This is a genomic window from Pseudomonas oryziphila, assembly GCF_003940825.1.
Lineage (GTDB): Bacteria > Pseudomonadota > Gammaproteobacteria > Pseudomonadales > Pseudomonadaceae > Aquipseudomonas > Aquipseudomonas sichuanensis.
The window spans coordinates 5,335,868-5,448,202 of record NZ_CP034338.1; the positions used below are offsets into that span (position 1 = coordinate 5,335,868).

At 65.4% G+C, this 112,335-nt stretch carries 102 protein-coding genes (2 of these 102 only partly in view); 56 read left to right on the plus strand and 46 right to left on the minus strand.

The features are described 5' to 3' along the window. Both EJA05_RS24880 and EJA05_RS24885 read right to left on the minus strand, forming a co-directional pair. Window positions 1-474, minus strand: partial view of a PAS domain-containing sensor histidine kinase gene (locus EJA05_RS24880; protein WP_125860528.1) — the 5' end (the start) only. Its footprint begins 2,133 nt before the window's first position; the window shows 474 of its 2,607 coding nt (coding positions 1-474); its start codon is at window positions 472-474; its stop codon lies beyond the left edge, outside the window. A gap of 26 nt (window positions 475-500) precedes the next feature. Then, window positions 501-944: a TadE/TadG family type IV pilus assembly protein gene (locus tag EJA05_RS24885; RefSeq protein ID WP_110992913.1), complete on the minus strand. Its 444-nt coding sequence runs from the start codon at window positions 942-944 to the stop codon at window positions 501-503. Window positions 945-1,019: 75 nt separating this feature from the next. Here EJA05_RS24885 and EJA05_RS24890 point away from each other — a divergent pair, with 75 nt between their 5' ends. Together EJA05_RS24890 and EJA05_RS24895 are read left to right on the plus strand one after the other, a co-directional pair. Continuing rightward, a complete protein-coding gene (locus EJA05_RS24890) occupies window positions 1,020-1,490 on the plus strand; it encodes an A24 family peptidase (RefSeq protein ID WP_125465672.1) in 471 nt (156 codons plus the stop codon). 110 nt (window positions 1,491-1,600) lie between these two features. Then, window positions 1,601-2,383, plus strand: coding sequence for a response regulator (locus EJA05_RS24895; RefSeq protein ID WP_374046872.1), 783 nt, complete (start codon window positions 1,601-1,603; stop codon window positions 2,381-2,383). Between the two features lie 6 nt (window positions 2,384-2,389). Here the strand turns inward: EJA05_RS24895 and EJA05_RS24900 are convergent, their stop codons facing one another. The 8 genes from EJA05_RS24900 to cpaB all read right to left on the minus strand — a co-directional run bounded on the left by EJA05_RS24900 (window position 2,390) and on the right by cpaB (window position 9,872). After that, window positions 2,390-2,656, minus strand: a complete 267-nt coding sequence (locus EJA05_RS24900; protein WP_125860532.1) for a DUF3613 domain-containing protein — start codon at window positions 2,654-2,656, stop codon at window positions 2,390-2,392. A gap of 13 nt (window positions 2,657-2,669) precedes the next feature. Next, entirely contained in the window at window positions 2,670-3,371 is a 702-nt protein-coding gene (locus EJA05_RS24905) for a tetratricopeptide repeat protein (RefSeq protein WP_125860534.1), read from the minus strand. 12 nt (window positions 3,372-3,383) lie between these two features. Then, the gene (locus EJA05_RS24910) at window positions 3,384-4,265 is read right to left on the minus strand and encodes a type II secretion system F family protein (RefSeq protein ID WP_125861429.1); all 882 of its coding nucleotides are present in this window, start codon (window positions 4,263-4,265) and stop codon (window positions 3,384-3,386) included. An 8-nt stretch (window positions 4,266-4,273) separates the two neighbouring features. Further along, complete coding sequence (locus tag EJA05_RS24915) at window positions 4,274-5,155, minus strand: type II secretion system F family protein (RefSeq protein WP_125860536.1); 882 nt, start codon at window positions 5,153-5,155, stop codon at window positions 4,274-4,276. Then, entirely contained in the window at window positions 5,152-6,408 is a 1,257-nt protein-coding gene (locus tag EJA05_RS24920) for a CpaF family protein (RefSeq protein ID WP_125465677.1), read from the minus strand. Before EJA05_RS24920 ends, EJA05_RS24915 begins: the two co-directional genes overlap by 4 nt. Next, a complete protein-coding gene (locus EJA05_RS24925; protein WP_125860538.1) occupies window positions 6,405-7,595 on the minus strand; it encodes a pilus assembly protein in 1,191 nt (396 codons plus the stop codon). The genes EJA05_RS24920 and EJA05_RS24925 overlap by 4 nt, the downstream gene beginning before the upstream one ends. Continuing rightward, window positions 7,592-8,812: a type II and III secretion system protein family protein gene (locus tag EJA05_RS24930; RefSeq protein ID WP_223811946.1), complete on the minus strand. Its 1,221-nt coding sequence runs from the start codon at window positions 8,810-8,812 to the stop codon at window positions 7,592-7,594. Before EJA05_RS24930 ends, EJA05_RS24925 begins: the two co-directional genes overlap by 4 nt. Before the next feature lie 109 nt (window positions 8,813-8,921). After that, the gene (cpaB, locus tag EJA05_RS24935; RefSeq protein WP_125860542.1) at window positions 8,922-9,872 is read right to left on the minus strand and encodes a Flp pilus assembly protein CpaB; all 951 of its coding nucleotides are present in this window, start codon (window positions 9,870-9,872) and stop codon (window positions 8,922-8,924) included. Window positions 9,873-10,159: 287 nt separating this feature from the next. Here cpaB and EJA05_RS24940 point away from each other — a divergent pair, with 287 nt between their 5' ends. The 3 genes from EJA05_RS24940 to EJA05_RS24950 all read left to right on the plus strand — a co-directional run bounded on the left by EJA05_RS24940 (window position 10,160) and on the right by EJA05_RS24950 (window position 11,566). Beyond that, window positions 10,160-10,342 carry a Flp family type IVb pilin gene (locus EJA05_RS24940; RefSeq protein ID WP_110992923.1) on the plus strand — a complete coding sequence of 61 codons (183 nt, stop codon included), beginning with the start codon at window positions 10,160-10,162 and terminating at the stop codon, window positions 10,340-10,342. A gap of 48 nt (window positions 10,343-10,390) precedes the next feature. After that, window positions 10,391-10,798, plus strand: a complete 408-nt coding sequence (locus tag EJA05_RS24945; protein WP_125465681.1) for a response regulator — start codon at window positions 10,391-10,393, stop codon at window positions 10,796-10,798. A 120-nt stretch (window positions 10,799-10,918) separates the two neighbouring features. Beyond that, on the plus strand, window positions 10,919-11,566 hold the full coding sequence (locus tag EJA05_RS24950; RefSeq protein WP_125860544.1) for an RES family NAD+ phosphorylase: 648 nt from the start codon (window positions 10,919-10,921) through the stop codon (window positions 11,564-11,566). A 24-nt stretch (window positions 11,567-11,590) separates the two neighbouring features. Here EJA05_RS24950 and EJA05_RS24955 read toward each other — a convergent pair whose 3' ends face one another. From EJA05_RS24955 to pbpC, 3 genes are all read right to left on the minus strand, one after another. Beyond that, the gene (locus EJA05_RS24955; RefSeq protein ID WP_125860546.1) at window positions 11,591-12,229 is read right to left on the minus strand and encodes a hypothetical protein; all 639 of its coding nucleotides are present in this window, start codon (window positions 12,227-12,229) and stop codon (window positions 11,591-11,593) included. Window positions 12,230-12,326: 97 nt separating this feature from the next. Then, a complete protein-coding gene (locus EJA05_RS24960; RefSeq protein WP_125860547.1) occupies window positions 12,327-13,994 on the minus strand; it encodes a ShlB/FhaC/HecB family hemolysin secretion/activation protein in 1,668 nt (555 codons plus the stop codon). Window positions 13,995-14,102: 108 nt separating this feature from the next. Beyond that, a complete protein-coding gene (pbpC, locus tag EJA05_RS24965) occupies window positions 14,103-16,451 on the minus strand; it encodes a peptidoglycan glycosyltransferase PbpC (RefSeq protein ID WP_125860549.1) in 2,349 nt (782 codons plus the stop codon). A gap of 68 nt (window positions 16,452-16,519) precedes the next feature. Here pbpC and EJA05_RS24970 point away from each other — a divergent pair, with 68 nt between their 5' ends. After that, entirely contained in the window at window positions 16,520-16,813 is a 294-nt protein-coding gene (locus EJA05_RS24970; RefSeq protein ID WP_125860551.1) for a hypothetical protein, read from the plus strand. Window positions 16,814-16,943: 130 nt separating this feature from the next. Here the strand turns inward: EJA05_RS24970 and EJA05_RS24975 are convergent, their stop codons facing one another. After that, window positions 16,944-21,842, minus strand: a complete 4,899-nt coding sequence (locus EJA05_RS24975; protein WP_125860553.1) for an alpha-2-macroglobulin family protein — start codon at window positions 21,840-21,842, stop codon at window positions 16,944-16,946. 183 nt (window positions 21,843-22,025) lie between these two features. Here EJA05_RS24975 and EJA05_RS24980 point away from each other — a divergent pair, with 183 nt between their 5' ends. After that, a complete protein-coding gene (locus tag EJA05_RS24980) occupies window positions 22,026-23,363 on the plus strand; it encodes an MATE family efflux transporter (protein WP_125860556.1) in 1,338 nt (445 codons plus the stop codon). Between the two features lie 111 nt (window positions 23,364-23,474). Here EJA05_RS24980 and speA read toward each other — a convergent pair whose 3' ends face one another. From speA to EJA05_RS25000, 4 genes are all read right to left on the minus strand, one after another. After that, window positions 23,475-25,388 carry an arginine decarboxylase gene (speA, locus tag EJA05_RS24985; protein ID WP_125465687.1) on the minus strand — a complete coding sequence of 638 codons (1,914 nt, stop codon included), beginning with the start codon at window positions 25,386-25,388 and terminating at the stop codon, window positions 23,475-23,477. Window positions 25,389-25,538: 150 nt separating this feature from the next. Further along, on the minus strand, window positions 25,539-25,910 hold the full coding sequence (locus EJA05_RS24990) for a translation initiation factor Sui1 (protein ID WP_125465688.1): 372 nt from the start codon (window positions 25,908-25,910) through the stop codon (window positions 25,539-25,541). 272 nt (window positions 25,911-26,182) lie between these two features. Beyond that, the gene (locus EJA05_RS24995) at window positions 26,183-26,719 is read right to left on the minus strand and encodes an NUDIX hydrolase (protein ID WP_125465689.1); all 537 of its coding nucleotides are present in this window, start codon (window positions 26,717-26,719) and stop codon (window positions 26,183-26,185) included. Between the two features lies 1 nt (window position 26,720). Further along, window positions 26,721-27,788, minus strand: coding sequence for a DUF2333 family protein (locus EJA05_RS25000; RefSeq protein ID WP_125860558.1), 1,068 nt, complete (start codon window positions 27,786-27,788; stop codon window positions 26,721-26,723). Window positions 27,789-28,037: 249 nt separating this feature from the next. Here EJA05_RS25000 and EJA05_RS25005 point away from each other — a divergent pair, with 249 nt between their 5' ends. The 6 genes from EJA05_RS25005 (at window position 28,038) to accC (ending at window position 36,180) form a co-directional block, all read left to right on the plus strand. Continuing rightward, window positions 28,038-29,654: a response regulator gene (locus EJA05_RS25005; RefSeq protein WP_125465691.1), complete on the plus strand. Its 1,617-nt coding sequence runs from the start codon at window positions 28,038-28,040 to the stop codon at window positions 29,652-29,654. Between the two features lie 119 nt (window positions 29,655-29,773). Next, complete coding sequence (locus EJA05_RS29040; RefSeq protein WP_125860560.1) at window positions 29,774-31,735, plus strand: methyl-accepting chemotaxis protein; 1,962 nt, start codon at window positions 29,774-29,776, stop codon at window positions 31,733-31,735. A 118-nt stretch (window positions 31,736-31,853) separates the two neighbouring features. Further along, window positions 31,854-33,617: a protein-disulfide reductase DsbD gene (locus EJA05_RS25015; protein WP_125860562.1), complete on the plus strand. Its 1,764-nt coding sequence runs from the start codon at window positions 31,854-31,856 to the stop codon at window positions 33,615-33,617. 177 nt (window positions 33,618-33,794) lie between these two features. Next, window positions 33,795-34,247, plus strand: a complete 453-nt coding sequence (gene aroQ, locus EJA05_RS25020) for a type II 3-dehydroquinate dehydratase (protein WP_011535870.1) — start codon at window positions 33,795-33,797, stop codon at window positions 34,245-34,247. 98 nt (window positions 34,248-34,345) lie between these two features. Continuing rightward, window positions 34,346-34,807 carry an acetyl-CoA carboxylase biotin carboxyl carrier protein gene (accB, locus tag EJA05_RS25025; RefSeq protein WP_125465694.1) on the plus strand — a complete coding sequence of 154 codons (462 nt, stop codon included), beginning with the start codon at window positions 34,346-34,348 and terminating at the stop codon, window positions 34,805-34,807. 17 nt (window positions 34,808-34,824) lie between these two features. Further along, on the plus strand, window positions 34,825-36,180 hold the full coding sequence (gene accC, locus EJA05_RS25030) for an acetyl-CoA carboxylase biotin carboxylase subunit (RefSeq protein ID WP_125860564.1): 1,356 nt from the start codon (window positions 34,825-34,827) through the stop codon (window positions 36,178-36,180). Window positions 36,181-36,274: 94 nt separating this feature from the next. Here accC and EJA05_RS25035 read toward each other — a convergent pair whose 3' ends face one another. Further along, a complete protein-coding gene (locus tag EJA05_RS25035) occupies window positions 36,275-38,128 on the minus strand; it encodes a sigma-54-dependent Fis family transcriptional regulator (protein WP_125465696.1) in 1,854 nt (617 codons plus the stop codon). A gap of 279 nt (window positions 38,129-38,407) precedes the next feature. Between EJA05_RS25035 and EJA05_RS25040 the strand changes: the two genes are divergently transcribed. The 5 genes from EJA05_RS25040 to EJA05_RS25060 are packed head-to-tail and all read left to right on the plus strand — an operon-like array spanning window position 38,408 to window position 43,739. Continuing rightward, window positions 38,408-39,463 carry an ATP-NAD kinase family protein gene (locus EJA05_RS25040; RefSeq protein ID WP_125860566.1) on the plus strand — a complete coding sequence of 352 codons (1,056 nt, stop codon included), beginning with the start codon at window positions 38,408-38,410 and terminating at the stop codon, window positions 39,461-39,463. A gap of 22 nt (window positions 39,464-39,485) precedes the next feature. Beyond that, window positions 39,486-40,463 (plus strand): thiamine pyrophosphate-dependent dehydrogenase E1 component subunit alpha, encoded by a 978-nt coding sequence (locus tag EJA05_RS25045; protein ID WP_125860568.1) that lies wholly within the window; start codon window positions 39,486-39,488, stop codon window positions 40,461-40,463. A 33-nt stretch (window positions 40,464-40,496) separates the two neighbouring features. Then, entirely contained in the window at window positions 40,497-41,519 is a 1,023-nt protein-coding gene (locus tag EJA05_RS25050) for an alpha-ketoacid dehydrogenase subunit beta (protein WP_125465699.1), read from the plus strand. Further along, window positions 41,516-42,622: an acetoin dehydrogenase dihydrolipoyllysine-residue acetyltransferase subunit gene (locus tag EJA05_RS25055; protein ID WP_125860570.1), complete on the plus strand. Its 1,107-nt coding sequence runs from the start codon at window positions 41,516-41,518 to the stop codon at window positions 42,620-42,622. Before EJA05_RS25050 ends, EJA05_RS25055 begins: the two co-directional genes overlap by 4 nt. Before the next feature lie 52 nt (window positions 42,623-42,674). After that, window positions 42,675-43,739 carry a 2,3-butanediol dehydrogenase gene (locus EJA05_RS25060; protein ID WP_223277232.1) on the plus strand — a complete coding sequence of 355 codons (1,065 nt, stop codon included), beginning with the start codon at window positions 42,675-42,677 and terminating at the stop codon, window positions 43,737-43,739. Between the two features lie 294 nt (window positions 43,740-44,033). On the opposite strand, the gene EJA05_RS25070 is transcribed toward EJA05_RS25060, so the two are convergent. Continuing rightward, on the minus strand, window positions 44,034-44,573 hold the full coding sequence (locus EJA05_RS25070; RefSeq protein WP_125860575.1) for a hypothetical protein: 540 nt from the start codon (window positions 44,571-44,573) through the stop codon (window positions 44,034-44,036). 177 nt (window positions 44,574-44,750) lie between these two features. Here EJA05_RS25070 and prmA point away from each other — a divergent pair, with 177 nt between their 5' ends. The 8 genes from prmA (at window position 44,751) to EJA05_RS25110 (ending at window position 55,451) form a co-directional block, all read left to right on the plus strand. Continuing rightward, complete coding sequence (gene prmA / locus EJA05_RS25075) at window positions 44,751-45,629, plus strand: 50S ribosomal protein L11 methyltransferase (RefSeq protein WP_125860577.1); 879 nt, start codon at window positions 44,751-44,753, stop codon at window positions 45,627-45,629. A 43-nt stretch (window positions 45,630-45,672) separates the two neighbouring features. After that, the gene (locus tag EJA05_RS25080) at window positions 45,673-47,019 is read left to right on the plus strand and encodes a DUF3426 domain-containing protein (RefSeq protein ID WP_125860579.1); all 1,347 of its coding nucleotides are present in this window, start codon (window positions 45,673-45,675) and stop codon (window positions 47,017-47,019) included. 197 nt (window positions 47,020-47,216) lie between these two features. Next, on the plus strand, window positions 47,217-48,230 hold the full coding sequence (gene dusB / locus EJA05_RS25085) for a tRNA dihydrouridine synthase DusB (RefSeq protein ID WP_110992941.1): 1,014 nt from the start codon (window positions 47,217-47,219) through the stop codon (window positions 48,228-48,230). Continuing rightward, window positions 48,227-48,547, plus strand: a complete 321-nt coding sequence (gene fis, locus EJA05_RS25090; RefSeq protein WP_125465705.1) for a DNA-binding transcriptional regulator Fis — start codon at window positions 48,227-48,229, stop codon at window positions 48,545-48,547. Before dusB ends, fis begins: the two co-directional genes overlap by 4 nt. 76 nt (window positions 48,548-48,623) lie before the next feature. Beyond that, a complete protein-coding gene (purH, locus tag EJA05_RS25095) occupies window positions 48,624-50,231 on the plus strand; it encodes a bifunctional phosphoribosylaminoimidazolecarboxamide formyltransferase/IMP cyclohydrolase (RefSeq protein WP_110992942.1) in 1,608 nt (535 codons plus the stop codon). 167 nt (window positions 50,232-50,398) lie between these two features. Next, a complete protein-coding gene (gene purD / locus EJA05_RS25100) occupies window positions 50,399-51,694 on the plus strand; it encodes a phosphoribosylamine--glycine ligase (RefSeq protein WP_125860581.1) in 1,296 nt (431 codons plus the stop codon). A gap of 127 nt (window positions 51,695-51,821) precedes the next feature. After that, a complete protein-coding gene (locus EJA05_RS25105; protein ID WP_125860583.1) occupies window positions 51,822-54,587 on the plus strand; it encodes a hybrid sensor histidine kinase/response regulator in 2,766 nt (921 codons plus the stop codon). A gap of 267 nt (window positions 54,588-54,854) precedes the next feature. Further along, window positions 54,855-55,451: a MarC family protein gene (locus tag EJA05_RS25110; RefSeq protein ID WP_125860584.1), complete on the plus strand. Its 597-nt coding sequence runs from the start codon at window positions 54,855-54,857 to the stop codon at window positions 55,449-55,451. 6 nt (window positions 55,452-55,457) lie between these two features. Here the strand turns inward: EJA05_RS25110 and EJA05_RS25115 are convergent, their stop codons facing one another. The 6 genes from EJA05_RS25115 to cobG all read right to left on the minus strand — a co-directional run bounded on the left by EJA05_RS25115 (window position 55,458) and on the right by cobG (window position 61,314). Beyond that, the gene (locus EJA05_RS25115; protein ID WP_125860586.1) at window positions 55,458-56,081 is read right to left on the minus strand and encodes a hypothetical protein; all 624 of its coding nucleotides are present in this window, start codon (window positions 56,079-56,081) and stop codon (window positions 55,458-55,460) included. An 86-nt stretch (window positions 56,082-56,167) separates the two neighbouring features. Beyond that, window positions 56,168-56,857: a hypothetical protein gene (locus EJA05_RS25120; protein WP_125860588.1), complete on the minus strand. Its 690-nt coding sequence runs from the start codon at window positions 56,855-56,857 to the stop codon at window positions 56,168-56,170. Between the two features lie 96 nt (window positions 56,858-56,953). Then, a complete protein-coding gene (cobJ, locus tag EJA05_RS25125) occupies window positions 56,954-58,645 on the minus strand; it encodes a precorrin-3B C(17)-methyltransferase (protein ID WP_125860590.1) in 1,692 nt (563 codons plus the stop codon). Continuing rightward, on the minus strand, window positions 58,642-59,376 hold the full coding sequence (locus EJA05_RS25130; RefSeq protein WP_125860592.1) for a precorrin-2 C(20)-methyltransferase: 735 nt from the start codon (window positions 59,374-59,376) through the stop codon (window positions 58,642-58,644). The genes cobJ and EJA05_RS25130 overlap by 4 nt, the downstream gene beginning before the upstream one ends. After that, window positions 59,373-59,999 carry a precorrin-8X methylmutase gene (locus EJA05_RS25135; RefSeq protein ID WP_110992948.1) on the minus strand — a complete coding sequence of 209 codons (627 nt, stop codon included), beginning with the start codon at window positions 59,997-59,999 and terminating at the stop codon, window positions 59,373-59,375. Before EJA05_RS25135 ends, EJA05_RS25130 begins: the two co-directional genes overlap by 4 nt. Further along, complete coding sequence (gene cobG / locus EJA05_RS25140) at window positions 59,992-61,314, minus strand: precorrin-3B synthase (protein ID WP_125860594.1); 1,323 nt, start codon at window positions 61,312-61,314, stop codon at window positions 59,992-59,994. Before cobG ends, EJA05_RS25135 begins: the two co-directional genes overlap by 8 nt. 225 nt (window positions 61,315-61,539) lie before the next feature. Between cobG and cbiE the strand changes: the two genes are divergently transcribed. The 13 genes from cbiE (at window position 61,540) to EJA05_RS25210 (ending at window position 74,839) form a co-directional block, all read left to right on the plus strand. After that, a complete protein-coding gene (cbiE, locus tag EJA05_RS25145) occupies window positions 61,540-62,751 on the plus strand; it encodes a precorrin-6y C5,15-methyltransferase (decarboxylating) subunit CbiE (RefSeq protein ID WP_125860595.1) in 1,212 nt (403 codons plus the stop codon). Next, window positions 62,744-63,838 carry a cobalt-precorrin-5B (C(1))-methyltransferase gene (locus EJA05_RS25150; RefSeq protein WP_125860597.1) on the plus strand — a complete coding sequence of 365 codons (1,095 nt, stop codon included), beginning with the start codon at window positions 62,744-62,746 and terminating at the stop codon, window positions 63,836-63,838. The genes cbiE and EJA05_RS25150 overlap by 8 nt, the downstream gene beginning before the upstream one ends. After that, a complete protein-coding gene (locus EJA05_RS25155; RefSeq protein WP_125860598.1) occupies window positions 63,835-64,557 on the plus strand; it encodes a cobalt-precorrin-6A reductase in 723 nt (240 codons plus the stop codon). The genes EJA05_RS25150 and EJA05_RS25155 overlap by 4 nt, the downstream gene beginning before the upstream one ends. 316 nt (window positions 64,558-64,873) lie before the next feature. Next, window positions 64,874-65,227: a hypothetical protein gene (locus EJA05_RS25160; RefSeq protein ID WP_125860600.1), complete on the plus strand. Its 354-nt coding sequence runs from the start codon at window positions 64,874-64,876 to the stop codon at window positions 65,225-65,227. A gap of 45 nt (window positions 65,228-65,272) precedes the next feature. Further along, entirely contained in the window at window positions 65,273-65,710 is a 438-nt protein-coding gene (locus EJA05_RS25165) for an NfeD family protein (protein WP_125465715.1), read from the plus strand. A gap of 27 nt (window positions 65,711-65,737) precedes the next feature. Further along, a complete protein-coding gene (locus EJA05_RS25170) occupies window positions 65,738-66,592 on the plus strand; it encodes an SPFH domain-containing protein (protein ID WP_125465716.1) in 855 nt (284 codons plus the stop codon). A 250-nt stretch (window positions 66,593-66,842) separates the two neighbouring features. Beyond that, on the plus strand, window positions 66,843-67,232 hold the full coding sequence (locus EJA05_RS25175) for a DUF2946 domain-containing protein (RefSeq protein WP_125860602.1): 390 nt from the start codon (window positions 66,843-66,845) through the stop codon (window positions 67,230-67,232). Between the two features lie 48 nt (window positions 67,233-67,280). Beyond that, window positions 67,281-67,766, plus strand: a complete 486-nt coding sequence (locus EJA05_RS25180) for a copper chaperone PCu(A)C (protein ID WP_125465718.1) — start codon at window positions 67,281-67,283, stop codon at window positions 67,764-67,766. Window positions 67,767-67,786: 20 nt separating this feature from the next. Further along, a complete protein-coding gene (locus EJA05_RS25185) occupies window positions 67,787-68,218 on the plus strand; it encodes a DUF2946 domain-containing protein (RefSeq protein ID WP_125860604.1) in 432 nt (143 codons plus the stop codon). A gap of 68 nt (window positions 68,219-68,286) precedes the next feature. Next, on the plus strand, window positions 68,287-70,353 hold the full coding sequence (locus EJA05_RS25190; RefSeq protein WP_125860606.1) for a TonB-dependent copper receptor: 2,067 nt from the start codon (window positions 68,287-68,289) through the stop codon (window positions 70,351-70,353). Window positions 70,354-70,411: 58 nt separating this feature from the next. After that, on the plus strand, window positions 70,412-71,779 hold the full coding sequence (locus tag EJA05_RS25195) for a PepSY-associated TM helix domain-containing protein (RefSeq protein WP_125860608.1): 1,368 nt from the start codon (window positions 70,412-70,414) through the stop codon (window positions 71,777-71,779). Between the two features lie 241 nt (window positions 71,780-72,020). Continuing rightward, window positions 72,021-73,436 carry a D-serine/D-alanine/glycine transporter gene (gene cycA / locus EJA05_RS25205; protein ID WP_125860610.1) on the plus strand — a complete coding sequence of 472 codons (1,416 nt, stop codon included), beginning with the start codon at window positions 72,021-72,023 and terminating at the stop codon, window positions 73,434-73,436. 152 nt (window positions 73,437-73,588) lie between these two features. Beyond that, entirely contained in the window at window positions 73,589-74,839 is a 1,251-nt protein-coding gene (locus tag EJA05_RS25210; protein WP_125860074.1) for an IS256 family transposase, read from the plus strand. A gap of 190 nt (window positions 74,840-75,029) precedes the next feature. On the opposite strand, the gene EJA05_RS25215 is transcribed toward EJA05_RS25210, so the two are convergent. Further along, a complete protein-coding gene (locus tag EJA05_RS25215) occupies window positions 75,030-75,329 on the minus strand; it encodes a hypothetical protein (RefSeq protein ID WP_125860612.1) in 300 nt (99 codons plus the stop codon). A 529-nt stretch (window positions 75,330-75,858) separates the two neighbouring features. On the opposite strand from EJA05_RS25215, the gene urtA reads away from it, so the two are divergent. The 7 genes from urtA to EJA05_RS25250 all read left to right on the plus strand — a co-directional run bounded on the left by urtA (window position 75,859) and on the right by EJA05_RS25250 (window position 82,615). Beyond that, window positions 75,859-77,124 carry an urea ABC transporter substrate-binding protein gene (urtA, locus tag EJA05_RS25220; protein WP_125860614.1) on the plus strand — a complete coding sequence of 422 codons (1,266 nt, stop codon included), beginning with the start codon at window positions 75,859-75,861 and terminating at the stop codon, window positions 77,122-77,124. Between the two features lie 140 nt (window positions 77,125-77,264). After that, window positions 77,265-78,752 (plus strand): urea ABC transporter permease subunit UrtB, encoded by a 1,488-nt coding sequence (gene urtB / locus EJA05_RS25225; RefSeq protein WP_125860616.1) that lies wholly within the window; start codon window positions 77,265-77,267, stop codon window positions 78,750-78,752. Further along, a complete protein-coding gene (gene urtC, locus EJA05_RS25230) occupies window positions 78,752-79,831 on the plus strand; it encodes an urea ABC transporter permease subunit UrtC (protein WP_125860618.1) in 1,080 nt (359 codons plus the stop codon). The genes urtB and urtC overlap by 1 nt, the downstream gene beginning before the upstream one ends. After that, the gene (urtD, locus tag EJA05_RS25235) at window positions 79,828-80,685 is read left to right on the plus strand and encodes an urea ABC transporter ATP-binding protein UrtD (RefSeq protein ID WP_125465726.1); all 858 of its coding nucleotides are present in this window, start codon (window positions 79,828-79,830) and stop codon (window positions 80,683-80,685) included. Before urtC ends, urtD begins: the two co-directional genes overlap by 4 nt. Window positions 80,686-80,824: 139 nt before the next feature. Then, window positions 80,825-81,523 (plus strand): urea ABC transporter ATP-binding subunit UrtE, encoded by a 699-nt coding sequence (gene urtE / locus EJA05_RS25240; protein WP_125860620.1) that lies wholly within the window; start codon window positions 80,825-80,827, stop codon window positions 81,521-81,523. Window positions 81,524-81,554: 31 nt separating this feature from the next. Next, on the plus strand, window positions 81,555-82,079 hold the full coding sequence (locus EJA05_RS25245) for a GNAT family N-acetyltransferase (RefSeq protein ID WP_125860622.1): 525 nt from the start codon (window positions 81,555-81,557) through the stop codon (window positions 82,077-82,079). A gap of 5 nt (window positions 82,080-82,084) precedes the next feature. After that, window positions 82,085-82,615, plus strand: coding sequence for a GNAT family N-acetyltransferase (locus tag EJA05_RS25250; protein WP_125860624.1), 531 nt, complete (start codon window positions 82,085-82,087; stop codon window positions 82,613-82,615). 94 nt (window positions 82,616-82,709) lie between these two features. On the opposite strand, the gene EJA05_RS25255 is transcribed toward EJA05_RS25250, so the two are convergent. Together EJA05_RS25255 and cbpA are read right to left on the minus strand one after the other, a co-directional pair. Continuing rightward, complete coding sequence (locus EJA05_RS25255) at window positions 82,710-83,015, minus strand: chaperone modulator CbpM (protein ID WP_110992969.1); 306 nt, start codon at window positions 83,013-83,015, stop codon at window positions 82,710-82,712. Between the two features lie 2 nt (window positions 83,016-83,017). Continuing rightward, window positions 83,018-83,977 carry a curved DNA-binding protein gene (gene cbpA, locus EJA05_RS25260; RefSeq protein WP_110992970.1) on the minus strand — a complete coding sequence of 320 codons (960 nt, stop codon included), beginning with the start codon at window positions 83,975-83,977 and terminating at the stop codon, window positions 83,018-83,020. A gap of 164 nt (window positions 83,978-84,141) precedes the next feature. Here cbpA and EJA05_RS25265 point away from each other — a divergent pair, with 164 nt between their 5' ends. Then, complete coding sequence (locus EJA05_RS25265) at window positions 84,142-85,413, plus strand: Hsp70 family protein (RefSeq protein ID WP_125860626.1); 1,272 nt, start codon at window positions 84,142-84,144, stop codon at window positions 85,411-85,413. A gap of 135 nt (window positions 85,414-85,548) precedes the next feature. Here EJA05_RS25265 and EJA05_RS25270 read toward each other — a convergent pair whose 3' ends face one another. From EJA05_RS25270 to EJA05_RS25280, 3 genes are all read right to left on the minus strand, one after another. Beyond that, a complete protein-coding gene (locus tag EJA05_RS25270) occupies window positions 85,549-86,556 on the minus strand; it encodes an AI-2E family transporter (RefSeq protein ID WP_125465731.1) in 1,008 nt (335 codons plus the stop codon). Window positions 86,557-86,626: 70 nt separating this feature from the next. Further along, a complete protein-coding gene (locus tag EJA05_RS25275; protein WP_110992973.1) occupies window positions 86,627-86,911 on the minus strand; it encodes a PsiF family protein in 285 nt (94 codons plus the stop codon). Window positions 86,912-86,974: 63 nt separating this feature from the next. Further along, complete coding sequence (locus tag EJA05_RS25280; RefSeq protein WP_125860627.1) at window positions 86,975-87,763, minus strand: AraC family transcriptional regulator; 789 nt, start codon at window positions 87,761-87,763, stop codon at window positions 86,975-86,977. 205 nt (window positions 87,764-87,968) lie between these two features. On the opposite strand from EJA05_RS25280, the gene EJA05_RS25285 reads away from it, so the two are divergent. Next, window positions 87,969-88,847, plus strand: coding sequence for a DMT family transporter (locus EJA05_RS25285; RefSeq protein ID WP_125860629.1), 879 nt, complete (start codon window positions 87,969-87,971; stop codon window positions 88,845-88,847). 154 nt (window positions 88,848-89,001) lie between these two features. Here the strand turns inward: EJA05_RS25285 and EJA05_RS25290 are convergent, their stop codons facing one another. Continuing rightward, the gene (locus EJA05_RS25290; protein WP_125860631.1) at window positions 89,002-89,892 is read right to left on the minus strand and encodes an esterase/lipase family protein; all 891 of its coding nucleotides are present in this window, start codon (window positions 89,890-89,892) and stop codon (window positions 89,002-89,004) included. A gap of 124 nt (window positions 89,893-90,016) precedes the next feature. On the opposite strand from EJA05_RS25290, the gene osmE reads away from it, so the two are divergent. Together osmE and EJA05_RS25300 are read left to right on the plus strand one after the other, a co-directional pair. Beyond that, window positions 90,017-90,358: an osmotically-inducible lipoprotein OsmE gene (osmE, locus tag EJA05_RS25295; protein WP_125860633.1), complete on the plus strand. Its 342-nt coding sequence runs from the start codon at window positions 90,017-90,019 to the stop codon at window positions 90,356-90,358. Window positions 90,359-90,384: 26 nt separating this feature from the next. Then, window positions 90,385-90,912 carry a ferritin-like domain-containing protein gene (locus EJA05_RS25300; RefSeq protein WP_125465736.1) on the plus strand — a complete coding sequence of 176 codons (528 nt, stop codon included), beginning with the start codon at window positions 90,385-90,387 and terminating at the stop codon, window positions 90,910-90,912. A gap of 152 nt (window positions 90,913-91,064) precedes the next feature. Here the strand turns inward: EJA05_RS25300 and EJA05_RS25305 are convergent, their stop codons facing one another. Continuing rightward, window positions 91,065-93,131: an AsmA family protein gene (locus tag EJA05_RS25305; protein ID WP_125860634.1), complete on the minus strand. Its 2,067-nt coding sequence runs from the start codon at window positions 93,129-93,131 to the stop codon at window positions 91,065-91,067. Window positions 93,132-93,471: 340 nt separating this feature from the next. Here EJA05_RS25305 and EJA05_RS25310 point away from each other — a divergent pair, with 340 nt between their 5' ends. The 3 genes from EJA05_RS25310 to EJA05_RS25320 all read left to right on the plus strand — a co-directional run bounded on the left by EJA05_RS25310 (window position 93,472) and on the right by EJA05_RS25320 (window position 96,106). Further along, complete coding sequence (locus tag EJA05_RS25310) at window positions 93,472-94,062, plus strand: phage infection protein (RefSeq protein ID WP_125860636.1); 591 nt, start codon at window positions 93,472-93,474, stop codon at window positions 94,060-94,062. Between the two features lie 122 nt (window positions 94,063-94,184). Beyond that, the gene (locus tag EJA05_RS25315) at window positions 94,185-94,817 is read left to right on the plus strand and encodes a TetR family transcriptional regulator (RefSeq protein ID WP_125465739.1); all 633 of its coding nucleotides are present in this window, start codon (window positions 94,185-94,187) and stop codon (window positions 94,815-94,817) included. 200 nt (window positions 94,818-95,017) lie between these two features. Further along, window positions 95,018-96,106 (plus strand): AGE family epimerase/isomerase, encoded by a 1,089-nt coding sequence (locus EJA05_RS25320; RefSeq protein ID WP_125860638.1) that lies wholly within the window; start codon window positions 95,018-95,020, stop codon window positions 96,104-96,106. A 115-nt stretch (window positions 96,107-96,221) separates the two neighbouring features. On the opposite strand, the gene EJA05_RS25325 is transcribed toward EJA05_RS25320, so the two are convergent. The 6 genes from EJA05_RS25325 to EJA05_RS25350 form a co-directional block, all read right to left on the minus strand. Continuing rightward, a complete protein-coding gene (locus EJA05_RS25325) occupies window positions 96,222-96,989 on the minus strand; it encodes an SDR family oxidoreductase (protein WP_125465741.1) in 768 nt (255 codons plus the stop codon). Window positions 96,990-97,660: 671 nt separating this feature from the next. Continuing rightward, window positions 97,661-98,377 carry an ABC transporter ATP-binding protein gene (locus EJA05_RS25330; protein ID WP_125465742.1) on the minus strand — a complete coding sequence of 239 codons (717 nt, stop codon included), beginning with the start codon at window positions 98,375-98,377 and terminating at the stop codon, window positions 97,661-97,663. Next, window positions 98,374-99,249 carry an ABC transporter ATP-binding protein gene (locus EJA05_RS25335; RefSeq protein WP_125860640.1) on the minus strand — a complete coding sequence of 292 codons (876 nt, stop codon included), beginning with the start codon at window positions 99,247-99,249 and terminating at the stop codon, window positions 98,374-98,376. Before EJA05_RS25335 ends, EJA05_RS25330 begins: the two co-directional genes overlap by 4 nt. After that, window positions 99,246-100,547 carry a high-affinity branched-chain amino acid ABC transporter permease LivM gene (gene livM / locus EJA05_RS25340; protein WP_110992986.1) on the minus strand — a complete coding sequence of 434 codons (1,302 nt, stop codon included), beginning with the start codon at window positions 100,545-100,547 and terminating at the stop codon, window positions 99,246-99,248. The genes EJA05_RS25335 and livM overlap by 4 nt, the downstream gene beginning before the upstream one ends. A gap of 2 nt (window positions 100,548-100,549) precedes the next feature. Continuing rightward, window positions 100,550-101,464, minus strand: a complete 915-nt coding sequence (locus EJA05_RS25345) for an ABC transporter permease subunit (protein ID WP_110992987.1) — start codon at window positions 101,462-101,464, stop codon at window positions 100,550-100,552. Between the two features lie 154 nt (window positions 101,465-101,618). Beyond that, a complete protein-coding gene (locus tag EJA05_RS25350) occupies window positions 101,619-102,755 on the minus strand; it encodes a branched-chain amino acid ABC transporter substrate-binding protein (protein ID WP_110992988.1) in 1,137 nt (378 codons plus the stop codon). Window positions 102,756-103,263: 508 nt separating this feature from the next. Here EJA05_RS25350 and pncB point away from each other — a divergent pair. Together pncB and nadE are read left to right on the plus strand one after the other, a co-directional pair. Continuing rightward, window positions 103,264-104,469, plus strand: coding sequence for a nicotinate phosphoribosyltransferase (gene pncB / locus EJA05_RS25355; protein ID WP_125860642.1), 1,206 nt, complete (start codon window positions 103,264-103,266; stop codon window positions 104,467-104,469). Between the two features lie 3 nt (window positions 104,470-104,472). Beyond that, window positions 104,473-105,300: an ammonia-dependent NAD(+) synthetase gene (gene nadE / locus EJA05_RS25360; protein WP_125860644.1), complete on the plus strand. Its 828-nt coding sequence runs from the start codon at window positions 104,473-104,475 to the stop codon at window positions 105,298-105,300. Between the two features lie 111 nt (window positions 105,301-105,411). Here nadE and azu read toward each other — a convergent pair whose 3' ends face one another. After that, window positions 105,412-105,861, minus strand: a complete 450-nt coding sequence (gene azu / locus EJA05_RS25365; protein ID WP_110992991.1) for an azurin — start codon at window positions 105,859-105,861, stop codon at window positions 105,412-105,414. Between the two features lie 344 nt (window positions 105,862-106,205). On the opposite strand from azu, the gene EJA05_RS25370 reads away from it, so the two are divergent. Beyond that, the gene (locus EJA05_RS25370) at window positions 106,206-106,793 is read left to right on the plus strand and encodes an LOG family protein (RefSeq protein ID WP_125860646.1); all 588 of its coding nucleotides are present in this window, start codon (window positions 106,206-106,208) and stop codon (window positions 106,791-106,793) included. A gap of 106 nt (window positions 106,794-106,899) precedes the next feature. On the opposite strand, the gene EJA05_RS25375 is transcribed toward EJA05_RS25370, so the two are convergent. From EJA05_RS25375 to rpsR, 5 genes are all read right to left on the minus strand, one after another. Then, window positions 106,900-109,200: a YgiQ family radical SAM protein gene (locus tag EJA05_RS25375; RefSeq protein WP_125465748.1), complete on the minus strand. Its 2,301-nt coding sequence runs from the start codon at window positions 109,198-109,200 to the stop codon at window positions 106,900-106,902. A gap of 214 nt (window positions 109,201-109,414) precedes the next feature. Beyond that, window positions 109,415-110,812 carry a replicative DNA helicase gene (gene dnaB, locus EJA05_RS25380; RefSeq protein WP_110996121.1) on the minus strand — a complete coding sequence of 466 codons (1,398 nt, stop codon included), beginning with the start codon at window positions 110,810-110,812 and terminating at the stop codon, window positions 109,415-109,417. Window positions 110,813-110,925: 113 nt separating this feature from the next. Then, on the minus strand, window positions 110,926-111,372 hold the full coding sequence (gene rplI, locus EJA05_RS25385) for a 50S ribosomal protein L9 (protein ID WP_011535934.1): 447 nt from the start codon (window positions 111,370-111,372) through the stop codon (window positions 110,926-110,928). 20 nt (window positions 111,373-111,392) lie between these two features. Further along, window positions 111,393-112,259, minus strand: coding sequence for a hypothetical protein (locus EJA05_RS25390; protein ID WP_125860648.1), 867 nt, complete (start codon window positions 112,257-112,259; stop codon window positions 111,393-111,395). A gap of 35 nt (window positions 112,260-112,294) precedes the next feature. After that, window positions 112,295-112,335, minus strand: the 3' portion of a protein-coding gene (gene rpsR, locus EJA05_RS25395) for a 30S ribosomal protein S18 (RefSeq protein ID WP_003249563.1). The gene runs 190 nt beyond the window's last position; the window shows 41 of its 231 coding nt (coding positions 191-231); the start codon falls outside the window, past its right edge — the gene reads right to left on this strand; the stop codon is at window positions 112,295-112,297.

Genomic DNA, 112,335 nt, shown 5'->3' on the forward strand with positions numbered 1-112,335 from the left:
CATCAGCCTCAGCGACGAGGCCTGCCAGTGTTCAGCCAGCGCCTGCAACTGCTCGCGGGTGGTCTGCAGCAAGCGCTCGGCGCCGCATTCACGTAGCGCATGGCCAATCTCCACCAGCAGTGGCCGCTGGCGGTCCCAGCGCTGCTCGCGCAGCAGGTCACCAATATCGAACAGCTGCAGCAGCCAGGCCTCGCCATGGCGCTGCAACCAGCCACGGGTATGCAGCGCCTGGCCCATGACGGTGTGGAAGTCCAGATCCAGCGGCTGCCCCTGCCAATCGCCGGGTTCGCCCTCGAGCACCAGCCAGCTGTGGCGTTGCAGGTAGTCGTGCACCCGCGCGGCGGAACGCCCAGGCAAGGCCAGCAAGGTCCGCAGCGGGCCCGCCAGACGCAGCACCCGAGCCTGATCGTCGAGCCACAGTTGCAGGCCCACCGCCGGCACGTTGGGCAGCTCGGGTGCAGGGGACGGCGCCATGCGCCAACGGTCGAACAGGCCGCCCGTCACAGTTGCAGGCTCGCCTGGGCCTGCAGGCGCGCAGGCAGCTTGGGCACCTCGCCGATCAGCGGCAGCACCAGCACTGGCAGTACCCGCTCCAGCCGATCACGGGGGTAGTCGATGGTGACCGTCAGCAACTTGTCCGCCCCCACCACAACCCGGGTGTCGCCCGCCACGTTGAAGCCGAGGGCGTCGGGCATCCAGGCCAACTGCCGGCTTATTACCTGGTGCGCCACGCCTTGCACGTCCAGGGCATAGGTGGCGCTTGCCGGGTCGACGGCCACGCAGCGACGCACCGCCTCGCTGCTGGCCTGGTTGAACGACTGCAGCATCAGCATCGGCAGGGCATAACTGACCAGCCCGTAGAACACCGCGAAAAAAATCATGAAAACAGCGACAAACTCGATGGCTGCCGCGCCTTTTTGCCGTCCCGCCGGGCTTGCTTGCATGATCGCGTCTACCCTGACTGTGAGACCTGTCTGACAGCATAGAACCGTTCAACGAATAGGGATGGCAATTTGCCAATGCAAAGCATTGTTCTCCTGATGTGGCTTGCCTTGTGCACCGAACAAGATGTCCGTGAACGGCAGATTTCCAACGCCCTCACCCTAGGTGTCGCGACCTGTGCCCTGGCCTGGCTGTTCGCCACCGGCCACACCTGGATCGGCGCCGATGCCAGCGAGGCCGGCTGGGCCCTGGCCATCGTCATGCTGCTGACATTGCCCGGCTACATGCTTGGCCGTTTCGGTGCCGGCGACGTCAAGCTGATGGGCGCCCTGGCCCTGGCCACCAGCCCGCAGTATGTGCTGGGTACTTTCATTGGTGCCGGCATCACCGTGCTGGCCTGGCTGCTGGGCCGGCGCCGGCTGTGGACCTTGCTCAACCCCAAACTGAAAAAGCGCCTACAGAAACTCGCTGAGGAAGTCGGTGACAAGCAGCCCTTTGCGCCTTATGTACTGGCCGGTTTTCTCCTGACGGCAGTTTGGATCCAATGAAGACTGAACGTTCGGATAGGGTGTACAGTCCATGTACTTGATTGCAAAGTGCGACTACTTTTTTGTTGCCGGTGCCTGCGGCCCGGCAGCAAGACCGATACGACAGGGAGTTGATCGTGAACAAGTCCGTCAGTGAAGTGAAAGTGCTGGTTGTCGACGACCAGCCGATGATTGTCGAAGAGTTGTGCGACTGGCTGGAAAGCGAAGGCTATCGCTGCATCCCGGCCCATTCCACGGACCAGGCCATCGAGCAGTACATCGCCGACGAAGCCATCGGCCTGGTGATCTGCGACCTGCACATGCCCGAGCGCGATGGCATCGAGCTGGTCCGTGCGCTGAAACAGATCTCCGGCAACCAGCGGATGTTCGAGGCAATCATGCTGACCGGCCGCGCCGACAAGCAGGATGTAATCCGCGCCCTGCGCGAAGGTTTCGCCGACTACTACCAGAAACCCATGGACCTGACCGAGCTGCTCGAAGGCGTGCGGCGCCAGGAACTCGCCTTGCTGGAGCGTAAGCGCAACTTTCGCGAACTGGGCAGCCTCAACCAGCGCTTGCAGGGCCTGGCCGAGTCCATCGACGAGCTCTACCAGGACCTGGAAAAAGCCCGCGGCCAGGGCGTGCATCGCCGCGCCACGGACATCGAGGAGGCCGAGCCGGAGCTGCCGTCGGCATTCGAGAAGCTGTCCCCGCGCCAGATGGAAGTGGCAAAGCTGGTGAGCAAGGGCAAGACCAACTACCAGATCGCCTGCGAGCTGGGCATCACCGAGAACACCGTCAAACTCTACGTGTCACAGGTATTGCGCCTGACCCACATGCACAACCGCACGCAGCTGGCACTGGCGCTGGCGCCCGGCTCGTCGCCGCTGCACCAGCGCTTCACCACCCATTGACGGCCATCAACCGCCGTTGTTCGACGAGCTGATCTTGGTCCAGCGATAGAAGTCCGGAATCTCGTACTTGTAGCTGTCCAGCCAGCGCTGCATGGACTGGTCGCGCTCCTTGTCGGTCTGCTGCTGGCGCACCGGCGAGGCCTGCCGATTGCTCGCCTGCACCTGCAACAGCGCCTCGGTGGCAGTTTCTGCCCGCGCTTGGCGCAGCGGCTGCTCGGCCTGTGCCAGCAGTGGCGTGGCCAGGCAGGCCAGGGCTATCCAGGGCTTGAACATGCTCACCTCCCGTTCAATTGATGGCCGCCGTCGGCGTGTTGCGGGCGGCGAGCGGGCCGCGCCCGCCGGCCCTGAGCTGCTGGGCCCGGGCCTGGGCTTCGGCGAACTGCTCAGGCTTGAGCCGCAGGCGCTTGACCAGGTCCTCGGCCTGGTTCCAGTTGTCCTGCAGCAGTGACAGGGCCACCAGGTTGACCGCCGGCAATGGGTTGTCGTCCTTCAGCTCAAGGGCAGTGAGGAACTCGAAGCGCGCCTGCTCATCGTTGCCCAGCTTCATCTGCACCAGGCCCAGGTCGTTGCGCACTTTTTCATCGGTCGGCGCCAGGCGTACTGCGCGCTGCAGGTTACGCAGGGCCTGGGTGTCGTCGCCCCGCGCCGCGGCTATCTGCCCCAGGCCATGCTCGCCCTCTGCCGCCAGGCAGCCCCCCAGCAGGCTGCGGTACAGCGGTTCGGCCTCGCTGCGCCCCAGCAGGCGCAGCACCTTGGCCTTGCGCAGGCGCACCTGGTCAAGGGTTTCCGGCAGTTGCTCCAGATGCGCCAACCCCGCATGCGGGCGACCTTCGCCAATCATCTGGTCGGCCATGTCCAGGCTCAGTTGCTGGTCGGCTGCGGGCTTGCCGCAGCTGCCGCCGCCGAGCAGGCGGGCCAGGCCTTCGGGCTGCTGCCCGGCACAACCGGTCAGCAGCAACAGGCCCGTCATCAGCACGATCGCTTTCATCCCTCTCCCCCCTCAGGATCCCAATGCCCGCGCCAAGGCGGAAAAGCCCGGCCCGGCCAGGACGATAAGCAAGGCCGGGAACAGGAACACCATCATCACCGCCGACATCTTTGCCGACATCTTCGACACCCGCTCCTGCAGGCCGGTCAGGCGCCGGTCATCCAGCAGCTCCTTGAGCGCCAGCAACGACTTCATCGAACCGCTGCCTTGCACCAGCAACTGCTGGAGGATCACGCAGGTGTCGATGAACTCGTCCACCGCCAGCAGCCGTGCGGTCTTTTCCAGTTCCGGCCCCAGCGCCAGCCCCGAGTCGACCCGCTGCAACACCAGCTGCAATTCGTCGCAGATGTTCGGCACCAGGCTGCGCCCCTCCAGGGCCAGCACGCGCAAGGCCTGCTCCACCGCAAGGCCGGTCTCGAACAGAATGCGCAGCAAGGGGATCATCAGGCTGACTTCCTGGGCGATCTTGCGTTGGCGCCGAGCCGCCGCCGCGGCGAGCAGGCGCTTGGGCACCAGGTAGCCGGCACCCAGCGCGCACAGCACCAGCACCATCCAGTTGCCCCGGCGCTCACCCGGCAAGCCATGCACCATCACCAGCACCAGGACCGTGGCCAGCAACGGCAGCCCGAGCTGCAGCGCGGCGAACAACGCCCGCTGCCGGCTGCGCCGCCAGCCCAGGCGCTCCAACAGCACCTGGGTCTCGCCGTCGAGACGCTGCAGGCGTCGCCCCAGCCGGCTGCTGCCCAGCCACTGCAGCCAGTCGCCCAGCCGTTCGTCAGGGGCCAGCCGCCCCTGCAGCCGCCGCGCCACCCGCTGACGGGCGCGCATCTGCCGCGCGGCCTGCAGCGCCAGCAGGGCAAAGCCTGCCAGCAGGCACAGGGCGCTGAACAGCATGGCCGCGTTCACAGGCGCCTCATCATGCGCCACAGCACCAGGCAACCGATGGCCTGGAGGGCGAAGGCCAGCAGCAACATCGTCTGCCCATGGCTGTCGCGCCACATGCCCAGCAGGTAACCGGGGTTGGCGAGCAGGAAATAACCGACCATGCCCAACGGCAACGCCCCCAGGATCCACGCGGTGATGCGCGTTTCGCCGGTCATCGCGCGCAACTGGCGGTCGCCCTGCTCGTGCTCGCGGATCAACTTGATCAGGTTCTCCATCAATTCACTGGCATTGCCGCCATGGCGCTGGTTGATGCGCAGGCCCAGGGCAAACAGGCGCAGCTCGTCCTGGCGGTACAACTCGGCCAGTTCACTGACCGCATCCTCCAGCGGCACGCCCATGCGCACGTTGCGCCGCACCCGCAGCATCGCCGAGTGCAGTGGCTCGCGCGTGCCATCGATCCCCCCGAGCACCGCGTCGTTCAAGGTACGCCCGGCTTTGAGGCTGCGCACGCTGTAGTCCAGCAGCCCAGGCAGTTGCGCGACGATCTGCCGCACCCGTCGGCGGCAGCGCCAACTGAGGTAGGCATGGCCAAGCAAAGGCAGGCCGAGCAGCATCAGCACTGCCGCCACCCAGCCTGCGGCCAGGCCGGCGACCAGCACCAGGCCCAGCCAGGCCAGCAACCCGTAGTGCAAGCTGCGCTCGCCCGGCGTCAGGCCGGCCCGCTGCAACAGCGGGTCGAGCCAGTCACGCCTGCCACTGGCGCCGCGCACTGCGCGGTAGGCCCGGCCCAGGCGATGCAGGATGCGCTCCTCACCGCGCTTGTGCAGGGCCACACGCCACAGCAGCAACGCCATGCCCAGGCACAGCGGCGCCAATGCCAGCAGCAGCGGGCCGATCACAGCAGGCCCTCGTGGCGCAGCTTGGCCCCTGCCGGGTGCGGTGCCTCGCTGAGGAACACATCGCCGCCGCGCCGGTCGAGGCGAAACAAGGTATTGGTGACGTACACATCGTCACGCACGCCGACCACCTCCAGCACTTCGCTCACGCAACGGCGGCCATCGGCCAGGCGGGTCAGCTGGATCACCACATCCAGCGCCGCGCAGATCATCTGGCGCAGGGTCTTCTCGGCCACCTGGCGGCCCGTCAGGCCGACCAGGGTTTCCAGGCGCAGCAGGGCATCCTGCGCACTGTTGGCGTGCACGGTGCTCATCGAGCCATCGTGGCCGGTGTTCATCGCCGTCATCACATCGACCACTTCGGCGCCACGGATCTCGCCGAGGATGATGCGGTCGGGGCGCATGCGCAGGGCGTTGCGGATCAACTCGCTGGCCTTGATCTCGCCATGGCCTTCGGCGTTGGGCGGACGGGTTTCCAGGCGCACCACGTGCGGGTGGTGCAGTTGCAGCTCGGCGACATCCTCGATGGTCACCAGCCGCTCCTGGGGCGCGATCATCTGGCTGAGGATATTGAGCAAGGTGGTCTTGCCGGTGCCGGTGCCGCCGCTGACGAGGATGTTGCAGCGCCGGCCCACGGCGCGCTCGAGGAAATCGTAGATCGCCTGGTCGATGGCCCGGGTGGCCAGCAGGTCGGCACTCTTGAGCATGTCCTGGCGAAACTTGCGGATCGACAGGCACGGCCCGTCCAGCGCCACCGGCGGGATGATCGCATTGACCCGGCTGCCGTCGGGCATGCGCGCATCGACCATCGGCGACGACTCGTCCAGGCGCCGCCCCAAGGGCGCCAGGATGCGCTGCATCACCCGTTGCACATGGTGTGCGTCGATAAAACGCAAGTCGGTGTGCTGCAGCAGCCCGCCCCGTTCGACGAATACCCGGTACGGGCCATTGACCAGGATTTCGGTGACACTCGGGTCGCGCAGCAGCACTTCCAGCGGACCGTAGCCGGTCAGCTCGTCGACGATCTCTTCGGCCAGGCGCTCCATCTCGTAACGCGACAGGGCCAGGCGCAGGCGCGCCACATAGTCGCCCACCTGCTCCAGGACGAACTGCGCCAGGGCCGGGCGCGCGCCTTCGAGCAGGTTGCGGCCAGTGTCCTCGATGGCATCGATGACATGCCGGTGCAGGGCCCGCTTGAGCACCTGCGGGTCGTTTGCCGCCTGCCGCGGCCCGCCAAAGGGTTCTTCGCTGCTCATCGGTTGCTCCACAGGCGGCGCAGCCAGGTGTGGGTGGGGGGCGCCAGGTTTTCCGAGCGCCGCGCCAGGCGCTCGCCGAGTTCGCGCAGTGCCTGGCTCAGCGCTTCGCGTGGGGCCAGCTCGAACAGGCTCAGGCCCTGGTTCTTGGCATTCAGGCGCAGCTCCGGGCTGTAGGGCATGACCTTGAGCAGCGTCAAGCCATAGCGCTTGGCCAGGGCCTCGGCATCCGGCGCCACATGGCGCATGAAGCGGTCGACCAGCAGGCTGGCATGGTCGAGCTTGATGCCGCGATCACGCCACTGCTCGAGCAGCTCCAGGTTGCGCCGGCAATCGAGGATGTTCTGGTCGGTGTACAGGATCAGCTTGTCGCAATGGCTGACCAGGGTGCGCAACGCTTCGCTGTCGGCCTGCCCGGTGAGGTTCAGCACGATGTGCTGGAAATGCTGGCGCAAGGCACTGAGCAGCATGTACAGCTCGGCGGCGCTGGTCTGCTCCAGCGCCTCGTCGTTGGCGGCGTAGGCGAGAATGCGCAGGCCGCCTTTGTCGCGGGTGAAGGCGCTGTCGATCAGCGTGGCGTCGAGCCGGCGCAGGTGGCGCAAGGCATCGCCGAAGTGGAACGACGCCTCCAGCCCCAGCAGCGCCAGGCTGTCGCCACGGGGCAGGCCCAGGTCGAGCAGCAGGGTCTGCTGGCCGCTGTCCTGCACCACCCGCGCCAGGTGGGTGGTCAGCAGCGCACCGTCGGCCCCGCGCTGGGCACCGTAGAGCACGCTGAGCACACCCAGGCTGGGGTTGCTGGCCACGGTCGGCAGGCGTTTGCCCAGGCGCCGTACCAGCCCGGCCACCTCGCTGGCACGCGAACCATAGGCGACGAAGTCGCGGGCGCCAGCGCGCATGGCATGCAGTACCAACTGGTTGTCCATGCCATCGCCGAGCGCGACGATGGCCAGCATCGGCTTGGCCTCCAGTACCCCTTCGATCAGCGCGCACTGGGCGATCAGTTGCTCGCGGTCGAGGCCGATGAACACCAGGTTGCTGAAGGTCATGTCGACCAGCGCCAGCAACTCGTCGAGGCTCGGGCCATTGGCGCCGATCACCTGCCCCAACGGCGCCAGGGCGCCCTGCAGCCATTGCAGGTCGTCCTGGTTGCGGGTCAGGGCCAGGTACGTCTGGTTGTGGCTTTCGTTCATCGGGACAACCCGCCTTGGCCTTCGAAACTGCCGTTTTCCATGAAGAACAGGCGACCCCAACTGGGGTCGTAGGTACGCAGCGCCTCGCCGGGCAGCTCCGGCAGGCGCGCGTCGGCGGCCAGCGGCTGGACCAGGTGCGGGGTCACGATCATCAGCAGTTCGGTCTCTTCACGGTTGAGCGCCGATTGGCGGAAGAACGCGCCGATGATCGGCAGGTTGCCCAACCCCGGCAGCTTGTCCACGGAAGAGCGCACGTTACTGCTGACCAGCCCGCTGATGATGAAACTCTCACCATCGGCCAGGGAAATGCTGGTGTCGGTGCGCCGCACGCTCAGGGCCGGCACCTGGGTGCCGGCGATGGTCACCGCGTTGCTGTAGTCCAGCTCGCTGACCTCGGGGGCCACCTTGAGGGTGATGCGGTTGCGGCTGACCACCGTGGGGGTCAAGGCCAGGCGCACGCCAAATTCCTTGTACTCGATCGAGACGTTGTCGCTGCCACTGCTGGGCACCGGGATGGGCACCTCGCCGCCGGCCAGGAAGCTTGCGGTCAGGCCGCTGAGCACGGTCAGGCTGGGGCGCGCCAGGGTGTAGGCGAAACCGCTGTTCTCAAGGGCGTTGATCATTGCCAGGAACCGGCTGCTGCCGCCGCCCCAGACAATGTTGAAGACGTTGTTGTCGAGCGGGATGCCCGGCCGCACATCGGCGTAGGTCACCGGGTTGGTTCCGGTCTGGATGCCCGGCACATAGTCGGGGCGCACAAAGGTGTTGGGCACCGTGTTGGGCGAGCCGAACAGGCTGTTGTTGGAGCCTTTGAAGAACAGCCTGGCGCCGGCTTCCTTGTATTTTTGCCGACGCACCTCGACGAATCGGATATCGGCCTGCACCTGGATCGGCAGGGCGTCCTGCCCAGCGGAGGGTTGCGCCACCTCGGCCATGTCCGCGCTGGCCCGGCCCTTGACGAACAGCATGGCCCGGTGCGGTCGCGGGGCGCAGTCTGTCCACAGCATCACGCTGGTATTGCCCTGCCCCACCGAGGTCAGCAGCACGGCGCGTTCGCCGCTGGGCTGCACATCGGCCACCTTGGGGTCACCCACCGCGGCGCGGATGATGGCCACCGGCAGGCGCAGCTCCTGCTGCAGGCCCTGATCCATCTCGATCACCGAAGGCAACTGGTCGAATGCCGCGCACCCCTTGCCCGCCGCTTGCGCCACCGGCATCGACAACGACAGGGCGAGACACAACAGCCAGGGCCGCTGCGCGGAGCGACGCGGCGTGCGACGCCAGGTACTACGCAAAGAACTACGCATGAAATGCATCCTTGCCGGGTCAGGGGGTGTTGTTCGTGTCGGCGGCCTGGGCAGCGCCACGAATGATCTGCATGGTGGGTACCGCCGCAACCGCGGCCGGGCCAGCCAGCGGCACCTGGGACAGCTGGCTGAAGCGGTAGAGTTCACGGTTGGCGGCGTCCACTTGAGCGCCTGCGTCCTGGCCGGACCAGTAACGCGCCAGCAACTGTTCGTCGGCGCTGCGCACTGCCAGGCGCAAGGTGCCGGCCTGAGCGGCCAGCATCAGGCGGCTGGCCAGGGCCTGGGGCACGGCCAAGCCCACGGTGCGGGTAACGGTGCCACCCATCATCTGCTGGTCACGGCGGGCTTTTTGCTCTTCGGCGGTCTGCGCCGGGCGACCGTCATTGGCCAGGCCCGTCTGCTGGTCGACGCTGAGCACACGCAGGGCCGGCAGCACCACCTGGGCGGAGGATTGCGGGTTGTTGGTCTCTTCGCGCAGGAACAGCAGCACATCGACATAGTCGCCGGGCCGCAGTTGCCCGGCTGCGCCCACCACATCATCCACCGCCACCGCCACCGCGCGCTCATGGCTGCGGATCATCCGCGCCAGCGGGCCGCCCGTCTGGAAGCTCGACTCGTCGAGCCAACTGCCGGCCTCCAGCGGCCGCGAACTGCTGCGCCCCAGCACCTGTTCAGGCTGCTGGAAAGCCCCGGCGGGCACTACCTGCAAGCGCTCGACCAGCACATCGTCAGCGGTCAACGGGGTATTGGCCGGCACCGCCCTGCGCAGCACCAGCATAGGGGTGCGTGGCGGTTCCGGGGGTTGTACGGGAGCCGGGGCAACGGCGGGGGCCGACGCCTCGGTGGGGGCGACAGCGACAGGCGTTGGCGCGGTTTGCGCCGGGCGGCTGAGGCGCAGGCCCCAATAGCCGGCCAGCAAGGCAGCCAACAGAAACAGGCCAGCGAGGACCATGGTCAAGCGACTGCTCATTTCCGCACTCCCTGCGCCGGGGACCAATGCTGGCAAAAAGTAACTATTTCGCTATTGCAAGTTAGCGCAGCCCTGTCGAATCGCCATTTGTCCGGCTACGTTTTTTAAGCCATGAAATTGACGCATAAAGAAAACAGGAACTTAGCCTCGCTGATTAAAGTTAATACTTTAGAACTAATGCTTTGTTACATTTGCAGGCTGCCACGGCTTGGCAATCCTGTGATGGCAAAGGGGTGTCACATTTCAAGCCCCGTGACCGGCGCCGACCGTGCGCAAGGAGATCTGCCATGCTGCTCCACCTGATCATCCTCCACTGCAAGAACTTCCTTCAGCGCAAGGACGGCGCCTCCGGTATCGAATACGCGGTGATCGCGGCCATGGTCGCGGTCGTGCTGGCCGGGTTCGTCACCCCCATCTCGGGCGAGGTGAAAGCCATCATGACCACAATCCAGACCGCGATCACCCAGTAACCTAGCGCTGCGTGCATGCCGATTGATCCAGACCTTCGGGAGCCGACCATGCCGACCTCTTCCTTGCGTCAACAGATCCTGCTGGTCGATGACGAGGAGGAGGCCCTGCTGGAGCTGGCCGAACTGCTGGAAAACCAGGGTTTCTGCTGCCATACCGCCGTCTCGGTGAAGACAGCCCTGCAACTGCTCACCCGCCACCCGGATGTCGCCCTGGTGATCACCGACCTGCGCATGCCTGAAGAGAGCGGCATCGGCCTGATCAAGCGCCTGCGCGACCATACTGCCCGCCAGCACCTGCCCGTGATCGTCATGTCCGGGCACGCTGACATGGACGACTGCAGCGATCTGCTGCGCCTGCAGGTGCTGGACCTGTTCCGCAAGCCGATCTACCACGCGAGGTTGCTGGAGACGCTGGAGAACCTGTTCCCCAAGCCATTGCTGCATGCGGTGAACTAGCGGCGGGCCCGCGCGCGAGGTACATCCTGTCACGGCTACACAAGCGACAACCATTGGACAGCCCTGCAACAATGGCCGCCCCCTTGCCGGGAGCAATGCCATTGAGGACTACCACCGCCAATGCCCGCCGAAGACCTACGCCAGCGCATCGAAACAGCCATTGCCAACCATGGCCTGCCCACTCGACGGATTGTCCGCGCCACGCGTGTCTATCGCGTACAGCACTGCGGCTTCAAAAACCCGATCTACTACAACCGCAACTCGGACAGCCGCTACGGCGACCCGCAGTTGGCCATAGGTGTCTGCTATGTGGCCCTGAGCGATATCGTTGCGGTGGCCGAAACGCTCCAACATGGCCGACCGGGCAGCGCCAGCTCGGTGCTGCGCAGTGAGATCGCGATGCTGGCCCTGCATGAGTTGAAGGCCACCCGTGAGCTTGTCGTGGTCGATGCTGGCGCACTGGCCCGCAATGCTGGCAGCCCCTTGCAGGCGATCGTGGCGTCGAAGGGCCAGGGCAGTGTCGGCTATCTATACACCCAACTGCTCAGCGGCGTGGTCATGCGCCATGCCGCGCAGGTGGACGGCATTCTCTACCCTTCGCAGGTCTACCCCATCACCGCGAGTCTTGCTGGCTGCAACCTGGTGCTGTTCGAAGGGCGAGGCGACCAGCTGACAGCCCTGCGCTGCCGGGCGCTGGATGATCTGCTATTGAGCACAGATGAAACCGTCGGCGAAGTGCTCTTGCGCACGCAGGTGGCCGTGCAATAACAAACCGGCCACAAGGCCGGTCTGCTATTTGCCCATGCTCAAGCGATTACCAAAGTCGCGAACGATGACCGCGAATGCACCGGGTTCATCAAGCAAGTGGTAGCGAGGGAGCTCGTTGGGCGCCTGCCCTGGGTTGGAGTAGTCCATGCTCCCGAGCAGGAAGCCGAGCAGCAAGTTCACCTGCGCTGTATCTCGTGGCTGGACGGCCACAGCCTTCACCAGTTCCGCCACCTGCGGGCATGCCGCGTTGTTGACGAACTGGAAAGCCGGATAGTGTTTGCGCGCCCCTTCGCTATAAGCCAGGACCTGTCCTTGCAATACCCGCTTGTTCAAGGCCTGGCGGGTAATGCCGAGGATCGCGCAGACGGTCTTCGAATCGAGCAGTTCGTACCCCTTGCTGATCTGCTCGAAAGCCAGTGCCTTACCTTTGGCATAGGCAATCTGGTTACGCACCTTGGGGCTGCGCGGCTGTTGCTCAGGGCGTGGCAAGATGGCCTGCAAGGCCTTGAAATAATCGTGCTCGACATCACGCTCGGCCAATGCCGCCAGCTGGGGTTGGGACAACTGCGCCAGAAAATGCTCGAACCCTTCCAGCAGCGCAGTTTTAGTCGCCTCGGATGCGGCTTGGGATATACGGGCGGCGGTGGGTTCGGCGACTTTCATGGCATGGCCTCATCAGTGATGGGTAGCAGTGCCGATCAGCCTATAGCGGCACCAACACACCGTCAACCTGTCAACCCGTCAATCCATCTCCCCCGTCTCAGAGTGGATAGCTGAAACTGAAGCTCAACCTCGGTCGCCGGCTCAGACTGTCCAGCGCAATGTCCGACATCGGCTTGGCCACCTCGACGGCGATGTTGTAACCCTGCCCATCACCAAAGCGCAGGCCAATCGCAGCAGAGGACATATGCGCCGACTGCACCTCCAGCCTGTTGAACCAGGCCCGCGCAACATCCAGCACGGCATACGGCTGCAGCACTCGAAGCCAATCGCCCTCACCCCTGAAACTGTAATTGAGCTCGTAGGCCAGCCCCCAGCCCTTGTCACCGGTGGCTTGGTCACGGGGGTAGCCACGGCCGAAGTTCTGCCCGCCGAACACCACCCGCTCACTGTCGGGCAGGCTGTCATTGCTCCAGTAACCCGCCGCCGAGGCCACGCCCTGCCAATGATCGGTGAAGTTGTCGCGCTGCAGGCCCGACAGGCGCAAGCGCAGAAAATCCAGGTCGTGGCCGGCGTTGCTGCGCGCACCGAAATGGTCCAGCCCCTGGTACACCCCGCCACTCACAATGCGCAGGCGCCGAGCCTCTGCCTTGCGCCAATCGACCTCGAACGACAGCGCGCGGACATCGGTCTCGCTGTCCATCTGCCGGGGCGCGCCAAGCCACTGGTAGTCGGTACGGTCCTTGACCATGTAGATACGCCCCACCGCCTCCAGCCACTCGCTGGCAGAGACGATCAGCGGTTGGCTCAGGCCAATCGAATAGCGCTCACTGTCGCGCTGCTGGAGCAAGTCATCGCCATTGTCCAGGCGAATCCGCGTGCGCGGATCACTGCGATAACGCGAGGCCGACAGCAGCAACTGCGAGCCCTCAGCGTCGACGAACTGGGCGTAGTCCAGGCGATAGTAGTGCGCCTTGTCCTCACCCGGAGGCGTCAGCACGCTGGCGCTCAGTTGCTCGGCGAAACGGGTCTGGGCGTTGCTGCTGGCACCCAGCAATGCCTGCAGGTCATCGCGGCTGCCGTCGTTGAGCTGGATAGTGCCGGTGAACGGTTTGCGCAAGGCCCGGACAACCATCCGGGCGCGCCCGTCGGCAGTGCCCGGCGCCAGTACCTGCGCCTGGGCAGTGACACCGGGGATGCGGCCGATCAGGCCGGTATAGCGTTCCAGGCTGGCCCGGGTCAGTGGCCGCTCGCTCACCAGTTTGTCCAGCAACTGGTCCAGGTAGCCGCGCGCCGGGCCAATGTCGCCCTCGAGCTGGCAATCGCCAATGTAGCCTTCCACCAGCACCACCCGCACTCGCCCCTCGCTGAAGTCCTGGGGCGGCAGGAAGGCGTACGAAAGCAGGTAGCCGTCCTGCTGATAGCGCTGGGTCAGTCGATCAGTCAGCTCGACCAGTTCGCCCAGGCTGACCTGTCGACCGATCAACGGCTGGTAGTGTTCGCGCAAGTCGCTCAAGGGGTAGACGGTGCCCCCTTCGAACCGCACCTTGTGCACCTGCACCGGCGTGCTCATCGACAGCGCTGGCTGCTGCACCGCACGCGGCGCGGGCAATTGCAGCACAGGCGCAGCGGGGCGGTAGGCATCCACCGGCAGGTTCGGCGTGGGCAGCTGTGCTTCGATCTGGCTGCTGTCGAGGAAACCCGGCAGCGGGGCAGCGTGGACCAGGCCGCCCCAGCACACCAGTAACATCACCAGCAGTGGACGCATGCGGACGCTCCCTGATCCCGAAGGTGCGCGAGTGCCCGTTGCTCACCCCCGCCACAGCAAGCGTAGGTGCCGGGATTGCAATCAGCCACCAGGCCACGCCCCGCTGAATCACTCGCTGACCTGGAACTCCACCCGCGCGGTTTCGCCGCTCTCGTCCAGCGCACTGAGCTCAATGCGCCCGGCCTGTTCGAAGCGCACCAGCAGGCTGTCCTGCCCGCGGGTTTCGCCCAGCGGCTGGCCATTCATGAACCACCAGCGCTGCCCGCCACCGCCCAGCGCCGACACCCGCACCTGCAGCGGCTCGCTGTTGGTGGCCGGGCGGCGCAGGTTGTCGCCCGGGCGCACACCGACGATCGACAGCGGGGGTGCGCTGGCCGCCACCTGCGGCGGGCAGCTCGGGTCCACGGCCGGCAGCCGCGCCGCACGCTGTTCGACTCGCGGCAGCCAAGGCTCCAGCGGCGCTGGCCACAGGGCTATGTCACGGGCCCTGGCGCCCGGGCAACCGGCATCGACGCGTAGCCCCTGCTCGTTGACCCATACCGTGTCGCGCAAGCCCAGGCCCAGCGGCTGGTCGGCGGCCTGCAAGGTGGGTGGCGTGGTGTTGTCGAGGGTCCAGGCGAAGCGCTGGCGGCGGCAGTTGGGGTCCTGGCGGTTCATCGGCTGGCCCAGCGGCCAGCAGATCGCGGCAACGCCCACCGAGTCCGGCACGGCCTCCACCGGCAGGCGGATGCCGCGCTGGGCATCACGGTTGCTCAGCAGGTCGTGCACCTGCAGCATCAGCGGCGCCGCCGAGGCCAGGCCGAACTGGCCCGGCACTGGCGTACCGTCCGGGCGACCGATCCACACGCCGATCAGGTAACGCGGGCCGACGCCCACCGACCAGGCATCACGAAAGCCATAGCTGGTGCCGGTCTTCCAGGCTAGTTGCGGGCGCTGCACCAGCTCGGCGTGAGGGTCGCGGTCGGGGCGTGCCAGGCCGCTGAGAATACGCCGGGTGACCCATGCCGAACCCGGTGACAGCAGGCGCTGCTCCAGCAGCGGGTCCTGCGGTTGCAGGCGGATCTTCGCGCTGCGCCCCTCACGGGCGAAGGCGGCGTAACCGCCGACCAGGTCTTCCAGCCGGCTGCCGGCACCACCGAGGATCAACGACAGGTTCGGCTCGGCCAAGGGCGGCAACACCAAGGGCACGCCGCCCATGCGCATCTGTGCAGCGAAGCGTTTCGGCCCGTAGGCTTCGAGCAACTGCACCGCCGGCAGGTTGAGCGACAGCGCCAGTGCCGAGCTGGCCGACACCGGGCCACTGAAGCCCATGGAGAAGTTACCCGGGCGGTAATCGCCATAACGCCGCGGCACATCCTGCAGCAGCGACTCGGAGTGGATCAGGCCATCGTCCATGGCCATGGCATAGAGGAAGGGCTTAAGGGTCGAGCCGGGTGAACGCAGGGCATGGATCATGTCGACATGCCCGAAGCGGCGCTCGTCGCCGATGTCGATCGAACCAAGATAGGCACGTACCGCCATGCTCTGCGTCTCCACCACCAGCAACGCCGCCGAGGTGCGCTCGGGCAGGCGTGCACGCCAGCCCAGCAGCAGGTCTTCCAGGCGCCGCTGCAGGCTGGCGTCGAGGGTGGTGCGGATCAACGGCGGGCTGTTCGGCGTGTTCAGACGCCGGGCCAGCAGCGGTGCCAGTGCCGGTTCCTGGCGCGGGGCGAGCAACAAGGGTTCCTCACGCGCCTCGGCAATGCGCTGTGCCGGCCACACCTGGTACTCGGCCAGGCGCTGCAGCACCTTGTCGCGGGCACGCTGGGCGCGCTGTGGATGGCGGTCGGGGCGCAAGCGGCTCGGTGCCTGCGGCAGCACCGCGAGCAAAGCGGCCTCGGCCGGCGTCAGGTGTTTCGGTGATTTGCCCAGGTAAGCCCAACTGGCGGCCGCCACACCCTGCAAGGTGCCGCCGAACGGTGCGCGGTTGAGGTAGATCTGCAGGATTTCGCGCTTGGGCAGGTGCCACTCCAGCTGCGCCGTGCGCCACAGCTGGCGCAGCTTGCCCGGCAGGGTACGGTCATGCGGGTCGAGCAGGCGCGCCACCTGCATCGACAGGGTGCTGCCGCCGGACACCACGCGCCCGCCGCGCAGGTTGAGCCAGGCCGCACGGGCCAGGGCCATGGGGTTGACCCCCGGGTGGTGGTAGAACCAACGGTCCTCGTAGCCGAGCAAGGCCTCCAGATAGAGCGGCGAAACCTCGTCCGGGCTGACCGGATAACGCCACACGCCATCGGCATCGGCGAAACGCCACAGCGGTGTACCATCCTCGGCCAGCACCACCCGCGCCAGGTCGTCGCCCGGCATCGGCAGCGGCCAGATGCGGTCGGCCAACCACAACAGGGCGATGGCCAGCAACAGGCCAACGGCGCCGCGCCGCAGGGCTCTCATCAGGCGTGGGCGGGCTAAGCTTGGCATCGGGAACCGACCGGGCCGGGTGATGGCCAAAGGCTTGGAACCACCGATTCGTTCATCAGGAAGCAACTATGCATGTAGAAGGTTTTTTCGAGTGGCTGGGCCAGGTACTGGGGTCGGTGATCCGTTTCATCGTCGATGGCCTGAGCGGGTTGTTCAACCTGCTGGCCAATGCCGGCGGCAACTTCATCGATGGCCTGGCACGCACCCTGGGCATGGACACTTCGCTGATCAGCATCCTCGCCTTGATCGTCGGGCTGATGCTGCTGTACTCGGCGGTGCGCGCGTTCATGCGGGCATCGATCATTCTCGGGATCATCTGGGCGTTGCTGGGATTGTGGGTGTTGAGTTGGGTGGTGCATTGATTCACTGAGTGATCCCATAACGCCCCATCGCTGGCAAGCCAGCTCCCACAGGGTTGGCGCAAGCCTCGAAGACTGCGCCGAACCTGTGGGAGCTGGCTTGCCAGCGATGCGGCCGATACGGCCCTGCCAATCAGCGGGCGCGCACCACCATCTCGCCCTGGCTCTCGCCGACGGCCTGCACGTTCGGCCGGTACATCGACTCCACCTGCGGCGGCGGGATGCGGTAGCTGCCCGGGGTCACCGCACGCGCCAGGTACAGCAGGTGGGTGGTGCCGTAGCTGTCGAGCTTGAGCGCCGCCACGTAGCGGTCGTCGCGGTACTCCTGGTGCACCACGCTGGCGTTCTGCATCGACTCGCGCCACTGCTTCACCGCGCTGCTGGCGTTGTCCAGGCTGGCGGCGCTCTGCGCCAGGTTCTGGTTTTCAAGCTCCAGCCCCGCCGGCAGCAGGTCGACCACCAGGGCATCCGGCACGTGGTCCCGGGCCTTGAGCGCCAGGTGCACCAGCACCAGGTCGCCACTGCGCAGGCTGCGTACATCCAGCGGTTGGCCATTCATGCCCAGGTACTCGCGGCGGATTTCCAGGCCATTGCCGCTGGCGACCGGGGCCTGGCGCGGGTAGCCCGACAGCGTCAGCTGCTGGTACAGGGTGTCGCTGCCTTCGTTCTGCACCGTCAGTGGCGAGGCCAACAGCGGGCCTTCGAGCTTCATGCCCGAATCACTGTTGCTGAACTCACGAACCTCGCCGGCGCTGTCCAGGCGTGCCTTCCAGCTGCCCTCCGGCTTGCCCAGCAAGCCACGGCCGGCGAGGAACAGGGCATTGCGCTCCTGGGTCGACAGCCAGCGGTTGGCTGCCAGCTCGTCAGACAGCGCGAACAAGCGCTGGTCGACCTGGTTACCGGCCAGGTTGTTCTCCTGCAACAGCGCGAGGATCAGCGCCTGGTCACGCAGCGCGCTGCCATAGTCGGCCATCCAGCCCTGGCTGCGACTGACCGCCAGGCCCGCCTGCAACGCCTGCTGCGAACGCGGCTTGTCACCCATCTTGTCCAGCGCCACCGCCAGTTGCACCAGCGGCAGGCCGGAGCGGGCATCGCTGCGGCGGTCGAACAGGCTGCGCAAGGCACCCAGCGGCGCCTGTTGGCTGCGCGCCAGCACCAGCGCGGCATAGGCCTGCACGGCAAAACGGGTGTGTTCGGCGTTCTGGCTGTAGTTGACCTCGATCAGGTTGCGCTCCTGCACATAACGCAGCAGGCGCTCGCTGGCCTTCTTCAGGACTTCGGCCGGCACCGCGTAGCCTTGCTCGCGGGCGCGCAGCAGGAAGTCAGTGACATAGGCGGTCAACCAGTACTCTTCCTCGCTGTCCGAACTCCACAGGCCGAAGCTGCCGTTGTAGCGCTGCATGCCCAGCAGGTGCTCGATGCCCATCTCGATCTTGCGCTTGCGCACATCGGCCGGCTCGCCCTTGATGCCCAGGCGCTTGAGGCTGTCGGCATCGGCGTACAGCGAGGGGTACAGGCCACTGGTGGTCTGCTCCAGGCAGCCATAGGGGTAGGCTTCCAGGGCGCGGATCTGCTCGGCCAGGTTCAGCGGCGGGCGGCTCGACAAGGCCAGCGTGGCCTCCAGGCCCGCCGGCTCGAACTCGGCCAGGTCGCTGCCCGGCAGGCTCCACGGCTGGTCCTTGAGGGCCACGCGGTAGTGCTTGAGCATCGCCGGGTAAGCCGGGCGGATGCCCAGTGTCCACTCGCGTTCGAAGGTGTTGGCCGGCTCGCCCGGCAGTTGCAGGCCATTGACCTGCACCCGCACCTTGCCCTGGCCGAGGCCGCCCTGGGCCTGCACCGGGATCATCAAGGTGGTGCGCTGGCCTTCGCCGAGCGCGACGTTCTGCTGGGCCCCGCCCAGCAGGTTCAACTGGCCTTCGCCGATCACCTGCACGGTAAGTTGCTGGGCACGGCCGGACAGGTTGGCCAGGTCCAGCGCCAGGCTGGTGCGGTCGCCACCGGCAAGGAAGCGCGGCGCCGACAGCTCGGCAATCAGCGGCGCGGCCACCACCGTCTTGCCTTCGGCCATGCCGAAGTGCTCTTCGGTCCAGGCCTGGGCCATCAGGCGCAGCTCGCCGTTGAAGTCGGGGATGTCGACCGTGGCCTGGCCTTCGCCTTTCTCATCCAGGGTCACCGGCAGGCTCTGCTGGGCAACGATGGTGACCGTGGTGTTGGGGCGCTTGCCCCCCTTGGCCATGGCCGCGTCGCCACCGAACGCCAGGCTGGCCAGGCGGCCCTGGCCGGCCTCGATCAACTGGCCGTAGATGTCCAGCTGGTCGGCGCCGTAGGCCTTGCGGCCGAACAGGCTGGCGAACGGGTCGGGGGTCTTGAAGTCGGTGATGTTGAGGATGCCCACGTCCACCGCGGACAACAGCACATGCACCTGCTTGGGCACGCTGCCGTCGGCGTTGACGGCCTTGAACTTCACGGTCAGCGGCTGTTTCGGGCGCATCTTCTCCGGTGCCTGCAGGCTCACCGCGAGCTTGCGCTCGGCACGGTCCAGCGGCAGGTGCAACACGCCTACGGCGCGCTTGGGCGTGGCATTGGCCTTGCGCTCGCCCGGGCGAATCACCAGGGCGCTGATGTACAGGTCATGGCGTGCCCACTTCTTGTCCAGCTCGACCTCGAAGGTCTTGCCTTCGGCCGGCACGTCGATTTCCTGCCACCACAGCGGGCCATCGGCGGACTCGACCATCAGGTAGCCGGAGCCTGCGGCCGGCGGGGTGACGGTGACCTTGGCGGTGGTACCTTCCTTGAAGGCCGGCTTGTCCAGGGCGATCTTCACCTGGTCGGGGCGCACCGCGCCGCCTTCGGCGTTGTCCTGGGCGCGGTAGCCCGCCCAGAAGCGCGCGCTCGACACCAGGCCGGTCTGCGGGTCTTCCACCTCGACGCGGTACGGGCCCCACTCCACCTGGAAGTTCAGCTTGGCGGTGGAGCCGGCCTTGACGCTGACGGTCTCTTCGCTCTGGGTGAGGAATTTTTCGTTGTAGTTGTAGCTCCAGCCGTCGCTCTGGGAGTAGTTCCAGTAGTAGTCGCGGCGCTCACGGATCAGGCGCACCTTGAGGTCATTGGCGGCGAGCTTGTTGCCGTTCTGGTCGGCGACCAGGAACTCGAACTCCACCGGGCCGTCGCCGTCGGTCTCTTCACCGTCGAACAAGCCGCGCAGGCCCGGCAGGCGCTCGGCAGGCCAGATCGGCTGTTCCAGGCGGCGGGTGATCGGCCGGCCACCGGACTCCTGCAGGCTGGCCTGCACGGTCAGTTGCAGCGGTGAACGCGCTTCGCTCCAGCGGCTTTCGATATCGATACGGGCCTTGCCGGCCTGGTCGAGGGTGACTTCGTCCAGCTCCAGGTCCTGGTTCAGCTCGGTCTCGGTGACCGCGCCGAACTGGTAGCCCGGCAGCGCCTTCACCGCTTCGCGCAGCGGGCGCACGTAGGCCTGGCCGCTGAGGCGGTTGCCGGCCGCCGGGGCGCCGTAGAGGTAACGGCCATTGACCTGGATGGTGGCGGTCTGCTCGGGCGACAGCGGTTTGCTGCTGCCCTTGAGCTCCAGCGCCAGGCGCTCGGGGAGGAAGTCCTCGACGAGGAATTCGTAAACCTGTTTGCGGCCACCGCCCAGGTCCAGCAGCAGTTGCCAGCGGCCGGTCGGTGCTTCCGTGGCCAGTTGCAGCTGGTACTGGAACAGGCCGTTCTGGTCGGCCTCCCAGACGAACTTGCGGCTCACCTGCTCATCCGGGCGACGCACTTCGACGCTGACCGGCTGAGCCTTGACCGGCTTGCCGTCCTGGTCGCGCAACAGGCCGTTGAGCAACACCGTTTCGCCTGGGCGATACAGGTCGCGTGGGCCGAAGATGAAGAACTGCAGCGGGTTGGCCTGGGGGCCGGTGATGTCGAATTCGGCCAGGTCCAGGGCCGCGGTGTTCAGGCGCAGCAGGGTGGTGTGCACGCCCTGGGTGGCGATCAGCGTGTCGGCCTTGGCGGTGATCGGCAGTTGCGCGTGGCCGTCGCCGTCGGTCTTGGCCTGCGCCAGCAGCTTGCCCTTGTCGTCGTGCAGTTCGAGGGTCACGTCCTTGAGTGCCTTGCCGCCTTCCAGGGCCTGGGTGAAGACGTCCAGGCGGTCGCGGTAGCGGTGGGCAGAGACGCCGATGTCACTCAGGGTGAACAGGGTCGCCGGCTGCGAATAGTCGTAGGTGCCCGAGGCACGCATCACGGCCAGGTACACCCCCGGTTCCTGCAACGGCTTGATCCCGGCGATCGGCAGCAGCACGGTCTCGCGGGTGTTGCGCGCAGGGTTGAGGTCGAAGCGGCCGCCGTAGACCAGCTCGGCCATGTCCAGGGTTTCCTTGGACTGGTAGTAGTACAGGCTGCTGTTGCGGCCCCAGTTGGCCAGGAAGGTCGAGAGCATCTCGGGTTTGACCCGGAAGAACTCGACATCGACCTTGGGCACGTTCAGGGCAATCACCGGCAGGCCTTCGGCCAGACGGGTCGGCAACAGCGAGCCACGGCTGGCGAAGCCCACGGTGGGCTGCATGTCGCGGGTTTCGAAGCGGCTGACCGATTCGCTCTCGAGCGTATTGCCGTTGACCGCCAGCAGGCCCTTGTCGATGGTCAGGACCATCTTGCGCTGCGGCTCCAGGTGGCGCAGGCGCAACTCCATCTGGTTGTCGGAGAGTTCCCAGGCGCCGTCGACCTTGCCCTTGACGGTGTCGACCAGGTGCAGCTTGGCGGCGAAGTCCTGGTTGGCGTCCAGCGGCGCGGACAGGCTGACCGACAGGGTGCTGGCACCGTCGAGCTGCACTTCCGAGACATCCAGCACGTTGAGCTCGCGGCCGGCGTAGCGCTTGGCGAGCACGGCCGGGTCTTCGCGCTTGGCCGCTGGTTGCTCGATGGCAGCGGCGGGTTTCTCGGCGGGCGCCGGTGGTTTCTCCGGTTTGGAGGAATCACAGGCGCTGAGCAGGGCCAGCGCGCAGGCCAGCAACAATCCTTTGTTGAGCATTTTGAGGGGGAACTCTTTGGCAGCGTGTACGTGAGGGGGGCAACTATAGCGCAACGCGGTCAGGGTTACCCGACCGCGCGCGGCAAGTGAGACCCTGTTCGCGCCGATTGGTTGCCGGGCAGGTACAATGCCGGACCTTCATTCAAGGGGCGCGCAGCGGCCCCAAGCACTCCCGGCCCACGCATGTCTGAACTGTCCACCGCCTGGCACCACCGCCCCACCCACCGCAAGGTCTGGGGCCTGGCCGCGCCGATGATCCTGTCCAACATCTCGGTGCCGCTGGTGGCGCTGGTCGACAGCACGGTGATCGGCCACCTGCCCCATGCCCACCAGTTGGGCGCGGTGGCCGTCGGCGCCACGCTGTTCACCTTCATGGTCGGCCTGATGGGTTTCCTGCGCATGGGTTCCACCGGCTTCGCCGCCCAGGCCGCCGGCCGTGCCGACGGCGCTGCGCTGCGCCAGGTGCTGGTGCAAGGGCTGTTGCTGGCACTGGCGTTCGCCGTACTGATCGGCCTGCTGGCCCTGCCCTTCAGCCAGTTGGCGCTACAGGCGATACAGCCCAGCGCCGCCTTGCACGCGTCCACCGAAGCCTTCTTCCACACCCGCCTGTTCGGCCTGCCGGCAGCCCTTGCCAGCTATGCCCTGGTCGGCTGGTTCCTCGGCACCCAGAACGCCCGGGCACCGCTGGCGATCCTGCTGACCACCAACCTGCTCAACATCGCCCTGAACCTGTGGTTCGTGCTGGGCCTGGACTGGGGCGTGATCGGCTCGGCCCGGGCCTCGGTGATCGCCGAATGGAGCGGTGCGCTGCTGGGCCTGGCCCTCACCCGCCCGGCGCTGCGCGCCTACCCCGGGCACATTGCCTGGGCCGCGCTGCAACGCTGGCAGGCCTGGCGACCGCTGCTGGCAGTCAACCGCGATATCTTCCTGCGCAGCCTGGCACTGCAACTGGTGTTCCTGCTGCTGACCCTGCAGGGTGCGCGCCTGGGCGAGGCAACGGTGGCAGCCAATGCCCTGCTGCTCAACGGCCTTCTGCTCATCGCCTATGCGCTCGACGGCCTGGCCCATGCGGTGGAGGCCCTGTGCGGCCATGCCATTGGCGCGCGCGACCGGGACAGCCTGCGCGGTGCACTGGTGGTGGCCTGCGGCTGGTCGCTGATCGTCAGCCTGGGCTTTGCCGTGCTGTTCCTGCTGGGCGGGCATTTGTTCATCGACCTGCAAACCGATATCGCCAGCGTGCGTGAGGCGGGGTATCCGTACTTGCCGTATCTGGCGCTGCTGCCGTTGATCGCAGTGTGGAGTTACTTGCTCGATGGGTTGTTTATTGGCGCCACGCGGGCGCGGGAGATGCGCAATGCAATGCTGGTGTCGGTGCTGATCGCCCTGCCCTTTGCGCTGGGGTTGAGCGGGTTGGGCAACCATGGCTTGTGGCTGGCCTTTTTGCTGTTCATGGCGCTGCGGGCGGTGACGCTGGGGTGGGTGGGGTGGCGGATGCAGCAGAAGCGGCTTTGGATTCAGTGACGCCGGGGCCGCTTTGCGGCCCTTCGCGGGTGAACCCGCTCCCACAGGGCTGACTCGCAAGCGTGGGAGCGGGTTCACCCGCGAAGGGCTGCAAAGCAGCCCCAATAGACCTCAAGAAGACAGGTACGAAGAGCGGGTCAGCCCCAGGCGCAACGCATCCAGGAACTGGGTCCGCTCGCGGGCGCTGATCTTGGCGCTGGCCACCTTGTCGCGGTAGTGAGTCATCAACTCCTCCGGCGACAGGTGCACGTAGCGCAGCATGTCCTCGATGGTGTCGTGGGTCTCGATACCGGCGTGGTACACGCTGCCATCGGCATTCTGGTAGATGTTCACCGAGTCGGTGTCACCGAACAGGTTGTGCATGTCACCCAGGATTTCCTGGTAGGCACCGACCAGGAACACGCCCAGCAGGTAGTCCTCGCCCTCCTTGACCGCATGCACCGGCATGCTGGTCTCGATGCTCTGCTCGTCGACGTACTGGTTGATCTTGCCGTCGGAGTCGCAGGTCAGATCCTGCAGCACCGCGCGGCGCAGCGGCTCTTCGTCCAGGCGGTGCAGCGGGATGATCGGCAGCACCTGGCCGATGGCCCAGGTGTCCGGCAGGCTCTGGAACACCGAGAAGTTGCAGATGTACTTGTCGGCCAGCTTGTCGTTCAGCTCATCGAGCACCTGGCGGTGCGAGCGCTGGCGGGCCTTGAGCGAGTTGTGCAGGCGGCGGCACACGGCGAAGTAGCATTGCTCGGCCAGGGCTTTCTCGGCCAGGGTCAGCTTGCCGTCTGCGTACTGCGCAGCCACGTCACCCATGTAGTGGGTGGCGCGCCAGTAGGTCTCGGTGACCATCTCGATGTCGGTCGGGCCCAGCAGGTCGGCCAGCCACTGCACGGTCTCGGGCAGGCTTTCCTTGTTTTCGATCCGCGGCACTTCGTCGTTGTGGCTCTCGACGTCGGTCACCTGGATCACCAGCATGGCGTGGTGCGCGGTCAGCGAACGGCCACTCTCGGAGAAGATGTGCGGGTGCGGCAGGCCCTGCGCGTCGCAGAACTCCTTGAGCATCCCGACCACCACGCCGGCATAGTCGTCCATGTCGTAGTTGATCGAGCTGGCGTTGCGCGAGTGGGTGCCGTCATAGTCGACGCCCAGGCCACCGCCGACGTCGATGTGATCGACCGGCAGGCCCAGGGCGCGCAGTTCGCCGTAGTAACGGATCGCTTCCTTGAAACCGTGCTGGTAGTCGGCCAGGTTGGCGATCTGCGAGCCCATGTGGAAGTGCAGCAGGCGGATGCCCTGGTCCAGCTTGGCGTCACGGAAGCGCTGCACCACCGAGATCAGCTGGGCGGCGGACAGGCCGAACTTGGACTTCTCGCCACCGGTGTCGGCCCACTTGCTCGACGCCAGCGACGACAGGCGCACGCGCAGGCCGACCTGCGGCTTCACCTTGAGCTCGGCGGCCTCTTCGATCACCAGGGCGACCTCGGATTCCTTCTCGATCACGATGAACACGTTGTGGCCGAGCTTCTGGCCCATCAGTGCCAGGCGAATGAACTCGCGGTCCTTGTAACCATTGCAGACGATGGTGCCGCCTTTCGGGGCCAGCGCCAGCACCGCCAGCAGCTCGGGCTTGGAGCCGGCTTCCAGGCCGATGGAGACGTTCTGCGTGGCGATGATGTTCTCGACCACCGCCTCCTGCTGGTTGACCTTGATCGGGTACAGCGCGGTGTACTGGCTCTGGTATTCCAGGCGCGCGATGTTGGCGTCGAACGCGCCGGTCAGCTGGCGCACGCGGTCCTGCAGGATGTCCGGGAAGCGCACCAGCAGCGGCAGCGACAGCCCGCTCTGGCGCAGTTCATCGACTTGTTCGTACAGGTCGATCGGGGCGCTGCCCGGGCCGTTGGGGCGCACTTCGACGCGCCCGGCTTCATTGATGGCGAAATAACCCGCGCCCCAATGGCGGATGCCGTAAACACTGCGGCTGTCCGCCACGGTCCATTGGCTACCATCGTCTTTGCGTGTGCGTCGTACGGACATTCAAGTCCCCTATGGATAAGTCGAAGACACTGCCCCGCAAGGGGCGGGCGCAGTGTAGAAGCTGAAAATGACGATTCGTCCGTGCCCGCAGGTAGACCGCGCGCACAGAACCGAGTTTAGAAAGCCTTGGGCAAAAATCCCGTGACGGCCTCAGCCGCCGGACTTTTTCGCCTTGAAACCCTGCTTGATCAGCTCGCCGAGCAACAGCTCGACGTGGTCGCCCTGGATTTCGATGACCCCGTCCTTGAGCGCGCCGCCGGTGCCACAGCGGCGCTTGAGGGCGGTGGCGAGCTCCTTGAGCTGGTCCAGGGGCAGCGGCACACCGCTGATCGTGGTCACGGTCTTGCCACCGCGGCCTTTGCTTTCGCGGCGCACGCGGGCGATGCCGTCGCCTTCGGGGATGACCTGCTGGCTGCAGATGCAGGCGTCCACCGGTTTGCCACAGTCAGGGCAGTGCCGACCGGCATCGGTGGAGTAAACGAGACCGCCAAGGGCGGCGAAGGAAGAAGCTTTCTTGGTCACTTTTGTGCCTCTGTGCTGAGGACAAAAACTGGCCGACGGGAGCCGACCGCGAAGCCCCACTCTGGCAGGGGCGGCGCTACTGCCGCAAGGTTGTGCGGCAGCCCGAAAAGGGCGCGCAGTGTAACGATAAATCCGGCGCTTGCTAAGTACAGGATTGCGCCAATTTACGAATGTTTTGCGACCTCTCGGGCCTCATCGCCGGCAAGCCGGCTCCCACAGGGATTTCGCCGACCCTGTGGGAGCCGGCTTGCCGGCGATGGGGCCCTGAGCCATTACCCCTGGCTGGCCTTGTAGCGCTGCAACGCCGCCAACGAATCCGGGCAATAGGGCCGTGACGCACTTTCCAGCTCGGCCTGTTCGACAGGGATGAACCGCGCCTCGCTCACCTCTTCAGGCTGCAAGCGCAACGCCCCGTCCCACACTGCCGAAAACACCGCGCACCACAGCCGATTGCCCGGCTGGTCGAAGTAGAACTTCTCGTGGAAGCGCAGCGCAACGCCGCTCACCCCCAGTTCTTCTTCCAGCTCCCGGGCCGCCGAGTCTGCATAGCTTTCCTCATGCCCGACCATACCGCCCGCCGCCACATCCCAATACCCGGGATACAGCGCCTTGCTCAGGGTACGCCGGTGCACGCACAAGTCGCCGGCACTGTTGAACAGCAGGATGAAGGTGCAGCGCCCGATCAGGCCGCGCTCTCGCAGCTCGGCCCGCGGCAAGGCGCCGAGCGGCTGGTCGTGGTCATCCACCCAGGCCACCCGTTCGGCGTCGGAGGCCGCGCGGTGCGCGACCTCGGCAGGGCTGATGGCCATGTCAGCCCTGGGACAGCAGCTGGCGCAGGTCGATGACCGCGGCGTTGGCCCGGGAAATGTAGTTGGCCATTACCAGCGAGTGGTTGGCCCACATGCCGAAGCCGCTGCCGTTGAGCACCATCGGGCTCCACAGCGCTTCCTGGGAGGCTTCCAGCTCACGGATGATCTGGCGCACGCTGACGGTGGCGTTCTTCTTCGCCAACACGTCGGCAAAGTCGACCTCGATGGCGCGCAGCAGGTGCGACAGCGCCCACGCCTGGCCACGGGCCTCGTAGAACACGTTGTCGATCTGCAGCCACGGGGTTTCGACCACTTCTTCATCGACCTGGGGCGCCTGGCCCGGGGCCACCGACTCGGTCTTCAAAGTGTTGTTGAGCTTGACCCGGCCAACGCTGGCCGACAGCCGTTGCGACAGCGAACCCAGGCGGGTCGCGACGTCACCCAGCCAGTTGTTGAGGTTGTCGGCGCGGGTATAGAAGATCGCGCCCTGGTCGCCCTTGGCCAGACGGACCTGGTAGCGGCTGAGCGACTTGATGCCCTCATCGAACTCCGACTCGCTCGACGGCAGGATCCAGCTCTTGTTGTCGAAGTTGAAGCGCGGCTCGGCCTTGGCCAGGTCGGCGTCTTCGGTGGACTGCGACTGCGAACGGGCGAAGTCCTTGCGCAAAGCGCGGGACAGGTCGCGCACCTGGACCAGCACGCCATATTCCCAGCTCGGCATGTTGTCCATCCACAGCCCGGGCGGGAAACGGTCGTTGGAGATGTAGCCACCCGGCTTGTCGAGCAGGGTGCCGGCAACGGTCTTGAGGGTTTCGACGGTGGTGTAGCCGATCACCATCTGCTGGCCGTTGCGCTCGGCGGCGGCCTGGGCGTTCTGCTGCACCGGGAACAGTGCCGGCTCCTCGCTCCAGTACCAACCCAGGCCCAGGCAGACCAGCAGGTACAGACCGATCAGGGTCCCCAAGGCGCGGCTCCAGAGGCCGCCCAGATAGCTACGGGTGGCCGAGCCACGGGCTTCAACCCGCTCGCGAGGCTCGGCTTTGGCCTCGCGGTTTTTCCAATCCAGCATGGCATTGTCCTTGATCAGTGGAGACGGTACAGGGCTTGGACCTCTGGTTGGCGCCAGGGTGCCACGGCAAGCCCGCGTGGCAGCACTATAAAGCAGACGCCGCCATTCGTATAAGCGACCAACGGGTCGACAACTGAATAATCGTCCCTGAACACTTTGTTGACCCTGGGCACTCGCTTGTCGGAAAAGCGGTGCTAGCATAGAGCCATCACTGAACCTGCACCTCCTCTACTAACAAGCAGTCAGGACATGACCCAGCCAGCCGACCCGAGCCACGAGCGCCTCAAGCAGCATTTTGCCCAGCGGGTCATCCACCAGGCCCGGCAGATCCTCGAAATCTGGCAGCGCCTGCAGCGTGGTGAATGGTCGAGCGCCGGCCTGGGCGAGCTGGGCGAAGCCAACCTGCGGCTGCAGCGTTACGCCGAGCGCTTCGAGCAACCCGAGCACGGCAGCCTGTCCACGGCCATCGGCCAGACGCTGCGCGCGATCGAAGCCAACAGCGCGCGGCTCAATTCCGAACTGATCGCCGAACTCAACCGTTTGATGCAACGCCTGTCGCGCACCGGCCTGCGCAAGGGCGACCAGCTCGACAACGTACCGCTGCCGCCCCTGCGCAAACCGGTGTACATCGTCCTGCAGGACCATGAGCGCGCCGAGCGCCTGGCCCAGCAGCTGGAGTTCTTCGGCCTGACCGTGCAGGCCCTGTTCAGCGCCAATGCCTTCCAGGCGTCGATGAGCGAGCGCCTGCCGGCGGCCATCATCATGGACGTGGACTTCACCGGCCCCGGCGTCGGCCTGCAACTGGCGGCCCAGGCCCAGCAAGGCTTGGAGCAGCACATCCCGCTGCTGTTCTTCAGCCTGCACGAAACCGATACCCCCACCCGCCTGGCCGCCGTGCGCGCCGGCGGCCAGGAATTCCTCACCGGCACCCTGGAAGCTTCCAGCCTGCTGGAAAAAGTCGAACTGCTGACCAGCGCCACCCAGTACGACCCGTTCCGTGTGCTGGTGATCGACGATTCACGCGCCCAGGCCCTGCACACCGAGCGCCTGCTCAACAGCGCCGGGATCATCACCCGCACCCTCACCGAGCCGATCCGCACCATGAGCGAGCTGGCCGACTTCCAGCCCGACCTGATCATCCTCGACCTGTACATGCCCGCCTGCACCGGCCCGGAGCTGGCCAAGGTGATCCGCCACAACGACCGCTATGTCAGCGTGCCGATCATCTACCTGTCGGCCGAGGACGACCTGGACAAGCAGCTCGACGCCATGAGCGAAGGCGGCGACGACTTCCTCACCAAGCCGATCCGCTCGCGCCAGCTGATCACCACCGTGCGCAACCGCGCCGCCCGTGCCCGCCACCTCAAGGCGCGCATGGTCCGCGACAGCCTCACCGGGCTGTACAACCACACCCACATCCTGCAACTGCTCGAAGACTGCAGCTTCCGCGCCCGGCGCGAGGAGCAGCCGCTGTGCTTCGCCATGCTCGACATCGACCATTTCAAGAAGATCAACGACCGCCATGGCCACCCCATGGGCGACCGGGTGATCAAGAGCCTGGCGCTGTTCCTCAAGCAACGCCTGCGCAAGACCGACTTCATCGGCCGTTATGGCGGCGAGGAGTTCGCCATCGTCATGCCCAACACCGGGCTGGCTGCCGCGCACAAGGTGCTCGACGACATCCGCCGGCGCTTTGCCGAAATCCATTACCCGGCGCAGCCACACGACCTGCAGTGCACCTTCAGCGGCGGCGTGGTGCAGCTGGATGACAGCCTCGATGCGCTGACCATGGCCAGCGCGGCGGACGAAGCGCTGTACCGGGCCAAGCATGCCGGGCGCAATTGTGTGGTGCGGGTCGATCCGTAACGCCGGTACCGGCACTGTGCCACTTATTTTTGGCGCCAACGCTGCGTCGTCATCACCTCGTCATAAAACCGCAATAACTTCAGGCACCTACCTCCACTCCCCGCAGGAAGTCCGCGGCTATGCGCCTGAAGTGGCTGACCAATTTCAACACCCTGTTGCTGGTAACCGTGTGTATCGCCCTGGGCGCAACCCTGTGGTGGTCGCAACGTGCACTGGAGCGCCCCTATCAACTGATGGAGCGCTACCTGGGCCTGTCGCAGCAGTTCCAGAACGACGCCGCGCGCAACACCCAGGCCTACCTGGCCAGCGGTGACGCCCTGCGCCACGCCGCCGCCGTGGAAGCCAACAAGCAACTCCAGGCCGCTCTGGCTGACTGGCCCGAGGACTTGTCGGGCGAACTGCGCCCGAGCCTCGACAGCCTGCAGGCCTTCACCGCCAACGAACTGCTGGCCGCCGGCAAGCTGGCCGGCGACCCGCAGGCCTTGCTGTTGCAGGCCGAGCGCGAACTGGGGGCCAACCTTGAACAACTGGCAGGCTACGCCCGCGACAGCAGCAGCGCCGAGGCCAGCCGCTACCTTGCGCCGCTGATGGAGGCCACCCTGCACCTGGGCCGGCTGTCGCTGGCCCGCGACAAGCTGGTCAGCAGTAGCCGCGCCGAGCTTGCCGATGAAGTGCAACGCGAACTGCAACTGATCGCCGCCCAGGCCCAGACCCTCGACGGCCTGCCGCTGCTGGGGGTAACCCGCGCCGCCGAATCCAACGCCGACGACTTCGCCGCCATGATGGGCCTGGACGCGCAAACCAGCGCCCAGCAGGAAGACGTTGCGGTCGGCCTCAAGCGCGAGCTGCAAAGCCTGCTCAACCGTTACCCCGCCGAGCTGCAACGCACCCGCGAGCAGATCGAGCGGCGCGCCGCCCTCGCCGCCAGCACTGGCGAGCGTCTGGACGCCGTGCAGCAGGCCATCGCCGGGCTGGAGCCACAGGTGCGCGCCCAGCACGGCAAGATCGCCGGCGAAGTGCGGATCCTCCAGGGCCTGATGATCGGCCTGATCCTGCTCATCGCCCTGCTGATCGATACCCTGCAACGGCGCCTGGCAGGCACCCTGAGCAGCCTCGCGCCGGCCCTGTCGCGCTGGGCCGAGGGCGACTTCGCCCACACCATCGAGCTGGGCAAGACCAACCGCGAACTGCACGACATCCAGGAGTCGCTGAACCGCCTGCGCCAGTACCTGGTTGAGCTGGTAGGCACCCTGCGCCACAACGCCGAGCAGGTGGCCGGCAGCAGCCACGCCCTGGCCGGCATGAGCAGCGCCCTGCACGACGGCGCCGAACGCCAGGCCGGCGACACCGCGCAGATCCGCGATGCCCTGGGCGAGCTGGAGGCGACCATCCAACAGGTGGCCGGCGATGCCAGCGCCGCCGCCGAGGCCAGCCACCACGCCGGGCGCGCGGTGGAACAGGGCCAGACGGTGATCGGCCAGAGCCTGTCCGGGCTGCGTTCGCTGGTCGACGAAGTGCAGGGCAACGCCCGCATGATCGAACAACTGGCCGAGGAGTCGGCCACCATCGGCGGCGTGCTCACGGTGATTCGCGCGATTGCCGAACAGACCAACCTGCTGGCCCTCAACGCCGCCATCGAAGCCGCCCGGGCTGGTGAAATGGGCCGGGGGTTTGCCGTGGTCGCCGACGAAGTGCGCTCGCTGGCCCAGCGCACCACCGGCGCCACTGGCGAGATCCAGGCGCTGATCGACCGCCTGCAGCAGGCCGCCCGCGACTCGGTGGACGGCATGCGCACCCAGCTGGAGCATGCCGAGGCCACCGCCAACCAGGCGCAATCGGCTGATGGCGCGCTGGACGAGATCGTCAGCGCCATCCGCACCATTGCCGACACCGCCGTGCGGATTGCCGATGTGACCGCGCAACAGACCGGCGCGGTGAGCGAGATTCGCGGGCACAGTGAGCGGATTCACGAGCTGGGCGAGGACAACCTGCAGCGTATTGGTGAAGGGCGCGAGCAGGGGGAGCAGTTGCTCAAGCTGGGCGGGGAGTTGAACACCGCGGTACGCGCGTTCAGGCTCTGAACGCATCGCGGGGCAAGCCCGCTCCCACGTCCTCGTGGGAGCGGGCTTGCCCCGCGATGGCCCATAGCCGCGCCAACTCCGCTATGATGCCCGCCAAGTTCCACCTCGCGAGTCCGCCATGCGCCGCCTGTTTTTCCTGCTATTCCTGCTGCTGGCCAGCCCCGCCTTCGCCAGCGGCCTGCTCGACAACCGCCCCAGCGCCACCCTCGGCGCCGCCTCGCTGTCCAACAGCGCCGACTTCCTGCCGGTACACGAAGCCTTCAAGCTCAGCCTGGTGCAGGCCGACGCGCAAACCATCAAGCTGCGCTTCGTCGCCACCGACGGCTACTACCTGTACCGCCACCGCTTCCAGTTCCGCACCGAGCCTGCAGACATCGCGCTGGGCGCACCGAACATCCCCAAGGGCGAGGCCAAGCACGACGAGTTCTTCGGCGACGTCGAGGTGTACCACGGCGTACTGGACATCGAGCTGCCACGCACCGATCAACGCGCCTTCACCCTGCTGGTGGGCTACCAGGGCTGCGCCGACAAGGGCCTGTGCTACCCGCCGGAAACCGAACGGCTGAGCATCGAGGGCGAAGGCGGCGCGCTGCCGGCCACCGCTGAAACCGGCTGGAACTGGAAGTCCCTGGCGCTGTTCTTCCTCGCGGGCCTTGGCCTGACCTTCACTCCCTGCGTGCTGCCGATGCTGCCGATCCTGTCCGGAGTGGTGCTGCGCGGCCAGGTCGGCGGCCTGCGTGGCCTGTCGCTGTCGCTGGCGTATGTGCTGCCGATGGCGGCCAGTTTCGCCGTGCTGGGGGCGCTGATGGGCCTGTTCGGCGCCGGCCTCAACCTGCAGGCACGTCTGCAGTCGGCCTGGGTGCTGGTGCCGTTCGCCGGGTTCTTCGTGTTGTTCGCCCTGGCCATGTTCGGCCTGTTCGAGATCAAGCTGCCACAGGCGCTGGGCAACCGCCTGGAGAAGGTCGCCAACCACACCCGAGGCGGCTCGCTGCTGGGTGCGGCGGTGCTGGGCGTGCTGTCGAGCCTGCTGGTTTCACCTTGTGTTTCGGCGCCGTTGGCCGGTGCGCTGCTGTACATCAGCGCCAGCGGCGACGCCGTGGGTGGCGCGCTGAAACTGTTCGCCCTGGGCCTGGGCATGGGCGCCCCGCTGCTGCTGGTGGCCACCGGCGGCGCGGCCTGGCTGCCGAAAAGCGGCCCGTGGATGAACACCGTCAAGAACGCCATTGGCGTACTGCTGCTGGGCCTGGCCATCGGCCTGCTCAGCCGCGTGCTGCCGGGGCCGCTGACCCTGCTGCTGGTCGGCCTGCTGGCCGCTGGCGTGGCGCTGTTCCTTGGCGCCCTCGAGTTCGTGGTCAAGTCACCGCGCCAACGCCTGGCGCAGCTGCTCGGCCTGGTACTGCTGGTGTACGCACTGGCCTGCTGGTACGGCGCCCTGAGCGGCCAGGGCGACCCGCTGCGCCCGCTGCCAGCGCCGGTCGTGGCCACTGCCCCAACACAGGCCAAGGCCGATGCCTGGCAGACCCTCACCACCCCGGCCGCCCTCGACGCGGCCCTGGCCGAGGCCAAGGCCGCAGGCCAACCGGTGCTGCTCGACTGGTACGCCGACTGGTGCATCAGCTGCAAGGTGATCGAGCACGAAGTACTCAACGCCGAGCCTGTGGTCAAGCAATTGGGCGCGTTCCGCCTGCTGCGCTTCGATATCACCCAGAGCAACGCCGAACAGCGCGCCCTGCTCGACCGCTACCGCCTGTTCGGCCCGCCCGCGCTGATGTTTTTTGCGGCGAACGGCAGCGAAATGACCACTGATCGGGTGATCGGAGAGATAAACGCCGGCGATTTTGCGCAGATTTTGGCGCGCGTGCGTGGCCAACTCGGTCTATAACTTCCCGCGACCGGTGAAAAAACCGGTAACAAGTGACCAGAGTTAATCATCTGGTCACATACTTTGCGCGAATCTCGGTCATCGTGCTGGCTATTGCCGGGAACTGGACACTCATCGCTGCTTGCGGCATAGTCGCCGCGCTATGTCGAATTGCCCTACAAAACCAAGGAATCGCAGATGGCAACCCTACTGGTGCTGCACGGCCCCAACCTGAACCTGCTCGGCACCCGCGAACCGGGCCACTATGGCGCAGCCACGCTGGCGCAGATCAATCAGGACCTGGAGCAGCGCGCCCGCGCCGCCGGCCACCATCTGCAATACCTGCAGAGCAATGCCGAATATGAATTGATCGACCGTATCCACGCCGCGCGTAACGAAGGCGTGGACTTCATCCTGATCAATCCGGCCGCTTTCACCCACACCAGCGTCGCATTACGTGACGCATTGCTCGCGGTGAGCATCCCATTCATCGAAGTGCACTTGTCCAACGTGCACAAACGCGAGCCGTTCCGTCATCACTCCTACTTCTCCGATGTTGCCGTAGGGGTGATCTGCGGCCTGGGCGCCACCGGTTACCGGCTGGCCCTGGAGTCTGCGCTGGAACACCTGGCTGCCAACGCACAGCCCTGATGACACAAGGCCTTGGCCCACCGGCCAAGGCTCAGATGAAACGTTTTCGACACGTTTTCAAATTAAGTCCCCGACCGAACCTTGGGAGTTGCTGATTAATGGATATCCGTAAAGTCAAAAAGCTGATCGAACTGCTGGAAGAGTCCGGCATCGACGAACTGGAGATCAAGGAAGGCGAAGAGTCCGTTCGCATCAGCCGTAACAGCAAGACTCCGGCCGCTCAACAGTACTACGCACCTGCTCCGGTAGCCGCGCCTGTCGCCGCCCCGGTTGCCGCTGCTGCTGCCCCGGCTGCCGAAGCCGCTGCTGGCGCCCCGGCCCTGAAAGGCACCGTGGTGCGCTCGCCGATGGTCGGCACCTTCTACCGCAAGCCTTCGCCGACCTCGCCGAACTACGCCGAAGTGGGCCAGACCGTGAAGAAGGGCGACACCCTGTGCATCGTCGAAGCCATGAAGATGATGAACCACATCGAATGCGAAATCGGCGGTGTGATCGACGCCATCCTGGTAGAAGACGGTCAGCCGGTTGAATACGACCAGCCGCTGTTCACCATCGTTTGAACCGCGGAGAGCCAACGATGTCTGGGAAGCTCGAAAAAGTCCTGATCGCCAACCGCGGGGAAATTGCCCTGCGGATCCTGCGTGCCTGTAAAGAGCTGGGTATCAAGACCGTCGCCGTCTACTCCAAGGCCGACAAGGAACTGATGCACCTGGGTCTGGCGGACGAGACGGTCTGCATCGGCCCGGCGCCGTCCAAGGAATCCTACCTGCACATCCCGGCGATCATCGCCGCTGCTGAAGTGACAGGCGCCACTGCCATCCACCCGGGTTACGGCTTCCTCGCGGAAAACGCCGACTTCGCCGAGCAGGTGGAAAACTCCGGCTACATCTTCATCGGCCCGAAAGCCGACACCATCCGCCTGATGGGCGACAAAGTGTCGGCCAAGGACGCCATGATCAAGTCGGGCGTGCCGACCGTTCCGGGCTCCGACGGCCCGCTGCCGGAAGACGAAGAAACCGCGCTGGCAATCGCCCGCGAGGTGGGTTACCCGGTGATCATCAAGGCCGCCGGTGGCGGTGGTGGTCGCGGCATGCGCGTGGTGCACAAGGAAGAAGACCTGATCGAATCGGCCAAGCTGACCCGCACCGAAGCCGGTGCTGCGTTCGGCAACCCGATGGTCTACCTGGAGAAGTTCCTGACCAACCCACGTCACGTGGAAGTGCAGGTACTGTCCGACGGCCAGGGCAACGCCGTGCACCTGGGCGACCGTGACTGCTCGCTGCAGCGCCGTCACCAGAAAGTTCTCGAAGAAGCGCCGGCCCCGGGCATCGACGAGAAGGCCCGCCAGGAAGTGTTCAAGCGTTGCGTCGACGCGTGCATCGAGATCGGCTACCGCGGTGCCGGTACCTTCGAGTTCCTGTACGAGAACGGCCGCTTCTACTTCATCGAGATGAACACCCGCGTCCAGGTCGAGCACCCGGTTTCGGAAATGGTCACCGGCATCGACATCGTCAAGGAGATGCTCAGCATCGCCGCTGGCAACAAGCTGTCGTTCCGCCAGGAAGACGTGGTGATCCGTGGTCACTCGCTGGAGTGCCGGATCAACGCCGAAGACCCGAAGAAGTTCATCCCGAGCCCAGGCACGGTCAAGCATTTCCACGCCCCGGGTGGCAACGGCGTTCGCGTCGATTCGCACCTGTACAGCGGTTATTCGGTTCCGCCGAACTACGACTCGCTGATCGGCAAGCTGATCACCTACGGCAAGGACCGCGACGAAGCCATGGCGCGCATGCGCAATGCCCTGGACGAGATCGTCGTCGACGGCATCAAGACCAACATCCCGCTGCACCGCGACCTGGTGCGTGATGAAGGTTTCTGCAAAGGCGGCGTCAACATCCACTACCTCGAGCACAAACTGGCCCACCAGGAGTGATCGCGTTAGCGAGATGAAAGAACCCCGGCCCAGTGCCGGGGTTTTTTATTGCCTGCCAGCGGTTCGCCGATCCCTGCAGGAGCGGCCTTGTGCCTTAGCCCTTCATCCGCGGCATCTCGATCCGGTGCTCATGCACGCGTCGATACAGGGTCGCCCGCGATATCCCCAGCGCCCGCGCCGCATCGGCCGGTTTCCAGCGATGACGGATCAGTGCATCCAGCAGCAACTGCCGGGCCGGGCAAGACGCGCCGCCTTCAGCCGAATCAACCGCGTCACCGCGCACCTCTTGCGGCAGGTCCTGCAATTGCAACTCCCCGCCCTCACTCACCGCACAGGCATAGCGCAACACCTGCCGCAGCTGGCGCAAATTGCCCGGCCAGCGATACACCAGCAATGCCTCCAGGGCCGCGTCCGCCAACAGCACCTCGACCCCGCAGGCCGCCGCCTCCTCGCCCAGCAACTGGTGGATCAACCCCAGCCGGTCATCGCGCTCGCGCAGCGGCGGCAATTCGAAACGGGCGTTGGCCAGGCGGAAGTACAGATCCTCACGGAAACGCCCCTCAGCGACCATCGCCGCCAGGTCACGGTGGGTGGCGCAGATCACCTGGATATCCACACGCTCGCGCCGCGCCGCGCCCAGCGGCGCCACCTCGCCTTCGGCCAGTACCCGCAGCAGGCGGGTCTGCAGGTGCAGCGGCATGTCGCCGATCTCGTCGAGGAACAGCGTGCCGCCATTGGCCTGCTGCAACAGGCCCTGCATGCCTTTGGCCGAGGCGCCGGTGAAGGCGCCGGCGACATAACCGAACAGTTCGCTCTCGATCAGGCTCTCGGGGATGGCCGCACAGTTGAGGGTGACGAAAGGCCCCTCGCGGCGCTGGCTCTGCTGGTGCAGCTGGCGAGCGAACACCTCCTTGCCGGCGCCGGTTTCGCCCTGTACCAGCACCGCCAGGTTGCAGTCCTTGACCCGCGTGGCCAGGCGCAGGTGCTGTTCGATGCGCGCATCCTGCGCCTGGCGCACGGGCTGCGCGCGCCCACGCCGTTGCGGCGCGCTGACCCGCCCATAAAGCCCACCCCAGCCCGGCAGGCGCTGGGCTGAAGCATCATGGGCGCGGCGCAACTGGTCCAGGTCGAACAACTCGCCGATATGCTCAGGCAACCGCCCGTCACGTTCCAGCAGACGCTGGCGGGCCAGGCTGTTGAGCGCCTGCAGGCGGCCATCGCTATCCCAGGCCAGCAGGTAGTCCGGCTGGCTCTCGACGTAGCCCGGCGTGCCATGGGCGCGCATCACCCAATGGCCCTGCACGCTGTGCATGAAGAAGGCGTTCTCGATCTCCCGTGCGGTCTGCTCGACCAGTTGGCGGATCAGGTGCTGGCTGCGCCGGTCATCCGGCGATTGCAACGCCGACACGTCCACCACCCCAAGCAGCTCGCCGGCCGGGTCGAACACCGGCGCCGCGGTGCAGGTCAGGCCAATGAACGCGGCGCGAAAGTGATCGCGCTTGTGCACCGTGACCGGCGCCTTGCTGGTCAGCACCGCCGCCACCCCACAGGTGCCCTCCTCGCCTTCCGACCAGCAGGTGCCCAGGTACAGCCCGGCCTTGCGGCAGTCGTTGCGGATCGCCGCCTCGACCCGGTAATCGATGGTGCGGCCCTGGGCATCGGTGAGCAGCACGCAGTAGTCGGCGCCACGCACCCGCTCATGCAGGCGTGCGACGGCATCGCTGGCGATGCGCAGGAACAGTTCGGCGCGCTCGCGGCATTCGTTGAGCAGGCTTTGCGAAAGGATGCGCGGGCCCTGCTGGGAGGCAGGGTCGAGGCGGTACAGCTCCATGGAACGGCGCCACGAGTCGAGGATCAGCGGCGGCACCGGCGCCTGGGGCAGGCGTTCGGCGTTCTTCAGCACCCGGCTGACGCAGTCGACATGGGCTTTGGAGTTCGCGGCAAGCATTGGGGCCCTCCGGTTCTCATTGTTCTTGTCGTTGTGCGGCCATTAAGCGCCAGCGCGGATACCCCGACAAGCGCTGTGTGATTGCCGGCCCACCTGAGACGCAGCGTCTCAGCGTCTCGCCCAGGCCCGCCCGGCCTGGCACCGGGCGTCTCGCCAAGGGCCTTCGCCAGGGCCCGTCAGCAGCGGCGCAAGCGCTCTGCTGCGGCACTCCCAGCGCCTTTGCAGAAACCTGGCACCGCGCTTGCTCCTGCCCTGGCAAACAACAATTCGAGGTGCGCCATGCCGCAACCCGCCGCTACCGTAGGGATCATCGCCAACCCTGCCTCCGGCCGTGACCTGCGCCGTCTGACCGCCAGCGCCGGGCTGTACTCCAGCACCGACAAGGCCTCGGCGATCCAGCGCCTGCTGGCTGCCTTCGGTGCCTGCGGTATCGCAGGGGTGCTGCTGCCCACCGACATGACCGGCATCGCCGCCGCCGTGCTCAAGGCCAGCCAGGGCCCCGTTGCCCGCGAGCAGCACTGGCCAGCCCTGCAACTGCTCGACCTGCCACTGACCCAGACCGTGGCCGACACCCGCCTGGCTGCCCGGCGCATGGTCGAGGCCGGCGTGGCGATGATCGCCGTGCTCGGCGGCGACGGTACCCACAAGGCGGTGGCCGCCGAGGCCGGCGACGTACCGCTGCTGACGCTGTCCACCGGCACCAACAACGCCTTCCCCGAACTGCGTGAAGCCACCAGCGCCGGGCTGGCCGGTGGCCTGCTGGCCAGCGGGCGCATCCCGCCGAGCCTCGGCCTGCGCCGCAACAAACGGCTGCTGGTGAAGGTGCCCGAGCAGGGCCTGTGCGAATGGGCGCTGGTCGAGGTCGCCGTGTCGCCGCAGCCTTTCATCGGCGCCCGCGCCCTGAGCCGCAGCGATGACCTGGCCGAGGTCTTTGCCTGCTTCGCCGAACCCCACGCCATCGGCCTGTCCGCCCTGTGCGGGCTGTGGCAGCCGGTCTCGCGCCAGGCCCCGCACGGCGCCTGGGTACGCCTTGACGCCAGTGCCGACCAGGCCCTGCTCGCACCACTGGCCCCAGGCCTGCTGCAAGGCTGCGGGATCAGCGCCAGCGGCACGCTCATGCCCGGCATCCCTCAGCGCCTGAGCCTGGCCAGCGGCACCCTGGCCCTGGACGGCGAGCGCGAGATCGAGTTCGCCGCCCACGACACCCCGACCATCACCCTCGACGCCCAGGGCCCGCTGACCGTGGACGTCGAAGCCGTGCTCGCGCATGCCGCCCGTCATCACCTGCTGGCGGTCCCGCGCGGCCACCGGCTGCACCCTGCAACCCCGTGTTGAGACAACCCTGGAGAACAACAAGATGTCCAATCAGCTCAGTTCGCAACAGCTGCTGCATGCCTATGAAGTGATGCGCACCATCCGCGCCTTCGAAGAACGCCTGCACGTGGAGTTCGCCACCGGCGAGATCCCTGGCTTCGTCCACCTTTATGCCGGCGAAGAAGCCTCCGCCGCCGGGGTCATGGCCCACCTGCGCGACAGCGACTGCATCGCCTCCACCCACCGTGGCCATGGCCACTGCATCGCCAAGGGCGTCGACGTGTACGGGATGATGGCCGAGATCTACGGCAAGAAGACCGGCGTGTGCGGCGGCAAGGGCGGCTCGATGCACATCGCCGACCTGGAGAAAGGCATGCTCGGTGCCAATGGCATTGTCGGTGCCGGCGCGCCCCTGGTGGCCGGCGCCGCCCTGGCGGCCAAGCTCAAGGGCCGCGACGATGTATCGATCGCCTTCTTCGGCGATGGCGCCTCCAACGAGGGTGCCGTGTTCGAGGCGATGAACCTGGCCTCGATCATGAACCTGCCGTGCATCTTCGTCGCCGAGAACAACGGCTACGCCGAGGCCACCGCCTCGACCTGGTCGGTGGCCTGCGACCATATCGCCGACCGCGCCGCCGGCTTCGGCATGCCGGGCGTGACCATCGACGGCTTCGACTTCTTCGCCGTGCACGAAGCCGCCGGCGCCGCCATCGAACGCGCCCGCGCAGGCCAGGGGCCGTCGCTGATCGAGGTCAAGCTCAGCCGCTACTACGGCCATTTCGAAGGCGACGCCCAGACCTACCGCGCCCCGGACGAGGTGAAGAACCTGCGCGAGCAGCGCGACTGCCTGCTGCAGTTTCGCAACAAGACCACCCGCGCCGGCCTGCTCAGCCCGGAACAGCTCGACGCCATCGACGCCCGTGTCGCCGACCTGATCGAGGACGCCGTGCAGCGCGCCAAGTCCGACCCCAAGCCACAGCCCGCCGACCTGCTCACCGACGTCTACGTCAGCTACCCCTGAGCCCGGATTACAAGAACAAGAAGGAGCACCACCATGGCAAGAAAGATCAGCTACCAGCAGGCCATCAACGAAGCGCTGGCCCAGGAAATGCGCCGTGACAGCACGGTGTTCATCATCGGCGAGGACGTCGCCGGCGGCGCCGGTGCACCCGGCGAGGACGATGCCTGGGGCGGCGTGCTCGGCGTCACCAAGGGCCTGTACCACCAGTTCCCCGGCCGCGTGCTCGATGCACCGCTGTCGGAGATCGGCTATGTCGGGGCGGCCGTGGGCGCCGCCACCCAGGGCCTGCGACCGGTGTGCGAACTGATGTTCGTCGACTTCGCCGGCTGCTGCCTGGACCAGATCCTCAACCAGGCCGCCAAGTTCCGCTACATGTTCGGCGGCAAGGCGGTCACCCCGCTGGTGATGCGCACCATGTACGGCGCCGGCCTGCGCGCCGCCGCCCAGCACTCGCAGATGCTCACCTCGCTATGGACCCATATCCCCGGCCTGAAGGTGGTGTGCCCGGCGACGCCGTACGACGCCAAGGGCCTGCTGATCCAGGCGATCCGCGACAACGATCCGGTGATCTTCTGCGAGCACAAGTTGCTGTACAGCATGCAGGGCGAGGTGCCGGAAGAGGTCTACACGGTGCCGTTCGGCGAGGCCAACTTCGTCCGCGACGGCGACGACATCACTCTGGTGACCTACGGGCGCATGGTCCATGTGGCGCTGGAGGCGGCCAACAACCTGGCGCGCCAGGGCATCGACTGCGAAGTGCTGGACCTGCGCACCACCAGCCCATTGGATGAAGACAGCATCCTGGAAAGCGTCGAGAAGACCGGGCGCCTGGTGGTGATCGACGAAGCCAACCCACGCTGCTCGATGGCCACCGATATCAGTGCACTGGTGGCGCAGAAAGCGTTCGGCGCCCTCAAGGGCCCGATCGAGATGGTCACCGCGCCGCACACCCCGGTGCCGTTCTCCGACGCCCTGGAAGACCTGTACATCCCCGATGCGGCGAAGGTCGAGGCCGCCGTGCGCAAAGTGATCGAAGCTGCAAGGAGCGCCGCATGAGCCAGATCCACACACTGACCATGCCCAAGTGGGGCCTGTCGATGACCGAGGGCCGGGTGGACACCTGGCTCAAGCAGCAAGGCGATGAAATCCACAAGGGCGACGAAGTGCTGGACGTCGAGACCGACAAGATCAGCAGCAGCGTCGAAGCCCCGTTCAGCGGCGTATTGCGCCGGCTGGTGGCGCAGCCCGACGAAACCCTGCCGGTGGGCGCGCTGCTGGCAGTGGTGGTCGAAGGTGAAGCCGAAGAAGCCGAGATCGACGCCGTGGTGCAACGCTTCCAGGCCGAGTTCGTCGCCGAGGGCGGTGCTGAGCAAGCCCAGGGGCCGACGCCGCAGAAGGCCGAAGTGAACGGGCGCCTGCTGCGCTGGTTCGAGCTGGGCGAAGGCGGCACGCCGCTGGTGCTGGTGCACGGGTTCGGCGGCGACCTCAACAACTGGCTGTTCAACCACCCGGCATTGGCCGCCGAGCGGCGGGTCATCGCCCTCGACCTGCCCGGCCATGGCGAGTCGGCCAAGGCCCTGCAACAGGGCGATCTGGATGAGCTGAGCGACGCGGTGCTGGCCCTGCTCGACCACCTGGACATACCCCGTGCGCACCTGGCCGGCCACTCCATGGGCGGCGCGGTCAGCCTCAACCTCGCCCGCCGGGCGCCCCAGCGCGTGGCCAGCCTGAGCCTGATCGCCAGCGCCGGGCTCGGCGAGGCCATCAATGGCCAGTACCTGCAAGGCTTCGTCGCCGCCGCCAACCGCAATGCGCTGAAGGGGCCGATGAGCCTGCTGTTCGCCGACCCGGGGCTGGTCACCCGGCAACTGCTCGAAGACATGCTCAAGTTCAAGCGCCTGGAGGGCGTCGACAGCGCACTGCAGCAACTGTCGGCTGCCCTGGCCGACGGCGACCGGCAGCGCCACGACCTGCGCGCCGTGCTCGGCCAGCACCCGGCGCTGGTGCTGTGGGGCGCCGCCGACGCGATCATCCCGGCCAGCCATGCAGATAGCCTGGACGCCGAGGTGCAGGTGATCCCGGCAGTCGGCCACATGGTGCAGATGGAAGCCGCCGAGCAGGTCAACCAGCAGCTGCTGGCCTTCCTGCGCAAGCACTGACCCTTTTACGTGAGCCTGGAGAACAACAATGAACGACCTGAGCCACACCCATATGCGCGCCGCCGTCTGGCATGGCCGCCACGATATCCGCGTCGAACAGGTGCCGCTGCCCGCCGACCCGCCGCCCGGCTGGGTGCAGATCAAGGTGGACTGGTGCGGCATCTGCGGCTCGGACCTGCACGAGTACGTCGCCGGCCCCGTGTTCATCCCGGTCGAGGCGCCGCACCCACTGACCGGCATCCAGGGTCAGTGCATCCTCGGCCACGAGTTCTGCGGCGAGATCGTCCAGCTCGGGGATGGCGTGCAGGGCTACGCCGTGGGTGACCCGGTGGCGGCGGATGCCTGCCAGCACTGCGGCACTTGCTACTACTGCACCCACGGCCTGTACAACATCTGCGAGCAGCTGGCCTTCACCGGGCTGATGAACAACGGCGCCTTCGCCGAACGGGTCAACGTGCCGGCCAACCTGCTGTACAAGCTGCCCGAGGGCTTCCCGCGCGAGGCAGGGGCGCTGATCGAGCCGCTGGCGGTGGGCATGCACGCGGTGAAGAAGGCCGGCAGCCTGCTGGGGCAGAACGTGGTGGTGGTCGGTGCCGGCACCATCGGCCTGTGCACCATCATGTGCGCCAAGGCCGCCGGCGCGGCGCAGGTGATCGCCCTGGAAATGTCCTCGGCGCGCAAGGCCAAGGCGCTGGAAGTGGGAGCCAGCAGCGTGCTCGACCCCAGCCAGTGCGACGCCCTGGCCGAGATCCGCGCACTGACCGGCGGGCTGGGGGCCGATGTGAGTTTCGAGTGCATCGGCAACAAGCACACCGCCAAGCTGGCCATCGACACGATTCGCAAGGCCGGCAAGTGCGTGCTGGTGGGCATTTTCGAAGAACCCAGCGAATTCAACTTCTTCGAACTGGTGGCCACCGAGAAACAGGTGCTCGGCGCGCTGGCCTACAACGGCGAGTTCGCCGACGTGATCGCCTTCATCAATGACGGGCGCCTGGATATCCGGCCGCTGGTGACCGGGCGTATCGGGCTGGAGCAGATCGTCGAGCTGGGCTTCGAGGAGTTGGTCAACAACAAGGAGCACAACGTGAAGATCATCGTTTCGCCGGGCGCGTCGTGAGTGGTGAAAGGGCCCAGGCGCCAAAACCGATCGGTTAAGCGGCTTGCGGCCCTTTCGCTGGCAAGCCAGCTCCCACAGGGACAGCGCATGCCTTCAGGCCTTGCGCGCCCTTTGTAGGAGCGGCCTTGTGCCGCGAAAGGGCCGCAAAGCGGCCCCAGGATTTCAGCGTGAAAGCAGAAGTCGCCGGGGCTGCTCTGCAGCCCTTTCGCGGCACAAGGTCGCTCCTACAGCGGACGTGCAAGTTCATAGAGCGGGGGCTGGCTTGCCAGCGACTGGCTGCGCAGCAGCGCCCGGCTACTGCTGCCAGGCCAGCAGGAGCGAGGCTGCCTGCTCGGACCAAGCCTGCTGGTAAGCCTGGATATACCCCTGCAGGGCATCACCCGCATGACCTTGCTCCAGCAGTGCCTGCAGGTCCATCACATGATCGAACAGCACATCGCGCAGGCGCTGCACATAAAGCGTCGAATCTACCAGGTCGGCGGGGCGTCGCGACCAGTGGCGCCGCAGAGCGTCGTCATAGGCAGTGATAAAACGCACACTGACACTCTCAATCACGATTTCCACGCTTTCATGCTGGCTTTCCGGCACCTGCTCTCGCCATGGCTGCTCGGCGTCTGCCTCAGTCTCCGCAAACAACCCGCTGGCGCGCATGACCGAGGCCTGGTAAAGCGCCGACAGCAGCTCCGGGGTGAACGCCACTTCGGGCACCAGAAACTGGAATTCGACTGCAATCTGCTCTTCGATCACCGCCTGCAGCGACATCTGCGTGGCCAGACGCTCTTCGACAATTTCGCCCCATTGAGTCATCCGCGCGTCCAGTGTTTCGTTGCTCATCATCGGTACCTCACAGTGAATATGCCTGCAGTCTGACGCTGACCAGAGACCGATCCGCGGTATCTATTGCTATGCCCCGCTCGCCGCCTCACTCCCTTTTAGCGCCCGCCTGACGTAAACTGGCGCCCTTTCGCGCAGCCTCGGGCTGCCCCTGTCGATTTACCAAAGGTGCCCGCCATGCCCTGGCTGCAAGTACGCCTGGCCATCAGCCCGGAACAAGCCGAAACCTACGAAGACGCCCTGCTGGAAGTGGGTGCTGTGTCGGTGACCTTCATGGACGCCGAAGACCAGCCGATCTTCGAACCGGACCTCAACACCACCCCGCTGTGGTCGCACACCCACCTGCTGGCACTGTTCGAGGCCGATACCCAGCCCGACGCGGTATTCGCTCACCTGGCCCTGCTGACCGGCGCCGCACTGCCCGAGCACCAGGCCGAGGTGATCGAGGACCAGGACTGGGAGCGCAGCTGGATGGACGGTTTCCAGCCCATGCGCTTCGGCCAGCGCCTGTGGATCGTGCCGAGCTGGCACGAGGCGCCGGAAAAGGACGCGGTCAACCTGCTGCTCGACCCGGGCCTGGCGTTCGGCACCGGCACCCACCCGACCACTGCACTGTGCCTGGAATGGCTGGACGGCCAACAGCTGCAAGGCACCCAGGTGCTGGACTTCGGCTGCGGCTCGGGCATCCTCGCCATCGCCGCGCTGCTGCTCGGCGCCCGTGAAGCGGTCGGCACCGACATCGACGTGCAGGCGCTGGAAGCCTCGCGCGACAATGCCCAGCGCAATGGCATCGCCGACGACAGGTTCCCCCTGTACCTGCCCGAGCACATGCCGGCCATGCAGGCCGACGTGCTGGTCGCCAACATCCTGGCCGGCCCGCTGGTGGCGCTGGCGCCGCAACTGTCCGGCCTGGTACGCCCCGGCGGCCTGCTGGCGCTGTCGGGCATCCTTGCCGAACAGGGTGAGGAAGTGGCCGCGGCCTACGCCGCCGACTTCGATCTGGACCCTATTGCCGTGCGCGACGGCTGGGTACGGATCAGTGGTCGCCGCCGCTAACCGCGCCTAGACTCAACACCTGCACAGCCCCCCGGATCGCCGCATGACCGACAGTTTCGTCACCCAGTGCCCACATTGCCAGACCAGCTTTCGCGTCACCCATCACCAGTTGAGCGTGGCGCGTGGCGTGGTGCGCTGCGGCAACTGCCTGCAGGTGTTCAACGCCGCCAAGCAGTTGCTGGAGCAAAATCGCGCGGCGACGGGGCAGCCGGCAACTCCGGCCGCCGAGCCTGAGCAGGCGCCCGAGCCGGTCGTGGCACAGGTCGTGGCACAGGTCGTGGCACCGGCCATAGAGCCGGTGCCGCCGGTCAAGCAGGACTGGGCCAGCACCGCCGAGGCGCTGGAAGACTTCGACCTCGATCAGGAGCTGGCTCGCCTGGAACGGCGTAGCCCCGGCGACCGGCGGGCCGCCACACCAGCACCCACCTTGCATGCCAGCCGTGACGAGCACGGCATCGACGAACACAGCGACGAGCCATTCGGCACCGCCACCGACGACCCTGTCGAGCCCCTGGCGCAGCACACCGAGGCGCCGGTACTGGTCGAACAGGAGCCGCTGGACCTGGAGCCGGCTGCCGACGAACGCACAGAACCGACCCTGGGCAGCGCCGAGCTCGACCTCGGCGACGAACCAGCCGTCAGCCACCCAGCACAGGATGATGACCTCGACGCGCCGGTCGAGCGCTTGTCCAGCCGCGACGAGCCGCTCCCCGAGCCAGGCCTGTCGGCACTGGACGACGACCTGCGCAGCGAACGCCTGTCGGCCCGCGATGCGGACGAACTGGACGAACAGCCCGACGAGCGTGTGGAGCCGAGCCTGGCGCTCAAACCCGAGCGCACGCGCAAGGAACCGCTGGTCGATGTGGTCGACGACCCCTTGCAACTGGGCTGGGAAAAGCCCGCCCCGAACTGGGGCAAGCGCCTGTTGTGGGGGCTGCTGACGCTGCTGGCGGCCGGTTTGCTGGCATTCCAGTACATCTGGTACCACTTCGACGAAATGGCTCGCCAGGACCAGTACCGCCCGTGGTTCCAACAGCTGTGCCCGATGGTCGGCTGCCAGGTGCCGACCCGCGTCGACATTTCGCGGATCAAGAGCAGCAACCTGGTGGTGCGCAGCCACCCTGACTTCAAAGGCGCGCTGATCGTCGATGCGATCATCTACAACCGCGCCCCCTTCGCCCAACCTTTCCCGCTGCTGGAGCTGCGTTTCGCCGACCTCAATGGCCAGCTGATCGCCAGCCGACGCTTCAAGCCCAGCGAGTACCTGTCGGGGGAGCTGGCCGGCCGTGGCGAGATGCCCAGCCAGACACCGATCCACATCGCCCTGGACATCCTCGACCCGGGGCCCAAGGCGGTGAACTACAGCCTGAGCTTCCGCTCGCCGGAGTGAAGCAGCTGCAAGCTTCAAGCTGAAAGCTTCAAGAAAAAGCCGATCGGCATCTGTCTTGCAGCTTGAAGCTTGCCGCTTGAAGTTGCCGTCCGTTGTTCAGATTTTATCCAAATCCTTCTTTATCCGGTCATCGAGAGCGGGTATTATGCCCACCCTTTTTCGACTCCAATGATTCGGCCCCACAACAGGGAACACCTATGTCGGCGGTACGCATCGGCCCATACACACTGCACAACAACCTGATCCTTGCGCCAATGGCCGGGGTCACGGACCAACCTTTCCGTACGCTGTGCAAACGCCTGGGGGCGGGCATGGTGGTGTCGGAAATGGTGTCCAGCGACATGAGCCTGTGGAATAGCCGCAAGTCGAGCCTGCGCCGCATCCACGAAGGCGATCCCGAGCCGCGCTCGGTACAGATCGCCGGTGGTGACGCGCAGATGATGGCAGCCGCTGCACGGGCCAACGTCGAAGCTGGCGCCCAGATCATCGACATCAACATGGGTTGCCCGGCGAAAAAAGTCTGCAACAAGGCCGCCGGCTCTGCTTTATTGAGAGACGAAGCCCTGGTCAGCGAGATCCTCCACGCCGTGGTCGGCGCTGTCGAGGTGCCGGTGACCCTGAAGATCCGCACCGGCTGGGACCGGGCGAACAAGAACGGCCTGAACGTGGCGAAGATCGCCGAACAGGCCGGCATCCAGGCGCTGGCGGTGCATGGCCGCACACGCGCCGACCTGTACACCGGTGACGCCGAGTACGACACCATCGCCGCGATCAAGCAGGCGGTGTCGATCCCGGTATTCGCCAACGGCGACATCACCTCGCCGGAAAAGGCCCGGGCGGTGCTGGACGCCACCGGGGTCGACGGCCTGCTGATCGGCCGTGCCGCCCAAGGGCGGCCGTGGATTTTCCGCGAGATCGAGCATTACCTGCGCACTGGCGAGCACCTGCCCGCCCCTGCGCTGGACGAAGTGGAACGCATTCTGCTGGAACACCTGGCCGCGTTGCATGCCTTCTACGGCGATGTGATGGGCGTGCGGATCGCCCGCAAGCACGTTGGCTGGTACCTGGCAACCCGACCTGGCGGCAAGGAGTTCCGCAGCCAGTTCAACGCTTTGCAAGACACACAAGCGCAGTGCGCCAACGTTCAGGCTTATTTCGCCGAACGTCGACAGAGCCTTGGGACAGAGGACGAACAAGGGGTGGCCGCATGACGATGATGACCGAGACAATTGTGAGTGGAACAACGCCCGTGAGCGATAACGCCAACCTCAAGCAGCACCTGAACACGCCGAGCGAGGAGGGCCAGACCCTGCGCGACAGCGTCGAGAAGGCGCTGCACAACTACTTCGCCCACCTGGAAGGCGCTACCGTCACGGACGTGTACAACCTGGTGCTCTCCGAAGTCGAGGCGCCCCTGCTCGAAAGCGTGATGAACTACGTCAAGGGCAACCAGACCAAGGCCAGCGAGATGCTCGGGCTCAACCGAGGCACGCTGCGCAAGAAACTCAAGCAGTACGATCTGTTGTAAGGCCAGAACCCCAACCAAAAAGGCGCTCGTAACGAGGCGCCTTTTTTGCTGACTCCACCGCGTTATGGAATCTGAAATGACCGACCAGACTACCCGCCTGCCGATCCGCCGCGCTTTGATCAGCGTCTCCGACAAGACCGGGATCCTCGAATTTGCCCGTGAGCTGCAACAGCTCGGTGTCGAGATCCTGTCCACCGGCGGCACCTACAAGCTGCTCAAGGACAACGGCGTCAACGCGGTGGAAGTGGCCGACTACACCGGCTTCGCCGAAATGATGGATGGCCGGGTCAAGACCCTGCATCCGAAGATCCACGGCGGCATCCTCGGCCGTCGCGGCACCGACGACGCCATCATGAACGAGCACGGCATCAAGCCGATCGACCTGGTCGCGGTCAACCTGTACCCGTTCGAAGCCACCATCAGCAAGCCGGGTTGCGACCTGCCGACTGCCATCGAGAACATCGACATCGGCGGCCCGACCATGGTCCGTTCGGCAGCCAAGAACCACAAAGACGTGGCCATCGTGGTCAACGCCAGCGACTACGCCGGTATCGTCGAAGGCCTGAAGGCCGGCGGCCTGACCTACGCCCAGCGCTTCGACCTGATGCTCAAGGCGTTCGAGCACACCGCCGCCTATGACGGCATGATCGCCAACTACATGGGCAGCATCGACCAGACCCAGGACACCCTGTCCACCGAAGGCCGCAGCGAGTTCCCGCGCACCTTCAACAGCCAGTTCGTCAAGGCCCAGGAAATGCGCTACGGCGAGAACCCGCACCAGAGCGCGGCGTTCTACGTTGAAGCGAAGAAAGGCGAAGCCAGCATCTCCAGCGCCATCCAGCTGCAAGGCAAGGAGCTGTCGTTCAACAACGTGGCCGACACCGACGCCGCGCTGGAATGCGTGAAGAGCTTCGTCAAGCCGGCCTGCGTCATCGTCAAGCACGCCAACCCGTGCGGCGTCGCGGTCGTGCCGGAAAACGAAGGCGGCATCCGCAAGGCCTACGACCTGGCCTACGCCACCGACACCGAATCGGCCTTCGGCGGCATCATCGCCTTCAACCGCGAGCTGGATGGCGAAACGGCGCAAGCCATCGTCGACCGCCAGTTCGTCGAAGTGATCATCGCCCCGAAAATCTCCCAGGCCGCCCGCGACGTGGTGGCCGCCAAGCAGAACGTACGCCTGCTGGAGTGCGGCGAGTGGCCAGCCGAGCGTGCCGCCGGTTGGGACTTCAAGCGCGTCAACGGTGGCCTGCTGGTGCAGAGCCGCGATATCGGCATGATCACTGCCGATGACCTGAAGATCGTCACCAAGCGTGCGCCGACCGAACAGGAAGTCCACGACCTGGTGTTTGCCTGGAAAGTGGCCAAGTTCGTCAAGTCCAACGCCATCGTCTACGCCAAGCAGCGCCAGACCATCGGTGTCGGCGCCGGCCAGATGAGCCGCGTCAACTCGGCGCGTATCGCGGCGATCAAGGCCGAACATGCTGGCCTGCAGGTACAGGGTGCGGTCATGGCCTCGGATGCGTTCTTCCCGTTCCGTGACGGCATCGACAACGCGGCTAAAGTGGGTATCAGCGCGGTTATCCAGCCGGGTGGCTCGATGCGCGATGCCGAAGTCATCGCCGCTGCCGACGAAGCCGGTATCGCGATGGTGTTCACCGGCATGCGCCACTTCCGCCACTGACAGCAGCGGCAAGCTTCAAGCTGCAGGTTGTAAGCAAGAGCAGTCCACACCAGCCTTGGCTTGCAGCGACAGCCACTAGAATCCCCAGGCTGCATGCATTGAGTAGCAAAGCGCGATCCGCTTTTTCTTGATGCTTGCAGCTTGCAGCTTCTCCGAAGGAGTCTGTAATGAAAGTTTTGATCATCGGCAGCGGCGGCCGTGAGCACGCCCTGGCCTGGAAAGTCGCCCAGGACCCACGGGTCGAGAAAGTCTTCGTGGCGCCAGGCAACGCCGGCACCGCCACCGAAGCCAAGTGCGAAAACGTCGCCATCGACGTGACCGCCCTGGAGCAACTGGCCGACTTCGCCGAAAAGAACGTTGACCTGACCATCGTCGGCCCAGAGGCCCCGCTGGTCATCGGCGTGGTCGACCTGTTCCGCAGCCGCGGCCTGGACTGCTTCGGTCCGACCAAGGGCGCTGCCCAGCTGGAAGGCTCCAAGGCCTTCACCAAGGACTTCCTGGCCCGCCACAAGATCCCGACCGCCGACTACCAGAACTTCACCGAGATCGAGCCGGCCCTGGCTTATCTGCGTGAAAAAGGCGCACCGATCGTGATCAAGGCCGACGGCCTGGCCGCCGGTAAAGGCGTGATCGTCGCCATGACCCTGCAGGAAGCCGAAGACGCCGTGCGCGACATGCTCGCCGGCAATGCCTTCGGTGAAGCCGGTTCGCGCGTGGTAATCGAAGAGTTCCTCGACGGCGAGGAAGCCAGCTTCATCGTCATGGTCGACGGCCACAACGTGCTGCCGATGGCCACCAGCCAGGACCACAAGCGTGTCGGCGACCAGGACACCGGCCCGAACACCGGCGGCATGGGCGCTTACTCCCCGGCCCCGGTGGTCACCGCCGACGTGCACCAGCGCGTGATGGACCAGGTGATCTGGCCGACCGTGCGCGGCATGGCCGAGGAAGGCAACGTCTACACCGGCTTCCTCTACGCGGGCCTGATGATCGACAAGGCGGGCAACCCCAAGGTCATCGAATTCAACTGCCGCTTCGGCGACCCGGAAACCCAGCCAGTCATGCTGCGCCTGGAGTCGAGCCTGGTGCTGCTGGTCGAAGCCGCCTTCGCCAAGGCCCTGGACAAAGTCGAAGCGCAGTGGGACCCGCGCCCGAGCCTGGGCGTGGTACTGGCTGCCGGTGGCTACCCGGGTGACTACGCCAAGGGCGCTGCGATCAGCGGCCTGGACGCTGCCGCCAAGCTCGAAGGCAAGGTGTTCCATGCCGGTACCGCGCTGAAGGATGGCCAAGTGGTCAGCGCCGGTGGCCGCGTACTCTGCGCCACCGCCATGGGTGATACCGTCGAGGCCGCCCAGCAACAGGCCTACCGCCTGGCCAAAGAGGTCAAGTGGGAAGGCAGCTTCTACCGCAACGACATCGGCTACCGGGCCATTGCTCGCGAGCGCGGTGAACACCAGCAGTGATGCTGTAGCCCTGGGCCGTTGCGCTCGGCCCTCGGCTCGTCGGCAAGGCCCCCGCAGGGCCTTGCCTTCGCCTTGGCGCGCCGCGCATAGTTGCTATCCGGCACATTAGCTAAGAAGGGATTTCGTCGTGCGTCGGCTTCGGATTGCCACAGCCCTGATCATCAGCCTGCTGACCCTGTTCTGCCTGCTCCCGGCTGCGGCCGAAGACGCCGGCGGCTGGTCGGTGCTGCTCGACGAACAGGCCAATCTGCAGCTTTCCGACGTACGCTCCGAGCGTTACCGCAACCAGTTCAGCCCCCTGCCGCTCGACGAACTGGACGCCGCCCTCCCCGACCAGGCCCTGTGGCTGCACTACCGCCTGGAACCCGGCGAGCAGGAGCAGTTGCTGCGCATCTTCGCCCCCGACCTGTCACGTATCGACCTCTACGCCCTCGAAGGCGGCAAGCTGCTGCGCCAGCTGCACCACGGGCGCCAGGGCGAGACCAGCACCTTGTCGATCAATGGCAGCGACCACGTGTTGCCACTGCCACGCAGCAGCCAGGCGGTGGATGTATACCTGCGGCTGGTGTCGGAACACCAGTTGCGCCCGGCCATCAGCCTGGAACCTGCCGCCGAGGCCGCATCCGACCAGCGCCAGCCGCTGCTGTTCGGCCTGTTGTTCGGTGGCCTGGTGATGCTGATCCTGCACAACCTGATCCGCTTCGCCTACAGCCGCTCCAGCACCACCCTGATCCTGGCGCTCTACCACGCCCTGATGCTGCTCAGCGCACTCATTCTGCTCAACCTCAGCGGCCCCTGGTGGCACCTGTGGTACAGCGCCCAGACCCCAGCCGCCTACCTGACCCTGATGCTGGCCGGGCTGTCCGGCCTCTACTTCACCCTGCATTTCTTCGCCCCCTGCAGCTCGACACGCATGAGCCGCCTGCTGCACGCAGAGATGCTGGTGGCCGCTGTCAGTGGCCTGGTGCTGCTGTTCGTCGACACCCTGCCGCTGAACCTGATGACCTACGCCCTGCTTGCCCTGGGTAGCCTGAGCATGCTGCTGGTCAGCAGCTATCACTGGTACAAGGGCTATGGCCCGGCGCGGCTGTTCGCCCTGGCCATGCTGGTGTACAACATCGGCGGCCTGGTGCTGCTGCCGGCACTGCTCGGCCTTACGCGCACCCCCACACCCTGGCTGCTGTGCATCCTGATGGTGCTGACTGTGGTCAGCGGCCTGCTGCTCAACCTGGCCGTCAGCGAGCGCCTGCGGCGCATCAGCGAGGAGCGCTTCCGCGCCAGCCGAGCCCTGGCCGCCAGCGATGCCGAGATCAACGCCAAGGCCGAGTTCCTGGCCAAGATCAGTCACGAGATCCGTACCCCCATGAACGGCGTGCTGGGCATGACCGAGCTGCTGCTGGGCACGCCACTGTCGGTCAAGCAGCGCGACTACGTGCAGACCATCCACAGCGCCGGCAACGAACTGCTCACCCTGATCAACGAAATCCTCGACATCTCCAAGCTCGAATCGCGGCAGATCGAACTGGACGACGTGCAGTTCGACCTCAACGCCTTGATCGAAGACTGCCTGAACATCTTCCGGGCCAAGGCCGAGCAGCAGAACATCGAGCTGATCAGTTTCACCCAGCCACAGGTGCCACGGGTGGTCAGCGGCGACCCGACCCGCCTGCGCCAGGCCCTGTCGAGCCTGCTCGACAATGCGCTGAAGAACACTGAACAGGGCGAGATCCTGCTGGTGGTGGCGCTGGACCAGCGCGGCGACACCCCGCGCCTGCGCATTGCCGTGCAGGACAGCGGCGCACCCATGGCGCCGGCCGAGCGCGACGCCCTGCTGCAGGCCGAACTGCACAGCCGCCACTTCCTCTCCAGCAACAAGCTCGGCGGCCACCTCGGGCTGGTGATCGCCAAGCAGCTGATCGGCCTGATGCAGGGGGAGTTCGGCATCAAGACCAGCACCAGCATGGGCAACACACTGTGGCTGACGCTGCCGCTCGACCCGCACCGTCTGGAGCAACCGCCGACCGACCTCGACAGCCCGCTGCGCGACGCGCGGGTGCTGGTGGTCGACGACAACGACACCTGCCGCAAGGTCCTGGTGCAGCAATGCAGCGCCTGGGGCATGAACGTCAGCGCCGTGCCTTCCGGCAAGGAGGCGCTGGCCCTGCTGCGCACCAAGGCGCACCTGCGCGACTATTTCGACGTGGTGCTGCTCGACCAGAACATGCCCGGCATGACCGGCATGCAGCTGGCAGCGAAGATCAAGGAAGACCCAAGCCTGAACCACGACATCCTGGTGGTCATGCTCACCGGCATCAGCAATGCGCCGAGCAAGGTCATCGCCCGCAATGCCGGGGTCAAGCGCATCCTTGCCAAGCCCGTGGCCGGCTACACGCTCAAGACCACCCTGGCCGAAGAGCTGGCCCTGCGCGGCCGCGAACTGGCCGCACCGCCATTGCCACCGGGCATCCAGCAACCCCTGGACCTGCCGCACGACTTCCGCGTACTGGTGGCCGAGGACAACAGCATCTCGACCAAGGTCATCCGCGGCATGCTCGGCAAGCTCAACCTCGAACCGGACACCGCCAGCAATGGTGAAGAGGCCCTGCAGGCGATGAAAGCCAAGCGCTACGACCTGGTGCTGATGGACTGCGAAATGCCGGTGCTCGACGGTTTCTCCGCCACGCAACAGTTGCGAGCCTGGGAAACCGCCAACCAGCGCCCGCGCACCCCGGTGGTGGCGCTGACCGCGCACATCCTCGCCGAACACAAGGAACGCGCACGCCTGGCCGGCATGGACGGGCACATGGCCAAGCCGGTGGAACTGTCGCAGCTGCGTGAGCTGATCCAGTTCTGGGCGGGGCAGCGCCAGGTAGTGACCGCGCCTCTCGAGTGATGCGACTGGCCCTTTCGCCGGCAAGCCGGCTCCCACACTGGCCGCGCCGACCTCGAAGCAAGCATCGTACCTGTGGGAGCTGGCTTGCCAGCGATGAGGCCAGCACTGACAACATAAGACAGTTGCTCCCACACTGGCCGCGCCGACCTCGAGCCTTGTGCAGTTCCTGTAGGAGCCGCCCGGCTACAGGGGCGCGAAGCGGCCCCAACAGCCGTCAAACCTGCTGATACACTTGCCCGCACCTACTCCCGCTGCGGACCCACCCCCATGCTCCATGAGTTGTTCAGCGTCTACCTGAAAATGCTCGTGCTCTACAGCCCGTTCTTCGTGCTGTCGTGCTTCATCAGCCTGACCCGAGGCCATTCCAGCAAGGAGCGCAAGCAACTGGCCTGGCGCGTGGCCATCGCCACGCTCATCGCCAGTGTGCTGCTGTACCTGTTCGGGCGGGTGATCTTCGGCGTGTTCGGCATCACCGCCGACGCCTTCCGTATCGGCGCCGGTTCGGTGCTGTTCATCTCGGCGCTGGCCATGGCCCAGGGCAAGTCGGCGATCCAGACCGACAATGTGCAGCAGGACGTGACCATCGTGCCGCTGACCATCCCGCTGACCGTCGGCCCGGGCACCATCGGTGCGCTGTTGGTGATGGGGGTGGGCCAACCGCACTGGGACGACAAGCTGCTGGCCATCGTCAGTATCGCCCTGGCCAGCTTCACCGTCGGCCTGGTGCTGTACCTCTCGCACCGCATTGAACGCCTGCTCGGCGACCAGGGCCTGCAGATCGTCAGCCGGCTGATGGGCCTGTTCGTCTGCGCCCTGGCGGCGCAGATCATCTTTACCGGGATCAAGGGCTACATGGTGCCGTAACGCGCCTCAGATCTCGAAGGACAGGATCTGCTGCCGGGCAACCTTCTCCAGGCGCTGCTCCACCAGGCTGCGATACGCCTGGTCGAACAAGCGCGTATTGAAGCGCACCAGCTCTGCCTGCACCCGCGTCGCTTCACGACTGCGAAGCAAAAAACCGGTGTTGAGCATGTCGCGTTCGCAGTGTTCGCGGTAGAGCACCAGGTCCACATATCCCGGCTTGCTGGGTGCACACGGCAACAGTTGAAAAACCCCGCGCTCGCGGGTTCGTTGCTCGAAGTTGAGCAAGGCCCAATCACTCCGGGCCAACCCCGCCATCGCCAGCCCCAGTGCGGTCGCGTAGTGCTCACCCGCCGTGGCATCGATGCGCCGCAACGCGGCATTGACGATACCGGGGCGCTCGAGCCCAGGCCAATGCACCTGCTCGGCCGACAAGCCATCCCATCCGTAATACTGCAGTTGCCTGCGGTAGTGGCTGAACCAGTCGGTCACCAATCCCTGCTCATGGTCGGTACGCGTCACGCGCTCCGCCATCAACGCCGCCAGCTGCACCGCGCTGCGCTGCGCGGGTGTAACGCCAGGCAAGAACGCGACCAGGCTGCTGCCCGCCACCGCCGCTCTGTACTTGTTCATGATGCATGCCCCCTTGTCAGCGCCCGGCCTTGTCTGCCGGGCAAGCCTGGCCACCGCCACAAAGGACGGCGACCACGGTTCATGGATCAGAAATCGTATTGCAGCACGTTCTCGAAACGACGATCACCCAAGCGCTTCTCCACATGCTCGCGCACGCGGGCATAGTGATGATTGTTGAAGGTGAGCAACGCGGTACCCGAGTAGTGGTAGGTGTCGGTGCTTTTCCATTCGAAGGCCACGGTATCCAGATCGCGGCTCATGCCCTTGGTGCTGACGGCGGTCTGCACCATCATCAGTTGCCCGTCTTCGGTTTCAAGGCAAGCCGCCAGGCCAATGGTCCCGACCAGCTTGTCCTTGAAGTTGTGCTTGAAGATGTCCTGGGCCTCGGTAATTTGCCCCAGGCCTTCAAGGGCAGCCTCGGCCACTTTGCCGATGGCCTCGGCAACCGGCCCACCGAACGCGGCCTGGCCGACAACGCGCATGGCCTTGAAGGCGACGGCGCCCAGCGTGAGGGACTGCGAGTCAGAGATTTCGCGCTCGTAGGTACGACGCACGGTCAGCCAGCCCAAGTCCTCCATCACTTTCAGGTTCTGCTTGTACCAGGCCTCGCTCTGGTTCTCGCTGTCATACAGCCTGGAAGCCACAAGCGAGGCGAACTGGTACGAATTCATGACGTCGGTACGATTCTGCAGGCTCATACCGGCAGCGAAGGCCATCAGCGACTGCTCGACGACGGCAGCGGAATGGGTATCGGCGATCAGGTTATTGCTCATCATGCATATCCTTGAGTCAGAACCCGGCGGATGCCGGGTGAGACTCGAAGACTATGCAGGTAAGAATGTGCCGTTCAGCAGGCCAGCCTTCCTCGCAGGTCAGGCTTTCGCGGGGTACCAGCGCGGCGTGTAGACCCACTGGTTGCCGTCGGCACGGGGGAAGGTGCAGGTGGTCGACGAACCGACCAGCACCATGGTGCGCATGTCGACCATCTCGGGCAGCAGCTCACCCAGGGTGACCGTCCTGAGGGTCTGCCCCGGGCGCCCGATGTCACGCCCCAGCACTACCGGCGTATGCCCCTCACGATGGCGGCGCACCACTTCCAGTGCATGGCCCAGCTGATGCGGCCGCGACCTGGAAATCGGGTTGTAGAACGCCAGCACCAGGTCGGCCTGGGCCGCCAGGTCGAGGCGTTTCTCGATGATCGACCAGGGTTTGAGGTTGTCCGACAGCGACATCACGCAGAAGTCGTGGCCCAAGGGTGCACCGGCTTGTGCGGCGGTGGCCAGAGAGGCAGAGACGCCCGGCAGGATCTCAAGATCGACCCGCTGCCAGGCCGGGTCACTGGATTCGTGCAGCGCCTCGAGTACCGCGGCAGCCATGGCGAACACGCCCGGGTCGCCCGACGACACCACCACCACCGAGCGCCCTTGCGCCGCCAGCTCGAACGCATGGCGGGCACGCTGCATCTCTTCGCGGTTGTCGGTGCAGTGCAGCACCTGGTCGTCGCGGAACGGGCCGGCCATGCGCACGTAGGTTTCATAGCCCAGCACATCCTGGGCCCGGGCCAGTTCGGCCTTGACCGCCGGCACCATCAACTCGGCGGCGCCAGGGCCCAGGCCGATCACGGCCAGGCGGCCACGACGGCGACCCAGTTGCGCGCTGTCGACCGGCATTGCAGCAACCGCCACAGCCAACCCGGCATGGGTTTCGACCCGCGCCTGCGGCAGCGTATCGGCCAGCATCTGTTCAAGGCTGCTGGCAGCAGGGGCGAAGCGCAGGGCAAGGTTCAGGCTTTGCGCAGCCTCGTGCAGAGCCGGCTCGGCCATGTCGGCTTCGCTTGCCAGCAAGCAGGCCAGCGCCGCTTCGGCGATACCCGCCGCCTGCAAGGCTTCACGCACCTGCTGGGCCAGGTCGGCGCCACCGGCAGCAACCGCCACCACCACGCAACGGGCATGGATCACCAGCTCATCCCGGTTGGCCGGGCGCGCCGCACTGCCCACATGGAGGGTGCGCTGCGCGTTGTCGCTGACCGGCAACTGGGCACGGTCGAGCCAGGGTGCATCGCCTTCGATGCGCAGCGCTTCCCCGGCCAGCAGGTCGGAGACAAAACGCTTGCCCTGCTCCAGGTCCGCCAGGGCATAGCCCTCTGGCGGGTTGAGCAGGCAGGTGCCGAAACGCAGCTCACCACTGGTGGTGATCGCGGCAGTCACGCCCAATGCCTCGGCGATTTCCCGAGCCATGACATTGACCCCGCCCAGCCCACCGAGCAGCGGCACCACGGCGCTGCCGTCCTCGGCCACGGCCAGCACCGGCGGCTCTGTGCCTTTCTCGTCGAGCAGCGGCGCCAGGCTGCGGATCACGATACCGGCCGCGCACAGGGCGATGATCGGGGTGTCCTGCCGATACAGGACCCGCAGGGTGTCGCCGAATGCGCTGTAGTAGCTGTCGGCCCCTTCCACGCGCCCTTGCAGGCCATGGATCACCGCCTGTGGATAACGTTGCTGAATGCGCTGCGCGGTCGCCAGGCTGCCGGGGCCGAGAATGACGATGGCCGGTGCGTTGTTCATCCCTGCCATTTTTCACCCGGCACGATGATCAGCGAGAAGTACGGCGAGGACTGCGGGTCCACCTCGTCCAGCGCGACGATTTTCTGGTTGGCCATGGTCGCCCGCTCGACGTACAGCGCGCGGCCATCCATGCCCAATTCTGTGAGCGCCTGGCGAACCTTGGGGAAGTTGCGCCCCAGCTTCATGATCACCGCCGCATCGGCATCGGCCAGGCGCCGCTTGAGCTCGTCGGCAGGCAGCACGCCGGAGAGCACGGTCAGGGTCTGGTTGCGATACACCAGTGGCGCGCCCAGCACCGAGGCACCGCCGAGCATCGAGCAGACGCCCGGGATCACCTGGGCCTCGTAGCGCGACGCCAGGCGGTCATGCAGGTACATGTAGGAGCCGTAGAAGAACGGGTCGCCCTCGCAGATCACCGCCACGTCGCGGCCGGCGTCGAGGTGTTCGGCCACCTGCACACTGGCTTCGTCGTAGAAGTCGCTGATCACCTGCTCGTAGGACAGCGGCGCCGGCAGCGCTTCGGTGGTCACCGGGTACACCAGCGGCAGCAGGGTCTGCGCGGCCTGCAGGTGCGCCTCAATGATGCCGAAGGCGTTGCCACGCTTGCCCTTGGCCACGAAGTACGCCACCACCGGCGCTTCACGCAGCAGGCGCAGGGCCTTGATCGTGATCAGTTCGGGGTCGCCCGGGCCCACGCCCAGGCCCAGCAGTCGTCCGCGTGCCTGCATCATTCCACCTCCGTGGCGAGGGCATTGACCGCGGCGGCGGCCATGGCGCTGCCGCCCAGGCGGCCCTGCATGATCACGAAAGGCACGCCGCGGCTGTCGGCGGCAAGCATGGCCTTGGACTCGGCAGCCCCGACAAAGCCGACCGGGAAGCCAAGGATCAGCGCAGGCTTGGGTGCACCGGCATCGATCATTTCCAGCAGGTAGAACAACGCGGTCGGCGCGTTGCCGATCACCACCACGCTGCCTTCCAGGTGCGGGCGCCACAGCTCCAGGGCCACCGCCGAGCGGGTGTTGCCCTCGGCCTTGGCCAGCTCCGGCACGCTGGGGTCGCGCAGGGTGCAGATCACCGGGTTGTTCGCCGGCAGGCGCGCGCGGGTGATGCCTTCGGCGACCATGTGCGCGTCACACAGGATCGGCGCCCCCTTGGCCAGGGCTTCACGCCCAGCGGTGCCGGCGCCCTCGGAGAACTGCAGGCCGTCGATGGCCTCGACCATGCCGCAGGCATGGATCACGCGCACGGCGAGCTTCTCCAGGTCGGCGGGAATGCGCTCGAGCCGGGCCTCCTCGCGAATGATGCGGAATGAATTGCGATAGATCTCCTGACCATCGCGGATGTAATCAATCATCAAGGTGCTCCGTCGGCAGGTCGAGCATGGCGCCTGCTTCTTCTGGGGTGAGGTTGGCGGCGCGCAGCCTGCCGAAACCCGGCAGGCGCGCATCGCGCAGGTAAAGGTCGTAGCGGCCCGGGGCGCAGGCCAGCAAGGTGGCCGGGGCGACATGGGCCACGGCGCAGGAACGGGGGCAGGCGGACAGGTGCACGCTGGCGGGGGCGCCATGCTGCAGCCGGGCGGCCAGGGCAACGGCGTCAGCCTTGGTGTCGGCCAGGCCCTTGGCACAGCCGCTGGAGCCGGTGCAGGCGGTGACACGGGCCAGTGGCTGGTCAGGGGCGCAGAGCAGGCCCAGCGCCGCGAGCTGAACGCGAGCCTGGTCGATAGCGTTCTGGGCTACCGAAGTCAGCACCAGGCTCTGCCAGGGGCTCAGGCGCAGGCTGCCGTCCCCCCACTGCCGGGCAATGTGCGCAGCACCACGCAGCATGGCCGGGGTCAGGCGCCCCAACGGCGGGGCCACGCCTAGGGCCACGCCTTGACCTTGCGCCAACACGCCCAGCCAGGCGCCCGGTGCCTGAGCACGCCGCCAGCTCCGCACGGCATCGTCGCGGCGGATGTCCAGCCCATCGATGAACTGCTCGACGCTGCAGGTCGCCAGCAACTGACGCATGCGCGACTGCTCGGGCGTGGCCAGGTCGAGAAAGCGCGCAAGCACTGCCCTGACCAGCGCCAACCCCTGCTCCACCGGCACCGCGCCCACTGGCGGGTCGACCGGGCAGCCGGCCAGGCCGAACATCAGCCAGGTGCGCTGCTCCAGCCGTGCGGCGCACAGCCACAGGTCATGGGGGTGTTCGAGCATCGCCAGCCCTTCACCGCCGTCGAGCTGCACGGCGAACTTGGCCGACAGCTCATGGAAGCGTGGTGTGCCTTCGAGCAGGTCGAGGATCTGCCCGGCCAAGGGCCGGGTGTCGAACAGCATGCTCGGGTCGAGCCCGGCCAGCGGGCTGAGCATCAGGTTGCGCACATCGTCGCCGGCCGCCTCGCGCGGGCCCAGGCCCGCCGCCAGCAGGTATTCAACCAGCCCGTGGTGGTCGTTGCCGATGCCACGGATCTGCAGGTTGCCGCGGTTGGTCGCCTCGATCACCCCGCCAGCGAAGCGCTCGGCGGCGTCGGCCACGGCCTCGGCCTGGTCAGCCAGCAGCAGCCCGCCGGGCAGCTTGATCCGGCAGATGCCGCCATCGCGCGCGGCGACGACGCGCCACAACCCCGGGCAGGCCGAGGGACGAGGCGTAATGTTGGGGGGCTGGGCCTGCTTCAAAGGGGCATCCGGCAATCGTGAAGGTGCGCTTCAGTGTAGAAGGCGCGGTATTATGCCTGCTTTGTCCGGCGGCATGAAAAGCCGGTGGTCGAGCATCTGCTGCGATTGAGCAGAAATTCTGAACCGCATCGCCTGCTTCGCGGGTAAACCCGCTCCCACAGCATCACATCCTGCACCTGTGGGAGCGGGTTTACCCGCGAAGAGGCGCGAAGCGGCTCCAACATTGGCGGAACGAAACACATGGCCCCCTGGCTCACAGTTATAGGCATCGGCGAAGACGGCTTCAGCGGCTTGGGCAAGCAGGCCCGACGCGCCCTGCTGGCGGCCGCGCACATCGTCGGCAGCCCGCGCCAGCTGGCCCTGCTGCCCCACTGCGCGAGCGCCGAGCAGATCCACTGGCCCAGCCCGTTTTCGCTGGAGCCGGTGTTGGCCCTGCGCGGCCAGCCGGTGTGCGTGCTGGCCAGCGGCGACCCGATGTTCTATGGCGTCGGCGCCAGCCTGGCGCGCCAGTTGCCCAGCAGCGAGATGCAGGTGCTGCCAATGCCCTCCTCCTGCGCCCTCGCCGCCGCCCGCCTGGGCTGGCCGTTGCAGGACGTGCAGGTGGTCTCGGTGGTCGCCCGCCCGCTGGCCGCGCTCAATGCCCACCTGTTCAGCGGCCTGCGCCTGTTGGTGCTGAGCAACGACCAACACAGCCCGGCCGCCATCGCCGCGCTGCTGCGCGAACGCGGCTTCGGCCCGAGCCGCCTGCAGGTGTTCGAGCATCTCGGCGGGCCACTGGAGCGCCAACTGAGCGGCACGGCCGAAGACTGGCCGCACGCCGATATCGCCGCGCTGAACCTGGTCGCCATCGACTGCCAGGCCAGCGTCGATGCCCCACGCCTGCCCCGCGTCGCCGGCCTGCCGGACAGCGCCTTCCGTCATGACGGCCAGTTGACCAAACGCGATGTGCGCGCCATCACCCTGGCCCGTCTGGCGCCGCAGCCCGGCGAACTGCTGTGGGACGTGGGCGCCGGCTGCGGCTCGATCGGCATCGAGTGGATGCGTGCCCACCCCAGCTGCCGCACCCTGGCCATCGAGGCCGACGAAGGCCGCCAGGGCCTCATCGAACACAACCGCGATGCCCTGGGGGTGCCCGGCCTGCAGCTGATTCGTGGCAAGGCCCCACAGGCGCTTCACGACCTGGAGCGCCCCGATGCGATCTTCATCGGCGGCGGCGTCACCGGCGAAGGCGTGCTGGCCCTGTGCTGGGAACGCCTGCGCCCTGGCGGGCGGCTGGTGGCCAATGCCGTGACCTTGCAGAGCGAAGTCGCCCTGGCGCAGTTCCGCGAACTGCATGGCGGCGAACTGACCCGCATCCATATCGCCCACACCCAGCCGTTGGGCAGTTTCGACACCTGGCGCCAGGCGCTGCCAATCACCCTGCTCGACGTGGTCAAGCCTCTCGATGCGTGAAGAAACCCGTGAACAACCCGCGCCCCTGCGCAGCGGCCTGACCACTGGCAGCTGCGCCACCGCCACCAGCCTTGCGGCAGCACGCCTGCTGCTGACCGGCCAGCACCATGATGCGGTGCACATCACCCTGCCCAAGGGCAAGGTGGTAGAGATGCGCCTGGAGTTCTGCCGCGCCTGCGCAGACGGCGCCGAGGCCGGCACGCTCAAGGATGCCGGCGACGATCCGGATGTCACCCATGGTGCGCTGCTCTATAGCCAGGTGCGCCTGCTCGCCGAACCCGGTATCCGCTTTGTCGCCGGGCAAGGCGTGGGGACCGTGACCCGCCCGGGCCTGGTACTGGGTGTTGGCGAGCCCGCGATCAACCCGGTGCCGCGGCGGATGATCAGCGAGCACTTGCAGCAGTTGGCAAACGAATGTGCCTACGCCGGAGGTTTCGAAGTCACGGTCAATGTCCGCGACGGTGAAGCCCTGGCCCTGAAGACCATGAACCCGCGCCTGGGCATCCTCGGCGGGCTGTCGATCCTCGGCACCAGCGGCATCGTCCGGCCGTTCTCCTGCGCGGCCTATATCGCCTCGATCCACCAAGGCATCGATGTTGCCCACACCAACGGCTACACCCACATCGCCGCGTGCACCGGCAACGCCAGCGAAGACACCATGCGCCGGGTGTACGGCCTGCCCGAAATCGCCCTGATCGAGATGGGCGACTTCGTCGGCGCCGTGCTCAAGCACCTGCGCAAGGTGCCGGTACCGCGCCTGAGCCTGTGCGGCGGCTTCGGCAAGATCAGCAAGCTGGCCGCCGGGCACATGGACCTGCACAGCCGCCATTCGAGCATCGACCTGCCACAGCTGGCCGGCTGGGCCGCCGACATTGGCGCCGACGCAGCCTTGCAAGCGGCCATCGTCGGCGCCAACACCAGTCAGCAGGCCCTCGCCCTGGCCCACGCCGCCGGTATCGCCCTGGGCGACGAGGTCTGCCGCCATGCGCTGGCCTTCGCCCGCAGCGTGGTGCCGGCCCAGGTGCAGGTGGAGGTGTTCGCCATCGACCGCCAGGGCGGCATCGTCGGCAAGGCGGGCGTGCAATGAAGAGGCGCATCCTGCTGCTGGGCGGGGTTACCGAGGCCCTGGCCATCGCCCGCACGCTCGGGCCGCAGCATGTCTACAGCCTCGCCGGCATCGGCCGCGTGCCCCAGGACCTGGCCTGCCAGGTGCGGGTCGGTGGCTACGGCGGCGCCGAGGGCCTGGCGCGTTACCTGGGTGAGGAAGGGATCGAGCTGCTGGTAGATGCCACTCACCCCTATGCTGCGCAGATCAGCCAGAACGCCGCACAGGCTGCGGCCATGGCCGGCATTCCCTGTTGGGCACTCAGGCGCCCGGCCTGGCAGGCGCAACCGGGGGACGACTGGCGCGAGGTGGCGGGCTGGGATGAGTTGATCGAGGCGCTGGCGCCGTTCCAGCGACCGCTGTTTACCCTCGGGCGCGAGCCGCTGCAACATCTGGACGAGATTCCTTTGCATCAGTTCTGGACCCTGCGCGCCCTTGAGGCTTGCCCGGGTAATGAGCGCTGCGAGGTGATCGGTGCGCGTGGGCCGTTCCGTATCGACGATGAGCGCGCGCTGTTCGAACGCCGGCAGATCGATGTGCTGGTGAGCAAGAACAGCGGCAGTACGGCGACTGAGCCGAAGCTGGAAGTCGCGCGCGAACGGGGGGTGCCGGTGTTGGTGCTCAAGCGGCCTGTACTGCCGGAGGTGGAGCGGGTTTTCGAAGGTCCGAAAGAGCTACTTGAAGCGCTGGAAACACGCTGAAACTTGCCGGAATCCTTGGACATACATTGCCGCTTTGTGCTGCGAGGTTCATGAGGCATGTTTCCACCTTCAACAGCAACGCATTCGGGATGATCGCGTCAGGGCTGCAAGGTGCCCGCCTGAAATTTTTCAGCGCCTGTGAGATCGAGCGCCGCCCGCGCTGCGCATCGCTGGCAAGCCAGCTCCCACAGTTTGTTTCGGGCCAATGAGTCCTGTGAAAGTACCGCTGTCCGCCTTGGTGCATGTCTTGAGTCATGTGGAGCATCTTTAGCGACCACGCCAATACCGCGTCGCCCCAACAAAGGCGGACCAGGTGATGGCACAGAAAAAACTGGCCCGAAACAGATGTGGGAGCTGGCTTGCCAGCGATGCGCAGCGCGGGCGGCGCTCGATCTCACAGGCGCAGCAAAAGTTGTGGCGAGCACCTGGCAGCCCTGACACAAACATCCTGAGAATGCTAACCCTCAACAGTGGAGCAGCAGCCATGCCAGACCCAACCCAACTCCCCGAGCAATCAGAACTCTCCTACGCCGACTCTGGCTGGGATCGGTGGTTTGCTGCCGATACCGTAAGCGAGGACTACATCACCAACCGTGACCAACCTGTTGAACAGCAACCCCAGCACGCGCTCAGTTCAGAGCAGCACGCAACAGATGGCCCTGTGCCTTGATCTTGCCGTAAAATCCCCCCCCCTCTACTGGAAGGCTCCACCCATATGGAAATGCAATGGTGGATCTGGCTCGTCTTCGGCGTGGCCCTGATCCTGCTGGAACTGGTGCTCCCCACCTTCTTCATTCTCTGGTTCGGCATCGGCGCCGTGCTGGTGTCGTTCATCGCGCTGCTCGCCCCCAGCCTGCAACTGGATATGCAAGGGCTGCTGTGGGTAGTGTTCTCGTCCATCACCACCGTGCTGTGGTTCAAAGTGTTCCGCCGCAAGAAAGCGGACGTACGCTGGACCGCCGACAGCGTGATCGGCGAAGTCGGCCTGCTGACCGCCAGCGTCTCGCAATTCCAGAAAGGCCGCGTGCGCTTCCAGAAGCCGATCCTCGGCAACGAGGAATGGACCTGCGTCGCCGACAGCGACATCCCCGCCGGCGAGCGTGTTCGCCTGGCCGCCATCGAAGGCAATACCGCCCGGGTCACCCGGGCTTGAATCCGCACTAAAAGGAAGTTCGCAAAAATGACCAGCCTCATCGTCGTCGCTACCCTCGCCGTATTCGTCCTGATCACCGTGTTCAAGGGGGTGCGCATCGTGCCCCAGGGCGAGGAATGGATCGTCGAACGCCTGGGCCGCTACCACAGCACCCTCAAGCCCGGCCTGAACATCGTCATCCCGTACATGGACGTGGTTGCCTACCGCCTGCCGACCAAGGACATCATCCTCGACGTGCAACAGCAGGAGATCATCACCAAGGACAACGCGGTGATCGTCGCCAACGCCCTGTGCTTCGCCAAGGTCGTCGACCCTCAGAAAGCGTCCTACGGTGTGCAGAACTTCTCGTTCGCCGTCACCAGCCTGACCATGACCTCGCTGCGCGCCATCGTCGGCGCCATGGACCTGGACGAAGCGCTGTCCAGCCGCGAGCAGATCAAGGCACGCCTGCGTGAGGCGATGTCCGAGCAGACCGAAGACTGGGGCGTGACCGTGCGCTCGGTGGAGATCCAGGACATCAAGCCATCGCCGAGCATGCAGACCGCCATGGAGCGCCAGGCCGCCGCCGAGCGTGAGCGTAAAGCCGACGTGACCCGCGCCGAAGGCAACAAGCAGGCCGCCATCCTCGAGGCCGAAGCACGCCTGCAAGCCGCCAAGCTGGATGCCGAAGCCCAGGTCAACCTGGCCGAGGCGTCGGCACGGGCGATCACCCTGGTGAAGGAAGCGGTGGGCAGCGAGACGGTGCCGGCCATGTACCTGCTGGGTGAGCGCTACATCGGCGCGATGGAGAACCTGGCTGCCAGCGACAATTCGAAAGTCGTGGTGCTGCCTGCGGACCTGCAAGAGACCGTGCGCGGTTTGATGGGCCGCGCCAAGGCCTGACATCACCGGCCCTGCGGGAGCGGGCATTGTGGGAGCAGGGGTTGTGGGAGCGGGCTTGCCCCGCGATGGGGCCCGCCCGGGCAACATCATTCCCAGGCCTGGCCCCATCGCGGGGCAAGCCCGCTCCCACAATGCCCGCTCCCACGAACGTGCGGTGATCTGCCCCAGGTGCGGCACTTCACCGCACCCCGGCATTTTTACCTATACTCCGCCGTACAATAGCCCCCACGATTCCTGACCGGATCTCTCCATGCCCCCACGTCGGCACATCGCCTGGATAGCCTGCCTTGCAGTGCTGTTCAACCTGCTGGCCATGCCGCTGTCCTCTGCCGTGCCCAAGGGCCCGGCCGAGCAGCTGCTGTGGGGGGCTTTCTGTTCGAGCATGGCGAACAAGGCCAAAGTCGATGTACAGGCCCTGGCCAAGATCGACCTCGGGCCGCAAAGCGATGACAGCGCCAGCATGATGAACTGCTGGTGCTGTTCGGGCGCCGCGCCTTTGCTGGCCTTGCCCGGCTACCCGCCACAACTGCACAACCCGCCGTTGCTGCTGGCCGGGCACATCCCGCACCTCGCCGACTACCAGCCCACGCCGCGCCAGTTATGGCCCGCGCTCAATCCCCGTGCCTCTCCGCTGGCCTGATGTTCACTACGCTGTCCATCAGAACCTGAACAGACCGGAGATTCACCCATGCTCAAGCAAGCCCTTGTCCTGGCCGCCCTGTTGCTGCCCGGCGCCTATGCCAACGCCCATGAATACAAAGTGGGCGACCTGCACATCGCCCACCCGTGGTCGCTGGAGCTGCCGCCGAACGCGCCCAACGTGGCGGCCTACTTCGTCGTGCACAACAACGGCAAGGCCGATGACCGCCTGCTCTCGGTGGACAGCCCCATCACCGATGATGCCCAACTGCACGAACACGTGATGAGCGCCGCCGGCGCCATGAAGATGCAACACGTGCAAAGCGTGGTGGTACCGGCCGGCAAGGATGTGGTGTTCGCCCCCAGCGCCTACCACGTGATGATCATGCAGCCCAAGGACCGCAGCCTGCTCACGGACGGCAAGCGCTTCCCGCTGACCTTGCACTTCGAAAAAGCCGGTGACGTCACCGTCGACGTGGCCGTGCAGAAGCAGCCACCGGCCGACCAGCCCGCGTCGCACGAACACGCACACTGATCAGCTGACTGGCGCTCACCATGAGCCTGCCGCGCAACAGCTCAACCCGCAGCACCCGCCCTGATCGCAGGCGCGTCGGTGGCGGCTGGCTGAGCCTGTTCGCCATGTGGATGATCTTCATCGGCCCACTGGTTTCCCAGTCGATGCCGATGGAGCACCACGCCGGCATGTCCATGCCGATGGACATGTCGATGGCCATGCCCATGGAACATGGCCACGATCATCACCAGGGCCACGGCAACGATGGCCAGCTGCATGTGATGTGGGAAAAGTGCGGCTACTGCAGCCTGCTGTTCAACTGCCCCGCCCTGCCTCAGACCCTCAGCCCGCTTACCGCGGGCAGCGTACTCCCACCCGTCCACCTCCCCGTCGCCACGCGCCAGGGCCATGCCCGGCAGGCTGTATTCCCCGGCGCGCGCAGCCGCGCGCCGCCCATCTCGATCGTCGTCTGAAGCCACTTTATTACTGCCCGAAGCCAGGAGGCTTCGCGCTGACTCACGACTGATCGACTGGAATCACTATGTCCGGCTGCACCCCTGTTTTTGCCCTTTCCCTGCGCGGGACCATCGCCCTGCTGTGCGGCTCACTGCTCGCACCGCTGGCCGTGGCCGCCGAAACCGGCCACGAAGGCCACACCCACGACACTGCCGAGCTGAGCCCGACGGTGATCACCGCCATCGCCCCCAGCTCGCCGCTGACCGTGGTCACCAACCCCAAGGACCCACGCCAGCCGGTGCCGGCCAGCGACGGCGCCGACTACCTCAAGACCATCCCCGGGTTCTCGGTGATCCGCGCCGGCGGCACCAACGGCGACCCGGTGCTGCGCGGCATGTTCGGCTCGCGTCTGAACATCCTCACCAACGGCGGCATGATGCTCGGCGCCTGCCCCGGCCGCATGGATGCGCCGACTTCGTATATCTCGCCGGAAACCTACGACCGCCTCACCGTGATCAAGGGCCCGCAAAGCGTGATCTGGGGCCCCGGTGGTTCCGCCGGGACCATCCTCTTCGAACGTGAACCGGAAAAGTTCGGCGAGCTCGGCAGCCGGGTCAACGCCAGCGTGCTGGCCGGCTCCAATGGCCGCTTCGACAAGGTGCTCGACGCCGCCGCCGGCAACCAGCTGGGTTACGTGCGCTTCGTCGGCAACCAGTCGCATTCCGACGACTTCGATGACGGCAACGGCGATACCGTGCCCTCGCGCTGGGACAAGTGGAACGGTGATGCCACCGTCGGCTGGACCCCGGACACCGACACCCTGCTGGAGCTGACCGCCGGCAAGGGCGACGGCGAGGCCCGTTCCGCCGGGCGCGGCATGGACGGCTCGCAGTTCAAGCGCGAAAGCCTCGGCCTGCGTTTTGAAAAGTCCAACCTCGGCGAGGTGCTCGACAAGGTCGAGGCGCAGGTCTACTACAACTACGCCGACCACGTGATGGACAACTACAGCCTGCGCACCCCGTCGGGCACCGGCATGATGGGCATGCCCATGGTCAGCAACGTCGACCGCCGCACCATGGGCGCACGGATCAAGGCCACCTGGCGCTGGGCCGACGTGCAGTTGATCAGCGGCATCGACGCACAGACCAACGAGCACCGCCAGCGCGGCGGCATGGGCATCGATGCGCACAAGGGCAAACCCTGGACCAAGGACGCCGACTTCCACAACTACGGCGCCTTCGGCGAACTGACCTGGTATGCCACAGGCGAAGACCGCCTGATCACCGGCGCCCGCCTGGACCGTGCCTCGGCCCGTGACTTCCGCAAGGCCAGCCCGACTCAGGGTGACACTCGCGCCGACACCCTGCCCAGCGGCTTCGTGCGCTACGAGCACGACCTGGCGGCGATCCCCGCGACCACCTACATCGGCCTCGGCCATGCCCAGCGCTTCCCCGACTACTGGGAGCTGTTCTCGCCCAAGCTGGCCCCGGCCGGCTCGGCGAACGCCTTCGACGGCATCAAACCGGAGAAAACCACCCAGCTCGACTTCGGCATCCAGTACCAGGGCGAGCGCCTGGAGGCCTGGGCCTCGGGCTACGTCGGCCAGGTACGCGACTACATCCTGTTCGACTACCGCCGCACCATGATGGGTGGCTACACCTCCCAGGCACAGAACATCGACGCCCGCATCATGGGCGGCGAACTGGGCGCGGCCTACAAGCTCACGGAAAACTGGAAGGCCGACGCCACCCTGGCCTACGCCTGGGGCAAGAACAGCAGCGACGGCAAGGCGCTGCCGCAGATGCCACCCCTGGAAAGCCGCCTGGGCCTGACCTACAGCCAGGACGCCTGGAGCGTCGGCACGCTGTGGCGGCTGGTGGCCGAGCAGAACCGCATCGCCGAGAACCAGGGCAACGTGGTGGGCAAGGACTACGGCAAGAGCGCCGGCTTCGGCGTGTTCTCGCTCAACGGCGCCTACAAGGTGAACAACAACCTCAAGCTCAGCGCGGGCGTCGACAACCTGTTCGACAAGGCCTACGCCGAGCACCTGAACCTGGCAGGGAATGCCGGGTTCGGCTATCCGGCGAACTCGACTCAGCCGGTGAACGAGCCAGGCAGGACCTTCTGGACCAAGGTCGACTTCAGCTTCTGACAACAACAAACGGGCGCGGGGCCTGACCGCGCCCAACTCAGGTCTACGGGAGGCTCCCATGAGCAAACCAAACGTATCGTTCTACAACCTGGCCTGGCGCTGGCATTTCTATGCCGGGCTGTTCGTCGCGCCGTTCATGATCCTGCTGGCGATCACCGGGATCATCTACCTGTTCAAGCCACAGCTCGACCCGCTGATGTACCGCGACTTGATGGTGGTCGAGGCCGGCCACCACCGGCAAACTGCCGACACCCTGCTGGCCAACGTGCGCCAGGCTTATCCACAGGGGCACGTGGGCCAGTACCTGCCGCCGCTGGACGCCGAGCGCAGCGCGCAGTTCGTGGTGCATAACGGCGGGCGCGAACTCAATGTGTTCGTCGACCCGTACAGCGGCAAGGTGCTGGGCGAGCAGGACGGCAAGCAGAACCTGCAAGCCATCGCCCGCGCCCTGCATGGCGAGCTGATGGTCGGCACGCTCGGTGACCGGCTGGTGGAACTGGCGGCCGGCTGGGGCATTGTCCTGGTCGTGTCCGGCCTCTATTTATGGTGGCCACGCGGGCGCAGCAGCGCCGGGGTGCTGTGGCCACGCTTGAGCGCTCGCGGCCGAGTGCTGTGGCGCGACCTGCACGCGGTCACCGGTTTCTGGGGCTCGGCCCTGTTGCTGCTGATGCTGATCAGCGGCATGACCTGGACTGGCCTGTGGGGCAAGCAGTACGCCGACCTGTGGAACCGATTCCCGGCGGCCATGTGGAACGACGTGCCGAAGTCGGACAAGCAAGCGGGCGAGCTGAACGACGCCCACCGCCAGACCGTACCCTGGGCGCTGGAAAACACGCCGATGCCGGTGTCCGGCGCCCATGCCGAGCACGCCGGCCATCACATGGCCGACCAGGCGCCCGCCGCGCCGCAGGTCAGCCTGCAGCAGGTCGAGGATGTCGCCACCCTGCGCCAGGTCGCGCCGGGCTACAGCATCACCTTGCCAACCACTGCAGACGGTGTGTTCACCATCGCGGTGTTCGCCGACGACCCGCGCAACGACGCCACCCTGCATGTCGATCAGTACACCGGCAAGGTGCTGGCCGACGTGCGCTGGCAGGACTACAGCCCGGTGGCCCGCGCCACCGAGCTTGGCGTGATGCTGCACGAGGGCAAGATGTTCGGGCCGCTGAACCAGATCGTCATCCTGCTGGTGTGCCTGATGATCCTGCTGGGGTCGGTGAGCGGGCTGGTGATGTGGTGGAAGCGCAAGCCCGCCAGTGGCCTGGGCGTGCCGCCGCTGCGCCATGACCTGCCGCGCTGGAAGACCGCCGTGGGGGTGATGGTGGTGCTGGGCGTGGCGTTTCCGCTGGTGGGGCTTTCGATGGTGGTGATGTGGGTAGTCGATAATCTCGTGATGCGCCGGCACAGGGCCATGGCCCAAGCCTGACTCCGCGCCGGCCCCTTCGCGGGTAAACCCGCTCCCACAGGTTCAACGGCGTTCTCAGAACCTGTGGGAGCGGGTTTACCCGCGAAGAGGCCGGCACGGGCAACCATTGATTCCGATCATGCCGAGCACCAGGCTGCATCGCCAAAATCGTGTCGATCTGTCGCGCCCCCATCTGGAACGGGCGTGTTAGCCTACCCGGCTACCTCTGACAAGAAGACTGACCCTCAATGGAATGCAGCCTATGACCCGGACCTCCTCCACCCCTGCTGAAGACCAGCACCTGCAACGCAACCTGACCAACCGTCACATCCAGCTCATCGCCATCGGCGGTGCCATCGGCACCGGCCTGTTCATGGGCTCGGGCAAGACCATCAGCCTGGCCGGCCCGTCGATCATCTTCGTCTACATGATCATCGGCTTCATGCTGTTCTTCGTCATGCGCGCCATGGGCGAACTGCTGCTGTCAAACCTCAACTACAAATCGTTCATCGATTTCTCCGCCGACCTGCTCGGCCCCTGGGCCGGCTACTTCACCGGCTGGACCTACTGGTTCTGCTGGGTGGTCACCGGCATCGCCGACGTGGTGGCGATCGCCGCCTATACCCAGTTCTGGTTCCCCGACATGCCGCAGTGGATCCCCGCGCTCAGCTGCGTGGCGCTGTTGCTGTCGCTGAACCTGGTGACAGTGAAGCTGTTCGGCGAGATGGAGTTCTGGTTCGCCCTGATCAAGATCGTCGCCATCCTCGGCCTGGTGGTCACCGGCCTGTACATGGTCATCACCGGTTTCCAGTCGCCCGGCGGCGACACCGCGAGCCTGGCCAACCTGTGGAACGACGGCGGCATGTTCCCCCACGGCCTGATGGGCTTCTTCGCCGGCTTCCAGATTGCCGTGTTCGCCTTCGTCGGCATCGAGCTGGTGGGCACCACTGCCGCTGAAGCCAAGAACCCCGAGCGCACCCTGCCCCGGGCGATCAACTCGATCCCGATCCGCATCATCGTGTTCTACGTGCTGGCCCTGGTGGCGATCATGGCGGTCACGCCATGGCGCGACGTGGTGCCGGGCAAGAGCCCGTTCGTTGAGCTGTTCATGCTGGCCGGCCTGCCGGCGGCGGCGAGCATCATCAACTTCGTGGTGCTCACCTCGGCGGCCTCGTCGGCCAACAGCGGGGTGTTCTCCACCAGCCGCATGCTGTTCGGCCTGGCCCAGGAAGGCGATGCGCCCAAGGCCTTCGAGAAACTGTCGCGCCGTGCGGTGCCGGCCAATGGCTTGTACTTCTCCTGCGCCTGCCTGCTGCTGGGCGCGGTGCTGATCTACCTGGTGCCCGACGTGGTCGAGGCGTTCACCCTGGTGACCACGGTGTCGGCGGTGCTGTTCATGTTCGTCTGGACGCTGATCCTGCTGTCGTACCTGAGCTACCGCAAACACCGTGCGGCGCTGCATGAAGCGTCGAGCTACAAGATGCCCGGCGGGCGCTTCATGTGCTACGTGTGCCTGGTGTTCTTCGCCGGCATCCTGGTGCTGCTGAGCCTGCGTGACGACACCCGCCAGGCGCTGGTGGTGACGCCGATCTGGTTTGTGCTGCTGGCGGTGACTTATCAGTTCGTGCGCAGCAAGCGCCAGCCGCGTGCGGCGGTGGGTGAAGCCTCTAACCGCTGATCCAGCCAGAGACCTGATTTCGCAAGCGCGCGGCGCTCACTGTGGGAGCGGGTTTACCCGCGAAGAAGGCAACGCGGTGGATGGCACCGGCTTCGCCGGTGAGGGTGTCAGAAATTTTGTGTTCGGGCATACCATGAGTAAGAGGTGCATGCATGCCAACCAAAAAGAAATCGCTTCGAGAGTTACCGAAGGTCCCGAAAGAGCTGCTTGAACAGTTTTCCGCAACCCCACTGATGACCGCAGAGGCTATCGAAGAGGCTTCTGCCGCCTTCAAGAAAGCGTTGATCGAGCGGGCCCTGAACGCCGAACTTGGCCATCACCTGGGCTATCCTCCGGGCGCGCAGCGCCCAGAGGATGAGACCAACCAGCGCAATGGCACGAGTGGCAAGACAGTGCTGACAGGCGATGGCCCGCTACGGCTGGATATCCCTCGGGACCGTGACGGCAGCTTCTCGCCCATTCTGATCCCCAAGCATGAGCGCCGTTACACCGGATTCGATGACAAAATCATCGCCATGTACGCCCGTGGAATGACGGTCAGAGAGATCCGGGCCTTCCTGTCCGAGCAGTATGGAACCGACGTTTCACCCGATTTCATCAGCTCTGTGACAGACGAGGTCATGGAAGAGATTGGCGCGTGGCAACAGCGGCCACTGGAGCCGATGTACCCGGTCATTTTCTTCGATGCGCTGCGGGTGAAGATCCGCGAAGAAGGTCTGGTTCGCAACAAGGCCATTTACTTGGCCCTGGGCGTTCTCCCCGACGGGACGCGCGATATCCTGGGCATCTGGATCGAGAACACCGAGGGTGCGAAGTTCTGGATGAAGGTCTTTAACGACCTCAAGAAGCGTGGCGTCGAAGATGTGCTGATTGCCGTGACCGATGGCCTCAAAGGCATGCCAGAGGCCCTCAGCGCAGTGTTTCCAGAAACGACGCTGCAGACGTGCATCGTGCACCTGATCCGCAACAGCCTCGACTACGCGGCCTGGGACAAGCGGCGGGCTCTGGCCAAGGAGCTGAAGCCGATTTACCAAGCCATCAATGCTGAAGCGGCAGAGCAAGCACTCGATGAGTTTGAGAACGGGCCGTGGGGCGAGAAATATCCGACGGTGGTGGCTGCTTGGCGACGGGCTTGGGATCGCGTGATTCCATTCTTTGTTTTCCCGCCCGCCATCCGAAAGGTGATCTATACCACCAACGCCATCGAGAGCATCAATGCCCAGCTACGCAAGGTCATCAAGACTCGCGGACATTTCCCGAATGATGATGCAGCGACCAAACTGATTTGGCTGGGATTGCGCAACATCACAGCCAATTGGGGAAAACCGGCCCATGACTGGAAAAGCGCGATGAATCAATTTGCGATTCTGTATGGAGATCGGTTCATCAGGCCAACCTGGTGAGAATCAGGGCCTGCCTAGCGGCAGGCCATTACCGGCCCGCACACAAAAAATCTGACAGTCCCTCGCCGGTGTTCGCGGCTAAAGCCGCTCCCACAGGTCCCTGCTAAACGGTAAGTTATGCGCAGTCCTGTAGGAGCGGCCTTGTGTCGCGAAAGGGCTGCGCAGCAGCCCCAGGATTTTCAGCCTGGCACTAACCCTGCTCCAACCCCTCGAGCACGGCCTCGGCCAGCGCCAACCCCTTCTCCAGCGAATTCTCCGTAGCCGTCAGCAAACTGCGCAACGGCTCCCCGGCCTTCTCCAACGCTGCGGCATTGGTCTCATACGCCGCCTTCAACGCCGCCACGGCGCACACCAGCGCATCCTCGCTATCGACCCCGGCATGCACCGAAAGCATCGGGTCATGGGCGTGATTGGAGGTGCCGAAATGGGAACAGGCGGTAACGGGGCGGGATTTGCAAATGGCGGGATTGACCCGCGATTCCGGGTTCATGGCTGCACCTCTCGCTGAGGGGCATCGATGAGAGGTGCGCCAGCGACAGGCGCGAACGGTGGGTCTGGAACGATCTTCTTGAGCATGGTGCTACTCCTTGCAGCCTTCTGAAGTGTTTCTCCGTGCCCACACGCCAATGTGGGTGGACGGAGCCGTGCGGGTTGGCGTTGCCGGTCAGAAGTTCCGGTGAGCCCGAAGGCTCCCACACACGGCTCCGCCCATAACGGGTGCAACCATGCAGGACACAACTATCGCAGGTGCGATGTGTCCGGTTCTGACAACGGGACGCCAATCCCGAACCGCAGAAACTACTGGGGTGCGGCACGGTACTCAAGTACCGCTTATGTGTCAAAAGTGTTCACGGCCCCAGGCCCCAATCCTGTGCAGGCCAATCCGGCAAGCACCATCCTGGACGCCCCAAACGCCCCGATTCGTCGCACAACCGCTCTATCACAAGCCTTCCGCCGCTCGGCACAGCCTTTGCAATCTCCGATCTGCCAGCACCACAACCTCACATCGGAGTGACCAAATGAAGCGACGCAGTCTGATCAAGGCCTTCACCCTCAGCGCATCGATCGCGGCGATGGGCCTGAGCTGGAGCATCCAGGCCGCCGAGACCATCAAGGTCGGCATCCTGCATTCGCTGTCGGGCACCATGGCGATTTCCGAGACCTCGCTCAAGGACATGGCGCTGATGACCATCGACGAGATCAACGCCAAGGGCGGGGTCAACGGCAAGCAGCTCGAAGCAGTGGTGGTGGACCCGGCGTCCAACTGGCCACTGTTCGCCGAAAAGAGCCGCCAGCTGCTGACCCAGGACAAGGTGGCGGTGGTGTTCGGCTGCTGGACTTCGGTGTCGCGCAAATCCGTGCTGCCGGTGTTCGAGGAGCTCAACGGCCTGCTGTTCTACCCGGTGCAGTACGAGGGTGAAGAGATGTCGCCGAACGTGTTCTACACCGGCGCCGCGCCTAACCAACAGGCGATCCCGGCGGTGGAGTACCTGATGAGCGAAGACGGCGGCAGCGCCAAGCGCTTCTTCCTGCTGGGCACCGATTACGTGTACCCGCGCACCACCAACAAGATCCTGCGCGCCTACCTGCACAGCAAGGGCGTGGCCGACAAGGACATCGAAGAGGTGTACACGCCGTTCGGCCATGCCGATTACCAGACCATCGTCGCCAACATCAAGAAGTTCTCCGCCGGCGGCAAGACGGCGGTCATCTCCACGGTCAACGGCGACTCCAACGTGCCGTTCTACAAAGAGCTGGCCAACCAGGGCCTGAAGGCCACCGAGGTGCCGGTGGTGGCGTTCTCGGTGGGGGAGGAAGAGCTGCGCGGCATCGACACCAAGCCATTGGTGGGGCACCTGGCGGCGTGGAACTACTTCGAGTCGGTGGATAACCCGGTCAACCAGAAATTCGTCGCCGACTGGAAGGCCTACGCCAAGGCCAAGAACCTGCCGGGGGCCGACAAAGCGGTGACCAACGACCCGATGGAAGCCACCTACGTGGGCATCCACATGTGGGCGCAGGCCGCCGAGAAGGCCAAGTCCACGGATGTGGACAAAGTGCGCGAGGCGCTGGCCGGGCAGAGCTTCAAGGCGCCGTCGGGCTTCACCCTGACCATGGACAAGACCAACCACCACCTGCACAAGCCGGTGATGATCGGCGAGATCCAGGATGACGGGCAGTTCAGCGTGGTGTGGCAGACCGAACAGCCGCTGCGGGCGCAGCCGTGGAGCCCGTTCATTCCGGGGAATGACAAGCGGCCTGACTATGCGGTGAAGGGCAACTGAGTGCATTGGGGCCGCTTTGCGGCCCAATCGCCGGCAAGCCGGCTCCCACAGGGACCGCGCCAGCCCTGAGCGCTTCACTGAACCTGTGGGAGCTGGCTTGCCAGCGATGAATCCACCGCCGATTTTCCAGGACTGCCCTTATGCTCAGATTCCTGCTCACCCTTCTGTTGCTGTTGCCCCTGGCAACACACGCCAGCGAGGGCGAATTCTTCCTCAGCGCCAAGCCCGCCGAACAGGCAAGCCTGCTCGAAACCTGGGCCGCACAACCCGATGCCGCGCGCCTGCCGCTGCTGGAAAACCTGCGCCAAGGCCGCATCGCCGAAGGCGACACCCGCAAACTGCGCCTGAACAACCGCCTGCGCGGCCTGCTCGACAACACCCTGGCCAGCCACCAACTGCTCAGCGATCAGGCCGCGATCCGCCTGGCCGCCGCCCAGCAATTGCAAAAATCCGCGCAACCGGCGCAGATGGCCTTCCTCGACCGCCGCTTCGCCGCCGAGCCGGACGCCGCCGTCCACGCCGCCCTGGGCCTGGCCCTGGCCAATTTGCAACTGGGCGCCAGCGAACCGGCCGTGCGCCTGGCCGCCGTGCGCCTGCTCGGTGAAACCGGCGACCCGCTGGCCCGCACCCGCCTCGAAGCGCTGCTGCAACCGGACGCCGAAACCGATGCCGCCGTGCGCACCGCCGCCGAAACCAGCCTGGCCCAGGTGCAACGCAAACTGCTGGTGGGCGAACTGCTGGGCCAGGCCTTCAGTGGCCTGTCGCTGGGCTCGATCCTGCTGCTGGCGGCCCTGGGCCTGGCGATCACCTTCGGCCTGCTCGGGGTGATCAACATGGCCCATGGCGAGATGCTGATGCTCGGCGCCTACAGCACCTACATGGTCCAGGTGCTGCTACAGCGCTACGCGCCAGGGGCGATCGAGTTCTACCCGCTGATCGCCCTGCCGGTGGCCTTCGCCGTCAGTGCCGGGGTCGGCATGGCCCTGGAGCGCACGGTGATCCGCCACCTGTACGGCCGCCCGCTGGAAACCCTGCTGGCCACCTGGGGCATCAGCCTGATCCTGATCCAGGCCGTGCGCCTGATCTTCGGCGCGCAGAACGTCGAGGTGAGCAACCCGGCCTGGCTGTCCGGCGGCATTCAACTGCTGCCCAACCTGGTGCTGCCCTACAACCGCATCGTCATCATCGCCTTCGCCCTGGCCGTGGTGCTGCTCACCTGGCTGCTGCTCAACCGCACACGGCTGGGTCTGAACGTGCGCGCAGTGACCCAGAACCGCAACATGGCGGCCTGCTGCGGGGTGTCCACCGGGCGCGTCGACATGCTCGCCTTCGGCCTGGGCTCCGGTATCGCCGGGCTGGGCGGCGTGGCCCTGAGCCAGGTCGGCAACGTCGGGCCTGACCTGGGCCAGAGCTACATCATCGACTCGTTCCTGGTGGTGGTGCTCGGCGGTGTCGGGCAACTGGCCGGCAGCCTCTGGGCCGCCTTCGGGCTGGGCATCGCCAACAAGCTGCTGGAGCCGCAGATCGGTGCGGTGCTCGGCAAGATCCTCATCCTTGCGCTGATCATTCTGTTCATCCAGAAGCGCCCGCAAGGCCTGTTCGCCCTCAAGGGACGGGTAATCGACTGATGAACCAGCCACTGCTTGTCACTGCCGCACAAAAGGCCGGGCCGCGGGTTTCGCTGGCCTTGGGCGCCGCCGTGGTTCTGGTGTTGCTGGCCTTGCCGCTGCTGTCGCTGTTGCCCGACGGGCACGCGCTGCAGGTCTCGGCCTACACCCTGACCCTGGTGGGCAAGATCCTCTGCTACGCCATCGTCGCCCTGGCGCTGGACCTGGTGTGGGGCTACGCCGGGCTGCTGTCCCTGGGCCACGGGCTGTTCTTCGCCCTCGGCGGCTACGCCATGGGCATGTACCTGATGCGCCAGGCTGCCGGCGACGGCCTGCCGGGGTTCATGGCCTTCCTGTCGTGGAACGAGCTGCCCTGGTACTGGGCCGGTACCCAGCACTTCGCCTGGGCCCTGTGCCTGGTGGTGCTGGCGCCGGGGTTGCTGGCGCTGGTATTCGGCTGGTTCGCCTTCCGCTCGCGGATCAAGGGCGTGTACTTCTCGATCATGACCCAGGCCCTGACCTTCGCCGGCATGCTGCTGTTCTTTCGCAACGAGACCGGCTTTGGCGGCAACAACGGCTTCACCAACTTCCGCACCATCCTCGGCTTCGACATCACCTCGCAAGGCACTCGCGCGGTGCTGTTCCTGCTCACGGTCGGCCTGCTGCTGGCCAGCCTGTACCTGTGCTGGCAGCTCACCCGCAGCAAGTTCGGCCGGCTGCTCACCGCCGTGCGCGATGCCGAGAACCGCTTGATGTTCTGCGGCTACGACCCGCGTGGCTTCAAGTTGCTGGTGTGGGTGCTCAGCGCCGTGCTGTGCGGCCTGGCCGGGGCGCTGTATGTGCCGCAGGTGGGCATCATCAACCCCAGCGAGATGTCGCCGACCAACTCCATCGAGGCGGCCGTGTGGGTGGCCCTGGGCGGGCGCGGCACGCTGATCGGGCCGCTGCTCGGCGCCGGGCTGGTCAATGGCATGAAGAGCTGGTTCACCGTGGCGTTCCCCGAGTACTGGCTGTTCTTCCTCGGCGCGCTGTTCATCGTCGTCACCCTGTACCTGCCCAAGGGCGTGGTCGGGCTTGTGAAGAAAAGGAGCCAGCCATGAGAGGCGTGCCCCCGGTGCATCCTGAATTCATGTTGGAACCGGTGTTCGATCAACTGGGCGCCGGCCGTGACGCCATCGGCCTGGGCCAGGCGCGCAAGGCCGGGCTCGATACCCGCCACGGTACGGTGCTGAGCCTGGAGGACATCAGCGTCAGCTTCGACGGTTTCAAGGCGCTCAACGGGCTGAACCTGTACATCGGCGTGGGCGAGCTGCGCTGCATCATCGGCCCCAACGGCGCGGGCAAGACCACGATGATGGACGTGATCACCGGCAAGACCCGCCCCGACAGCGGCAGCGCCTACTTTGGCGACACCCTCGACTTGACCCGCATGAGCGAATACCAGATCGCTCAGGCCGGGATCGGCCGCAAGTTCCAGAAGCCCACGGTGTTCGAGGCACTGACGGTGTTCGAGAACCTGGAGCTGGCCTTGAAGGCCGACAAGTCGGTGTGGGCCAGCCTGGCGGCGCGCTTGGGTGGCGAGCAGCGCCAGCGCATCGACGAGGTGCTGAGCACCTTGCGCCTGCTGCCATTGGCCCAGCGCCCGGCCGGATTGCTGTCCCACGGGCAGAAGCAGTTTCTGGAGATCGGCATGCTGCTGGTGCAGGAGCCGCAGTTGTTGCTGCTGGACGAGCCGGTGGCGGGCATGACCGACGCCGAGACCGAGTTCACCGCCGAGCTGTTCCGCTCGCTGGCGGGCAAGCATTCGCTGATGGTGGTGGAACACGACATGGGCTTCGTGGGCAGCATTGCCGACCATGTGACGGTGCTGCACCAGGGCAGTGTGCTGGCGGAGGGATCGCTGGCGCAGGTGCAGGCGGATGAGCGGGTGGTCGAGGTGTATCTCGGGCGCTGATCGGCTTTTGATTTTTGTCTGCCTGCGCTGGCCTCTTCGCGGGTAAACCCGCTCCCACAGGATTTGCGCTGAACCTGTGGGAGCGGGTTTACCCGCGAAAGGGCCGGCATGGGCAATACGAATACTCCAGGAACAACACATGCTCAAGATCGACACCCTGCACCAATACTACGGCGGCAGCCACATCCTGCGCGGCCTGTCCTTCGAGGCCAAGGTCGGCGAAGTCACCTGCCTGCTCGGGCGCAACGGCGTGGGCAAGACCACCCTGCTGCGCTGCCTGATGGGCCTGCTGCCGGCCCGCGAGGGCCGCGTGGAATGGGAAGGCAAAGCAATCACCGCGCTCAAGCCGCAGCAACGGGTCCAGGCCGGCATCGCCTACGTGCCCCAGGGCCGCGAGATCTTCCCGCGCCTGACGGTGGAGGAAAACCTGCTGATGGGCCTGTCGCGCTTCCCCGCCCGCGAGGCCCGGCAAGTACCACCCTTCATCTACGAACTGTTCCCGGTGCTGGAGCAGATGAAACAGCGCCGTGGCGGCGACCTGTCCGGCGGCCAGCAGCAACAGCTGGCCATCGGCCGTGCGCTGGCCAGCCGCCCGCGCCTGCTGATCCTCGACGAACCGACCGAAGGCATCCAGCCCTCGGTAATCAAGGAAATCGGCGCGGTGATCCGCAAACTCGCCGACCGTGGCGACATGGCCATCCTGCTGGTAGAGCAGTTCTATGACTTCGCCGAGGAACTGGCCGACCAGTACCTGGTGATGGCCCGTGGCGAGATCGTCCAGCAGGGGCGCGGCGAAAACATGCAGGCCGAAGGTGTGCGTGGCCTGGTTACCATTTAATCTGCACTGACTTCCCTTGCGAGATGCCGTCATGAGTTACACGCTGCGCGATGCCCTGGCCGAAGACCTGCCAGGCATCCTCGACATCTACAACGACGCCGTGCGCAACACCACGGCGATCTGGAACGAAACCCCGGTCGACCTGGCCAACCGCCAGGCCTGGTTCGAGGCCCGCGCGCAGCAGGGCTATCCGATCCTGGTGGCGGTGGATGATACCGGGGTGCTGGGCTATGCCTCGTTCGGCGACTGGCGGCCCTTCGAAGGCTTCCGGCATACCGTCGAGCACTCGGTGTACATCCGTGGCGATCAGCGTGGCAAAGGCCTGGGGCCGATCCTGATGGCGGCGCTGATCGAACGTGCGCGCACGTGCGACAAACATGTGATGGTCGCCGCGATCGAGAGCGGCAACGCCGCGTCGATCCGCCTGCACCAGCGCCTGGGCTTCGCCATCACCGGGCAGATGGCCCAGGTGGGCGTGAAGTTCGGCCGTTGGCTGGACCTGACCTTCATGCAGCTGAATCTGGACGAGAACGCCCTTCCCCCCTCGAGGAGCTGAACCCGATGAACGCCGCCCACCTGCAACGCGTCACCCACGAAGGCCTGGCCTATTACCGCGAGGGCCTGGTGGCCCTGCTGCTGGATGCGGTGCGACAGGGTGCTTCGGTGGGCTTTCTGGCGGATATCGACGAGCAGCAGGCCAATGCCTATTTCGATGAGGTGAGGGCGCGCCTGGCCAGTGGCGAGCAACTTTTATGGGTGATCGCCCAGGGCCATGAGGTGCTGGCCAGCGTGCAGCTTGGCCTGTGCCTGAAGCCCAACGGGCTGAACCGGGCCGAGGTGCAGAAGCTGCTGGTGCATAGCGATGCGCGGCGGCGTGGGCTGGGTCAGCAACTGATGAATGCGCTGGAGGCCGATGCCCGGCGGATCAGGCGGGGGATGCTGTACCTGGATACCGAGGCCGGCTCCGGCGCGGAGGCGTTTTATCGGGCGCAGGGGTACAGCAAGGCGGGGGAGATCCCGGATTATGCCTGTGGGCCGGATGGGGTGTATCGGGCGACGGCGTTGTATTTCAAGGTGCTGACTCCCGCTTGAGAGTGGTGATGTAGCCATCGCGGGGCAAGCCCGCTCCCACGCCATGTACCGAGGTGCTTCGTGGGAGCGGGCTTGCCCCGCGATGCTGTAACGCTCACATCTGGGTGAACCTGCCCAAGCGCTGGCGCAACATGCTGTTCTCACTGCGCAACTGCTGCACCTCCTCCAGCAACTCCAGCGCCAGCGCCACCCCTTCCCACTCCAGCTCCAGCTCCTGATGCAGCTTCACCGCGCGCTTCAAGGTCACCGGCGCGCGGTCATCGAACAGCCATTCGTCGGGCGTTCGCCCCGACGGTTCAACAATGCCGTGCTCGACGATCTCGATCACCCAGTCGGCCGTGACATCGGCCTCCTGGCACAGGGTACGCATGTCCAGTTGAACGATCAGGGTGCTGCTCATGGTCACTTACTCCATTGAGTCCTCGGGTTGAACGCAGCTTTCTCGGAGAGCTGGGTCCACAGCTCGCGCGCGGCGGCGTCGGACTGGGCGGGCATTACCACTTTCAATTGCGCATAAAGGTCGCCGCGCTCGCCCTGTTTGTTCAACAGGCCCATGCCCTTGACCCGCAGGCGCTGGCCGCTCTGGCTGTCGGGGCGGATGGTCAGGTTGATCTTGCCGGTCAGGGTCGGCACCGCCACCTTGGCGCCCAGCGCGGCCTCCCACGGGGCCAGCGGCACGGTGATGATCAGGTCATGGCCTTCGACATCGAACAGCGGGTGCGGGGCCATGCGCAGGGTCAGGAACAGGTCGCCGTTGGCGCCACCGCCCACGCCTGGCGCGCCCTGGCCCTTGAGGCGGATGCGCTCGCCATCGGTCACCCCGGCGGGGATCTTCACGTTCAGGGTCTTGGTGGTGAACCCGGTACGCTGCCCGGCGCCGTTGGTCTGCGGCACCTGGAAGCTGATCTGCTTGGATTCGTTGTTCAGGGTCTCTTCAAGGAAGACCGCCAGTTCCAGTTCCACGTCCTGCCCTCGTCTGCCGGTACTGCGCTGTTGCCGGCCGCCACCACCGAAGGGGTTGCCACCCCGGGCGCCGAAGATCGAACTGAAGAAGTCGGAGAAGTCGCCGCCCTCGAAACCGCCACCGCCATTGCCGCCGCGGCTCTGCCAGCCAGGCGGGGCCTGGAACGGCCGGCCGTGCTGGCCGCCGTACTTGCGGATTTCGTCGAACTCGGCGCGCTTGTCCTTGTCGCCAAGCACTTCGTAGGCCTCGTTGGCCTCCTTGAATTTTTCCTCGGCGTCACGCTCCTTGCTGACGTCGGGGTGATACTTGCGCGCGAGCTTGCGGTACGCGGCCTTGATCGCCTTCTCGTCCGCGCTCGGTTCGACGCCGAGTATCTTGTAATAGTCTTTGAAGTCCATCTGTGGATCACCAATGTGAAAGTGCAGGTTGCAACTGAAGATAGGGGCCAAGCATAGCCTTTCAAGGTGCGCTTGGCTTTGCCTCACGGCAGACGACCGGTCTTGATTCTGTAGCCAACTGGCATACACTGCGCGGCCGTTTTGCCTCCGGAAGCTTTCCCCTCATGTCTGACGTATCCCCGGCCCGCGCCCTTGGCATCGATTTTGGCACCTCCAACTCCACGGTCGGCTGGCACCGCCCGGGCGTCGAGTCGCTGATCGCCCTGGAAGACGGCAAGATCACCCTGCCTTCGGTGGTCTTCTTCAACATCGAGGAACGTCGCCCGGTGTACGGCCGCCTGGCCCTGCACGAGTACCTGGAAGGCTACGAAGGCCGCCTGATGCGCTCGCTCAAGAGCCTGCTGGGTTCCAAGCTGATCAAGCACGACACCAGCGTGCTGGGCAGCGCCCTGCCGTTCAAGGACCTGCTGGGCATGTTCATCGGCGAGCTGAAAAAGCGTGGCGAAGCCGCCGCCGGCCGCGAGTTCGACCAGGTGGTGCTGGGCCGCCCGGTGTTCTTCGTCGACGAAGACCCCGCTGCCGACCAGGAGGCCGAGGACACCCTGGCCGAGGTGGCGCGCAAGATCGGGTTCAAGGACGTGTCGTTCCAGTACGAGCCGATCGCCGCGGCGTTCGACTACGAGTCGGGCATCAGCCGTGAAGAGCTGGTGCTGATCGTCGATATCGGCGGTGGTACCTCGGACTTTACCCTGATCCGCCTGTCGCCCGAGCGTCACCTGGTGGACGAGCGCCAGGACGACATCCTCGCCACCGGCGGCGTGCACATCGGCGGTACCGACTTCGACAAGCAGTTGAGCCTGCAGGGCGTGATGCCGCTGTTCGGTTACGGCAGCCGGATGAAGAGCGGCGCACTGATGCCCACCAGCTACCACCTCAACCTGGCCACCTGGCACACCATCAACGCCCTGTACTCGCAGAAGTCGCAGCTGGCGCTGGGCAACATGCGCTACGACATCGAGGACACCCTGGGCATCGACCGCCTGTTCAAGCTGATCGAAGAGCGCGCCGGGCACTGGCTGGCGATGGAAGTGGAGGCCAGCAAGATCGAGCTGACCGAGCGTGACAGCCGTAGCGTGGACTTTGGCCGCATCGAACCGGGGCTCTGCGCCGAGCTGACCCGCGCGTTGTTCGAGGATGCCATCGATGGGTTGCTGGAGCGTGTGCGTGGCAGCGTGACCGAGCTGCTGGCCAGGGCCGGGGTGAATGAAAGCCAGGTGGACACGGTGTTCTTCACCGGCGGTTCCAGCGGCATCCCGGCACTGCGCAACAGCGTGGCGGCGATGCTGCCCAATGCGCGGCATGTGGAAGGCAATATCTTCGGCAGCATCGGTAGCGGGCTGGCGATCGAGGCGCGCAAGCGCTACGGGACAATCTGAACCTTTGCCTTCGCCTGTACTGGCCTCTTCGCGGGTAAACCCGCTCCCACAGGATTACCTATGCCTTGAAGGCAGCGGTGAACCTGTGGGAGCGGGTTTACCCGCGAAGAGGCCGGTACAGGTTCAAGCAATCCCTCAGACCAGCTCCATCCGCTTGAGCTCACTCTTCAGGTACGCGTAGTAGATCGGCCCCGCCACCACCCCCGGCAGACCGAACGCGGCCTCGAACACCAGCATCGCCAGCAACAGCTCCCAGGCCTTGGCACTGATCTGCCCGCCGACGATCCGCGCGTTGAGGAAGTACTCGACCTTGTGGATCACGATCAGGTAGCCCAGCGCCGCCGCCGCCACCCAGATCGACAGCGACATCCCGACGATGGTGATCAGGGTGTTGGACATCAGGTTGCCGATTACCGGTAGCAGGCCGAGCAGGAAGGTCAGCACGATCAGCGTCTTGGTCAGCGGCAGGTGCACGCCGAACAGCGGTAGCACCACGGCCAGGAAGATGCCGGTGAACGCGGTGTTGAGCAGCGAGATCTTGATCTGCGCGAAGACGATGTTGCGAAACGCCTGCACCAGCAGGCTCAGGCGCTCGAACAAGGCCGCGGCCAGGGGCTTGCGCCGGGAAATGTCGGGGATGCGCTGCAAGGCGACGATGGCGCCGAGGATCATGCCGATCAGCAGCGTCACGAACATGTGCGCCATGCCCTTGCCCACCAATTGCAGATCGCTCAGGTGGCTCTTGATCCAGTCGCCGATGGCCACCTTGAACTCGGCCGCGCTGGCCGGCAGGTAGGCTTCGATGAACGGCGGCAACTGGCCACGGGCGCGTTCGACCAGGGCCATGAACTTGTCCAGCGAGGCGCCGGGGTTCTCGGCCTCGTGCAGCAAAAAGCTGAAGGCACCGGCGAACAGCAGGGTCAGGGTGCTCACCACCAGCGTGCCCAGCAGGGCCACCGCCAGCCAGCGGGCGCGCTGCCCGGCGATCAGCGGCTGCAGGCGCGGGGTGAGCATGTTGACCAGCTCGAACACCAACAGCCCGGCCAGCAGGCTGGGGAGCAACTTCAGGGGCAATGCCAGCAACAGGCCGGCGATGACGATGACCAGGCTGGCAAGGGAGATCTGGCGGGGGGTGAAGGTCATACAGCCTCGACGGCAGACAGCGGAAAGTCCCGCAGTCTGCCAGCCTTCAATGCACAGGCATAGGCACAGGTCATTTCTTCTTCAGGCAGTCGCTCATGTAGGCCTTGCGCTCGTCGCCCTTGAGCGCCTTGGTGGTGGCGTCGGCATTGCAGGTTTTCATCTTGTCCTGTTGGGTCTGCGGCACATCCTTCTTCAGGCAGGTGCTCATGAACGCCTTGCGCTCATCGCCCTTGAGCGCCTTGGTGGTGGCGTCGGCGTTGCAGGTCTTCATCTTTTCCTGTTGCGCGGTGGCGGCGAATCCTTGCCCGGCGATCAACATGCCCAGCACCAGCAGTGGCACATGCAGCAGCTTCATGGAGTGGTCTCCTTGTCGGCGCGCCCAATGCGCGCGTGTCGAGCTGAGTGTAGACAAGAAATCTTACATCTCTGCCCGGGCCTGCCGCCGGTACTGCTCCGGCGTGCAGCCGGCCTGGCGCTGGAACATGGCGATGAACGCCGAGCCGCTGCTGTAGCCGAGGTCGAAGGCGATGGCCTGGATCGGCAGGCCGGCTTCCAGCGCCTCGATGGCCCGCAGAAAGCGCAGGCGCAGGCGCCACTCACCAAAGCTCATGCCCAGCTCGCGCAGGAAGTGCCGGGCCAGGGTGCGCTCACTGACGTGCACCTGCGCGGCCCACTCGGCCAGTGGGCGGTTGTCGCCGGGCTCGGCCTGCAGCCCGGCGAGCACCTGGCCCAGGCTGTCGCTGCGGGCGAACGGCAGGTAGCAGGTTTGCCTCGGCGCCTGGTGCAATTGGTCGAGCAGCACCTGGACCAGGCGCTGGTCGCAGGCGTCCTGGGCCACCTTGAGGTCGCGCCGGGCGAAGTCGCCGAGGATCGCCTTGAGGATGTCGCTGACCACCAGGCTGCAGGGCTGGGCTGGCAGCTCGGCGCACAGGCTGCGGTCCAGGTACACCGAGCGGTAGACGATGGCCTGGGGGTTGTAGCAGCCGTGCTCGGTGCCCGGCGGCACCCACACGGCGTAGTGGGGAGGCGAGATGAAGCGCTGGCCTTCGACATCCAGGTGCATGACGCCATGGGAGGCGTAGTTGAGCTGGCCCCAGGGGTGGCGATGGGGCGCGCTCTGGCTGCCGGCGCCGAATTCGTCGTAGCGGAAGTAGACCGGGGCAGGGAGCTGGTCGAATTGCGGGATGTCGAGGTACTGGCGGGGCATGTTGGCTGCTTCGCGGGGCGGGTTGTCTGGATGGGAGTATAGGCCTTGTGACAGACAACGGATAATACCGAGCCATCAGGGGCTGCTGCGCAGCCCTTCGCGGGTAAACCCGCTCCCACAGGATCTGCGCAAACTTCTGTGGGAGCGGGTTTACCCGCGAAGGGCCGCACAGCGGCCCCAGTCTGTCACTGTGAGTACCCGTTGCATGAATTACCTCTTCCCCCTCACCGCCATCCTCATCTGGGCCGGCAACACCGTGGTCACCAAGCTGTCCGCCGGGGCCATCTTCCCGGCCGAGATCGGCTTCTACCGCTGGCTGCTGGCCGGCCTGCTGTTCACCCCCTTCCTGCTGCCCCAGGTATGGCGCAACCGCGCGGCGATCCGCCCGCACCTGGGCAAGGTCTTCGTGCTGGGCGTGCTGGGCATGGCCATCTACCAGAGCCTGGCCTACTTCGCCGCTGGCATCACCAGCGCCACCAACATGGGCATCATCCTGTCGCTGATGCCGCTGATGTCGCTGGCCCTGTCCATCGCCTGGCTGGGCCAGCGCCTGAGCTACGGCGCCTTGCTCGGCGCGCTGGTGTCGTTCTTCGGCGTGCTCGAGGTGGTCTCGGCCGGCCAACCCTCGGCGCTGCTGCACCAGGGCCTGAACAGCGGTGACCTGATGATGCTGGTGGCCACCTTCGCCTATGCGCTGTACAGCTTCCTGCTGAAGAAATGGCAACTGCGCCTGCCGCCGATGCAGCTGCTGTACCTGCAAATCCTGGTGGCGATCCTGGTGCTGCTGCCGCTGTTCCTGCTGTCGCCCAAGACCGGGCTGAACGGCCATAACATTGGCCTGGTGGTGTATGCCTGCGTGCTGGCCTCGATGGTCGCGCCACGGGTGTGGATGCAGGCGGTGCACCGGCTGGGGCCAAGCCGCACCACGCTGTTCTTCAACTTGCTGCCGGTGGTGACGGCGGTGATTGCGGCGGTGGTACTGGATGAGCAGTTGGCCAGTTATCACCTGGTTGGCGGGTTGCTGACCCTGGTTGGAGTGCTGCTGGCTGAGCGCTGGACTACGCCAGTGCGTCGGACCTCATAGAACTGCACATGACTCGGTGACTGAGTGAGGACCTGTGGGAGCGGGTTTACCGGAGTGCCGGACCACCGCGAACACCGGCGCAGCCGGTGCCATGCACCGCGTCGTCTGTTTCGCGGCTAAAGCCGCTCCCACAGGGTACGCGCTGGCCGCTGGATCACAACCCCGCCGCCTTGAGCCGGGCGGCATGCTCGGTAAACAGCCGCACCGGCTCGGCGCCCTTGCCCACCGCGCCGAGCGACTGGTTGACGATGTCGAGGTGGTCGAGCGGATAGTCGTCACCGATCACCTGCCCCAGGTGCGAACTGAAGCGCCCGACCATGCCATCGCACTGGCCTTTCTCCCTGACGAAGCTGCGGGCGAACAGGCGGCAGAAGCGGTTGCTGCCATCAAAACGGTTGCGACCCTGGTCGGTGAGCCCAGGCTGCAGGGTGCCGGACCAGGAGTAGTAACGCACCCCGTTCACCTCAGCCGGCCCTTCCCCACCCCAGACCTCGGGCAGCCCCTGCGGATAAGCCTGGTTGAACAGCGCCACCCCGGCGCAGGTCAACGACTGATGCGAGGCATGCACGTCGATCGGCAGCGGGTCGCGGCGCCAGCCGGTCTCCAGCCACACCAGCAACACTGCCAGGCCATGCAGCACAGCCCTGAGGATACGCCCCTGGGCTGAGTCGCCCGGTGCCGTGCGTTCCAGGTGGTCGGCCAGCTCCGAACCATGGTTGGGCCCGGCCACCGAGGTCACCGAGGCTACCCGGTCAGGGCGCTTCGCCGCCGCATAGCGGGCACTCAGCGCGCCCTGGCTATGGCCGATCAGGTTGACCTTTTCGGCCCCCGTGCGCTGGCAGATGTCTTCGATGATGGCCAGCAACTGTTCGCCGCGCACCTCGCTGCCATGCAAGGGCGAGACCTGCACCGGGAACACCTGCGCGCCACCCCGGCGCAAGGCCGGGACGATGCCGAACCAGTAGGGATAGAGCAGCAACCGCACAAACCCGAGCATGCCCGGCACCAGCACCAGTGGATAGCGTGTAGCCAACGCCTGCGTCATTGCCCCAGCTCCTTTCCATGGACGACCGGCCCACACTACAGCGCCGTTTGAGCCCTGCGCAATCGAACTCCTGGCGCGCCGCGCGGTTCCAAGCAGAACAGACCCTCGAGCAAGGAGCGGGACCATGTACAAGCAGACCCTGGCCATTCTTCTGGCAAGCGCCACCCTCGCCGCCTGCAGCAGCCGCCCGGAAAACCCGGTGGACTACGTGACCTACCGCGACCAGCCGCTGGTCAAGCAGGTGGAAAACGGCATGACCATGCAGAAGGTCATCACCATCGGCGGCAGCCCGTCGAATGTCATCGACCTGCCCCATGGCGGCACCTGCAACGACTACATCCTCAACCGCGACGGCCACCAGCAGGCCTACTACGTGCGTTTTGACGCCACCGGGCATGTTGACGCCAAGGGCTTCAAGACGTGCAAGCAACGCCAGCAAGACAGCGACGCCGCCCACGGCGCATGACCACCCTGATTTTTTCGGAGATGAACATGAGCGTTGAACTGACCGATGTGAAGACCCTGCGCGAACGTGCGCGCAAGCACGCTGAAAACGGCGCGGTGACCGAGGGTTACCAGGCCGACCGCGAGAAGATCCTGCGCCTGCTCAACGAGTCGCTGGCCACGGAGCTGGTGTGCGTGCTGCGTTACAAGCGCCACTACTTCATGGCCAGCGGCATCAAGGCCAGTGTCGCTGCGGCGGAATTCCTCGAGCATGCCACCCAGGAAGCCGAGCACGCCGACAAGCTGGCCGAGCGCATCGTGCAACTGGGCGGCGAGCCGGACTTCAACCCGGACAACCTGAGCAAGCATTCGCATGCCCAGTACGTGGAGGGCAAGAACCTGAAGGAGATGGTGCTGGAAGATCTGGTGGCCGAGCGCATCGCCATCGACAGCTATCGCGAGATCATCCAGTTCATCGGCGACAGCGACCCGACCACACGGCGGATCTTCGAGGACATCCTGGCCCAGGAAGAAGAGCACGCGGACGATATGTCGGATCTGTTGCAGGGGCTGTAAACACCAGACTGTGGGAGCGGGTTCACCCGCGAACACGGGCATAGCCCGTGCCAGGCACCGAGGTGTCACCTTCGCGGGTAAATCGCAGCGGCGAACCGCCGCTCCCACAGGTAGAGTGCAGGTCTTGAATTCTCATCCCGCTCCCACGCACTTCAACGCCCTTTGTTCACCGCAGCCGGCGCCTTGCCGGCTTTCATCTGCTGCAACAGCGGCGTGCACTGGTTCGGCGCATCGCCACTGCTCGGCGCGATCAGCGCCAATAGCCCCGCCGCCGGCCCCACGACCACACCCAGTGCCAGCATCCCCGCGCCACGCAGCGCCAGCGGCACCGCCTGCACGCCGGCATTGGGCTTGGCGAACGGCCCACGCACATACAACGGCGAGCGCAGCGAGAACAGCCGCACGCCCTTGGATTCCGGGGTGATCTTCAGGTCCAGCTGCTCGCTGGCGAAGTTGGCCGTGCCGTTGATGTAGATGATCGCGTTCTCGGTATCGAAGACGAACAGGCGGGTAGTGGCCAGGCCATCCTTGATACCCACATCGGCCGCCGCGCAATTGATCTTCACGTCCTCGTCGCCGAACAGCTTGCCGATCACATAGTTGCCGACATTGAGCCCGGCGATCTCCATCAGGCTGCGGCTGATCGCGCCATCGTTGATCAGCAGGCGCAGGTCACCGTTGGAGGTGCCGAGCAACGCCGCCACCGAATTGCCGCTGCCGCGCAGGTCGGCATCGCCATTGAGTTCACCAAAGCTGGTCTGCATCGGCGCGAAGCTGGGGAACAGCTGCTTGAGCTTGAAGCCCCGGGCGGTGAGCTTGGCACGCCCTTGCAACGGCGTGCTGCGCCCGTCCAGGCTGATGTTGGAGTCGAGGTTGCCGCCGGCCACGCCGAAGCGCAGCGGCTCCAGGCGCAACAGGCCATCGTCGAGGATCACATGGGCGGCCAGGTCGTTGAACGGCAGCTGCTCGCTGTGGACGATGCGCTTGCCGGCGAACGAGACGTCGGCATCCATGGCCCGCCAGCGCTCGGTGCGGAATTCTTCCACCGGCAGCACCTTGCCCGCCGGCTGCTTGCTGGCGCCGCCACGGGCCTTCTGCTGGCTGTTGGAGTCGGCGCCGATCAACGGTGCAAGGTCCTTGAACAGCAGCTGGTTCGACACCAGGTTGCCGGACAGTTTCGGCCGCGGCTGGCTGGCGACGAACGCCAGGTCGCCATGGATATCGCTGGCGCCGATCTTGCCGTTGAAGCCCTCGTAGCGGAACTGCGCACCGCCTGCTGCATGCAAATTGGCGTTGAGGTGGCCGTCGGTTTCATAAGCCGGGGTGTCCGGCAAGGTCACGCCGGTGAGCGGGTAGAGGTTGCCCAGGCTGCTGCCGGACAGTTTCAGGCGCAGGTCGAGGGCGCCCAGGTTGCGCGGATCGGTCAGGGTACCGGCCAGCGCCACCTGGGTGTCGCCGATGCGGGCGTCGGCCTGCAGCGGGAACGGTTGGCTGGCATCCTGCAGCGCCAACAGGCCACCGATCTTGCCGGTGGCCGTCACGGCCTGGCCTTTGTAGCGGCCCTGGGCCTTGAGGCCGAAGGCGTAGGCCTGGGCGTTGCCGGCTTTCTCGGCGCGGGCCTTGCCGACGATGTCGCTGAACGGGATCGGTTTGCCCAGCGGGTCGACCTGCACCTTCAGGCTGGTCTTGAGGGTCTGGTCGTCGAAGCTCACGTTGCCCTGGTCGAAGCCGATGGCGCCGATATCCAACACCCATTTCGACGGTGGTTGGTTGTCATCCTTGGGCCCGAAGTCGAAGGTCCAGTTGGCGCGGCCGTCGGCCAGCCGGGTGAGGCTGGCGCTGGGCTTGACCAGATCGATGCGTGGGATGCTGATGCGCTGGACGATCAACGGCAGTGGCGCCAGGCGGAACTCGACCCGCTCGAGGCCGACCATGCGCGGCTCCTTGAGCCAGTCCGGGTTGCCCAGCGAGAGGTCTTCGGCGGTGAAATGCGGCCAGGGCACGAAGGCGCGCCAGCCGCCTTCTTCCGGTGCGGTGCGCCAGTGCACGGCGAGGTTGCCGTTGATCGCGAAGGGCCGATGCAGCGCCTCGGACACCTTCTCGTTGAGCAGTGGCTTGACGCGGTTCCAGTCGAAGGTGGCGATCACCACCACCAGGATCGCCAGCAGCGTGGCCAGGGTGACGAAGGTCCAGACAAGGATTCTGGCGGGGCGCGTCATTGCGGGGTTCTCCTGACTGCCGGGCACGAGGCGGGCATAACGATGGCACTTAAAATGTCGGACTGATGAAAACCCGCAGGGTTTAGTCCGGGTTGCCATGATAGCGAAGTTTTCCTGGCGCTTTTCTGCGCTATTGGTCTGCCGCGGGCCTTGGTGTTACTGCGAAATCGGCAGCGTACAATGCCGGCATAATCGTCGAAACCATTGATTCAGAGCCGTCGCGCCTGAGTATCAATAGCGTCGATTGTTACCATTACCCTGATGAACTTCTCTCTGGCGTTACGCGGCGTAGCATTGCCTCCGTAGCCACTTTTCAGCCCCCCGAGAGGAGCACCGAATCATGAAACGCCATCTGCTGCTGAGCCTGACCCTGTCCGTACTTGCCGCCAACGCTTTCGCCCTGCCTGCTGAAGACCAGCACTTGAGCGCCGAATCGCGCTCCAGCGCAGCCACTGTTGCCCAGCCGCTGAACACCCTGGCTGAAGGTGGCGCCGAACGCCTGCAGGAACGTGCCGGTCGCGTTGCCGAAGGTGGCTCGGATCGTCTGATCGAACGTAATAACCGCGTCGCCGAAGGTGGCTCGGATCGCTTGATCGAACGTAATAACCGCGTCGCCGAAGGTGGCTCGGATCGTCTGCTCGAACGCAACAACCGCGTCGCCGAAGGTGGCTCGGATCGCTTGATCGAACGTAATAACCGCGTCGCCGAAGGTGGCTCGGACCGTCTGATCGAACGCAACAACCGCGTCGCCGAAGGTGGCTCGGACCGTCTGATCGAACGCAACAACCGCGTCGCCGAAGGTGGCTCGGACCGTCTGATCGAACGCAATAACCGCGTCGCCGAAGGTGGCTCGGATCGTCTGATCGAACGCAACAACCGCGTTGCCGAAGGTGGCTCGGATCGCCTCGTCGAACTCAGCCGTGTGAGCTGATCGCCATGGCCGAAAACAACAAACCGCCCCGCTGTATCTGCTCCCCACCTAGCCCGGTCCATTGACCGGGCTTTGTTTTTTTATCCAGAATGGCCGGCCTCACAGCCACAGAATCCCGTCCCATGCTGCCGCGTGCCGAACAGAAGCTACAGACCCGCCAGGCCCTGCTGGACGCCGCCTGCCAGCTCATGGAGAGCGGCCGTGGCTTTGGCAGCATCAGCCTGCGCGAAGTGGCCAAGGCTGCCGGCATCGTGCCCACTGGCTTCTATCGCCACTTCCCCGACATGGACACCCTGGGCCTGGCCCTGGTCGCCGAAATCGACACCACCTTCCGCCAGACCATTCGCCTGGTGCGGCACAACGAATTCGAGCTGGGCGGCATCACCGACGCCTCGGTGCGCATCTTCCTCGATGTAGTCAACGCCCACCGTGCTCAGTTCCTGTTCCTGGCCCGCGAACAGTACGGCGGTTCGCAAGCCGTACGCCAGGCCATCGCCCGCCTGCGCCAGGACATCAGCAGCGACCTGGCCACCGACCTTGCGCGCATGCCGCGCTGGCAGCACCTGGACGGCGCGGCCCTGGCGGTGATGGCCGACCTGGTGGTCAAGACCGTGTTCGCCACCCTGCCGGAGCTGATCGACAGCCCGGAGCCGGGCAACCCGCAGGTGATGACGGCGCAAGAGAAGATCACCCAGCAGCTGCGCTTCATCTTCGTGGGTGCGCGGCATTGGCAGGGGTTGGGGAACCCAGGCTGATCCCTTGCCTGTACCGGCCCCATCGCCGGCAAGCCGGCTCCCACAGGGAATCACTCCTACAAAGACAGTTGCTCCCACAGAGCAGGCGTCAGCCTCGATACTTGTGGGAGCTGGCTTGCCAGCGATGGGGCCAGCACAGGCAACCCATACCCCCAGTTCTGCTACCATGGCGCCCTGCCCGACCGTCCATGAGCGCCAGCATGTCCGACCCCCGCCTTGCTTTGACCCGTTTTCAACAGCACTTCGCCGAACGCATCGTGCCGCTGTGGCAAGGCCCGGGCTGGAACGCCGAGATGGCGCTGCCCTATGAAGCCCTGGACGCCCAACACCGCCCGCTGCCGGTACAGCGCTACCGCGCCATGGCCTGCGCGCGCCAGCTGTACCTGTTCAGCAGCCGCATCGAACAACCGGGCGCTGCCGAACGCGCGGCGGCACTGTTCCGCTCGCTGCAAAAGCACTTCCATGATGCCGAGCACGGCGGCTGGTTCTACAGCATCGACGCCGAAGGCAAGCCGCTGGACCGGCGCAAGGATCTCTATACCCACGCCTTCATCGTCTTCGCCTGCGCCCATTACTGGGGCAAGGTCGGTGAAGGTCTGGTGGAAGCCACGCTCAATGGCGCCCTGGAAGTGGTTGCCGAGCAGTTCGCCCGTGACGATGGCCTGTACGAGGCCAGCCTGGGTGAAGACTGGTCGGACCTGGGCAGCGGCCCGTTGCAGAACCCACAGATGCACCTGGCCGAAGCTTTCCTGCAGGTGCTGGCCGTGCGCGAGGACGACGACGTACGCCAGTCGCTGCTGCAGCTGTGCGAAGCACTGCAGGCGCAATTCGTCGAACCGCAACACGGCCTGATGCTGGAGAAACCGCGCGGGGCTGTGGATAACTGGTTCGAGCCTGGCCATCAGTTCGAATGGTTCTACCTGCTCGACAGCTCGCCGCTGCTGCGCGGCACGCCGCTGCATGCCTCCATCAGCCGTGCGTTCGGCTACGCCGAACAGTGCGGGGTGAAGGATTCGGCGGTGCTGGCGATGCTGGATGTGGACGGCAAGGTGCTCGACGCCACCCAGCGGATCTGGGCCCAGGCGGAGTACCTGCGGGCGCTGGTGCTGCGCTCGGCCAGCGATGAAAAATTGCTTGGGCAGCTGCAGGCCCTTCAGGGGCAGTTCCTGCATGACGGCGGCTGGCATGAGTGCCGGGATGGCAATGGCGCGGTCAGCCGGCATGACATGCCTTCGACCACGCCCTATCACTTGGCGACCTGCCTGGAAGGTTTGCAGCGCCTGGACTGACGCAATCGCGGGGCAAGTCGCAGCGGCGCACCGCCGCTCCCACAGGTTTTGCGCATCATCTGTGGGAGCGAGCTTGCCTCGCGAATGGCCCGCAAAGCGGGCCTTGTCAGTTGATTCAGGCCTTGGCCGAGCGGTCGATCGAGAACCCTGCCCAGTCCTGGCTCACCGGCATCAGCTCGAGGCTGTTGATGTTGATGTGCGCCGGTTGATTGAGGATCCAGAAGATGGTCTCGGCAATGTCCTGCGGCTGGATCGGCTCGGCGCCTGCATAGGTGGCGTCGTACTTGGCCTGGTCGCCGCCGAAGCGCACCAGCGAGAACTCGCTCTCGCACAGTCCTGGCTCGATGTTGCTCACCCGCACCCCGGTACCGCGCAAGTCGCAACGCAGGCTCAGCGAGAACTGGCCGACGAACGCCTTGGTGCCGCCGTACACGTTGGCGCCTGGGTACGGGTAGTTGCCCGCCACCGAGCCGACGTTGAGGATCGACGCACCACGGCCGTGGGCGATCAGGCGTGGCAGCAGCAGGCGGGTGGTGTACATCAGGCCCTTGATGTTGGTGTCGACCATGGTTTCCCAGTCGTCCAGGCTGCAGTTCTGCGCGGCATCGACACCCAGCGCCAGGCCGGCGTTGTTGACCAGGCCCTGCAGTTTGTCGAAGGCCGGCGGCAGGCTGGCGATGGCCGCCTCCATGGCTTTGCGGTCACGCACATCGACCACCAGGGTGTGCACTTCGGTCTTGGCCGACAGCTCGGCGCGCAGGGCATCCAGGCGCTCCTGGCGACGGCCGGTGAGGACCAGCTTCCAGCCGGCCTCGGCGAAACGGCGGGCGGTGGCCTCACCAAAACCGGAAGTCGCGCCAGTAATGAATACGGTGGATGTCATGCTCTTCTCCTTGGCTGTGGATTAGGTGCTGCAGGCCTCGCAGCATGCCCGGCGCACGCCCTGGCGACAACCGTTTCGATGCCTGATCAAAAAACGACCAAAGCCTTGAAGGCCCCGTGCTAGATGGTCCTGAGAGAGCTATGCGCACCTTATCCACAAGCCTTTCCCCACGGATTGGGGGCAACTCGTCGGTTGCGTGGAACCTTTTGTTCGGCCGAGGTCCTGTGGAAATCTTTCAGTGATGGCGCAACGCTTTCAACCATGCCGCTTGCGGCAGTCTGTCCAAGGTTTTTGCACAGAGTTATCCACAGATATCCGGCCCTTGTGGACAGGTCCTCCTGCTGGCAAAAACACTCGTTGAATCAACCACAAAGCGTACATGATCAAAAAACGTACAACCTCTTGAAGACCTTGAAAACAAAGGGGTACAGCGAGGTGCCACCATGTTTTCCACAGGCGGCTCCACACAATCCGTGGAAAGTTTTGTACCTGTGGAAACAAGGGCTTGCGAGGGGGTTGTGGAGTGCTTCGAGAAAGATATGCGACAAGTTGTCCACATGCTGCTGGGAAGCCGCATCGCTGGCAAGCCAGCTCCCACAGAAGCAGGTTCATGCGGTCAGGGTGGGAGCCGGCTTGCCGGCGAAGGGGCCGCGCAGCGGCCCCGGAAACAATCAGTGCCCGCCCAGATAGGCGTTACGCACCTCCTCGTTGACCAACAGCTCCTGCCCGGTCCCGGTCATGCGGATCTGCCCGTTGACCATCACATAGGCACGGTCCGAGAGCTTCAGCGCATGGTTGGCGTTCTGCTCCACGAGGAAGATGGTCATCCCGCTCTGCGCCAGTTCGCGCAGGGTGGCGAAGATCTGCTTGACCACGATCGGCGCCAGCCCCAACGACGGTTCGTCAAGCAGCAGCAGCTTGGGCCGGCTCATCAGCGCCCGGGCGATGGCGAGCATCTGCTGCTCGCCGCCGGACATGGTCATCGCCCGCTGGTTACGCCGCTCCTTGAGCCTGGGGAACAGCGTAAACATGCGCTGCATGTCCTCATCGGCATGTTTGTCGCCGATGGGGATGGTGCCCATCATCAGGTTCTCCTCGACGGTCATGTCGGGGAACACCCTGCGCCCTTCGGGGGACTGGGCGATGCCGTTGGAGGCGATGTAGTGCGACGACTTGCGGGTGATGTCGGTGCCACGGTAGATGATCTGCCCGGAGGCCGCCCGGGGCTGGCCGAAGATCGACATCAACAAGGTCGACTTGCCCGCACCGTTGGCGCCGATCAGGCTTACCGTCTCGCCTTCGTTGATGTGCATCGAGACTTTCTTCAGGGCCTGGATCGGCCCGTAGAACACCTCGAGATCCTTCAGTTCGAGAATGGGTGCGGTCATACCAGTTCCTCTTCATCAGCACCCAGGTAGGCGGCGATCACCGTCGGGTTGTGGCGGATATCCTGCGGCGCGCCTTCGGCAATCACGTTGCCGTGGTCGAGCACGACGATGTGGTCGGAAATGCTCATGACCATGCCCATGTCGTGCTCGATCAGCACCACGGTGATGTCATGCTCGTCGCGCAGCACGCGGATCATGCGGCTGAGCGCCTCGGTTTCCTGCGGGTTGAGGCCGGCGGCCGGTTCGTCCAGGCAGATGATCTTGGGCCGTGTGCACATGGCCCGGGCGATCTCCAGACGGCGTTGCTGGCCATAGGAAAGCTCACCGGCCAGGCGGTTGGCGCAGTCGACCAGGTCGACCACCTCCAGCCAGTAGAAGGCATGGTCCAGCGCCTCGCTCTCGGCCTGGCGGTAGCCCTTGGTGTTGAGCACCCCGGCCAGCAGGTTGCGGTTGACCCACATGTGCTGGGCCACCAGCAGGTTCTCCACCACCGACATTTCCTTGAACAGGCGGATGTTCTGGAAAGTACGCGCCAGCCCCGCCCGGTTTACCAGGTGGGTACCGCCGAACATCTTGTAGTACATGCGGTTGGCGAAACGCGCGGGGGACACGAAGTCGGAGGGCCGGAAACGCTCGCCCAGCAGCTGAATGACGTTGGTTGTGCTGCCGCGCACGTTCAGTTCGATGCGCCCGCCGCTGGCCTTGTAGAAGCCGGTCAGGCAGTTGAACACGGTGGTCTTGCCGGCGCCGTTGGGGCCGATCAGGGCGAAGATCTGGTTGCGCTTCACTTTCAGGCTGACATCGCTGAGCGCCTTGATCCCGCCGAACTGCATCATCAGGTTGTCGACCGACAGAATGATTTCGTCGCTCATGGCGCCACTCCTTTACGCGGGACCACACCAGTACGGCTGATGCGGATCAGCCCCCGTGGTCGCCAGATCATCATCAGCACCATCAATACGCCGAACAGCAGCACGCGGTACTCGGAGAAGCTGCGCAGCAGCTCGGGGGCCACGGTCAGCACGAATGCGGCAATCACCACGCCCACGGTCGAGCCCATGCCGCCGAGCACGACGATGGCGAGGATCAGCGCCGACTCGAAGAAGGTGAACGACGACGGGTTGACGAAGCCCTGGTAGGTGGCGAAGAACACGCCGGCAAGGCCTGCGGTAGAGGCACCGAGGGTGAAGGCGGAGAGCTTGACCAGCACGTGGTTCAGGCCCATCGAGCGGCAGGCGATCTCGTCTTCGCGCAGCGCCTCCCAGGCACGGCCGACCGGCATGCGGGTCAAGCGGTGCTTGATGTACAGCACGGCCAGCACTACCAGGAACAACACCGCGTAGATGAACACGAACTTGAGGTTGGCGTTGTATTCGAAGCCGAAGAACTCATGGATCGGCACCCCGCCGTCCTTGGCCCTGCGACCGAACTCCAGGCCGAAGATGGTCGGCGATGGCGCCGGCATGCCGTTGGGGCCACCGGTGAACGACAACCAGTTGTTCAGCACCAGGCGAATGATTTCACCAAAGCCCAGGGTCACGATCGCCAGGTAGTCGCCATGCATCCGCAACACCGGGAAGCCGAGGATGCACCCCGCCAGCGCGGCGGCGATGGCCGCCAGCGGCAGCACGCTCCAGAAGCCCAGGCCCAGATACTGGTAGCCGAGCGCCAGGCCGTAGGCGCCAATGGCGTAGAACGCCACGTAACCCAGGTCGAGCAGGCCGGCCAGGCCGACCACGATGTTCAGGCCCAGGCCCAGCAGCACGTAGATCAGGCCGAGGATGACCACGGTCAGCAGGTACTTGTTGGCGAAGACGGGGAACACGATGGCAATCACGATCAGCGCCGGAATGATGTAGCGCAGGCGCGACTTGTAGTCCGGCGCCAGCACGTGCACGCCCGAACCACCACTGTCGAAGCCCTGGAGCATGCGCAGGCCGGTGGCGGTCTGCAGGAACAGGCTGAGCACGAAGCGCCCGACCATCACCCCGCCGACCAGCCAGGCCACGCGGGTCGGCTGGGCGTTGAAGGTGTAGCCGTCGAGTACCACGCCGACGACCGGGCCAAATACGATGAGGGCCAGCAGGCCGGCGACTATGGTCTCCAGCAGGCTGCGTTTGAGATCGAAACCTTTGTTTGCAACAGCAGGGGCAGTATTGGCAGCGGACATGTTCACACCTTAGCCACGAGCGGGCGACCCAGCAGGCCTTGGGGACGGAAGATGAGGATCATCACCAGCAGCGAGAAGCTGAACACGTCCTTGTAGTCGGAGTTGATCAGGCCGGAGAACAGCGACTCGGAAATCCCCAGGATGATCCCGCCAAGCATGGCGCCCGGGAGCGAGCCGATACCGCCAAGCACGGCGGCGGTGAATGCCTTGATGCCGATGATGAAGCCGGCATAGAAGTCGAAGGTGCCGTAGTTCATGGTGATCAACACGCCCGCCAGTGCGGCCATCACCGCGCCGATGACGAACACGTAGGAGATCACCCGGTCGGTGTTGATACCCAGAATGGAGGCCATCTTGCGGTCTTGTTGCGTGGCGCGGCACATGCGGCCGAGCTTGGTGTACTTGATCACGTAGGTGAGCAGGCCCATGCCGACGAACGCGGCGACCAGGATGAAGATCTTGGTGTAGGTCAGTTGTACGAAACCACTGCCAACGTCGATACGCATGGCGCCTTCGAGCAGCGTGGGTACGCCCTGCTGGCGGGCGCCCTGGCTGATCTGTGCGTAGTTCTGCAGGATCAGCGAGATGCCGATGGCGCTGATCAGCGGTGCCAGGCGGGTGGAGTTGCGCAGGGGTTTGTAGGCGATGCGCTCGATGGTGAAGCCGTAGACGCCGGTGACGACGACGGTGAACAACAGCGTGCCGAGCATCAGCAAGGGGAACGACTCGATGCCGAAGTAGGCCAGCAATGCCAGGCTGATCGCCGCGAGGTACGCGGAAATCATGTACACCTCGCCGTGCGCGAAGTTGATCATGCCGATGATGCCATAGACCATTGTGTAGCCGATGGCGATCAGGCCATAGACCGACCCGAGGGTCAGGCCGTTGACCAGTTGCTGCAGGAAAATACCATCCATAACGCAATCTCACCTGATTGAGATTGCACGAGCGCCGACCACGGCGGGCCACGGATGAAGTGGCCGTTGCGGCGCAGAACCGTGCAGATCTACGAATAAAGACAGCTGCTGCGAGGGCGTTGGCCCGGGCTTGCAGGCCCGGGCCCCACCCTGGTTATTTTTGTTTTTCGAGCTGGTGGTACTTGCCGTCTTTATCCCACTGGTAGACCACGTAGTCGGACACGGTCAGGTCGCCCTTGCTGTCCCACTTCTTCTCGCCCATGACGGTCTTGACCGGGTTGGCCTTGAGCCACTTGGCGGCGTCTTCGCCCTTGTTCGACTTGGCGCCGTTGAACCCGGCGGCCAGGGCCTGCAGCGAAGCGTAGGCATACAGGGTGTAGCCTTCCGGCTCGGTGCCATTCTTGCGGAACTCCTCGACCACCGCCTTGCTGTCGGGCAGCAGACGCGGGTCGGCGCCGAAGGTCATGTACACACCATCGACGTATTGAGCACCGCCAGCGGTGGTGACCAGTTCGTCGGTGACGATGCCGTCGTCGGACATGAACTTGACGTCCTTCAGGCCCTGCTCGCGCAGCTGGCGTACCAGCGGGCCGGCCTCTGGGTGCAGGCCACCGAAGTAGACGACGTCGGCACCGGCGGCGCGGATCTTGGTGACCACGGCGCTGAAGTCCTTCTCACCGCGGGTCAGGCCTTCGTACAGTACCGGCGTGACGCCGCGCTTGATCAGCTGTGCCTTGGTCGCGTCGGCCAGGCCCTGGCCGTAGGTGTCCTTGTCGTGCAGCACGACCACTTTCTTGCCCTTGAGCACGTCGACGATGTAGTCGCCGGCGACGATGCCCTGCTGGTCGTCACGGCCACACATGCGGAACATTGCAGACAGGCCGCGCTCGGTAACCTGCGGGTTGGTGGAGCCCGGGGTGATGGCGATCACGCCAGCCTCGTCATACACCTCGGAGGCGGGGATGGTGTTGGAGGAGCAGAAGTGGCCGACCACGCCGATCACCTTGTCCTGGTCCACCAGGCGGTTGGCCACGGCCACGGCCTGCTTGGGTTCACAGGCGTCGTCACCTTTGACCAGGACGATCTTTTCGCCGTTCACCCCGCCGGCGGCGTTGATCTTGTCGGCTGCCGCCTGGGCACCTTTCATGTACTGCTCGCCAAACGCTGCGTTGGCACCGGTCATGGGGCCCGCAACACCGATCTTGACGTCGGCCTGAACATACGAAGAAACACCCAGTGCTGTGGCTACTGCCAGTGCCAGGAAACCTTTCTTGTAAAACGTCTGCGACATGAGGTGGTGCTCCTAGAGTTTTTTTTGGTTGGCACTACAACTTCATCAACCCTGTGCTCCGAGCAAGGGCCGTGCCATTGGTTTTGCATTCCGGGAAAACTCACTGTGCAGGGGGATAAGAGGCGACCGACGGCCTTTTCTTTATTGAGCGTGCAACCGTCTGCCGCAGGGTGAGCGCCACCCAAACGCCTAGACAAGGAGCAACCATCGAGTGCCATCATTGCAACCCTTGCAAGTGTTAACGTGCAACCGCCCTGTAACAGCCGACGTCACCGAACTGCACACCGCTGGTGCGCGACTGCTACAGGCAGCACCGTTTGAAGGCTAGCCGGTGCACGGAAAAAGACCTGCTTTGCCTGCGCCGGCCCTTTCGCGGGTAAACCCGCTCCCACAGGATGGCACCTGACCTGTGGGAGCGGGTTTACCCGCGAAGGGGCCGGCATAGGCGCAACAACACCTCAAAGACTGGCACAATAGCCGCCATTGCCCGCTTTGGAGCTTCCCCCTGATGAGCGAGAGCGCATTCGCCGAGCGCATCGTGCACAACCTGCTCGACACCGATTTCTACAAGCTGACGATGATGCAGGGCGTGCTGCACAACTACCCGGACGCCGACGTCGAGTGGGAGTTTCGCTGCCGCAATGGCGAAGACCTGCGCCCCTACCTGGGCGAAATCCGCCACCAGTTGGAACTGCTCAGCGAGCTCACCCTGGATGATGGCCAGCTAGCCTTCCTCGAGTGCATCAGCTTTCTCAAGCCCGACTTCCTGCGTTTCCTGCGGCTGTTCCGCTTCAACCTGCGCTACGTGCGCTTAGGCATCGAAAATGACCAGCTGAGCCTGCGCCTGCGTGGCCCGTGGCTGCACGTGATCCTCTTCGAAATACCCCTGCTGGCGATCATCAGCGAAGTGCGCAACCGCCACCTGCACCCGCACATGCGACTTGCCGAGGCGCGTGACCAGCTACACCGCAAGTTCGACTGGCTGCGCGCCCATGCCAGCGATGACGAACTGGCCGAACTGCAGGTGGCCGACTTCGGCACCCGCCGGCGCTTTTCCAGCCGGGTGCAGGCAGAAGTGGTGCGGGTGCTGCGCGATGATTTCCCAGCCCGTTTCGTCGGCACCAGCAACGTCGACCTGGCATGGAAACTGGATATCAAGCCGCTGGGCACCATGGCCCACGAGTGGTTCATGGCCCACCAGCAACTCGGCCCACGGCTGATCGACAGCCAGAGCGCCGCGCTGGACTGCTGGGTACGTGAATACCGCGGGCTGCTGGGCATCGCCCTGACCGACTGCATCACCATGGATGCCTTCCTGAAGGATTTCGACCTGTACTTCGCCAAGCTGTTCGACGGCCTGCGCCACGATTCGGGCGAGCCGGTGGCCTGGGCCGAGAAAGCCATCGCCCATTACCAGAAGCTGGGCATCGACCCGATGACCAAGACCCTGGTGTTCTCCGATGGCCTGAACCTGACCCGTTCACTGGAAATCTTCCGTGCCCTGCGCGGTCGGATCAACGTCAGCTTTGGCATCGGCACCAACCTGACGTGCGACATCCCCGGTGTGGCGCCCATGAACATCGTGCTTAAAATGACCGACTGCAACGGCTCGCCAGTGGCGAAGATCTCCGACGAAGCCGCCAAGACCCAGTGCCGCGACCAGAACTTCGTCGCCTACCTGCGTCACGTATTCAAAATCCCCAGCAAGGAGTAACCCATGCAAGCCGTTCAGCAGGAGATTGCCCAGGCGCTCAAGGTGCAGCCCCCCTTCGCCGATACCGCCGCGCTCGAGCAGGAAGTGGCCCGGCGCGTGGCGTTCATCAAGGACTGCCTGGCCAACGCCCGGCTCAAGACCCTGGTGCTAGGCATCAGCGGCGGCGTCGATTCGCTGACCGCCGCCCTGCTCGCCCAGCGCGCCATCAACGAGTTGCGCAGCGAGACCGGCGACAAGGCCTACACCTTCATCGCCGTGCGCCTGCCGTACCAGGTGCAGCACGACGAGCACGACGCCCAGGCCTGCCTGGACGTGATCAAGGCCGATGAAGTGCACACCGTCGACATCGCCCCGGCGGTACGCGCCCTGGCCACTGAAGTAAAAGCGCTGGAAGGTGGCTCGCCGAGCCTGGTGGACTTCGTCGTCGGCAATACCAAGGCGCGCATGCGCATGGTGGCGCAATACACCATCGCCGGCGCCCGCGCGGGCCTGGTGATCGGCACCGACCACGCCGCCGAGGCGGTGATGGGCTTCTTTACCAAGTTTGGTGATGGTGCCTGCGACCTGGCGCCGCTGAGCGGGCTGGTGAAGAACCAGGTGCGGGCGATTGCGCGCAGCTTTGGCGCGCCGGAATCGCTGGTGGAGAAAGTGCCGACCGCCGACCTGGAAGACCTGGAACCGGGCAAGCCGGACGAGGCGTCCCACGGCGTCACCTACCAGCAGATCGATGCCTTCCTGCATGGCCAGCCGGTCGATCAGGCGGCGTTCGACATCATCGTCGGCACCTACCGCAAGACCCAGCACAAGCGCGAACTGCCGTTCGCGCCTTGATCAGGTCATAAAACGACCTGTGGGAGCGGGCTTGCCCCGCGATGGCGATGGTGGATTCACCATCGCCATCGCGGGGCAAGCCCGCTCCCACGTTTGTGGCTCAGTTAGTCGTTACTTAACTACGACCTTGCCCTTCATCATCGAGATGTGGCCCGGGAAGGTGCAGAAGAAGCTGTAGTCGCCACCGGCTTCAAGCTTCGAGGTGTCGAACTTCACTTCAGTCTCTTTCTCTGGCGCGCCGATCATCGCGGTGTGGGCGATGATGTTGGCGTTATCTGCTTTCAAGTAGCCCTTGTCGATGCCCTGGCTCATGCCTTCGGTGGCGATCGCCTGCATGTCGGCAGTCTTGCTGATCACCAGGTTGTGGCCCATGACGTTCTTCGGCAGGCTGCCCGAGTGGGTCAGCTTCACGGTGAACTCTTTGCAGCTCTTGTCGACGGTGAATTCTTTGCTGGTGTAGGACATCTGGTCAGTCGACTCGACAGTGACCGAGCATTCGGCTGCAAAGACAGAGGCGCTGGCGAGGGTCAGCAGGGATACCGCTACAGCTTTCGCAAACATCATGAATCTCCTTGGCAGGGTTTTATCAATTGCGAGACTGCCTGAAACCATGCAACCCAGCCCTGATGTGGGTCAAGGGGTGTCAAGTGGCCAGCCAGTTGAATTGTTCAATGGATTGTATACAACCAATCAAAGAGCACATCATGCCCTCTTGATAGACGATGGGACAACCTTTCATTTAGGAGTAACTGAAATGTCCCTCTCAAGTTTCATGAACAGCCTGCTCGCCGCCTACGCCCAGGGCGCCACCGGCGCGGCCTGCGAATTCTCCCGCCCAGAGTGAATAGCCTTGGAAGTGTCAGGCTAGAGCCTTACCCTGTGCCCCCTGTGAAGGGAGACAAGCCATGCCTGTACGTTCCGTTTGTGTGTTCTGCGGCGCCAGTATCGGCGCCAACCCCGCCTACCGTGAAGCCGCCATCGCCCTGGGCCAGGCCATCGCCCGCCGGGGCCTGACGCTGGTCTATGGCGGCGGCGCGGTGGGCCTGATGGGCACCGTGGCCGACGCCGCGCTGGCCGCGGGTGGTGAAGTGGTCGGGATCATCCCCGAAAGCCTGATGAACGCCGAAATCGGCCACAAGGGCCTGACCCGTCTGGAGGTGGTGGACGGCATGCACGCGCGCAAGGCGCGCATGGCCGAACTCAGCGATGCCTTCATCGCCCTGCCGGGCGGGCTGGGGACGCTGGAGGAGCTGTTCGAGGTGTGGACCTGGGGGCAGTTGGGGTATCACGCCAAGCCGCTGGGCTTGCTGGATGTGAACGGGTTCTACGAGAAGCTGGGCGGGTTCCTCGACCATATCGTCGAGGAAGGCTTCGTTCGGCCGCAGCACCGAGCGATGTTGCAGTTGGCGCAGCAGCCGGATGAGTTGCTGGAGGCGATGGACAGCTTCGTCGCACCAGTGGCGCCGAAGTGGGTGGATAAGAAGCCGGATTGAGCCGGACGGGTGGCCTGAACACCCGTGGGAGCGGGCTTGCCCCGCGATGGCGTCGGAAATCCCGACATCGCAATCGCGGGGCAAGCCCGCTCCCACGGTTACTGCATCAGCGCGGAATGACTGGCTGACGCGGCTTCTTGCCCTTGCCGCCACCCTTGGCCGCCTCTTTGCGCTCCTTGGCCGCCTGCTGGTTGCGGGCGAACGCTTCGGCCTTGGCCTTCTCGCGCTTGTCCCACGGCTTGCTGCCATCGCTGGCACGCGGCGGCAGGCCGGTGTGCTGGGTGAGGATCTTCTGCTCCTTGCCCACCTTGTGGCTGCCGGCCGGCGTGGAGTTCTTGCGCCGGGCGCTCTGGTAGCTGTCGGTCTGCGGCTGGTGCAGCGGGATCAACTGGTGCTTGCCCGGGCCGATCAGGTCGGCGCGGCCCATACGCTCCAGCGCTTCACGCAGCATCGGCCAGCCCTTCGGATCGTGGTAGCGCAGGAACGCCTTGTGCAGGCGACGCTGCTCCTCGCTCTTGACGATCTCCACCCCTTCGCTCTTGTAGGTGACCTTGCGCAGCGGGTTCTTGCCCGAGTGGTACATGGCCGTGGCCGAGGCCATGGGCGACGGGTAGAACGCCTGCACCTGGTCGGCGCGGAAGCCGTTGCCCTTGAGCCAGAGGGCCAGGTTCATCATGTCTTCGTCGGTGGTGCCCGGGTGCGCGGCAATGAAGTACGGGATCAGGTACTGCTCCTTGCCCGCCTCTTTCGAGAACTTCTCGAACATGCGTTTGAAGCGGTCGTAGGTGCCGATACCCGGCTTCATCATCTTGTCCAGCGGGCCACGCTCGGTGTGCTCCGGGGCAATCTTCAGGTAGCCACCGACGTGGTGGGTCACCAGCTCGCGCACGTACTCCGGCGATTCCACCGCCAGGTCGTAGCGCAGGCCCGAGGCAATCAGGATCTTCTTCACCCCCGGCAAGGCGCGGGCCTTGCGGTACAGCTCGATCAGCGAGCTGTGGTCGGTGTTGAGGTTCTCGCAGATGCCGGGGAACACGCACGACGGCTTGCGGCAGTGCTTCTCGATCTCGTGGCTCTTGCAGGCGATGCGGTACATGTTGGCGGTCGGGCCGCCAAGGTCGGAGACCACGCCGGTGAAGCCTGGCACCTTGTCACGCATCTCTTCGATTTCGTGCAGGATCGACTCGTGCGAGCGGTTCTGGATGATCCGGCCTTCGTGCTCGGTGATCGAGCAGAAGGTGCAGCCACCGAAACAGCCACGCATGATGTTGACCGAGAAACGGATCATCTCGTAGGCCGGGATGCGTTCCTTACCATAGGCCGGGTGCGGAACACGCGCGTAGGGCATGCCGAACACGTAGTCCATTTCTTCGGTGGTCATAGGGATGGGTGGCGGGTTGAACCACACATCCACCTCGCCGTGCTTCTGCACCAGGGCGCGGGCGTTGCCGGGGTTGGTCTCCAGGTGCAGCACGCGGTTGGCGTGGGCATAGAGCACCGGGTCGTTGCGCACCTTTTCGAACGATGGCAGGCGGATCACCGACTTTTCCCGGGTGATCTGCGGGCTGTCGAGGATCTGCACCACCTTGGCTTCGTTCGGGTCGTCCTGCTCGCCCTTGGCCTGCTCGATGGCGCAGGCCTGGGTGTCCTGGGTGTTGACGTAGGGGTTGATGATCTTGTCGACCCGGCCCGGACGGTCGATGCGGGTGGAGTCGATCTCGTACCAGCCCTGGGGCGTGTCGCGGCGAATGAACGCCGTGCCGCGCACGTCGGTGATCTGCTCAATGGGCTCGCCCTGGGACAGGCGCTGGGCGACCTCGACGATGGCCCGCTCGGCGTTGCCGTACAGCAGGATGTCGGCGCTGGCGTCCACCAGGATCGAGTGGCGGACTTTGTCCTGCCAGTAGTCGTAGTGGGCGATGCGGCGCAGCGAGGCCTCGATGCCGCCGAGCACGATCGGCACGTGCTTGTAGGCTTCCTTGCAGCGCTGGCTGTACACCAGGCTGGCGCGGTCCGGGCGCTTGCCGGCCAAGCCGCCAGGGGTGTAGGCGTCGTCGGAGCGGATCTTCTTGTCCGCGGTGTAGCGGTTGATCATCGAGTCCATGTTGCCGGCCGCGACACCGAAGAACAGGTTCGGCTCGCCGAGCTTCATGAAGTCGTCTTTGGACTGCCAGTTCGGCTGGGCAATGATGCCCACCCGGAAGCCCTGGGCCTCGAGCAGGCGGCCGATGATGGCCATGCCGAACGACGCATGGTCGACGTAGGCGTCACCGGTCACGATGATGATGTCGCAGGAATCCCAGCCGAGCTGATCCATCTCCTCCCTGCTCATCGGCAGGAACGGCGCTGGCCCGAAGCATTCGGCCCAGTACTTGGGATAGTCGTAGAGTGGTTTGGCTGCTTGCATGTCAGTGACCGGTTCTGGTGTGCAGGGAAATCGCGGGCGCGGAATATAGCACAAATTTTGACCAAATCCGACGGTGGTGGTCGGATTCATTTGGATCGACCAGGAAAACACTGACCCCTGTGGGAGCGGGTTTACCCGCGAAGGCGATGGAACATTCGACATCGCATTCGCGGGTAAACCCGCTCCCACAGGGGCCAGTTGGATCCCGGGAGGTTTATTCGTCGTCGTCGAAGTTGTACATACCCGGCGCGAGGTTCTCGAAGCGGGTGTACTTGCCGATGAACGCCAGGCGGATGAAGCCGATGGGGCCGTTACGCTGCTTGCCGATGATGATCTCTGCCACGCCCTTGTGCTCGGTCTCGGGGTGATACACCTCGTCGCGGTAGACGAACATGATCACGTCGGCGTCCTGCTCGATTGCACCGGATTCACGCAGGTCGGAGTTGACCGGGCGCTTGTTGGGGCGCTGCTCCAGGGAGCGGTTGAGCTGCGACAGGGCGATGACCGGGCAGTTGAATTCCTTGGCCAGGGCTTTCAACGAGCGGGAGATCTCGGAGATCTCGTTGGTGCGGTTGTCACCGGCAGAGCCCGGGATCTGCATCAGCTGCAGGTAGTCGACCATGATCATGGCGATCTCGCCGTGCTCACGGGCCAGGCGGCGGGTACGGGCACGCATTTCCGAGGGGCTGATGCCGGCGGTGTCGTCGATGAACAGCTTGCGGTCATTGAGCAGGTTGACCGCGGAAGTGAGGCGCGGCCAGTCGTCATCGTCCAGCTGACCGGAACGCACTTTGGTCTGATCGATCCGGCCGAGGGACGAGAGCATACGCATGATCAGCGATTCACCTGGCATCTCGAGGGAGAACACCAGCACCACCTTGTCGCTGCGCAGTACGGCGTTTTCCACCAGGTTCATGGCGAAGGTGGTCTTGCCCATCGACGGACGGCCAGCAACGATGATCAGGTCGGCGGGCTGCAGGCCGCTGGTCTTCTCGTCGAGGTCGGTGTAACCGGTAGAGACACCGGTGATGTCACTGTCGGAGTTGAACAGCGTGTCGATGCGATCGATGGCCTTGGTCAACAGCTCGTTGACGCCCACCGGGCCACCGGTCTTCGGCCGCGCCTCGGCGATCTGGAAGATCTGCCGCTCGGCGTCGTCGAGGATCTCCTCGGCGTTGCGCCCCTGGGGGTTGAAGGCGTTGTCGGCGATGTCGGTACTGATGCTGATCAGCTGGCGCAGCGTGGCCCGCTCGCGAATGATCGCGGCGTAGGCCTTGATGTTGGCCACCGACGGCGTATTCTTGGCCAGTTCAGCCAGATAGGCCAGGCCGCCGACCTGGGTGGAGACGCCTTCCTTGTCCAGCTGCTCGTGCAGCGTCACCACGTCGAACGGGTGGTTCGCGTCGACCAGCTTGTGGATGGCGCGGAAGATCAGGCGGTGGTCATGCCGATAGAAATCGCCATCCGACACCTGATCCAGCACCTTCTCCCAGGCGTTGTTGTCCAGCATCAGGCCACCGAGCACGGCCTGTTCGGCCTCGATGGAATGCGGCGGCACCTTCAGGGCAGCGGTTTGCAGGTCGAGCTGTTCGGGATGGGTAATCTCGTTCATGGCCACGAAAGAATTCTGGGGGGATGATAAAAACAAAGGGCACGGCCTGTAGGAAACAGGACCGTGCCCGATGTTAACCGCCTGGCCCGCGAGGGACCAGCCGATTGCGCAGCTTAGGCAGCTACGACGACCACACGTACGGTGGCTTCAACGTCGCTGTGCAGGTGCACGGCTACGTCGTATTCGCCAACCTGACGGATGGTGCCGTTCGGCAGACGAACTTCAGCCTTGGCCACTTCAACGCCGGAGGCGGTCAGGGCGTCAGCGATGTCGTGGGTGCCGATCGAACCGAACAGCTTGCCTTCGTCGCCAGCGGTGGCAGTGATGGTCACTTCCAGCTCGGCCAGTTGGGCAGCACGGCTTTCAGCCGATGCTTTCTTGTCTGCTGCGGCTTTTTCCAGCTCAGCGCGGCGCTCTTCGAACGCGGCCAGGTTGGCGGCGTTGGCAACGGTGGCCTTGCCGAACGGCAGCAGGAAGTTACGGCCGTAACCGGCCTTAACGTTTACTTTGTCGCCCAGGTTGCCCAGGTTGGCGACTTTTTCCAGCAGGATCAGTTCCATTTGGTAAAACCTCTTAACTTTTAACCTTCACCGTTCGCGGAATCGTCACCCTGCGAAGGGGACTTGCGACCGCGAAAATCAATCAGGCTGTCGACAATGGCCAAAACCACGAGCAACGGATACATCAGCTGCATGAGCAGCGGCAACGTCACGTACATCCCCACCAGCCAGAACCCGGCCAGTCGCCCCTGCGCCACCAACCCATGAATCAGGGCGATGCCAGCCAGAAGCAGTACCAGGCTGGAGGCCGATGCCAGCACGATGAACTGAGACCCGATAAACGGACCCAGCGCCATCAGCGACACCAGTGCCAGCATGGGCACCAGCGGTAGCCTCAGTTCGCGAAACTCGCGGCCGAAACCACCGGGGTTGTACAACGCTGCCTGCCAATAGCGCGCCAGCATCAAAGCCAGCAGGCTGAACAGCTGCAGCATTACCGCACTGGAAGCGACCAGCAAAGGGCCGATCAGCTCACCAGGTAGTACGGGTTTGCCTTCGAACTGCGGCAGGGCTTTTTCAAGCGCCTTGGCCAGCACTTCGAAGGTTTCGCGCAGCACCGCATCCAGGATCAGGCTGTACAGCAAGCCTAATACGACACTGGACAGCAGCACCCGGCTCCAGGAGTGCCCGGCACGCAACAGCGCAGCCAGGCCCAGCGTTCCCAAAAACACCAGCAAGGTGCTGGGTTCGCCGAAGTACCACATGATCACCGCCGGCAACAGGCCCCAGGCGATGACCGATGAAGCATCCTTGAAACCACGCCGCAGGAACACCAGGCTCCCGGCGGCGGCACTCAACCAGAACAGCAGCGGCAGTACCGCACTGATGACCACCACGAAGGTGGCCTGCACACGACCGCGCATGATGAAACTTGCCAACGCTCGCATGCTTATCCCTTGCTACTTAAGTCGACGACCCGGTCTCAGCGGCCGTGGCTGTCGGTGTAGGGCAGCAGGGCCAGGA

What these genes read in the sequence shown, in the direction of transcription:
- EJA05_RS24885 (WP_110992913.1), bottom strand. Translation starts at nt 944, where the DNA reads ATGCAAGCAAGCCCGGCGGGACGGCAAAAAGGCGCGGCAGCCATCGAG.
- EJA05_RS24890 (WP_125465672.1), top strand. Translation starts at nt 1,020, where the DNA reads ATGCAAAGCATTGTTCTCCTGATGTGGCTTGCCTTGTGCACCGAACAA.
- EJA05_RS24900 (WP_125860532.1), bottom strand. Translation starts at nt 2,656, where the DNA reads ATGTTCAAGCCCTGGATAGCCCTGGCCTGCCTGGCCACGCCACTGCTG.
- EJA05_RS24905 (WP_125860534.1), bottom strand. Translation starts at nt 3,371, where the DNA reads ATGAAAGCGATCGTGCTGATGACGGGCCTGTTGCTGCTGACCGGTTGT.
- EJA05_RS24910 (WP_125861429.1), bottom strand. Translation starts at nt 4,265, where the DNA reads ATGCTGTTCAGCGCCCTGTGCCTGCTGGCAGGCTTTGCCCTGCTGGCG.
- EJA05_RS24920 (WP_125465677.1), bottom strand. Translation starts at nt 6,408, where the DNA reads ATGAGCAGCGAAGAACCCTTTGGCGGGCCGCGGCAGGCGGCAAACGAC.
- EJA05_RS24925 (WP_125860538.1), bottom strand. Translation starts at nt 7,595, where the DNA reads ATGAACGAAAGCCACAACCAGACGTACCTGGCCCTGACCCGCAACCAG.
- EJA05_RS24930 (WP_223811946.1), bottom strand. Translation starts at nt 8,812, where the DNA reads ATGCCGGTGGCGCAAGCGGCGGGCAAGGGGTGCGCGGCATTCGACCAG.
- cpaB (WP_125860542.1), bottom strand. Translation starts at nt 9,872, where the DNA reads ATGAGCAGTCGCTTGACCATGGTCCTCGCTGGCCTGTTTCTGTTGGCT.
- EJA05_RS24940 (WP_110992923.1), top strand. Translation starts at nt 10,160, where the DNA reads ATGCTGCTCCACCTGATCATCCTCCACTGCAAGAACTTCCTTCAGCGC.
- EJA05_RS24945 (WP_125465681.1), top strand. Translation starts at nt 10,391, where the DNA reads ATGCCGACCTCTTCCTTGCGTCAACAGATCCTGCTGGTCGATGACGAG.
- EJA05_RS24950 (WP_125860544.1), top strand. Translation starts at nt 10,919, where the DNA reads ATGCCCGCCGAAGACCTACGCCAGCGCATCGAAACAGCCATTGCCAAC.
- EJA05_RS24955 (WP_125860546.1), bottom strand. Translation starts at nt 12,229, where the DNA reads ATGAAAGTCGCCGAACCCACCGCCGCCCGTATATCCCAAGCCGCATCC.
- EJA05_RS24960 (WP_125860547.1), bottom strand. Translation starts at nt 13,994, where the DNA reads ATGCGTCCACTGCTGGTGATGTTACTGGTGTGCTGGGGCGGCCTGGTC.
- pbpC (WP_125860549.1), bottom strand. Translation starts at nt 16,451, where the DNA reads ATGCCAAGCTTAGCCCGCCCACGCCTGATGAGAGCCCTGCGGCGCGGC.
- EJA05_RS24970 (WP_125860551.1), top strand. Translation starts at nt 16,520, where the DNA reads ATGCATGTAGAAGGTTTTTTCGAGTGGCTGGGCCAGGTACTGGGGTCG.
- EJA05_RS24975 (WP_125860553.1), bottom strand. Translation starts at nt 21,842, where the DNA reads ATGCTCAACAAAGGATTGTTGCTGGCCTGCGCGCTGGCCCTGCTCAGC.
- EJA05_RS24980 (WP_125860556.1), top strand. Translation starts at nt 22,026, where the DNA reads ATGTCTGAACTGTCCACCGCCTGGCACCACCGCCCCACCCACCGCAAG.
- speA (WP_125465687.1), bottom strand. Translation starts at nt 25,388, where the DNA reads ATGTCCGTACGACGCACACGCAAAGACGATGGTAGCCAATGGACCGTG.
- EJA05_RS24995 (WP_125465689.1), bottom strand. Translation starts at nt 26,719, where the DNA reads ATGGCCATCAGCCCTGCCGAGGTCGCGCACCGCGCGGCCTCCGACGCC.
- EJA05_RS25000 (WP_125860558.1), bottom strand. Translation starts at nt 27,788, where the DNA reads ATGCTGGATTGGAAAAACCGCGAGGCCAAAGCCGAGCCTCGCGAGCGG.
- EJA05_RS25005 (WP_125465691.1), top strand. Translation starts at nt 28,038, where the DNA reads ATGACCCAGCCAGCCGACCCGAGCCACGAGCGCCTCAAGCAGCATTTT.
- EJA05_RS29040 (WP_125860560.1), top strand. Translation starts at nt 29,774, where the DNA reads ATGCGCCTGAAGTGGCTGACCAATTTCAACACCCTGTTGCTGGTAACC.
- EJA05_RS25015 (WP_125860562.1), top strand. Translation starts at nt 31,854, where the DNA reads ATGCGCCGCCTGTTTTTCCTGCTATTCCTGCTGCTGGCCAGCCCCGCC.
- aroQ (WP_011535870.1), top strand. Translation starts at nt 33,795, where the DNA reads ATGGCAACCCTACTGGTGCTGCACGGCCCCAACCTGAACCTGCTCGGC.
- accB (WP_125465694.1), top strand. Translation starts at nt 34,346, where the DNA reads ATGGATATCCGTAAAGTCAAAAAGCTGATCGAACTGCTGGAAGAGTCC.
- accC (WP_125860564.1), top strand. Translation starts at nt 34,825, where the DNA reads ATGTCTGGGAAGCTCGAAAAAGTCCTGATCGCCAACCGCGGGGAAATT.
- EJA05_RS25035 (WP_125465696.1), bottom strand. Translation starts at nt 38,128, where the DNA reads ATGCTTGCCGCGAACTCCAAAGCCCATGTCGACTGCGTCAGCCGGGTG.
- EJA05_RS25040 (WP_125860566.1), top strand. Translation starts at nt 38,408, where the DNA reads ATGCCGCAACCCGCCGCTACCGTAGGGATCATCGCCAACCCTGCCTCC.
- EJA05_RS25045 (WP_125860568.1), top strand. Translation starts at nt 39,486, where the DNA reads ATGTCCAATCAGCTCAGTTCGCAACAGCTGCTGCATGCCTATGAAGTG.
- EJA05_RS25050 (WP_125465699.1), top strand. Translation starts at nt 40,497, where the DNA reads ATGGCAAGAAAGATCAGCTACCAGCAGGCCATCAACGAAGCGCTGGCC.
- EJA05_RS25055 (WP_125860570.1), top strand. Translation starts at nt 41,516, where the DNA reads ATGAGCCAGATCCACACACTGACCATGCCCAAGTGGGGCCTGTCGATG.
- EJA05_RS25060 (WP_223277232.1), top strand. Translation starts at nt 42,675, where the DNA reads ATGCGCGCCGCCGTCTGGCATGGCCGCCACGATATCCGCGTCGAACAG.
- EJA05_RS25070 (WP_125860575.1), bottom strand. Translation starts at nt 44,573, where the DNA reads ATGAGCAACGAAACACTGGACGCGCGGATGACTCAATGGGGCGAAATT.
- prmA (WP_125860577.1), top strand. Translation starts at nt 44,751, where the DNA reads ATGCCCTGGCTGCAAGTACGCCTGGCCATCAGCCCGGAACAAGCCGAA.
- EJA05_RS25080 (WP_125860579.1), top strand. Translation starts at nt 45,673, where the DNA reads ATGACCGACAGTTTCGTCACCCAGTGCCCACATTGCCAGACCAGCTTT.
- dusB (WP_110992941.1), top strand. Translation starts at nt 47,217, where the DNA reads ATGTCGGCGGTACGCATCGGCCCATACACACTGCACAACAACCTGATC.
- fis (WP_125465705.1), top strand. Translation starts at nt 48,227, where the DNA reads ATGACGATGATGACCGAGACAATTGTGAGTGGAACAACGCCCGTGAGC.
- purH (WP_110992942.1), top strand. Translation starts at nt 48,624, where the DNA reads ATGACCGACCAGACTACCCGCCTGCCGATCCGCCGCGCTTTGATCAGC.
- purD (WP_125860581.1), top strand. Translation starts at nt 50,399, where the DNA reads ATGAAAGTTTTGATCATCGGCAGCGGCGGCCGTGAGCACGCCCTGGCC.
- EJA05_RS25110 (WP_125860584.1), top strand. Translation starts at nt 54,855, where the DNA reads ATGCTCCATGAGTTGTTCAGCGTCTACCTGAAAATGCTCGTGCTCTAC.
- EJA05_RS25115 (WP_125860586.1), bottom strand. Translation starts at nt 56,081, where the DNA reads ATGAACAAGTACAGAGCGGCGGTGGCGGGCAGCAGCCTGGTCGCGTTC.
- EJA05_RS25120 (WP_125860588.1), bottom strand. Translation starts at nt 56,857, where the DNA reads ATGATGAGCAATAACCTGATCGCCGATACCCATTCCGCTGCCGTCGTC.
- cobJ (WP_125860590.1), bottom strand. Translation starts at nt 58,645, where the DNA reads ATGAACAACGCACCGGCCATCGTCATTCTCGGCCCCGGCAGCCTGGCG.
- EJA05_RS25130 (WP_125860592.1), bottom strand. Translation starts at nt 59,376, where the DNA reads ATGATGCAGGCACGCGGACGACTGCTGGGCCTGGGCGTGGGCCCGGGC.
- EJA05_RS25135 (WP_110992948.1), bottom strand. Translation starts at nt 59,999, where the DNA reads ATGATTGATTACATCCGCGATGGTCAGGAGATCTATCGCAATTCATTC.
- cbiE (WP_125860595.1), top strand. Translation starts at nt 61,540, where the DNA reads ATGGCCCCCTGGCTCACAGTTATAGGCATCGGCGAAGACGGCTTCAGC.
- EJA05_RS25150 (WP_125860597.1), top strand. Translation starts at nt 62,744, where the DNA reads ATGCGTGAAGAAACCCGTGAACAACCCGCGCCCCTGCGCAGCGGCCTG.
- EJA05_RS25155 (WP_125860598.1), top strand. Translation starts at nt 63,835, where the DNA reads ATGAAGAGGCGCATCCTGCTGCTGGGCGGGGTTACCGAGGCCCTGGCC.
- EJA05_RS25160 (WP_125860600.1), top strand. Translation starts at nt 64,874, where the DNA reads ATGGCACAGAAAAAACTGGCCCGAAACAGATGTGGGAGCTGGCTTGCC.
- EJA05_RS25165 (WP_125465715.1), top strand. Translation starts at nt 65,273, where the DNA reads ATGGAAATGCAATGGTGGATCTGGCTCGTCTTCGGCGTGGCCCTGATC.
- EJA05_RS25170 (WP_125465716.1), top strand. Translation starts at nt 65,738, where the DNA reads ATGACCAGCCTCATCGTCGTCGCTACCCTCGCCGTATTCGTCCTGATC.
- EJA05_RS25175 (WP_125860602.1), top strand. Translation starts at nt 66,843, where the DNA reads ATGCCCCCACGTCGGCACATCGCCTGGATAGCCTGCCTTGCAGTGCTG.
- EJA05_RS25180 (WP_125465718.1), top strand. Translation starts at nt 67,281, where the DNA reads ATGCTCAAGCAAGCCCTTGTCCTGGCCGCCCTGTTGCTGCCCGGCGCC.
- EJA05_RS25185 (WP_125860604.1), top strand. Translation starts at nt 67,787, where the DNA reads ATGAGCCTGCCGCGCAACAGCTCAACCCGCAGCACCCGCCCTGATCGC.
- EJA05_RS25190 (WP_125860606.1), top strand. Translation starts at nt 68,287, where the DNA reads ATGTCCGGCTGCACCCCTGTTTTTGCCCTTTCCCTGCGCGGGACCATC.
- EJA05_RS25195 (WP_125860608.1), top strand. Translation starts at nt 70,412, where the DNA reads ATGAGCAAACCAAACGTATCGTTCTACAACCTGGCCTGGCGCTGGCAT.
- cycA (WP_125860610.1), top strand. Translation starts at nt 72,021, where the DNA reads ATGACCCGGACCTCCTCCACCCCTGCTGAAGACCAGCACCTGCAACGC.
- EJA05_RS25210 (WP_125860074.1), top strand. Translation starts at nt 73,589, where the DNA reads ATGCCAACCAAAAAGAAATCGCTTCGAGAGTTACCGAAGGTCCCGAAA.
- EJA05_RS25215 (WP_125860612.1), bottom strand. Translation starts at nt 75,329, where the DNA reads ATGAACCCGGAATCGCGGGTCAATCCCGCCATTTGCAAATCCCGCCCC.
- urtA (WP_125860614.1), top strand. Translation starts at nt 75,859, where the DNA reads ATGAAGCGACGCAGTCTGATCAAGGCCTTCACCCTCAGCGCATCGATC.
- urtB (WP_125860616.1), top strand. Translation starts at nt 77,265, where the DNA reads ATGCTCAGATTCCTGCTCACCCTTCTGTTGCTGTTGCCCCTGGCAACA.
- urtC (WP_125860618.1), top strand. Translation starts at nt 78,752, where the DNA reads ATGAACCAGCCACTGCTTGTCACTGCCGCACAAAAGGCCGGGCCGCGG.
- urtD (WP_125465726.1), top strand. Translation starts at nt 79,828, where the DNA reads ATGAGAGGCGTGCCCCCGGTGCATCCTGAATTCATGTTGGAACCGGTG.
- urtE (WP_125860620.1), top strand. Translation starts at nt 80,825, where the DNA reads ATGCTCAAGATCGACACCCTGCACCAATACTACGGCGGCAGCCACATC.
- EJA05_RS25245 (WP_125860622.1), top strand. Translation starts at nt 81,555, where the DNA reads ATGAGTTACACGCTGCGCGATGCCCTGGCCGAAGACCTGCCAGGCATC.
- EJA05_RS25250 (WP_125860624.1), top strand. Translation starts at nt 82,085, where the DNA reads ATGAACGCCGCCCACCTGCAACGCGTCACCCACGAAGGCCTGGCCTAT.
- EJA05_RS25255 (WP_110992969.1), bottom strand. Translation starts at nt 83,015, where the DNA reads ATGAGCAGCACCCTGATCGTTCAACTGGACATGCGTACCCTGTGCCAG.
- cbpA (WP_110992970.1), bottom strand. Translation starts at nt 83,977, where the DNA reads ATGGACTTCAAAGACTATTACAAGATACTCGGCGTCGAACCGAGCGCG.
- EJA05_RS25265 (WP_125860626.1), top strand. Translation starts at nt 84,142, where the DNA reads ATGTCTGACGTATCCCCGGCCCGCGCCCTTGGCATCGATTTTGGCACC.
- EJA05_RS25270 (WP_125465731.1), bottom strand. Translation starts at nt 86,556, where the DNA reads ATGACCTTCACCCCCCGCCAGATCTCCCTTGCCAGCCTGGTCATCGTC.
- EJA05_RS25275 (WP_110992973.1), bottom strand. Translation starts at nt 86,911, where the DNA reads ATGAAGCTGCTGCATGTGCCACTGCTGGTGCTGGGCATGTTGATCGCC.
- EJA05_RS25280 (WP_125860627.1), bottom strand. Translation starts at nt 87,763, where the DNA reads ATGCCCCGCCAGTACCTCGACATCCCGCAATTCGACCAGCTCCCTGCC.
- EJA05_RS25285 (WP_125860629.1), top strand. Translation starts at nt 87,969, where the DNA reads ATGAATTACCTCTTCCCCCTCACCGCCATCCTCATCTGGGCCGGCAAC.
- EJA05_RS25290 (WP_125860631.1), bottom strand. Translation starts at nt 89,892, where the DNA reads ATGACGCAGGCGTTGGCTACACGCTATCCACTGGTGCTGGTGCCGGGC.
- osmE (WP_125860633.1), top strand. Translation starts at nt 90,017, where the DNA reads ATGTACAAGCAGACCCTGGCCATTCTTCTGGCAAGCGCCACCCTCGCC.
- EJA05_RS25300 (WP_125465736.1), top strand. Translation starts at nt 90,385, where the DNA reads ATGAGCGTTGAACTGACCGATGTGAAGACCCTGCGCGAACGTGCGCGC.
- EJA05_RS25305 (WP_125860634.1), bottom strand. Translation starts at nt 93,131, where the DNA reads ATGACGCGCCCCGCCAGAATCCTTGTCTGGACCTTCGTCACCCTGGCC.
- EJA05_RS25310 (WP_125860636.1), top strand. Translation starts at nt 93,472, where the DNA reads ATGAAACGCCATCTGCTGCTGAGCCTGACCCTGTCCGTACTTGCCGCC.
- EJA05_RS25315 (WP_125465739.1), top strand. Translation starts at nt 94,185, where the DNA reads ATGCTGCCGCGTGCCGAACAGAAGCTACAGACCCGCCAGGCCCTGCTG.
- EJA05_RS25320 (WP_125860638.1), top strand. Translation starts at nt 95,018, where the DNA reads ATGTCCGACCCCCGCCTTGCTTTGACCCGTTTTCAACAGCACTTCGCC.
- EJA05_RS25325 (WP_125465741.1), bottom strand. Translation starts at nt 96,989, where the DNA reads ATGACATCCACCGTATTCATTACTGGCGCGACTTCCGGTTTTGGTGAG.
- EJA05_RS25330 (WP_125465742.1), bottom strand. Translation starts at nt 98,377, where the DNA reads ATGACCGCACCCATTCTCGAACTGAAGGATCTCGAGGTGTTCTACGGG.
- EJA05_RS25335 (WP_125860640.1), bottom strand. Translation starts at nt 99,249, where the DNA reads ATGAGCGACGAAATCATTCTGTCGGTCGACAACCTGATGATGCAGTTC.
- livM (WP_110992986.1), bottom strand. Translation starts at nt 100,547, where the DNA reads ATGTCCGCTGCCAATACTGCCCCTGCTGTTGCAAACAAAGGTTTCGAT.
- EJA05_RS25345 (WP_110992987.1), bottom strand. Translation starts at nt 101,464, where the DNA reads ATGGATGGTATTTTCCTGCAGCAACTGGTCAACGGCCTGACCCTCGGG.
- EJA05_RS25350 (WP_110992988.1), bottom strand. Translation starts at nt 102,755, where the DNA reads ATGTCGCAGACGTTTTACAAGAAAGGTTTCCTGGCACTGGCAGTAGCC.
- pncB (WP_125860642.1), top strand. Translation starts at nt 103,264, where the DNA reads ATGAGCGAGAGCGCATTCGCCGAGCGCATCGTGCACAACCTGCTCGAC.
- nadE (WP_125860644.1), top strand. Translation starts at nt 104,473, where the DNA reads ATGCAAGCCGTTCAGCAGGAGATTGCCCAGGCGCTCAAGGTGCAGCCC.
- azu (WP_110992991.1), bottom strand. Translation starts at nt 105,861, where the DNA reads ATGTTTGCGAAAGCTGTAGCGGTATCCCTGCTGACCCTCGCCAGCGCC.
- EJA05_RS25370 (WP_125860646.1), top strand. Translation starts at nt 106,206, where the DNA reads ATGCCTGTACGTTCCGTTTGTGTGTTCTGCGGCGCCAGTATCGGCGCC.
- EJA05_RS25375 (WP_125465748.1), bottom strand. Translation starts at nt 109,200, where the DNA reads ATGCAAGCAGCCAAACCACTCTACGACTATCCCAAGTACTGGGCCGAA.
- dnaB (WP_110996121.1), bottom strand. Translation starts at nt 110,812, where the DNA reads ATGAACGAGATTACCCATCCCGAACAGCTCGACCTGCAAACCGCTGCC.
- rplI (WP_011535934.1), bottom strand. Translation starts at nt 111,372, where the DNA reads ATGGAACTGATCCTGCTGGAAAAAGTCGCCAACCTGGGCAACCTGGGC.
- EJA05_RS25390 (WP_125860648.1), bottom strand. Translation starts at nt 112,259, where the DNA reads ATGCGAGCGTTGGCAAGTTTCATCATGCGCGGTCGTGTGCAGGCCACC.